The following is a 115,343-nucleotide window of genomic DNA, read 5'->3' as shown; positions in this document are numbered from 1 at the left end:
AGAGCCGCCTCGACACCGGGGACGGCACGCTGTGCGCGACCGCGGACCAGCTCCTGTCCGCGCTGGAACGCGTGGACGCGGTGGTCACCGACCGGCTGCACGGCCTGGTGCTCGCGCTGCGGGTGGGCGTCCCGGCCCTGGCCGTCGACCCGGTGCGCGGCGGCGCCAAGGTGACCGCGCAGGCCAAGGCGTGCGACTGGCCCGCGCTGGTGCCGGCGGAACGCCTCGAACGCCCCCGGCTGGACGCCTGGCTTGAGTGGTGCCTGGACGGGGGCAGGGAGCAGGCGGACCGGCGGCGCGCGGCGCTCGCCGGGGCGGCCGACCCGGCGGACGGACTGCCCGCCGTGCTGGGGATCTAGGACGGCGCGGCCGAGTCGTGCCACTTGTAGGGAAGGGGCAGGGTTTATTCCGGTAGGGGCGGGTAATCGGTGGGCCCCCTGCCCCCACCCGCGATCCGGAGGGACATCAGCATGTCGACCAACGACGCCCGCGGCCGGTCGGCGCCCGAGGGCGTGCCAGGCAAACAGGAGCAGCTCGACCCGCTGCGCGACCGCGCGGAGGACTCCTACCTCACGACGAACTTCGGCACCCGGGTGGACGACACCGACAACTCGCTGAGCGTGGGGGAGCGCGGGCCGACGCTGCTGGAGGACTTCCACTTCCGGGAGAAGGTGACCCACTTCGACCACGAGCGCATCCCGGAGCGGGTCGTCCACGCCCGGGGCGCGGGCGCGTACGGCACCTTCCGGCCCTACGCCTCGCTCGCCGAGTACACCAAGGCCGACTTCCTCCAGGACCCCGGCCGCGAGACCCCGGTGTTCGTGCGCTTCTCGACGGTCGCCGGCTCGCGCGGCTCCGCGGACACCGTCCGCGACGTGCGCGGCTTCGCCACCAAGTTCTACACCCGGGAGGGCAACTACGACCTGGTCGGCAACAACTTCCCGGTGTTCTTCATCCAGGACGCCATCAAGTTCCCCGACTTCGTGCACGCGGTGAAGCCGGAGCCGCCGAACGAGATCCCGCAGGCCGCCTCCGCGCACGACACCTTCTGGGACTTCGTGTCGCTCCAGCCGGAGTCCATGCACGTGGTGCTGTGGCTGATGTCCGACCGGGCGCTGCCGCGCAGCTACCGGATGATGCAGGGCTTCGGGGTGCACACCTTCCGGTTCGTCAACGCCGAGGGCCGCGGCACCTTCGTCAAGTTCCACTGGCGGCCCGCCCTGGGCACCCACTCGCTGGTCTGGGACGAGGCGCAGAAGATCGCGGGCAAGGATCCCGACTTCAACCGCAGGGACCTGTGGGACGCCATCGAGCGGGGCGACTTCCCCGAGTTCGAGCTGAGCGTCCAGCTGGTGCCTGAGGAGGACGAGTTCGCCTACGACTTCGATTTGCTCGACCCCACCAAGATCATTCCCGAGGAGGTGGTGCCGCTGCGCCCGATCGGGAAGATGGTGCTGAACAAGAACCCGGACAACTTCTTCGCCGAGACCGAGCAGGTCGCCTTCCACACGGCGCACGTCGTGCCCGGCATCGACTTCACCAACGACCCGCTGCTCCAGGGCCGGAACTTCTCCTACCTGGACACGCAGCTGATCCGGCTGGGCGGGCCCAACTTCGAGCAGCTGCCGGTCAACCGGCCCGTCGCCCCGGTCCGCAACAACCAGCGCGACGGCTACGGCCAGCACCGCATCCACCCCGGCCAGGCGGCCTACGCGCCCAACTCGCTCGGCGGCGGCTGCCCGGCGCTCGCCTCCCCTGACGCCGGCGCCTACACGCACCATCAGGAGCGGGTGGACGGGGTCAAGATCCGCAAGCGCAGCGAGAGCTTCGCCGACCACTACAGCCAGGCCACCCTCTTCTGGAACAGCATGGCCGGCTGGGAGAAGGAGCACATCGTCGCCGGCTACCGCTTCGAGCTGGGCAAGGTGCTCTCCATGGAGGTCCGCGAGCGCACGGTCGGCCGGCTCAACCACATCGACCACGAGCTGGCCACCCGGGTCGCCGAGGGCATCGGCGTGACCCCGCCCGCGGAGCCCGCCGTCGCCAACCACGGCAGGTCCTCGCCCGCCCTCAGCCAGGCCAACAGCCCCACCGACTCCATCGCCACCCGCCGCGTCGCCCTGCTGGCCGCGGACGGGGTGGCCGAGTCGGACGTGGCGGCGCTGCGCGAGGTGCTCGGGCGGGGCGGGGCCGTCGTCGAGGTGCTCGCCGCGCACGACGGCACGGTGCGCTCCGCCGAGGGCGGGGAGGTGCCGGTGGACCGGGCGATGCAGACGATGTCCTCGGTCCTCTACGACGCGGTCTGCGTGCCGGGCGGCGAGAAGTGCGCCCGGGCGCTGGCCGAGGACGGGCTGGCCAGGTTCTACGTCACCGAGGCGTTCAAGCACGGCAAGGCGGTGGCGGCCCTCGGCAGCGGCGTGTCCCTGCTGGAGGAGCTGCGGCTGCCCGGGGTGCGGCTCGCCGGGGACGGCGGCCGGCTCGTCGACGAGAAGGGCGTGGTCACGGCCACCGACCCGGCCGCCGCGGCCGAGGCCGCCGAGGCCTTCGCCGTGGCCCTCGCCTATCACCGTCACTGGACGCGGGACAGCGACCGCGTGCCGGCCTGAGCCGCCGCCGGGGCCGGGGCCCGTGGGCCGCCCCGCGCGGCACCGCCCCCGGCCCTGGGCCGGCCGCGGCGCCGGTCAGTTCACCGGCGGGAGGCCGAGCCCCAGTTGCTCCGCGGCGGCGTCCACGGTCTGGGCCAGCAGCACCGCGATCGTCATCGGGCCGACGCCGCCGGGCACCGGGGTGATCAGCGAGGCGCGCTCGCGGGCCGAGTCGAAGTCCACGTCGCCGACGTTGCCCGGGTTGTAGCCCGCGTCGATCACCACGGCCCCCGGCTTGATGTCGGCGCCCGCCAGGAAGCGGGGGCGCCCCACCGCGGCGACCAGGATGTCGGCCTGCCGCACGTGCCCGGACAGGTCGGCCGTCCTGGAGTGGCAGTAGGTGACGGTGGCGTCGCGGCCCAGCAGCAGCATCCCCACCGGCTTGCCGAGGATCGGGCTGCGGCCGACGACCACCGCGTGCTTCCCGGCGAGCGGCACGTCGTAGGCGTCGAGCAGGCGCAGGATGCCGCCGGGGGTGCAGGAGACGAAGCCGGGCAGCCCGAAGCCCATCGCGGCGAAGGAGTGCATGGTGACGCCGTCCACGTCCTTCTCCGGCGCGATCGCCTCGAAGGCCGCCCGCTCGTCGATGTGCGCGCCCACCGGGTGCTGGAGCAGGATGCCGTGCACCCCCGGGTCCCGGGACAACTCCGTGAGGGTGCCGACCAGTTCCGCGGTGGTGGTCGCGGCGGGCAGCTCCACGTGGCGGGAGGTGATGCCGGCCTTGGCGCAGCGGTTGCGCTTCATCCTGACGTACGTCACCGAGGCGGGGTCCTCGCCGACCAGCACGGTGGCCAGGCAGGGCGCGGCCCCGGTGCGTTCGGTGATCGTGGCGGCCTTGGCGGCGCTGCGCTCGACGAGGCGCCGGGCGAGGGCGGTGCCGTCCATGAGGCCGGCGGTGCTGGTTGCGGGCATGGGCTGCTCCTGCGCGGTCGGCTGCGGGACGCCCAGGCGCACGGCAGTGGCGGATCGCCGGGCCGCTCCCCGGTGGTGCTCCACCTCGTAGCGCCAGTCACGGCCCGCGGCCAGCCTAGCGGCGCCCGTTCCCGCGCCGCCACCGGGACCCCGGGGCGTACGCGTCCGGCGTGCGCGGCGGGCGGCCGGCGCACCCGGCGCGGGCCGCCCGCCCCGTGCTCAGCCCGGCTCGCCCGCCATCATCGTGGTGAAGGCCGTCGGGTCGGCGTGGAAGCCGCGGATGTCCTTGCGGAAGCTCCAGGCGCCCGCCTCGTTCCTGCGGAACTCGGCCACCGTGGCGGCCGTGCAGCCCGAGACGTCGGCGAAGTCGTCCTCGGCGAGCACCGTGTACTGGCCCTCAAGCACCCGGAACTGGGTGTTGGCCACCTGCCCGAAGGTCCTGGGGCCGTTCTCCTGCTGGATGACCACGCCCACCACGACCCTGGAGTACGCGGCGGCGAGGCGATCGAGCTCGAAGAGCATCACCTCGTCGTAGCCGAACCCCTGGCCGTTGCGGCTGTCCCGGCTGAGGGTGATCGTGCCGTCCGGCGACCTGCTGTCGAAGTGCACCAGGTAGGCGGGCTCGCCGTAGGGGGCCTCGGCGCGGTACGTCGCGGCGATGATGTCCAGGTCGTCGGCGGGCTCGCCCAGCGGGCTCGGGTCCCACTTGAGCATCACTTGGGCTCTGCCGATCCCCTTGGTGGGGCCACTCATCGGGCTTCTCCTCTCCACTGTCGGGACAAGCATCTCCCACAAACCGCTCACACGCCCAAGTCGTGACGCCAACTCTCCGCGGCGGCACGGCCGTTGACCCACGGGCGCGCCGCCGCCCCGCGGCTTGGGCCACCGTCGGCCCGGCGTGCCTGCGGCCACCGGCGGCGCGCCGCCCGCGGCGGTCGCGCCTGGTAGTCGTACCCGGGCGGCGCGCGGGGAATGCCCCGGGGCGCTACCGGCCGGCGAGCGCGGCCTCCACGTTGCCCGCCATGACCGACAGCACCCGCACCGTCTCCCCGTACTGTTCCGGCGTCAGCCCCGCCAGCACCAGGGCCCGGGTTTCCGCGATCCTGGCGGCCGCCTCCTGGTGGGCGGCGCGCCCGGCCCCGGTGAGGAGGAGCGCGCCGGAACCGTCGCCGGCCCGGCGGGTCCAGCCCAGCTCCGCGAGGCGGGCCAGCACCGCGTCGAGCGCGGGGGCGTCCGCCGACCAGAAGGGGGCGAGGGCCGCCCGCAGCTCCGCCGGGGTGCGCGCGCCCCCGTCCAGCGTGTTGAGGATCTGCCAGTGGCGGCGGCCGAGCCCGAGGCCGGCGAGGGTGACCTCCAGTTGCCGCTCCAGCAGCTCGTGCAGGTGCTTCAGCCAGTAGCCGATGGGCCGGGGTGTGTTCACGGGTACCTCCGCCTGGTGCCGTCCCCGGCGGTCGGCCGGGGAGATGCATGTAAACTCACATGTAATTGTCGGCAACTATGCATGGAGGGGACGTGGCGCGCAAGCCGGAAGAGGGGGCGGCGGCCTCCCGTGAGCCCGCCGAACTCGCCCCGCCCGCCGGGTCCTTCGGGGCGGCGGACGGGGCGCGGGGGCGGGCGGGGGCCGTGGCGCCGAGGGCGGCCGGCGGGGCCGAGGCGCGCGATGCGGCCGAGGCGATCGAGGCGATCGAGGCGGCGGTCCTCGCCCTGCGCCGCTCCGGCAGGCGCGGCGCCCTGGCCCGGCTCTCGGCGCGGCGCGGCCGGCGGGCCGGGGCCCACGCCGCCCTTCCGGACGCAGTGTTCGAACTGCTTGACGCGGTCGCGGCGGCGGGGGAGCGGGGCGGGGGCCTGACCGTCACCGAGGCCGCCGCCGCGCTCGGCGTGGACCAGCCGCGCTCCAGCCGCCTGGCCGCCCAGGCCCTGGCCGCGGGGCTGCTGCGCCGGGAGGCGGACCAGCGCGACGGCCGCCGTTCCCCGCTGCGCCTCACCGCGGAGGGGCGCGAGGTGCTCGGGCGCATCCGGGAGTTCCGGCGCGGGATCGTCGCCGAGGCGACGGCGGGCTGGGCGGCGGAGGACCGCGCCACCCTGGCCCGGCTGCTGACCCGCTTCCTGCGCGACTTCGGGGCCGTGACGGGCCGCGGCGGCGAGGTTGACTGAGTGAGTGCTCACTCATTAGCCTTGCCGGCATGTCGGCCACTCCCTCGATGCCCCCCGATCCCACCGGCCCCCCGGCCCCTTCCGCTCCCTCCGGCCCGCCGCCCCCTCCCAGCCCAGGGGAGGAGGCGGCGGCCGCGCCCGACCCGTACGGGGAACTCGCCCCCCGCCGCCGCACGGTGATCACCCTGGCCCTGCTCGGCTGCGCCTTCCTTGCCCTGCTGGACGGCACCGTGGTCGGCACCGCCCTGCCGCGCATCGTCGAGCAGATCGGCGGCGACGACACCTGGTACGTCTGGCTCGTCACCGCCTACCTGCTCACCTCCTCGGTGAGCGTCCCGGTCTACGGCCGCTTCTCCGACCTGTACGGCCGCCGCCGGCTGCTGCTCGGCGGGCTCGCCGTGTTCCTGGCCGGCTCGCTGGCCTGCGGCCTGTCCGGCTCCATGGCGGAGCTGATCCTCTTCCGCGCGGTGCAGGGTCTTGGCGCCGGAGCCCTCCTCACCCTCGGCATGGCCCTCATCCGCGACCTGTTCCCGCTCTCCCGGCCGGGCGGGCTGATCCGGATGCAGACGGCGATGGGCGCCATGATGGTGCTCGGCATGGTCGGCGGCCCGATCCTCGGCGGCGTGCTGGCCGACCACGCCGGCTGGCGCTGGGCGTTCTGGCTCAACCTCCCCCTCGGCCTGGCCGCCGCGGCCGTCCTCGCCCTCGCGCTCCCCGCCCGCCGCCCCGCCCCGCCGCCCGCGGGCCGCCTCGACACGGCCGGAATCCTCCTGCTCGCCGCCGGCCTCTCCGCGGTGCTGACCGCCCTCAGCCTCAAGGGCAACGCGGACGCCGGCCACCCGCGGCCGTGGACCGACCCCGCCGTCTCCTGCTGCCTCCTCGGGGGCCTCGCGCTGCTCGCGCTGCTCGTCCCGGTCGAGCGGCGCGCGGCCCTCCCGGTCCTCCCGCTGCGGCTGTTCGGCAACCGCAGCTACGCCGCCCTGCTGACCGCCGGCTTCTTCTTCCAGGTCGCCGCGCTGCCCGTGGGCGTCTTCCTGCCGCTGTACTTCCAGTACGTCCGCGGCCACTCCGCCACCGCCTCCGGCCTCCTGCTCCTGCCGCTGCTGGCCGGCATGACGCTGGGCAACCGGCTCACCTCCCTGGCCGTCGTGCGCAGTGGACAGGTCAAGCCCGCGCTGCTGACCGGCGCGGCACTGCTCTGCGCCGGCACCGGCGGCTTCTTCGCGCTGGGCGACGCGACCCCGCCCGCGCTGACCTCCCTGTGGCTGCTGGCCGCGGGCCTGGGCACGGGGCCGGCGATGGGCGGCCTCACCATCGCCACCCAGAACTGCGTCCCGCACGCCGACATGGGCGTCGCCACCGCGTGTTCCGCCCTCGCCAAGCAGATCGGCGGCGCGTTCGGGCTGGCCTGCGCCCAGTCGCTGCTGAGCCGCGAGGGCACCGCGGGGCCCACCGCCTCCGGCATCGGCGGCACCATCGCCTGGAGCGGCACCCTCGCCGCGCTCCTCGCCCTCGCCGCCCTGCTGCCGATGCGCAACCTCCCGGTCGGCAGGCCCCAGGGCCCTCCCGCGGACCGCGGCCCCCGCGGCGCCGCCCCGGCGCCACAGGCGGGCCCGCCCGCCGCCTGAGGCCCGGCGCGCGCCAGGCCCGGCGGGCTCCGGGCCGCCGGGCCTGCGCCCCTCAGATCAGGCCGAGGGACAGCATCGCGTCGGCCACCTTCGTGTAGGCGGCGATGTTCGCGCCGGCGATGTAGTTGCCCGGCATCCCGTACTCCTCGGCCGTCTCCCGGCACCGGGCGTGAATGCCGCGCATGATCTCGCGCAGCCGCCGCTCCGAGTACTCGAACGACCAGGAGTCCCGGGAGGCGTTCTGCTGCATTTCGAGCGCCGAGGTGGCCACCCCGCCCGCGTTGGCCGCCTTGCCGGGCGCGAAGGCCACCCCGGCCTCCAGGAACACCCGGGTGCCCTCGGGCGTCGTCGGCATGTTGGCGCCCTCGCCGACCGCCGTGCAGCCGCCGCGGACCATCTCCTCGGCCTCCTTGCCGGTGATCTCGTTCTGCGTCGCGCAGGGCAGCGCCACCTCGCAGGGCACCTCCCACACCCGGCGGCCCGGGACGTAGACCGCGCCGGAGACCGTCTCCGGGTAGCGGCTCAGGCGCTCCCGGCGCACCTCCTTGATCTCCTTCAGGAGCTCCACGTCCAGCCCCTTCTCGTCGAGGACGTAGCCGTCGGAGTCGGAACAGGCCACGACCGTCGCGCCGAGCTGCCGCGCCTTCTCCATCGCGTACAGGGCGACGTTGCCCGAGCCGGAGACCACCACCCGCTTGCCGTCGAAGGACTCGCCGCGCGCGGCCAGCATCTCCTCCACGAAGAACACGCAGCCGTAGCCGGTGGCCTCGGTGCGCACCTGGGCGCCGCCATAGGGCAGGCCCTTGCCGGTGAGCACCCCCGACTCGTACCTGTTGGTGATCCGCTTGTACTGGCCGAACAGGTAGCCGATCTCCCGGCCGCCGACCCCGATGTCGCCCGCGGGCACGTCCGTGTGCTCGCCGATGTGCCGGTACAGCTCGGTCATGAAGCTCTGGCAGAACCGCATCACCTCGCGGTCCGAGCGCCCCTTGGGGTCGAAGTCGGAGCCGCCCTTCCCGCCGCCGATCGGCAGGCCCGTGAGGGCGTTCTTGAAGATCTGCTCGAAACCGAGGAACTTGATCGTGCCAAGACGCACCGAGGGGTGGAAGCGCAGCCCGCCCTTGTAGGGGCCGAGCGTGCTGTTGAACTCCACCCGGAAGCCGCGGTTGATGTGGATGCGGCCCTGGTCGTCCTCCCAGGGCACCCGGAAGATGATCTGCCGCTCCGGCTCGCAGATCCGCGAGACGATCTTGGCGTCGGTGTACTGCGGATGCTTGCCGAGGACCGGGCCGATGCTCTCCAGCACCTCCCGCACGGCCTGGTGGAACTCGTCCTCGCCGGGATTGCGCGCCAGCACCTCGGCGTACGCGGTCTCGGACTTCTCATGCAGGGGCACGTCTTCCTCCGTCTGCTCCGGGGCCAGCACCGCTGGGCGTGGGACCAGCCGACTGTATACAACGGCCCCCGCCCCGGCCCCTCCGCTCGCGGCGTGCTGCGGCCGACGGCACCCGGCTGCCCCCGCGCCCGGCGCGGGTCAGCAGCCCAGGCGCGGGGCCAGGGGGTCCGGCAGCGGGTGCCGGGCGGCCTGCGCGCAGAGGTCCGCGCAGACCTGCAGCAGCCGGTCCACGTCCGCGGCGTTGCTGGCCGCGCCGAGCGAGGCGCGCACGGCGCCCTGCGCGTGCACCCGCAGCAGCCGCAGGTACCCGTCCACGTCCGAGGGTGCCCCGCGGCCGAGGGCCTGGCGCACCACCTCGGGCGTCATGCCGTTGGCCAGCTCGGCGACGCCCGGGTTGCAGAAGCAGCCGGAGCGCACGTCGACCCCGGCCGCCGCGGCGGCGTCCAGGGCGATCCGCTCGTCGAGGACCGAGCCGTCGGGCCGCAGCAGGTTGAAGGACACGACGGGCCCCCGGTCCCGGAGCCCCTCAGGGCCGAGGACCCGCACCGCGGGCCGCCCGTCCGGGTACCGCAGCGCGGCGAGCCCGTCCAGCAGCCGCCCGGTCAGCGCGGCGGTGTGCCGGGCGATCCAGGGCCGCACCCGCGCCTCGTACCAGGAGACGGCCGCGGTCACGTCGGGCAGCAGGAGGAACGGCAGGGTGCCGTCCTCGAAGCCCTCGGGGGCGGGGGCCCGCAGGTGCCAGTCGGTGTGCGAGGAGGCCGCGAGCACCGTTCCGCCGGCGAACCAGGGCCGGTGCAGCCCGCGCAGCGCCTCCCGCCTGGCCACCAGGCAGCCCACCCCGGAGGGATAGCCGGTGATCTTGTACCAGGACAGCGGCACGAAGTCGGCCGGCACGGCGCCCAGGTCCAGGCGCCCGGTCGGCGCGTACGCCGCCGCGTCGAGCAGGACCCGCCAGCCGCGGCGCTGCGCCTGCGCCACCCAGGACAGCGGGTGGCGCACCCCGCTCGCGTTCGACTGGGCCGGGTAGGCGAACAGCCCCGGGCCGCGGGCCGCGGCGTGCGCGTCCAGCGCTTCCGCCACCCGCCCCCAGTCGGCCCTGAAGTCGGCGCCCAGCGGGACCACCCCGCAGGAGCCGCCCGTCCCGGCCGCGTAACGGCGCATGCCGAGCACCGAGTTGTGGTTGTCCGCCAGCATCACCAGCGGGGTGCGCGACCGGGCCGGCAGGGCCTCGGCCACCAGCCGGATCGCGGCCGTGGCATTGGCGGTGAAGATCACCACGTAGTCCCGCGGGGAGGCCCCGCAGAAGGAGAGCACCGCGGCCCGCGCCTCCTCCAGGGCGCGGTTCGAGGCGGCCGAGGCGGGGTTGGCCGAGTGGGGGTTGCCGAACGGGCCGCGGCCGAGCCGCTCGGCGTGCCCCCGGACCAGCGAGAGCGGCGGCAGGGCGGCGCCGGTGTAGTCCAGGTACGCCTGTCCCGTCGCGTCGAGGTAGGGGAACTCGGCGGCGCGCAGCTCGTCGAGACGACATCGGAACTCCTCCGGCTCCCGGCCGCCCTCCCCTCCGTCCCGGCTCCCCCGGGCGCCGTCCCGCCCGCCGTCGCCCGCTCCGCCGTCGCCCTTCCCGGCGGCGCCGTCCCCGCCGTTGCCCTTCCCGGCGGCGCCGTCCTCGTCCGCGTGCCGCCGTATCCGGCCCCCCGTGGGCCCGCCCTCCGCGACCGCCTCCCGCATCGCCACCACACCTTCCCGCCCGCAACCGGCCGGGAGTTCCGGCCTGAGGAGACCCATACCCTGCGGCCTCCCCCTCCTCTCCGCTCCCCTCTGTCCTCCCCGGCGCTTCCGGCTCGCCCCGGCTCTCTCGGGCTCCCTGGCAGGCCCGCACTCCGGCCCCGCGGCGGCGCGCCGCGGGGCCGGGCCGGGGCGGGCTCAGGACTCGGCGAGGCGGGCCGGGTGCCTGATGAGGTCCCGCAGCAGCAGGTAGCCGGACTGGATGAAGGTGCCGCGCAGGGTCGGCGCGGTGTTGGTGAGGGCCACGAAGGCGACGGCGGGTTCGCGGCTGAAGCCCACCAGCGTGGTGAAGCCGCTGGTGCCGCCGGTGTGGAAGTACACGGTGTGGGTCGGCAGGACGCGCCGCGTCCAGGACAGGCAGGCCGCCGCGGCGTCGGGGGCGGCCGGGCGGGGCCTGAGCACCTCGGCGAGCGCCGTGCGCAGCGGGGAGCCCGGCGGGGCCGCGGCCTCGGGCCGGATCAGCGCGCGCAGGTAGCGCAGCAGGTCCCGCGCCGAGCAGCGCAGGGCCGCGGCCCCGGGCAGCGCCGGGATCTCCCAGGGCCGGCGCGGCCTGCCGTGCCAGTGTCCCGTGGCCTGTCCGGGCGCCGGGCCCGTGGCCGCGTCCTGGAGGCCGAGCGGGTCGAGCACCCGGGCGCGCAGCAGGGTGGGGTAGTCCTGCCCCGCCGCCTCGGCCAGCACCCGGCCCAGCAGGCCGAACCCGAAGTTCGAGTACCGGGTGCGGGTGCCCGGCGGGCGGCGGACGCGGGCCCGCGCCAGGGCGGGCAGAAGCCGCTCGGGGCCGAAGGCCGCGTAGGGGTTGGCGAACCAGCGCGGGAGCGCGGACCGCACCAGCCCCGGCGGCAGGCGCGGCAGCCCGGCGGTGTGGGTGGCCAGGTGCTCCAGGGTGATCCCCGCCCCGAACGGGCCCGCCGGGAGGGCCGCCGCGGGCGATCTCGCGCCGTGCGGGCCGCGCGGCAGTGTTGCCGCAGGCAGGTGCGTGCCCAGCCGGTCGCGCAGCCCCACCTCGCCCCGCGCGGCCATCTCGGCGAGCAGCAGCGCGGTGAACGTCTTGGTGACCGAGCCGATCTCGAAGCCGGTGCGCGCGGTGACCGGCGTCCCGCCCGAGCGGCCGGTGAAGCCGCGGCAGACCGTGACGCCCCCCTCGGGTGCCTCCCCTTCCCCCGGGGCCCAGGCGGCCACGGCCAGGCCCGTGCCCCGGGGGGCGGCGTCGGCGAAGGAGGCCAGCCTGGCGGCCAGGCCGCCGGGTTGTGCGCCCACCGCTACACCGCCGCCGCGGCGCCGCGGTGCCGGGAGACCGCGAGGGCCCCGGCGATGGCGGCCACCACCGTGGTGTGGTGGTGGGCGTGGAATGCCTCGTCCGGGTCCTCGGTCACCGGCTCGCCCGAGCGCGGCATCAGCCCGTCGCCGTGCTGCGCCGCGGCCACCCGCCGCCAGATCTCCGGGTCGCTGCGCGGGTGGGGCAGGCAGGCGTCCACGATGAGCAGTTCGATGACGAGGTCCCAGTCCTTGACCTCGCACCAGATGTCCAGCCACACCGGCAGCCAGGTCTCCAGGTACTCCCTGAGGTGGGCCGGCAGGTCTCCCGGCCTGGCGCCCCAGTCGGTGGCGTGGAAGACGGTGTGGGTCAGGCAGTAGGCCGTCATCCAGTCGATCGCCCAGGGCTCGGGGGTGTGGCCCAGCCAGGTGGCGCCGAGCAGCGCCGGCCAGTCGGCCTCGTCGCCGAGCCCGGCCATCCGGGAGGCGCTCGCCACCGCGAGCCGGCGGTTGGGCACGTGCTCGGTGCCCCGCTGGGAGGTCAGCCCGTGCAGGTGCGTCAGCAGCTCGTGGAGCCGCCGGTGCCGGTAGCCGGACCTGGCCAGGGGGCCGTAGACCTCCAGCGGGTCCGTCATCGCCGGGAACTGCACCTGGCGTTCGTAGAGCAGGTCGCCGTTGCCCAGCTGGCTCCAGCAGAAGTCGAGCAGCTCCCTGGCGAGCCGCTGTTCCGCGGGGGAGGCGAGGCCCTCGCGCAGCAGGAGGGAGGCGGCGAGCGCGCTCTCGCCCAGCGACTTGTAGGTGCTGTTGGGGTCGGTCAGGTCGGCCGTGGTCTCGGCCGGGAACCGGCCGCGCTCGCGGTTGTGGTGCAGCCAGCCGAGCGCCCGGGTGGCCATGGTGTGCGCGAGCCGCGCCACCGGCTCGGCGACCGGCTCGGTCATCCCGTCCTTCCCTCCCGCCCGGCCAGGAGGCGGCGGGCGATCTCGATGTCGAGCGCGACGCGGGCGCCGCTGCCGCCGCACAGCTCCAGGTGGCGTAGGGCGGTGGCGACGTCGAGCGGGCGGCGGGCGCCGCGGCCGGCGAGCGCGGCCCAGCGCGCCAGGCGCGCGGCGGTGGTGTGGTCGCGGCGCAGCAGGGAGCGGGCGAGGCCCCGGCAGGCCGTCAGCAGGTGGGCGGCGGGCGGCTCGGTGAACGGGCCCGGCAGGCCGGGCAGCGTGAGCGGCGCCAGCCGCGCCAGCGTTCTGGCTCCCTCGCGCCAGGGCCGCGAGGCGACCCGGACGGGTGGCGGGGCGGCGCCCGGCGGCTCGCCGCCGTGCCTGGCGAGCAGCGTGGCGGCGGCGTGGTCCCGCCAGGCCACCTCCTCGCCGTCCTGGGGGAGGGGAGGGAAGACGCGGAACGCCTCGGTCACGGCGTCGCGGTCGGCGGCGCCGAACGGGGCTCCGGTCAGCAGGAGCGGGGCGAACACGTCAGGCCCCAGCACCCGCACTGCGGCCAGCGCCGCCTTCGTGTCCGCGGCCCCGGCCAGGAAGGCCCCGGGACCCGGCGGTTCCTGGGTGCCCTTGAGGGCACCCAGGACATGCCGGGCCAGAGCCTCGGCCGCGGCGGCGAAGTCCGCCTGCGGCGAGGCGTCCGGATACGACATGCGTTGCTCACCTTCTGTCCGCGATGACGGGGGGACGGACGCGGGAAGCCGCCCGGGGCGTGAGCCCTGCGCCTCCCGCGGGCGTCACTTGTCGCGCGGCTCGGAAGGCTGCTTCGGGGAGGCCAGGATGAGGAGCAGGGCCAGCCCGGCCGCCTGCGGCGCGTACACGGGGGCGCCGCTGATCTCGGTCTCCGGCGCGTCGGCGAGGGCGGTGAGGGCGGCGCGCTCTGCGGCCACCGCTGGGGTGAGACGGGTGAGTGCCTGAACGGACATCGTGCCTCCAAGAAGGACGTCCGCGCCCGGGGCGGGCGGGACCGACCGGCGCCACGCGGCGAATCCGCGTGGCGGATGCTCGGCGCGGGTGGCGCGCCCGCATCGCCGGACACCATGCCCCGGCCCCTTTCCCGGCAGACATTCGCCATCAAATCCCGCTCATTCGGGTGTGATTGGTCAAGATGGCGCCACCTGGCTTCACCCGCAGGGGGCTTGTGCCCCGGTGCGCCGGCCGAAGCGGGGAAGCGGCCGGTGCCCGCCCCCGCGGGCGGGCACCGGCCCGCGGCGCGGGCGCGTCCGGCTCAGTGCCTGGCCCGGGCGGGCGCCGCCGGCCCGGGGCGCCGGCGCGCCGCCGGGCGGCCGGACTCGACCTGCTTGCGCAGCCTCGTGCAGGTCCTGGTCAGCAGCCGCGAGACGTGCATCTGCGAGATCCCGAGCTGCTCGCCGATCTGACGCTGCGTCATGTCACGGAAGTACCTCAGGTACAGGATGCGCTGCTCCCGCTCGGGCAGCTGACGCAGCCTGCGCCGCACCGACTCCCGCTCCACCACCCGGTCGAATCCGGGCTCCGCGTCCCCCAGCGTGTCCAGCAGCGAGTAGCCGCTGTCCGAGTCGGTCAGCTCCGCGTCCAGCGAGAGCACCGCGTAACTGTCCAGCGCCGCAAGGCCGGTGCGCACCTCGGCCGGGGTGAGGCCGGTGCGCTCGGCCAGCTGCGCCACGTCGGGGGACTTCCCGTCGATGGAGTGCGACAGCTCGTGGTGCGCCCGGCGCACCCGGTTGCGCAGCTCCTGCACGTGGCGCGGCACGTGCACCCCCCACAGGTGGTCCCGGAAGTGCCGCTTCACCTCGCCGACGATCGTCGGCACGGCGTAGCTCTCGAACGCCGTCCCCATCCGGGGATCGAACCTGGCGACCGCCTTGACGAGTCCGAGCTGGGCCACCTGCTCCAGGTCCTCCAGGCTCTCGCCGCGGTTGCGGAACTGCCGGGCGAGCCGGGAGGCCATCGGCATCCAGGCGCAGACGATCTCCTTCCGCAGGGCCTCGCGTTCCGGCCCGTCGGGAAGTGACGCGGCCCTGCGGAAGGCGGCATCGGTGTCGGGCCTGTCGTGGTGACGGTGACGGCGGCGCGTCGTCGGCACGGGTCCAGTGGGCATGAACTCCACGCTCCCTCTCAGGTGATCGACCGATTCACCCTCGGGAGCAGGGCTCAGGCCGCACCACTCCCAGGGTGCGTGCCTGCAGTCCGAAGCACGTCGAGTCGCATGCCCGGCCCGATGGCCCTCAAACGCCCTTGCGCAGCACGTTTTTCCGGGCGTCCTCCCGGTCCTGTGCCGCCGCGGGCCCCGGCCCCACGCCCAGCGCCTCCTCCAGGTCGTGAATGCGGCGCCGCAGGTCCTCGGCCCTGCGCTCCCGTTCCGCCTCCGTCGCCGGCGGGCGCGCCGTGATGACGAACCGCGCGAAGCGGTGGGCGAGATGGGAGGGCAGGCTCAGCGGCCAGAGCAGGCCGAAGAGGAAGGCGCCGGTGGCCGTGCTGGCCCGGTCGTTGTCCTCGAAACGCCGCACCGGATCGCCGTCCACGGGCCGGCTCGCCTCGGTCTGAATGATTCTGGAGCGCTGGACTCCGTAGGCCAGCCGTGCCGTGGCGAGCGCGCACAGCAGATAGCCGCCCAGGCCGCAGAACAGACCCCAGACAGGCATGAGAGGACACCCCTTTCGTGTCGTCTCGCCCCGTGAAGCGCCCGGCGTTCCACGGGGATTCACTCGGGTTCGAGTTCGGCCAGGCGCCGCCGCGCCGGGCCGAGGGAGCGGCGGTCGCGTCCCAGGCCGGCCCAGGGGTCGGGGCAGTCGGCCAGGCGCCCGGGCAGCGAACGCAGCGTCCAGTGCCGCGGCCCCACCCGCTCGTCCGCGAGTTCCTCCCAGTGGAGGGGCGTCGCCACCGGGGCGTGCGGCCTGGCACGCACCGCGTAGGGGGCGACTCCCGTCTGCGCGTAGGCGTTGCGCTGGGTGTCCAGGTAGAGGCGGCCACGCCGCCGGTCCTTGCGCGGTTCCGTCGTGAGGCGGTCGGGGTGGCGGCGGGCGAGCGCGCCGGCCGCCGCCCGGGCGAAGGCGCGCACCCCGTCGTGGTCCTCCTCCCGCCGCAGCGGGACGAGCAGGTGCAGTCCGCGGGAGCCCGTGGTCATCACGGCCGGGCGCAGGCCGAGTTCCACGAGGAGGTCCCGCATCGCGAACGCGGCCCAGCGCACCAGGCCGAAGTCGTCCCCCGGCGGGTCCAGGTCGAAGATCAGCCGGTCGGGCCGCTCCGGCCGGTCCAGGCGGCTGAGCCACGGATGCAGGGTGATCGCCGCCTGCGCCGCCAGGTAGGCGAGCGTCGCGGTGTCCTTGCAGACCACCATGGTCAGCGTGCCGTCCTTCTTGGCGACCTCGGCGCGCGCGATCCAGCCGGGGAAGTGACCCGGCACCCGCTTGGTGAAGAACGCCTCGCCCGCCAGCCCGTCGGGCCTGCGCTCCAGGCTCAGCGGCCGGCCGCGCAGGTGCGGCAGCATGCGGGGGGCCACCGCACGGTAGTGGGCCACCAGGTCCGCCTTGGTGATCCCGTCCTGCGGGAACAGCTCCTTGCCCGGCCGGGTCACCCGCACCCGGTGCCCGGAGAGGCGCAGGACCTCGGCGCGTTCCGCGGCCATCACCCGGCCCCCTCTCCGCCCGTGCCGGTCCCTCGTTCGCTCACGGTCACACCTCCCGACGGCCTCCCCGGGTGCCCCCGCCCCCGGGGAGGGAAACCGCCCGGCGGCGCCCGGTGACGGAGCCGGGGGCGACCCGGTTCGACGCGGCGCTCACGGGTACCCGGCGGGGTGACCGCTTGCCATCGACCCACGCCGGGGAGTAGCCGATGATCTCCCACCCCCAGTACCTGACCGAGCCGTGGGCGCTCCGCGAGAGCGGCCTCGACCTGGACGTCCTGCCGCAGAGCGAGTCGCTGTTCGCGCTGTCCAACGGGCACCTGGGCTGGCGCGGCAACCTGGACGAGGGGGAGCCGGGCGCCCTGCCGGGCAGCTACCTGGGCGGCGTGCACGAGCTGCGCGCGCTGCCCTACGCCGAGGCCCGCTACGGCAGCCCGGAGACCGGGCAGACCCTCGTCGACGTCACCAACGGGAAGCTCGTGCGGCTCCTCGTCGACGACGAGCCCTTCGACATCCGCCTCGGCAGGCTGCACCGCCACGAGCGGACCCTCGACCTGCGCGCGGGCCTGCTGCGCCGCACCGCGGACTGGACCTCACCGGCGGGCACCCGGGTCCTGGTGCGCTCCACCCGGCTGGTCTCGCTCGGGCAGCGGGCCATCGGCGCCGTCTCCTTCGAGGTCGAGCCGGTCGACGCCGAGGCCAGGGTGGTCGTGCAGTCGGAGCTGCTGGCCAACGAGCCGCTGCCGCCTCAGGACGGCTCCGACCCCCGTTCCGGCGCCCTCATCCCCGACCCGCTGCTCGCCCTGCGGCACGACGCCGACGGGGGCAGGCTGCGGCTGATCCACCGCACCAGGCGCAGCGCGCTCACGGTCGCCGCCGCCTGCGGGCACGAGGTGACGGGCCCCGCGGGCACGCGCAGCCACGCGGAGGCCGAACCGGACCTGGCCAGGTTCACCACCGTCGCCAGGCTGCGCCGCGGGGAGCGGCTCCGGGTGCGCAAGACCGTCGCCCACGCCTGGTCGGCCACCCGTTCGTGCGCCGGGCTGCGCGCCGAGGTGGACGCCGCCCTCGCCGCGGCGGAGGCGACCGGCTGGGAGGGGCTGCTGGCCGAGCAGCGCGCGTGCCTTGACGCGTTCTGGGAGCGTGCGGACGTGCGGCTGACCGGCGCGGACGAGCTGCAGCACGCGGTGCGCTACGCGCTCTTCCAGGCGGCGGTACGCACCGAGGAGCAGCCCATCTCGGTGAAGGGCCTGACCGGCGTCGGCTACGAGGGCCACTGCATGTGGGACACCGAGACCTTCGTGCTGCCCGTGCTGACCTACACCTGCCCCGAGGCCGCGGCCCAGGAGCTGCGCTGGCGGCACCGCACGCTGCCCCAGGCGATCGAGCGGGCGCGCCAGTTCGGGCTGCGCGGCGCGGCGTTCCCCTGGCGGACCATCGCCGGGCAGGAGAGTTCGGCCTACTGGCCGGCCGGCACCGCCGCCTTCCACGTGAACGCCGCGATCGCCGAGGCCGCCGAGCGCTACACGGCCTGCACCGGCGACACCGAGTTCGAACGGGAGGCCGGGGTCGAGCTGCTGGTCGGGACGGCCAGGCTGTGGGAATCGCTGGGGCACACCGGCCCCGACGGCGCCTTCCACCTCGACGGGGTCACCGGCCCCGACGAGTACAGCGCGGTCGCCGACGACAACGTCTACACCAACCTCATGGCCCGGGCGAACCTCGGCGCGGCCGCCGAGGCCGCCGACCGGCACCCCGACCTGGCGCGCGGCCTGGACGTGCGGCCTGAGGAGATCGCCCGCTGGCGCTCGGCCGCCGACCGGATGGCGCTGCCGTACAACGCCGAGCTCGGGGTGCACGAGCAGTCCGCGGGCTTCACCCGGCACCAGCGGTGGGACTTCGCGCACACCGGCCCGGAGGAGTACCCGCTGATGCTGCACCACCCCTACTTCGACCTCTACCGCAAACAGGTCGTCAAGCAGGCCGACCTGGTGCTGGCCCTGTTCCTGCGCGGGGAGGCGTTCACCGAGCAGGAGAAGGCCCGCGACTTCGCGTACTACGAGCCGCTCACCGTGCGGGACTCCTCGCTCTCCGCCTGCTGCCAGGCGATCGTGGCGGCCGAGACCGGGCACCTCGGACTCGCCGTCGACCACCTGTTCGAGTCGGCGGCCATCGACCTGGAGGACCTGGAGAAGAACACCCGCGACGGCCTGCACCTGGCCTCCCTCGCCGGGGTGTGGCTGGCCCTGGTCGCCGGGTTCGGCGGGCTGCGCCGCCGCGGCCGGGAGCTGCACTTCGCGCCGCGGCTGGCCGAGCCCCTGACCGAACTCGGCTTCCGGCTCTCGGCCTTCGGCCGCCGGATCACCGTGGACCTCACCCCGGACGCCGCCACCTACACCCTCGTCGCAGGCCAGGCGCTCGGCATCAGGCACCACGGAAAGCCCCTCACCCTGGAGCCGGGGACGCCGGTCACCCGGGAGATCCCGCAGCAGCCCCCGCGGCCGGCGCCCGGCGCGCCCCGGGGACGCGAGCCCCGGCGCGCCCTGCGCTGAGCCGCCGCGCCGCGCCGCACCCGCCGGGCCCGCACCCGCCGGGCCTGCGCCGCCCTTTCCCGGCCCGCGCCCCTACGCCGCCGCGCGCCGCCCCTACGCCGCCGCGCGCCGCCGTTCCCGTGCCGCGAGCGCCTGCACGACCCCGCCGGCCCGCACCGCGGCCCTGCGGTGGGCCGGCAGGCGGTGGCGCAGCGGGTACTCCTCGTTCCGGGTCAGGTTGACGGCCACCACCCGGGGCTCCGCGTCCTCCTCCAGCGCGGCGTGCAGCCCGGTCAGCCGCAGCTCGTCGCCCTGGCGGATGCGGTCGTAGTCCGCCGGGTCGGCGAACTCCAGGGCGAGCACGCCGAAGTTCGCCAGGTTCTGCCAGTGGATGCGCGCGTAGGACTTGGCGATCACCGCCCGCAGGCCGAGGTAGCGCGGCGTGATGGCGGCGTGCTCGCGGGAGGAGCCCTGCCCGTAGTTCTCGCCGCCCACCACGAGGTGCCCGCCGTCCCCGGCCGTGTCGGCGGCCCGGCGCGGGTAGGCCCGGTCGATCCTCGTGAAGGTGAACTCCGCCAGGCGTGGGATGTCGGAGCGGTAGGGCAGGGCCCTGGCGCCGGCCGGCGAGATCTCGTCGGTGGAGACGTTGTCGCCCACCTTCAGCAGCACGGGCGCCCGCAGCGTGTCGGGCAGCGGCTCGAAGCCGGGCAGCGAGGAGATGCCGGGACCGCGGTCGAGCCGCACCCGGGCGGCCTCGCCCGGAGGCAGCGGGGCCTGCAGCATCGTCGTGTTCCGCGACTGGCGCCGCACCAGCTCGCCCCCGGGGTGGCGCATGCCGGTCTCCTCGGCCCAGGCGCGCGGGTCGGTGATCCGGCCGGTCAGCGCCGAGGCCGTCGCCGTCTCCGGCGAGCACAGCCACACGGCGTCCTCCTCGGTGCCGGAACGGCCGGGGAAGTTGCGCGGGAAGGTGCGCAGCGAGTTGCGCCCGGCCGCCGGGGCCTGGCCCATCCCGATGCAGCCGAGGCAGCCCGCCTGGTGCACCCGGGCGCCCGCGGCGATCAGCGCGAGGATCGCCCCCGACTTCGTCAGGTCCTGAAGCGTCTCGCGCGAGGTCGGGTTGACGTCCAGGCTCACCCCCTCGGCCGCCTGCCGCCCCTCGGCCATCGCCGCGGCGATCGCGAAGTCGCGCAGCCCCGGGTTGGCCGAGGAGCCGATCACGGCCTGGTGGACCGGCTCGCCCGCCACCTCCCGCACCGGGACCACATTGCCCGGCGAGGTGGGCCTGGCGATCAGCGGTTCGAGCGCCGACAGGTCGATCTCCTCGGTCAGGTCGTAGCGCGCCCCCGGCCCGGCCACGAGCGGGGTGAAGTCCTCCTCCCTGCCCTCGGCGCGCAGGAAGTCCCGCACCGCCTCGTCCGCGGGGAAGACGGTCGTGGTGGCGCCGAGTTCGGCGCCCATGTTCGCGATGACGTGCCGGTCCATCGCGGTGAGGCAGCCGAGACCCGGCCCGTGGTATTCGAGCACGCGGTTCACCGCGCCCTTGACGCCGTGCCTGCGCAGCATTTCGAGCACCACGTCCTTGGCGCTCACCCAGGGCGGCAGCTCGCCGGTCAGCCTGACCCCCCACACCTGCGGCATCGCGATCCGCAGCGGCTCGCCCGCCATCGCCATGGCCACCTCGACCCCGCCGGTGCCCAGCGCGAGCATCCCCAGCGAACCGGCGGCGCAGGTGTGGGAGTCCGAGCCGGCGAGGGTCTTGCCCGGCACCCCGAAACGCTGCATGTGCACGGGGTGCGAGACGCCGTTGCCCGGCTTGGAGTACCACAGGCCGAAGCGCCGCGCCGCGGAGCGCAGGAAGGCGTGGTCCTCGGCGTTGCGCTCGTCGGACTGCAGGATGTTGTGGTCCACGTACTGGACGCTCACCTCGGTGCGCACCCGGTCCAGGCCGAGCGCCTCCAGCTCCTGCATCACCAGCGTGCCCGTCGCGTCCTGGGTCAGCGTCTGGTCGATGCGCAGCGCGATCTCCCCGCCCGGCTCCATCCGCCCCTCGACGAGGTGGCCCGCGATGAGCCGGTGCGTCACCGTCCCCTGCGCCGCCTCCCGCGCCGCCCTGCCGGTCGCCTCCATGCCGTACCTCCGCCCTTGCGTCCCTCGGCCGCCGATCCGCCCCGAGTACCCAGGCGGCGGCCGGATGACGCGGCGGCCGCCCTCGGTGACCCCGCGCCGCGCCCGGCGGACCGGGGGCCGCAAGCCCCCACGAGGGCGGCCGGGCGGGTGCGCGGAAGGTGAAGAGGGCCCCTCCCGCGTGAGGGTTCCGTGCGGTCCTGCCGCGGCTGTCGGGGTGGTGCGCAGGCTGCCCCACCACCGGGTTTCCCGCCGGGCGGCCCGGGCAGCCGACGGATATGCCGCACGACGACAGCCTCTCCGCGTCCGACACCCTCGGGCTGCTGGGGGCGGGCCCGCCCGCCGGGATGCTCGTCACCCTCGCCGAGCGGGCCGCCGCCTGCGCCCCCGCCGCCTGCGGGGCGGTCACCACGCTCAGCTACGAGGAGGGGGGCGAGCCGGGTCCCGCCGAGGCCGAGCCGCCATCCGCGGTCACCCACCCCGACCTGGCCGCGCTCGTCGACGTCCAGTGGGAGGAGGGCGAGGGCCCCATCCCCACCGCGATCCGCACCGGGGAGCCCGCCGTCGCCGAGGACCTGCTGGGGGAGGAGCGCTGGCCCGCCTACCGCACCGCGGCCCTGGCGGCGGGGCTGCGCTCCAGCACGACCCTCCCCTTCCGCCGGGACGGGATGACGGTCACGGTCACCCTGTGCGGCTTCCGGCCCGGCTTCCTCGACGAGCAGACCAGGACGGCCGCCACGCTCGTCGGCGACCTCGCCGCCCAGGCCCTGCTGCGCGACCACCAGTGGAAGCAGGCGCGCACCGAGGCGGAGCAACTGGACAACGCGCTGCGCTCCCGGCCGGTCGTCGACCAGGCGTGCGGCATCCTCATGCACATCCTGGGCTGCGACGCCGACGCGGCCTTCGCCCTGCTGCGCCGCCGCTCGCAGCGCACCAACACGAGGCTGCTCGACCTGGCCCACGAGGTGGTCAGGACCCGCGGGCGCGGCTTCGACGCCGCCTTCCCGGCCGCAGGCACGCGCTGAACGGGCCCCACCCGGCAACCGGCGGCGCGACGGCCGGCGGGCCGCCCGCCGCCGGCCGGGCGGGCGCGGCGCGCGCCCCGGGGCACGCGCAGGTGAGCGGGTGGTTCCCGGCGCGCCGTGGGGTGCGCAGATCCGGTCGAGTCGATCGGAACGCGCCGGGTACCCGCGGGGGCGAACGATGCCCACGGGATGACCGAGCACAGGTGAATCATGAGCGAGAACGTGCAACGACTGGCCGCCGAGGGAGTGGCGATCTGGCTGGACGACCTGAGCAGGGAGCGCCTTGCCGAGGGCGGCCTCGTCCGGCTGATGCGCGAGCGCGGGCTGGTCGGCGTGACGAGCAACCCGACCATCTTCGACAAGGCGGTGCGCGCCGGCGACTACTACCAGGAGCAGCTCTCCGACCTGTCCCGGATGGGCGTGGCGGCCGAGGAGGCGGTGCGCCTGGTGACGGCCGCCGACGTGCGCTCGGCCTGCGACGTGCTGCGCCCGGTGTACGAGGCGACCGACGGCGTGGACGGCCGCGTCTCCATCGAGGCCGACCCGCGGCTCGCCCACGACACCGAGGCGACCCTGGCCAACGTCAGGAGCCTGTGGTGGCTGGTGGACCGGCCGAACCTGTTCGTGAAGATCCCCGCCACCCAGGAGGGGCTGCCGGCGATCAGCGCGGCCCTGGCCGAGGGCATCAGCGTCAACGTGACCCTCACCTTCTCGCTCGGCCGCTACGAGCAGGTGATCGCCGCCTTCCTCGACGGGATGGAGGCCGCCCGCGCGGCCGGCCACCGGCTGCCCCTGATCGGCTCCGTCGCCTCGTTCTTCGTCAGCCGGGTGGACACCGAGGTGGACGCGCGCCTCGACAAGATCGGCTCCCCGGAGGCCCTCGACCTGCGCGGGCAGGCGGCGATCGCCAACGCGAGGCTCGCCTACCAGCGCTTCGAGCGCTCCCTGCGCACCCCGCGCTGGCAGGCCCTGGCGGCCGCCGGGGCCCGGCCCCAGCGCCCGCTGTGGGCCTCGACCGGGGTGAAGAACCCGGCCTACCAGGACACCCGCTACGTGGACGAGCTGATCGCCCCCGGCGTCGTCAGCACCATGCCCGAGTCCACGCTGCACGCCTTCGCCGACCACGGCCGGGTCGCCGGCAACACCATCGAGGGCACCTACGAGGCGGCCCAGCACACCCTCGACCGGCTCGCGGAACTCGGCGTCTCCTACGAGGAAGTGGTCGGCTTCCTGGAGGACGACGGCGTCGCCCGCTTCGAGTCCTCCTGGGACGACCTGCTGCAGACGGTGCGCGCCGCCCTGTGAGCCCGCGCTCACGGCCGGTGCCCGGCGGCCTTCAGACGGCCCTCCCGGCGCCTGAGCGGCGAGAAAACCGGCGCGGCCCCGCGAGGTGCACGAACGTTTCTTCGCCTGGGCGTACTACTGTGCGGCCATGGCAGATACGGATGAGTTCGCGGCCGAGCTCGCCGATTTCCGCAAGCGTGTCGAGGAGCTGCGCGCCATGCGGACGCTGCCCTTCGAGGAGCGGATCGGCGCCCTCGACGCCGCCCTGTTCGAGCTTCACTACGCGGCCGACGTGCTGTGGCCGCGCTTCGAGGAACTGGAGGGCGCGCACGCGCACTCCGAGTCCGCCGCCGGCGGCCGGGAGCAGCGCCTGCTGAGGGCGCTGTTCCAGCGGCTGCCCTTCGCCGCGGTGCTGCTGGACGCGGACAGCGTGGTGCGGCGGCTGAACGCCGCGGCCTGCCGCCTCTTCGGGGTGCGCGGCGGCTACGCCACCGGCAGGCCGCTGATCGCCTCGCTGCGGCACGAGGGCAGGGCCGCCTTCCGCGGCCAGGTCGCGGCCGTGGCCCGCGGGGAGGGGGACCGCAGCATGGTGGTGCAGCTCCTGCGGGCGCCCGAGCCGCACGGCGCCTCGGGGCTGCGGGTCACGCTCAGCGGGGTGCGGCCCTCGGGCGAGCGGCGCCGCGCCGTGCTCGCCGTCTTCCAGACCGCGGCCGAGACCGCGGTGGCCGCGCCCCTGGCCGCCCCGGCGGGCGGACCGCACCAGGGGCGGCCGGACCCGGTGGAGGTGAGCCGGCACGCCGAACTGATGGATCTGGTCGACGACATGGCCACCGTGCTGCTCACCCACCGCGCCGTGGGCGCCGAGCAGGTGCTGCGGCGCGCCTGCGGGGTGCTGCGCGGCAGGTTCGCCGACTGGGTGCTGGCCGACGCCGCGGAGGCGGGCGGCGAACGGCTGCGGCGCGTGGCCGTGTTCGGTCCCGCCGAGGGGCAGGCCCGGGCACGCCGCGACGCGCTGGCCGGGCAGTCCCCGGAGGCGGCCCCGCTGATCGTGGAGGCGGCGCGCTCGGGCGGCAACGCGGTGCGGGTGTGGCCCGAGGACCCGCTCGCCCTGGGGAAGACCGCGGACGGCGCCTCGGTCCTCGCGGCCACCGGCGCCTCCTCGCTGCTGTGCGTGCCGCTGCTGCTGCCCTCGGGCACGGTCCGCGGCGTCCTCACGCTGATCCGCTCCGGCGGCAACCGGGCCTTCGAACTGGCCGAGGCCGGGGCGATGGACCGGATGGCCCGCCACATCGCCCTGGCCCTGCTGCACGCCTCCTGAGGCCGCCGCCGCGGAACCCGCGGGTCTGCGCGCCCCCTGCGCGGCAGGGCCCGCCCGTCTCGCGGGAGACGGGCGGGCCCGGCCGGCCGGCGCCGTCCGGCCCGGCACGGCGCGCCCGCGTGGCGCGCCTGGACCGGGGGCCTCAGCCGCCCGCGCCCAGGGGGCCGGGGCCGGGCGGCGGCGGGTCGGGGGGAGCCGGGGCCGGCGGGGGAGTGGGCACGTCGGGACCCGGCTCTGGCCCGGGCGCGGGCCCCGGCTGCGGGCCGCCCGGCTCCGGGGGCGGCGTCGGCGTGGGCGGAAGCGGATCGGGCTCCATCGGAGGATGTCTGCTCATCGCGGAATCTCGCTCTTCGAACGGCCACACTGCTGACCGGGCGGGGGCGCGTACCCCCGCCCAACCGAAGGCGAGTGCCCCCACGGCAGCCGGGGCAAACCGCGGCACCCCCGCCCCGCGGGCCGGGCCAGGGCCGTCAGCGCGAGGAGGCGGAGTTGATCGCGTCCCGGGTGCGGTCCACCAGGGAGGCGAAGGGGCCCACGGTCCACTGCGCCGCCGGCTTGCCCGCCGCCCCGGGGTGCGGATGGGTCGGCGCCACCTTCTCCGCCGCCCGCAGCATCGTGCCCATCCGCTTCAGCTGCGCCTCGTTGCGCCCGGCGCGCACGGCCGGGAACTCCTCGTTCTCCTCCCGTGCGGCGTGCGCCAGCACGGCCTGCTCGAACTCCAGGAACGTGCGGTCGAAGTCGCGGCTGTCGATGGTCATCTTCTCCAGTTTGAGGAGCACCTCATTGGCCTGCTCCTCCTCGTGGTTGCGCGCGTTGGCCTCCTCGGCGCCCGCGGTGTCCCGCGCGACGGGCCGCAGCACCATCTCCTCCGCGGTCTCGTGCACCGCGAGGAGGGCGCGCAGCTCGTCGAACGCCTGCTGCTTGTGCTCGCCCCGCGCGCTTTTCACGTCGGTGAACAACTCCCGAATCCTGGCGTGCTGTTCCAGCAGGATGCGGATGGCGTCGCCCTCCGGCAGGTCCGCCGTCTGCCCCCGGCCCGCGTTGCCCTCGTTCACCACAGCTGCCCTTCCTCTCGGTGACTCCCGGCGCGCCCCGGATTGCGGCCGCTCCGGCTCCTGGCCGCCCGGGTTCCCGGCGGAGGGCGGACGAAACGGCCGGCCCGGGCCGGGTCAGGGGGCGGCGCGGCCGATGTCCCGCAGCTGCCGGTCCAGGGCCAGCTCCTCGGGGCTGAGGGGCGCGTCGGGGCACCAGCGTTCGGGAGAGGCGGCGGGCGGCAGGCCGCCGGGCGCCTGCGGCGGCGCCGGCTCGCCCGCCCCCTCGGCGGTCGCCGCCTCGCGGACCACGAGGCGGAGGTCGGGGGGCCAGGGCAGCCACACCCAGCCGTAGAGGGTCAGCGTCCGGTGCACCGCCCGCCACGCCCGGCGGCAGGCGGCGGGCAGGCGGCGCGCACCGCCGTCCGGAGAATCCCGAAACCGTTCACTGCCCGTCACTGTTGCCGTCCTTCGTCTGGACTTGCCGCAGAATTGCCGTGACGCAGGATTGGTCTCGGCTCTTGCGCATTGCTTGGGGCACGCTAACGTCCCCGCTGAACGCGCCAATTCGATCGGGCAATATAAGAGTCAATCGAAAAGGCCGACCATTGTTGCCCATTCCGAGCCTGTCTGCTTTTTCCCTTATGTCGCGGCCATTGGCGCTTCCGGCCGGATGGCGATGCCGCCCGTCCCGGCGGGGATTTCCGGGTGGCGATGTGGGGTCGGGCCCCCGGTGACGGCAGGTGCCGGGCGGTGCCCGGGACGCGTGGGGCGCGCCTGGGCAGATGACGCTGTGCCAGGGACCGGCCGGAGCCCTGGCACATCTTTCGTCCCGTTCTAAAGAATCACTTGGCTCCCGCTTGCCTCCTGACCGACCGCGCCCGCGCCGGGACCCTGGGTGAGGGGCACCGCGGTCGCGCAGTGTCGTCCCTGTTCATCACGCGCATCCGGGAGCGCAAGCTGCCGGGGGTGCCGTGGTCGTGGGAGTCGAGGAACGCCACCGGCCCGGCCGGCGAGTCGAAAGTCCGGCGGTCGCGCGGGGTGAGCGGAATGTCGGGATACCCGTCGGCGCGGGCGAGCAGGCCGTCGCCGGCTGCGATGATCTCGATGGTGACGGCGTGCGAGACGTAACGGCCGGCGTAGCGGGACAGGTCGGCCGGCGCGGGCTGGGGCTTGGGACCGGACACCGGCCCTGGCGCGTCAAGCAGTGCGGTGACGGCGTTGACCCCCTGATCGGAGTTGGAGAGCACGACGACGGCGGTCCGGGTGGTGGGGTCGGCGGCGATCAGGCCGGATTGGCCGGGATTGGCGCCGCCGACGCGCACGCTGGACTGGGCGGCGTTGGCCCAGATCATCCAGCCGAGCCCGGCCCCGCGCATGGTGGCCACGCCTCCCGGGGCCGGCGCATGCAACGTCCGCATGACGTCCGTGCCGGGCGTCATCAGGTGCGCCGACGTGAAGCGGCCGAGGTCGGCTGCGGTGGACACCACGGTGCCGCCGGCCGGGTCGAGGCCGCGCGTGCACATCGGGTTGTCGATCCGCCGGGGCAGCGCGGCCAATGCGCCGCCGCGGACCGCATGGCCGCGGGCAGTGCCCGGATCATGCCCGGCATCCACACCGGTGACGAACCTGGTCTCGCACATGCCCACCGCGTCGAGCACCGGCAGGAGCCGCTGCCAGACCGCAGGGAGACGGGGGCCGGAGCGCCACGATCGGCCGGGCGGCCTGCGTGGGCGGTCGACCATGACGGTCAGCCTTCGAGGGCCAGGCCGAGGTGCTCCTCCAGCCGCGCGATACGCCGCGCCAGCGGTTCGAGTTCGGCGCGGAGGACACCGGCAAGCTCCGGCGGCGCGCCGGCGGACGCCGCGGTCGGCTGCCCCTGCCCGGCTTCGGCTCGCAGGTGGACGTAGCCCGCCAGCGCGGCGGTGATGGCGCGACGCACGGGCTTGGGATCGGCCCCCAGCGCGCGCAGTACCTGTCCGGCGACCCCGTCGGGCTCGACGGCCAGACCGAGCAGCAGGTGCTCGCACCCGATGTAGTGGTGACCGAGGGCGGTCGCCTCGGTGACCGCCAACTCCAGAGCGTTGGCCGCGGGCCCGTCGAGCCGGCGAGGATCACTGTCGGGTGGGGCCGTTGCCGGTACGTCGGACTGACGGCCGGACAGCTCGCGTGCGACGTGCTTCGGCTCGACCTCCATGGCGCGAAGCACGTGGAGGGCCAGGTTGGTGCCCTCCTCCAGCATGGCGCCCAGCACATGCTCGGTGCCCATCCTCGGGGCGCCGGCGTCCCGGGCACGCTCCGCTGCCAGTTTGAGCACCGTTCGCGTTCTCGGCGAGAAGTGCGCCAGCGCCCCGACCGGTCCGTCATCGTGATCGGCCAAGACCGCCTCCCGGATGGCGGTCACCCGGCGTACGGCTTGCTCCAGGGCCCGTTGGCACACCGCCGACACCGGTACGCCGGACTGCTTGACGGCCTCGGCCAGATCATCGGGCAGGTAGACGTTGATCTTTGGCATGCCCCCAATATAACCCCACAGGGGTTATAGATCCAGGGGGGCGTGCCACTCCCGCGCCGCGGGGCGCTTCGGGATCGCGGAAATGAGTGGTTCTGAGAGCGCGCGCGGGCTCCCGCGAGCGCGGCCGGGAGAAGTCCCCGGCGGGCCAGGCGTCCGCCTGCGGGCGCGGCCGGCGCGGTGGGCCGACGGCGCGCAGGGAGCTCGGGCGCTCATCAGGGCTTCATGGGCAACCCGTTGCCCCTTCGAGCCGCATCTCGGCGATGCGCCGAGCGGGGGGCCGGGGGGTCGGGTCAGGCGCGAACCAGGGGGAGGACGACGTCGTCGACGATCTGGTCCACGTACTCGTCCGGCACCTCGGGGCCGTCCGTGACGAAGCTGAACACCAGCATGGCGGGGCCGGCCGCCGCGGCCCGGTCGTTCGCGGCGCCGGGGCGGAACTCGCCGGAGTCGATGCCGGTGCGGATGATGTCGAGGATGCGGGCCCGGCTCGGCAGCACCACTCGCTCCTGGATCAGCGCGACGACACCCGCGCTGAGGTTCTTCTTGGCGGCCCGGAAGGCGGCGTCCTGGGACAGGGCGAACGCGTCCCGGATGCCGCACAACAGCGCCCGGATGTCGGCGCGATGGTCGCCGGTGAGCACGTAGTCCCCGGGTGCGGGAAGCGCGCTGGCCAGCGCGTCCACGACCAGCGCCTCCTTGTTCTCCCAGCGGCGGTACAGCGCGGCCTTGCCGGTGCCCGCGGCCGCCGCCACCCCGTCCATGGTCAAGGCCGCATAGCCGCACTCGCGCAGCTGCGCCAGGGCGGCCTCGAGGATCGCGGAGCGCAGGGCGTTCCCACGCCGGCGGGTGCCGGGCCGACCGGACGCGGCTGGCGCCGTCGCGGTCGAGTTCATCGGGGACCTCCGGACGGGAAGCGGGTCTGAGCGGGCGCGGTGGGACCGGCGGGACGGAATCGTTGCGAGGGCGCCGGTCGCCATGCCATAGTGAACGTCGGCGTTCACTAATGACCCGGTCTCCCCACCATGATGCCGCGCGCGGGGAATCGCTGTCCATGTCGCCCCGGCCAGGCCGACCCGCGTCCTGGCGGCGCCTCCTGGCGGCGGACCCACGGCGGCTCCACGCGGTGGCGAGGCCACGTCGCGGGCGCCCGGAAGGCGATCGAGCGCGGGCACGCCCTGCGCGTCCGGGGCCGACTCCGGTGGCCGGAATCACTGCAGTGAAAGGACCAGGAAATGCGATCTGTCCCACTCGGCGGGTCGGGGATCGACGTCTCCGCGCTCGGGCTCGGCTGCATGAGCATGAGCGATCACTACGGGCCGGTGGACGATGCGGAGTCGCTGAAGACGCTGGGACGCGCCGCCGATCTCGGCGTGACGTTCTGGGACACCGCCGACGTCTACGGGGCGGGCGCCAACGAGCGCCTGCTCGGGCAGTTCTTCGCGTCGGGCCGGCGTGACGAGATCGTGCTGGCGACCAAGTTCGGCGGCGTCGTCGACGACGAGGGCAACATGACGCTGGAGGTGCGCGGCGAGGCGGACTACGTCCCGCAGGCGTGCGAGGCCAGCCTCAAGCGGCTCGGCACCGACCACATCGACCTCTACTACATCCACATCCCCGACCCCAAGGTGGAGATCACCGAGACGGTCGGCGCGATGGCGGAACTGGTGGCCGCGGGCAAGGTGCGCGCGCTCGGCCTGTCCAACGTCTTCCCCGAGCAGCTGCGCGCCGCCGCGCAGGTGCACCCCATCGCCGCCGTGCAGATGGAGTGGTCGCTCTTCGACCGCGGCATCGAGGAGGCCATCGTGCCGGTCTGCGCCGAGGTCGGCGCCGCGCTCGTCGCCTACTCCCCGCTCGGCCGCGGCATCCTGACCGGCGCGTACACCACCTCCGAGGGCCTGGACGCCGCCGACGTGCGGCGCGCGGTGCCCCGCTTCGACGAGGCGAACCGGGAGCACAACGCCGAACTGCTGAAGCCGATCGACCGGATCGCCGAGGCCCACGGCGCCACCAAGGCCCAGGTCGCCCTGGCCTGGCTGATGCAGCAGGGCGAGAAGTTCGGCACCTCGGTGGTCCCCATCCCGAGCAGCCGCCGGCTGTCCCGGCTCGAGGAGAACTCCGGCGCCGCCGAACTCCGGCTGTCCGAGGAGGAACTGGCGGTCCTTGAGCCCCTCGCCGGCCAGGTGATCGGCTCCAACCGGCCCCCGCTGCCGCCGGAGATCGCCGAGAAGTTCGGCCTCAAGTAGCGGCCGGCGCCACCCGTCCGGCGGCCCGCCGCCGTGACTCCCAAGCCAACACATCCCGCCGGGGCGGTGCACCTCCCCGGCGGGATGTGTTGTTTTCCGGCGGCGGCGAGGCGGCGTGCGGGCGCGTGCGCGAAAGCGGCATGGGGAGAACTCGTGGAGAATGCGGAAGGGATGGGGAGGAGGGGCGCCTGGGGTGGCTCGGCCGTGAATCCCGGCGCTTCGCCCTGAGCGAATTCGCGCAGGTGAACATAGGGGCGGGCTTTTTGACCTAGGGGTTGGCGTTTATAAGGGGTAGGGGGATGCGGCGGGGCGGATTAGGGGTTGCTTGACACCGTGAAGTGCCGCCTTTGATACTGGTTTTATTCCGTTAGAGGATATGATGCGGCGAGCTTTCCTGAACATGGCGTGGATGATAAATCCCCACCTGATCGGCATTTCCTCGACCGAGGAGCCGGCAGGCGATTCCAACCGACGGCCAGACAGACAATCGATCCAGATTTTCGGCACATTTCCAAAGCAATCCATCGGCGGAGGAAAAAGTTGAGGTACGAGATTCAGGGTCCTTTCCGGGTGGTTGACGAACACGGGAGCGCGGTGATCAGCGCGCGAAAGCTCGAAGTGCTCTTCGCGGTTCTGCTGATCCGCTGCGACCAGGTGGTCACGATAGACCAGCTGATGCTCGAAATATGGGGGGAGAAACTTCCCCGACGCGCCACCGCGGGGCTGCACGTCTACATTTCCCAGCTGCGCAAATTGCTGCGCAGGCCGGGCGACAGCACCAGCCGCATCATCACCCAGCCGCCGGGCTACCTGCTGCGGCTCGGCGACGACGAACTCGACTATCTGCGCTTTCGCGAACTGTCCGACCAGGGCCGCGCCCACGCGGGGGAGGGCCGCCACCGGGAGGCCATCGCCTGCTTCGAGGCCGCCCTCGACCAATGGCGGGGCACGGCCCTCGAAGACCTGTGCAACGGCCCCATCATCGACGGGTTCCTCGCCTGGATCACCGAAGCCCGCCTCGAATGCCTGGAGATGCTGATCGAGTCCCGCCTGCAACTCGGAAAGCACCGCGAGCTCATCGGCCAGCTGCACCTCCTGGCGGCCCAGCACCCGCTGCGCGAGGGCTTCCACCGCCAGCTCATGCTCGCCCTCTACCGCTCGGACCGCCGGGCCGAGGCGCTGCGCGTCTACCGGACCGCGCGCCAGACCCTGAACGAGGAACTCGGCCTCGAACCCTGCCGGGCCCTGCAGGACCTCCAGCAGGCCATCCTCACGGCCGACGACCGCCCCGAGGTCACCAGCGACCTCTTCGGGCCCTACCTCCCGCTCCTCGCCCAAGAACCCCTGCGCAGCGCCTCCCGGCCCTGACCGGCGCGGCCGCCCCGGGCAGTGGAGGCCCCGCTCCCTCCACCCCCGCCCGGCCACGCGCGCGCCCCGCAGCCGTCACCCGCACGGCCGCCCCCAGCCGTCGTCCGGCCGGCCCTCCCCGTCCCTCGCCCGCACGGCCGGCAAGCCCCCGCGCGACGGCAACCGGCACCCGCACGGCCGGCCCCCCTCGCCACCCCGCACCCCCTCGCCACCCCGCGCCCCGCGCCCGCCCCCCGCTCCCCCCTCGCCACCCCGCGCCCCCACTTCCCGCGCCCCTGCCCGCGCCGCCGTATTCGCTGCCGTGACCCGTGTCCACGCCGCCCGCACCACCCGGCCGCGGGGCCCGCTCGCCCGCCCCGCGCCCCCGGTGCACAATGGCCGATATCGCCCTGCGCGGCTCCACAGCGAGGGACCGGTGTGCGCAATGGCCCTACCCGGCAGTACGGCGCCCGTCGCCGAGAAGGCGACGCCCTCGGCGATCGCGGTGACGGACGCCGAAGGCACGATAACCGGCTGGACGGCTGCCGCGGAAAGGCTCCTCGGCTATGCGGCCGGGGATGCCGTCGGCCGGCCGCTGCACCTGATTCTCGGCCCCGGCCGCGCCGCCGGCGACGGGCGGCCGCACCTCCTCGACGAGGGCGAGGGCGAGGGCGCGGACCGGACCGGTTTCGTCGAGGCCAGGCACCGGGACGGCCGCCGCATTCCCCTGCTGCTCCGGCTGACCCCGATCACCGCGGCCGGCGGAAAATACGGCTCGCTGGTTTCCGCCGCCCCGCTGGAAGAGCCGGAGCCGAACCACGCCGCGAGAAACGACATCAGCGCCTCCCTGCTCGGCGCAATGCCGCTCGCCATCCGCATATGGGACCGGAACATTCGCTGCGTCTGGCTGAACGACACCGCGGAAGGCGTGCAGGGAATTCCGCGCCGGGAACAACTCGGCCGCGGCGCGCGCGACATCCTCCGCGGATTCGACGCGGATGCGGTGGAGCAGGCGATACGCCGGGTCCTCGACACGGGCACCCCCCTCGTCGACCACGAGTTCCTGTGGACCTCGCCCAACGGGCGCTCCCGGCGCAGCATCTCGATGACCTTCTTCCGCCTCGAAGGCTCCGACGGCCTCCCCTTCGGCGTGTGCTCCCTCGCGGTGGACATCAGCCGCAGCTGGACCCGCGAGCGGCTGAGCCTGCTCAACCAGGCCAGCACCAGGGTCGGCAGCACCCTGGACGTGATGACGACGGCGCAGGAGCTGGCGGACCTGGCGATCGGGCTGCTCGCCGACTACGTCACCGTGGACCTCGCCGACACCGTGCCGCTCGGCGACGAGCCCCTCCCGCGGCTCGCCGGGCAGGACCCCACCGGCACCCGCATCCCCGTCTTCCGCCGCGCCGGGGTGGCCTCCATCCACGCGGACCTGTCCGAGTCCCTGTGGCGGCGCGGCGAGGCGGTGTACGTGCCGTCCGCCTCCCCCTTCACCCACGTCCTCGACTCCGGGCAGCCGCACTTCGAGCCCCGGCTCGACACCTCGCCCGGCACCTGGCTCGACCGCGACCCCGACCGCGCCCGGGTCATCCACGAGACCGGAATGCACTCCCTGATCGTGGTCCCGCTCCAGGCCCGCGGCGAGATCCTCGGCGTCGCCGTCTTCGTCCGCATCGAGAACCCGCGCCCCTTCGACCGCGACGACCTGCTGCTCGCCGAGGAACTCGGCGTCCGCGCCGCGCTCAGCCTGGACAACGCCCGCAGGTACACCCGGGAACGCACCGCGGCCCTCGCCCTCCAGCAGGCCCTCCTGCCGCGGCACGTGCGCTGCGGCGGCAGCGTCGAGATCGCCTCCCGGTACATCCCCGCCAACATCTACGGCGGGGTCGGCGGCGACTGGTACGACGTGTTCGCGCTGCGCGACTCGCGCGTGGCCCTGGTCGTCGGCGACGTCGTCGGGCACGGCATCAACGCGGCAGCCACCATGGGGCAGTTGCGCACCGCCGTGCGCACCCTCGCGTATGTCGACAAGTCGCCGGACGAGGTCCTCGCGCACCTCGACGAACTGGTGGCCCGGGTGTCCGAGGAGGACGGCGGCCCGGCCGACGGGGACGTGCCCCGCCTCGCGGCCATGGGCGCCACCTGCCTGTACGCCGTCTACGACGGGGTCACCCGCCGCTGCACCATGGCCAGGGCGGGACACCCGCCGCCCGCGATCGCCGACCCGGGCGGCCGGGTCAGCTTCCCCGAACTGCCCACCGGCGTGCCCATCGGCCTGGGTCTTGGCACCTTCGAGTCCGTCGAGTTCGAACTCCCGGAGGGCAGCGTGATCGCCCTCTACACCGACGGCCTCGTCGAGACCCGCGGCGCGGACATCGACGTGGGGCTGGGGCAGTTGCGCACCGCGCTCTCCCGTCCCGGGCTGCCCCTGGAGGAACTGTGCTCGGCCGTGGTGGACACCGCCATCGGCGGCGGGCGCGCCGAGGACGACGTGGCCCTGCTGCTCGCCCGCACCCACCCGGCCGGCCGGCACACCGCCTGAGCGCCGCCCCGCCGCCCCGCCGCCCCGTTCCGGCCCGTTCCGCCCCGTTCCGCCCCGCCGCCGTGACCCGCGGCGCGGCCCCGCGGCGCGGCCCCGCGCAGCGCCGGACGACGCAGCCCGGTCCCGGCCGCCCCTCCCGGCACAGACGCCGCGCGGCTTCCCGCAGATCTGGTATTCGCCTCAATCACGACACGGGAGACTCACGGCAGGCTCACACCGCGTCGTCCACGTCCCTCAGGCATCCCGTCCCCGTCCCGCCTCGTACCGTCTCCACCCGTCTCATCCCGCCCATCGTCCGGTCGCACCCTTGGAGTTCGTGAATGGATCAGCCCACCGCGTCCGATCCGCAGCCGTCCGCCCCCTCCGTCCCGCTGCCCACCGTCGCCGTCGTCGGCCTCGGCACCCTGGGCACCGGCGTCGCCGAGACCCTCGCCCGCTCCGGCCGCAGGGTGATCGGCATCGACATCGACGAGGCCGCGGCCCGCCGGGCCCGCGGGGAACTCGAGGAGGGGCTCGCCAGAGCGGTGGCCGACGAGCGCCTCACCGGCCAGGGGCGGCAGGAGATCCTGGCGCGCTTCCGCACCGACACCGACCTGCGCGCCGCCGCCGAGGCGGACCTGGTGATCGAGGCCGTGCCCGAGGAGTACGCGCTCAAGCTCGGCCTGTTCACCGCGCTCGACGACATCGTCAAGCCCACCGCGATCCTCGCCACCACCACCAACGGCCTGCCGGTCACCCGGCTCGCCGCCGAGACGGCGCACCCCGAGCGCGTCCTGGGCCTGCACTTCTTCCACCCCGCGAAGGCCATGCGCCTCGTGGAGGTCGCCACCTCGGTGCTCACCGCGCCCGAGGCCCGCGACGCCGTGACCGAACTGGCCCGCGAGATGGGCAAGGAGCCGCTGTCCGTCGGCGACCGGCCGGGTCTCATCGCCGACGGCCTGCTGTTCGGCTACCTCAACCAGGCCGCCGCCATGTTCGAGTCCCGCTACGCCACCCGCGAGGACATCGACGCGGCGATGCGCTTCGGCTGCGGCCTGCCCATGGGCCCGCTGGCCCTGCTCGACCTCGTCGGCATCGACACCGCGCACGCCGTTCTCGAGGCGATGTACGAGCGCACCGGCGAGCGGCCCCACGCGCCCGCCCCGGTCCTCGGGCACCTGGTCGAGGCCGGCATGACCGGCCGCAAGGCCGGCCGCGGCTTCTACACCTACGAGAGCGAGGGCAGCGGCACCGTCGTGCCCGACGTCCTCACCCCCACGGGGCCCGCAAGGCTCGCCGAGCCCCGGCAGGTCGAGGCCGTCGGCATCGCCGGCTCGGGCACCATGGCCACCGGCATCGCCGAGGTCTTCGCGGTGTCCGGACTGCCCGTGGTCATCGCCGCGCGCAGCAAGGAGAAGGCGGTCGCGGGGGTGGACCGCATCGCCGCCTCGCTGGCCCGCTCCGTCCGCAAGGGCCGGCTGACCGCGGCCGACCGGGACGCCGTGCTGGCCCGGATCGAGCCGGCCAACTCGCTCGCCGCCCTGTCCACCTCCGACCTGGTGATCGAGGCCGTGGCCGAGGAACTCGACGTGAAGCGCGGCCTGTTCGCCGAGCTCGACGCGCTCTGCCGCCCGGGCGCCGTGCTCGCCACCACCACCTCCTCGCTGCCGGTCATCGCCTGCGCCCGCGCCACGAGCCGGCCCGAGGACGTCATCGGCATGCACTTCTTCAACCCGGCGCCCGCGATGCGCCTGGTCGAGGTCGTGCGCACCATCCTCACCGGAGACGCCGCCCACGCCACCGCGCACGCCGTCTGCGCCAGGGTCCGCAAGCACCCGGTGGACTGCCGCGACCGGGCCGGGTTCATCGTGAACGCCCTGCTGTTCCCCTACCTGAACGACGCGATCAAGATGGTGCAGGAGCACTACGCCTCGCCGCGGGCCGTCGACACCGCGATGAAGCTGGGCGGCGGCTACCCGATGGGCCCCTTCGAACTCCTCGACGTCATCGGCCTTGACGTCTCGCTGGCCATCCAGGACGTGCTGCACCGCGAGTTCCGCGAGCCGACCCTCGCCCCCGCCGACCTGCTGCGCCAGCTGGTGGCCGCCGGCTGCCTCGGCCGCAAGACGGGGCGCGGCTTCCACGACTACGCCGCCCGCTGACCCCGGCCGGCCACCCCGGGCCGCCCGGCCGCCGGCCGCCGGGCGGCGCCACCGCCGGGCGGCCCGGCGGGCTCAGGAGGTCTGCGCACCCCGCTCGGGCCGCCATTCGAACAGGACGATCGTCGCATCGTCGGTGAGCCGGTCGTCGTGGTGCGCGAGCAGCGCGTGGATCAGGCGCCGCAGCGTCTCGTACGCGGGCTCGCCCGCCGCGGTGGCGCGGATGATGAACTCGGTGAAGTTCTTCAGGCCGAACCTCTCCCCACTGGACGACCTGGCGTCCGTGACCCCGTCGGTGTACAGCAGCACCCGGTCCCCCGGCCGCAGCGAGAGGCGGTGCACGGCCCTGCGCTGCCCGGTGAGGGCGCCGAAGCCCAGCGGCAGCTCCGGGGCCCGGTCGAAGGCGCCGGGCACCAGGCGCAGCCCCCGGATCAGCAGCGGCACCGGGTGCCCGCAGTTCACCCACTCCAGCTCGCCGGTGGGCAGGTCGAGCTGGACGAAGACGCCGGTGCAGTACCGGGTGGGGAACTCGGCGGCCAGGATCTCGTCGACGGACTCGGCCAGTTCGCCGAGCCCCAGGCCGGAGCGCCTGGCGTTGCGGCCCCCGGCCAGCGCCACCGCGCTGGTCAGCCCGGCCCGCAGGTCGTGCCCCATGGCGTCGAGCACCGTGGCGTGCATCCTGCTGCCCACCAGCGCGTGGTCGAAGCTGTCGCCGCCCATCTCGTAGGCGGGTTCGAGCGCCGCCGTGCACAGCACGTCCCGCGCGTTCAGGGTGCGCGGCGGCAGGAAGGCCCACAGCAGCTCCGCGGACAGGCGCATGGGCGCGCTGCGCTGGAGGCGGGTGTAGTTGTCGCTGTGGGAGCCCTTGGTGAGCACGATCATGGTCAGCAGCGTGGCGAGCGACCGGCAGAACCGCAGCCGGGGCGCGTCGAGCCGGTCGCCGCGCAGCCCGAGGACGCCGACGCGCTCGACGCCGTCCAGCATCGGAATCCACACCCGCAGCCCGGTCGGCTCCGCCTCCGTGGTCTGCACCGAGGAGGTGCGGTAACACCACCCGGCCAGCGTCCCGTCGATCGGCAGCGCAGGCGGTTCCGGCTGGGCCCCGGGCAGGGGCACGAGCCGGTCCTGCTGCACGTCGGCGAGGTAGATCGTCGCCTCGGCCAGGCCCATTCTGGAGGCCGCCTTGGCGGCGAGGAGCGGAACGTCCTCGGGCGCGCCGGCTTCGGCGTCGAACATCAAGGCGTCGAGAGCCCGGTACCCGGCCTGGGCCATCTCCTCGACCACGACTGCACCCTTCCGTGGCGGGGCGCGGGGGTCACGCCCCGCCTCAGTGTGCCCGGTGATCCGCCGCCGGGGACGGACCACCGGGCCGCGCGGCCGCGGCAGCGGGGCCGACTCAGCCGGGTGGCGGCGTGGCGCCCCGGCGCGCCCCCGCCTTCGGCAGCGGCGCGTCCGTCTCGGCCAGGATCTCCCGGACCCGGGAGGCGGGCAGCGCCGAACGCAGCGAGAGCCACATCACCAGGGCGGTCAGCGCGAACGCCGCCACGGCGCCCAGGTTGAAGTCGAGGACGCCGAGGTTGCCCGCGTGCTCCGACTCGGCCGGGTAGTCGCCGAGGTAGCTGAGCAGCGCCAGGCCGGCGAACCACACCAGCAGCCACCAGCCGTGCCGGAACTCCAGCGGGGGAACGCGGCCCCCCGCGGTGCGGTGGTACACCCCCATCAGGACGTAGCCGAGGATGATCGCCAGGAACAGCTTCCAGTTGGTCTCCCAGCCGGTCCAGTAGATGATCAGGTTCGTCGACCACAGCGCCAGGAAGGCGATCACCCACACCCACCGGTCGCCGAGCCGGAAGGGCCGCGGGTGGCCGGGCAGCTGCCTGCGCATGGCGAGGAGCACGATCGGCCCGCAGCCGAACGAGAGCACCGTGCTGTTGGTGACGAACTCCACCAGCTGGCTCCAGCCGGGGAAGGGCAGGAAGAAGAAGCAGCCGATCACGAAGGCGAGCAGCAGGCTCACCCAGGGCACGCCCGTGGCGTTGACCCGGGCCAGCCCGTCGGGGGCGTTGCGGTTGCGGGCCATCGCGTAGGAGATCCGCGCGGTGACCCCCGTGTAGATCAGGCCGGTGTCCCCGGGGGAGATGACGGCGTCGGCGTACAGCAGCCCGGCCAGCCAGACGGCGCCGATGATCCCCGAGACGGCGGCCAGCGGCCCGAAGGCCGCCAGCACGTCACCGCGCGAGCTGAAGTGCTCGCCGACGGCCTGCCAGCCCTCCGCCTCGATCGCGTCCCGCGGGACGGCACCGATGAAGGCCACCTGGAGCAGGATGTAGATGGCGCCGCACAGCAGGACCGAGCCGATCAGGGTCAGCGGAACGTTGCGCTGGGGATTGTCGGTCTCGCCGGCCAGCTCCACGCCCTGCCGGAAGCCGAAGAAGGAGAAGGCGATGCCCGCGCCGGCGACGGCGGAGAAGACGCCCGTGGAGCCGTAGGGCGCGAAGCCGCCCGCCGAGGACAGGTGGAAGTGCGAGGGGTGGAAGCTCAGCACGAAGAAGGTGACTATCACCAGCCCGATCACGGCCAGCTTCCACCACACCAGCACGTTGTTGATGCGGGCGAACCACCGCACGCCGAAGAAGTTGACCGCGACGAAGACCGCCATCAGCAGGACGGACACGCAGGTGCCCGCCGGGGTGAGGACCGGCTCGCCGTCCTCGAGCCGCTGCAGCCAGGACACCCAGTTCGTCGAGTACTGCACGACGGCGAGCACCTCGATGGGCGGCACGGCCGCCGCCGCGATCCAGGTCACCCAGCCCAGCGAGAAGCTGGTGAAGGAGCCGAAGGAGTAGTGCGGGAAGCGCGCCACGCCGCCCGAGTGCGGGAACATCGTCCCCAGCTCGGCGTAGGTCATCCCGATGAAGACGAACATCACGCAGCCGATCGCCCAGGAGATCACCGCCGCGGGCCCGGCCAGCTGGGAGGCGTCCAGCGCGCCGAAGAGCCAGCCGGAGCCGATGATCGAGCCGACCGCGGTGAACAGCAGGCCGACCGTGCCGAAGTCGCGTCTGAGGCCGGTGCCCTCCTCGACCACGGGTTCGCTGGGGTGATTGGTGTCGACTGCCATCCGGCGACCTCCTCCTCGTGGCTGCGGTTTCCGCCCGCGGGCCGGTGCGACCGGGTGGCCAGGCAGGACGTCAGCAGGGTGCTCAACGAGGGGAGCGCGCACGCGTTGCGCCGCACCACCCGACCGCGCCCCGGGCGCCCGGCGCTCGGACGCCGACGCGGGGCGCCTCCCACACGGGGGCGGGCGCGGGTGGCTGCTGCGGCGGCGTCTTTGCATCCGCGGATGTCGTGGCGGTCCTCCTGCCCACTTCGGCGCGGCGTATGACAATTCCCCGCCACGGCCGGGCGGGCGCGGGGCGCCGCCCTCAGCCGGAGTGGGGCAGCCGCAGCGCCAGGACGGCCACGTCGTCCTCGTTGTCGGCGGGGCGGACCCGGCTGAGCATCAGGTCGCAGAAGGCGTCCAGGGGGCGGTGGGCGAGCGACGCCGCGGTCCGGCTCAGCCTGAGGAGTCCCGCGTCCAGGGAGTGGCCGGGGGACTCGATCAGCCCGTCGGTGTAGAAGACGAGCGTCGACCGGGGCGGCAGCGCCAGGGAGGCGTCGGTCCGCCGGGTGGAGATCCCCGTGCCGAGCAGGATGTCGTGCCCGCCGTCGAGGAACTCGACCCGCCCGTCGTGGTGCACCAGCATCGGCGGGGGATGGCCGGCGTTCGTCCAGGTCAGGCACCAGTCGCCGACCTCGGCGCGGCGCTCGAGCCTGGCGAAGATCAAGGTGGCCATCGAGGCGTCGGTCGCGTGCTGCATCGCCTGGTCCAGCCGGTCGACGATCACGCTGGGCGGCTCCTGGGCGGCCCAGGCGTAGGCGCGCAGCATGTTCCGCACCTGCGCCATGCCCGCCGCCGCGTCCAGGTCGTGGCCCACCACGTCGCCGATCGCCAGCGCGGCGACGCCGTCGGGCAGCACGAAGGCGTCGTACCAGTCGCCGCCGACCTGGGAGGCCTCGGGGGAGGGCAGGTAGCGCACGGTCATCTGCACGCCGGGGACCCCGGGCAGCCGCGGCAGGAGGTGGCGCTGCATGGTCTCGGCGATCCGGCGCTGCCGCTGGAAGAGGCGGGCGTTGTCCAGGGCGAGCCCGGCCCGGCGGGCGATGTCGTTGAGCAGGGACAGGTCCCTCGTGCGGAACTCCTCGGGCCGTGTGGAACGCCCCAGCGTCAGGGCGCCGATCACCTCACGCAGGCCGCGGATCGGCGCGATCGCGGCCGAGTGCATGCCCGTGGCCCGGAACAGCTCGCGCTGCGCGACGGCGATCCCGGAGTCGGGCGACCGCTCGTAGTCCGACGGGCTCGCCACCGTGGAGGCCGCCCCGCGCAGCGCCCGCGGCAGCGGCAGCGGGGACTCCTCGGGCACCGGCGGCATCGGGCCCTCCAGCTCGGTCAGGTGCACCAGGTGCCCCTCCTGGTGCCCCACCACGGAGGCGCGCTGCACCTCGCCGCCCTCGTTGATCAGGTCCACCACGACCCAGTCGGCCAGCCGCGGCACGACGAGCTGTTCCAGCCGCTGCACCGTCTCGTCGATGACCAGGGTCGAGGTCAGCAGCGTGGTGGTCTCCGCCAGCAGGGCCAGCCGGTCCAGCTCGGACCGCGGGGCCGAGGTGCCGCTCTCCTGCCACTGCGCCCCGTCCAGGGGCGTCGACTCGTGGAAGAGGACCATCGCGCCCGTCCTGCCCGCCCCGGCGCGGCACGGGGTGACCAGCCAGGACATCGGCAGCGGCGAGCCGTCGCCGCGCTCGAACCACCCCTGACCGCGTCCGGTCGAGGCCCCGAGGAACGACTGCATCATCGCGCACTGGGCGCGTGGGATCGTCTGGCCGCGCGCGTCGCGGTGCAGCAGCTCGTGCGCGTCCTGGCCGAGGAGCTCGTCCGCCGTCCGCGCGAGCAGCTTCTCGGCCGCGGAATTCACCTGGATGATCCGGCCCCGGTCGTCCACCAGGTACATGCCCGCGTCGACGAGGTCGGGGAGCGGCGGCGGGGACTCGGCACCGGCCCCGGGCTCGCCGGCGGCCCCGGACCCGGCCCCGGCCTCGTGTTCCACCATTCCCGAGCCTCCTCCGCTCAGTCTGCTTCCTGCCCACCGTGCGCTGCACACCTTCCCACGTTGCGGGCCCGGGGGAACGGCGGGACCCCGGCCGAGGCGGGATGGCGGGGCACCATCGGAGGGCGTACCCGCATTCTCCCCTTCTTCTCGCCGGGGCGGGCGCGGGCCGCGCTGCGGGCGGCACGGGAGGGAGCCGCGGAAGGCGGGGCGCATGCGGCCGGCCCTCGCCGGCGCTCCCGGGCGGAAAGCCCGGGCGGAGCACCCGGGGGAGGGGAGCCGGGGAGGGGCCCGCGGGCGGGCCACGGGCGCGGGCCGGGGACGAGAGCGGAGGTGCGGTCCCCGGCGGTGGGCCCGTGCTGGCGCTCCCTGGCGGGGCCGGCGGCCTGCCGCGCTCCTCGGCACGCCTGGCGCCGGCTCGGCCCGGCAGCATCGGCTCGGCAGGGCGCCGGGATCGCGCCGGGGCCGGAAAACGGCCTGACGCCGGCCCCCGGGTTTGCTCCACGACCCGGGAACCGGCGTCTTCTTGCCCGCGGCCCCTGGCTCTCGCCAGGACTCCAACATACCGGAAAACTTCCGGTAATACCTAGGGGCGTGCGGTTCAAGTCAGCGCCGAATACCGGTCGTTGACGGACCCACAGGGCGTGGGCATCCCGAGGGTGAGCAGTGGTGATGGCCAACGGTCACCCCTCGTCGCCGTGTGGAAGCAGGCCGAAAATTCTCGATAACTCTCGCGGGCCCGCGGCCGGTCAGGGCGCCGGGCAGGCCGCGGCCCCACCCTCTGAGCTGCCCGGACGCGCGGCGGCCCGCGCGCGCCCCGAGCCGATGCGCCGCCCGGCGGGCACCGGGTTTCGCGCCGGGGCGATTCGTCCGGAAGTGGGTGGCGGGGGCCGTGGGGCGACGCCTACCTTGCGTGTAACCGCTCGGCCACTTCTCGTTCACCTTGCGGATGGACCCCACACGTCCCGGAAGGATGCGACATGGCCCAACTGGCCCTCCTCGCGGGCGACATCACCGCCATGAGCCTGCTCGTGTTCGGCCTCTACTTCCCGCGCCACCGCCGCCGGGACCTGGTCGTCGCCTACCTCGGCGTCAACGCGGGCGTGGTCGCGGTCGCCACCTCCCTCAGCGGCGCGGGCACCGGAGCCGGACTCGGCCTCGGCATGGCCCTGTTCGGCGTCCTGTCGATCATCAGGCTGCGCTCCACGGAACTCGACCAGCACGAGGTCGCCTACTACTTCTCCGCGCTCGCCCTCGGCATCCTCGGCGCGCTGGACACCGCCCACACCGGGCGCTCCCTCGGGCTGATGGCCCTGATCCTCGCGGTCCTCTTCGTCGGCGACCACCCCTGGCTGCTGCGCAGCCACCGGCGGCAGGTGATGGTCCTGGACAGCGCCATGCCCGACCACGCCGCCCTCGTCGCCTACCTGGAAAGCATTCTCGACGCCCGGGTGCACTCCGTCTCGGTGCAGCGGGTCGACCTCGTCAACGACACCACCCTCGTCGACGTCCGCTACCGCGGCCCGCACGGCAGGCCCAAGGCCGCGCCTCGCCCCGCCGCCTCGGCCACCCCCACGGTGGCGGTGCGGCCATGACCACCGCCCTCACCGGCACCCCCCTCGGCGCACTCGCCCCGATCGGCCTGGACGAACTCCTCGACCGCGCGCTCCTGCTGACCCGCGTCGACCGCAAGTACCTCGTCCCGCTGGGCACCCTGCGCGCCCTGCTCGGCCACCTCCCGCCGGGTACCCGCGTCCTGGAGATCGACGGCGCCCGCGACTTCGCCTACACCTCGCTCTACTTCGACACCCCCGACCTGGTCAGCTACCTCCTGACCGCCCGGCGGCGCCGCCGCAGGTTCAAGATCCGCACCCGGCTCTACGAGGAGTCGGGGGAGTGCTGGCTCGAGGTCAAGACCCGCGGGCCGCGCGGCAGCACCGTCAAGCACCGCCTCCCCCACGACCCCGCACACTTCGGCGCGCTCGCCCCCGGGCGCCACTTCGCCGACGCCGTGCTGGCAGAACAGGGCGTCGCGGAGGCACCGCGGCTCCCGCTCGCCCCGACGCTCTCCACCAGGTACCGCCGCACCACCCTCTACCTCCAGGACACGGGCAGCCGCGCCACCATCGACACCGAGCTCACCTGGGACGACGGCGGTAAGGCTCTGCGCCTGCCCGGCCTGGCGGTGGTGGAGACCAAGACCGGCTCCGCCGCCTCCCCCGTCGACCGGCTCCTGTGGCGCGGCGGGTTCCGGCCCGTACGCATCTCCAAGTACGGCACCGGCCTCGCCGCGCTGCGCCCGCACCTGCCCGCCACGGCCTGGCGCCGCACCCTGCGCCGCGACCTGCTGCCGGGCGCCGTCCACACCGCGCCGGTCCTCCACGACCTCCTGAAGAATCGAGGTGCCCACCCGTGCGCAGGGAAAGCAGCACGTTCCGGAAACCCCCAGGAAGCAGGGCGCGCAACAGAGTCCTGGTCCACCTGCTCGCCGCGCTCGCCGTCCTCCTGACCGGCATCGCGGGCGCCGAGGCCGCCCCGACCGCCCACGCCACCCCCGCCGGCGCCGCCACCCAGGCCGGCCCCGCGGCCACCCGCGCGGCGGGCGCCGGGCCCGCCGGACGCCAGGCCGCCGCCGACGCCCGGGCGGCCGAGGACGCGGCCGAGGACCTGACCGGCGACATCACCTTCTCGGCGCCGAGCGGCACCTTCCAGGGCGAGCTCTCGGTGACCCTCGGCAGCACCGTCGCCGGCGCCGAGATCCGCTACACCACCGACGGGCAACTCCCCACCGCAAGCTCCCTCTTGTACACCGGCGCCCTCCGCCTCACCGCCACGACCCAGCTGCGCGCCCGGCCCTTCTCGGGCGGCGCGCCCGCCGGGGAACCCGGCACCGCGCTCTACGTCGCCCGCTCCTTCGACGCCACCGGCGACCTGCCGCTCATGGTCATGGACGCCTACGGCGCCGGGAAGCCCGGCCGCGAGTACGCCGACGTGGCCACCCTGCTGACCGACCCCCAGGGCGGCACGGCCTCCCTGTCCGCCACGCCCACGGTCGCCACCAGGGCCGGCTTCCACCTCCACGGCCAGTCCTCCGCCACCTTCGCCAAGACCCCCTACCGGCTGGAACTGTGGGACAACGAGGACGACGACGCCGACTACCCCATGGCCGGGATGCCCGCCGACTCCGACTGGGTGCTGCGCGGGCCGTTCTCCGACAAGTCCCTCATCCGCGACGCCCTCGTCTACAGCCTCGGGCGTGACATGGGCATGGCGGCGCCCCGCTTCTCCTTCGTCGAGCTCTACCTCAACCTGGACGGCGGGCCGCTGGCCTCGGCCGACTACCAGGGCGTCTACATGCTCGTCGAGACCATCAAGAATTCCTCCGACCGCCTCGACCTGCACCAGCTGGAGGAGAGCGACGTCTCCCTCCCGGAGATATCCGGCGGCTACATCTTCGAGTTCGAGTGGCTGGCCGCCGAGGAGCCCACCCTCACCTGCACCGGCGCCGCCGCGACCTGCTGGCAGTACCTCGAGGTCTCCGACCCCTCACCGCTCAACACCCAGCAGCGCGCCTGGCTGACCCAGTACGTCCAGCAATTCCACGACGCCCTGCACGGGCAAAACCCCTCCGACCCCCAGACCGGTTACCCCGCCTACATCGACGTCGACTCCTTCGCGGACCAGATCATCCTCAACGAGCTGAGCCGCAACATGGACGCCTACGTCCGCAGCACCTACTTCTACAAGGACCGGGACGAGAAGATCGTCGCCGGGCCCCTGTGGGACTACGACCTCACCTTCGGCACCGGCGGATACTTCCAGAACCAGCAGATCCAGGGCTGGCAGTTCGAACAGACCAGGCAGCCGGTCGGCGACGACTGGTACCTGCGCCTCATGAACGACCCGGCCTTCGTCCAGCGGCTCGACGCCCGCTGGCGGGACCTGCGCCAGGGCCTGCTGTCCGACGCGAGCCTCGGCGAGCGGATCGACGCCCTCACCGCCCCGCTCACCGCCGCGGCCCAGCGCAACTTCCAGAAGTGGCCCAACCTCTCCGACCTCTTCGTCGGGCCCTTCCTCACCCCCACCGCCGCCACCTGGCAGGGCCAGGTCCAGTACCTGCGGGACTGGCTCACCCAGCGCGCCGCCTGGCTCGACTCCTCCGGCTGGCAGCCGAGCGCCGGCTGAGACGCCGCGGGCCGGCGGACCGGGAACCCCGGCCCACCGGCCCGCGAAATCACGCCCCCGCCTCAGGCGGGTCCGCAGGACATGCGGGGCGCGCGGTGCCTCACAGCGTGGTGCAGGCGCCGCCGCCGAGGGTGAAGGCCGTCGGCGCCGTGTTGGCGGAGCCGCGCTCGGCCGTGAAGCCGAGGGTGACCGAGCCGCCCGCCGGGATCGTCGCCGTGTACGAGGCCGGGGTGACGCTCACCGCGCCGCCGCTCTGCGTGGGGGTGCCGCCCCACATCTGGGAGATGCGCTGGCCGTCGGCGAAGGTGAAGCCGAGGGTCCAGTTGCTCAGCGCCGAGGTGCCGGTGTTGTGGATGACGATCTCGCCCTGGAAGCCGCTGCCCCAGTCGCCCACCACCGTGTAGTCCACCCCGCAGGAGGCCGCGGGCGCGCTCGACGTGGTGACCGCGACCGTGCCGGAGCGCGGGGACCTGTTGCCGGCCGCGTCCCTGGCGTAGACGGCGAAGGTGTAGGAGGTCTCGGGCGCGAGGCCGGAGACCGTCACCGAGGTCCCCGAGGTGGTGGCGGCCGAGGTCTCCGTGCCGCCGTCGACCCGCACCACCTCGTAACGGGTGACGCCCACGTTGTCGGTGGCCGCCGTCCACGACAGGGTCACCGAGGTGCCGGTCACCGCGCTCGACCGCGGGGTGCCCGGCGCGGTGGGCGCCTCCTCGTCGCCCGGATTGCCCGAGCCGCCGAAGATGGTGGCCTCCTCGGACGTCTCCAGGATGCCGTTGGCCCCGTAGAAGATCCGCTCACCCCAGGAGGTCATCTGGGCGGGGTCGAAGTTGAGCACCAGGTCGAGGATCGGGTCGCTGTTGCCGCTCCAGGACCAGGCCAGGTACCCCAGGTCGAGCTCCTCTGCGGCGGCCATCATGGTGTCCTCGTCCGGGTCGCCGTACTGGTCGGCCGGCCCGCCGAACTCGCCGATGACCAGGGGAAGGCCGGCGTCGACGAAGGCGTGCAGGTAGTCGGTGATCTCCTGCGCCGTGTCGTAGACGCTGTACATGTGGATCGAGAAGAGCAGGTTGCCGGTGGGGTCGGCCTGGTAGACGGTCTGCGCGTTGGTGCGCATGACGTTCTGCCAGTCCTGGCCCCAGTTGGGGGCGTCCACCATGATCGTGTGCTGGAAGCCGGCGTCGCGCAGCTTCTGGATCGCGGAGACGGTCGGCTGGGTCCAGCCCTCCGGGTTGGTGTTGCCCCAGGGCTCGTTGCCGATGTTGATGATGACGTAGTCCTCCTGGCCTTCGAGGACGTCCTTGAGGCCGATCCAGTAGTCGGCCGCCTCGTCCAGCGTGCCGGCCGCCGAGTCCTCCCCGTAGCCGGTGGTGTCGTGCACCTCCAGCACGCAGATGAGCCGGTTGGCCTTGCACTGGTCGACGATGTTCGCCACGTCCTCGGCGCCGTTCTCGGCCCAGCGGTGGCCGTCGGCGAGGACGACGCGGACGGTGTTCGCGCCCAGCGCCTTGATGTCGGCGAACGACTGGGTCTCGCCCTGGTACCAGGTGTGCGCGTGGTTGATGCCGCGCATCACGAAGTCGTTGCCGTTGCTTTCCAGCAGACGGCCGTCGCTGATGTGCAGGCCGACGGCGGCCGTCTGCACGGGGGAGGCCTGCGCGGCCTGGCCGAGGCCGAGCAGGGCCCCGAGGGTGGCGAGGACGGCGAGCAGGGCGGTGACGGCCCGCCGTTTCGGTAGGGAGCGGACGGAATCGGCGGACACGGGGTCGGCAGACCCCACGAACTCGGTGGTCATGGCGGCTCCAGGGGTGCGGTGATGTTACTTACTCAGCCGAACGAACTTGGGAGCGCTCCCATAAACCCATTGTGTTGCAGACACGTCAAGAGGTGCGGCAGCAGTTGGCGAGCGCCCGCACGGCGCCGCTGCCGCGGGGCGGGGGCGGGGCGCGGGCGCGGGAGCGGGCCGGGGCGACGCGGCGTCAACTCGGCCGAGCGCGCGGGGCGTTGCCGTACGGATGCGCGGCAGGGCGGTCCCCTCTCGCCGGCCCCGGCCGGGCCCAGTGGAACCGCCGAAGGCACCTCGCCGCGGAGCCGTGTCGTCGATGGCGCCTGTCTTCCCCGGGCATCCCCGCGCCGCGCGGGCCGGGCGCCTGCCCCGGGCCCGCGCGGGGAGGTCCCGTCCGCGGGCGATGCGGCCCGGCCTGGACCGGGCGGGAGTGCCGGGTCATGTCATCGCGCGAGCCGCGCTCTCAGCAGCCCTGGCTCCGCTTCAGGCCCCCCAGGAAATCCGCTGTGAAATCCTCGATCAGTCCCCGCTTTTCCTCAGACGTGCCGTCCGGTTCGGCAAAGGACTGCACATTGACCGTCAGGGCCCCGCCCTCGCCTTGGGCCGGACAGGGCATCAGCACCAGTGCTGCGCGGGGCCCGAGCACGGCGGTGTAGCCGTCAATGGTGGTCTCGATGGGTGAGGAGAGCCCGTAGGCGCCAGGGCCGAGTTGGGAGGACGCAACGATATCCGTTGTCACGGAAGAGGCCGTCACATCGACGGCGAGGGTCTCTTCACCATCCACTTCGACGCGGCAGACGAAGACGAGAGGCACAGGCGTATCGACATCCGGCTGCCGCTGGCGCAGGTCATCTCCCTCGGGAAGAAGCGGCTCAACGTGCTGCGCGGAAACCGGAACATCGCACACATCGTGCGGAACCGCGTACGACGCCTTCCCGCCCCGAAACGAGAAATAGCCGACGATGCCTCCTATGGTGGCCATCGCGGCAAGGAGGTAAGCGATCCGCTTCACGAGCGATGTCCCCTCAGTTCCTCGGCGTCATCGTGTCCGGCTCTCGCGCCCAACTGGATCTCCTGAGCCACATCAGTGGGCCACTGTCCGGCATCCGCGTCACCGTAGCGTGGAGGCGCGGGGTTCGACTGGAGCCATTGCCTTGTCATTTCGGCGAGATATTCGTTCTCCGTGCCGTAGTACTCTGCCGTGTAGTCTTCCATCCTTTGGTCAATGACTCTGCTTTCGTGCTCGAGCCAGCTGCTGATCGCCTGGTCGACCGCGGTCTGAAGATGCTCTCCCACGACCGGGATGTCGCCGATGAGATAGCCTCCGTACTTATAGACATTGGCGCCAAACCATGTCGGGCTCTCCCTGTCCGTCTCGAGACGTGCAGTGCCACCGATCACGCGCACCCTGGCCCCGACGAGCTGCCGCGCTACTACGCCGCCGTCTGCGCGGCGGCCGGGCCGGCCGAGGTGCTGGCCTACGTCTTCCCCGAGCGCACCGGGGTGGCGGTGCCGCCCGCGGGGGTGGCCGCCCTGGCGGCGGAGACCGGCATCGCCGGGGTGAAGCTCAGCGGCGAGCCCGCGGGGCGCGTCGCCGCGTACGTGGGGGCCTGCCCGGAGGACTTCGCCGTGTTCTCCGGCGACGATGCCGACCTGGCCGGCGTGCTGTCCGCGGGCGGCGCCGGCGTGGTGTCCGGCTGCTCCGGTGCCTTCCCCGAGGCGTTCGGCGCGCTCGCCGCCGCGCTGGCGCGGGACCCGGCGGGCGAGGGGAGCCGGGCCCTGGCCGCGCGGCGGGAGGCGGCCGCGGTGGTCGCGGCCGTCGGACCCGGCATCGGGCACCTGAAGTACGCTCTGCGGGTTCGTGGCCTGGCCACGGACGCCGCCAGGATGGCGGTGCGGCCGCCAGACGCGGCGGCGCGTACCCGCGCCGACCGGCTGGCCGCCGCCTACGGGCCCCTCGGCCCCGGCCACGCCGGCCGGCCGCCGGGGCCCGCGGCGGCGCCCGCGGCGGGGCCGCGGAGTCAAGCACGAGGACCGGAGCGGAAACCGGGACGGGAAGCGGACAGTGCGCCGGGGACCGTGCCGGGGAACGCGCCGGGGAAAGAAGAGGAACGATGCGCGCGTTGATCGTCGACAGGCCCGGGGTGCTCAGGGCCGGAGAGGTGCCGGACCCGACGCCAGGACACGGAGAGGTGATCGTGGAGGTGGACGCCTGCGGCATCTGCGGCACCGACCTGCACATTCTCGACGGCGAGTTCCCGCCCGCCCCCTACCCGCTGGTCCCCGGGCACGAGTTCGCCGGCCGCGTGGCCGCCCTCGGCCCCGGCGCCGGCACCGGCCTCGAAGTGGGGCAGCGGGTCGCCGTCGACCCCTCCCTGTTCTGCGGCCACTGCGCGGCCTGCCGGGCCGGGCGCGGCAACCTCTGCGAGTTCTGGGGCGCCACCGGGGACACCGTCGACGGCGCGTTCGCCGAGTACGTGGCGGTGCCCGCGGCCAACGCCCACCCGCTGCCCGACCACCTCTCCAGCGCGGCCGGGGCCATGGTCGAGCCGCTGTCCTGCGCGGTGCACGGCGTGCGGCGCCTCGGCCCCGTCCTCGGCGAGACGGTCCTGCTGGTCGGCGCCGGCACGATGGGGCTCCTGCTGCAGCAGCTGCTGCTCGCCGCGGGCGCGCGCCGGCTCGTCGTCGTGGACCGCAACGCAGAACGGCTCGCCGTCGCCGCGCGGCTCGGCGCCACGGCCACCGCCACCTCCGTCGGCGAGCTCGACGGGGAGCGCTTCGACGCCGCCGTCGACGTCACGGGGGTGCCCGCCGCGATCGAGGACGCGCTCTCCGCGGTGCGGCGCGGCGGCCGGCTGCTGATCTTCGGCGTGGCCGCCGCCGAGGCCAGGATCGCGGTGTCGCCCTTCCGGATCTACAACGACGAGATCACCGTGATCGGCTCGATGGCGGTGCTGCACAGCTACGCCGCCGCCCTCGACCTGGCGGCCTCGGGGCAGGTCGAGCTCGACCCGCTGGTCACCGCCTCCTTCGGCCTCGACGACCACGCGGCGGCCTTCCGCGCGGTGCGCACCGGAGCGGGCGTGAAGACCCAGATCACCCCGCGGGCCGCCGCCTGAGCCGGCCCCGGGCGCCCGGCCCCGCCGTCACGGCCGGGGCCGGGCCTCAGCGGGTCAGCAGGGCACGCTCCCGGGCCGCGCGGACGGCGGCGGACAGCCCCGCGATGTCGTAGGCGCCCTGGTGGCGCCTGCCGTTGACGAAGAAGGTCGGGGTGCCCGAGACGCCGCTCAGGTCGGCCGACTCCACGTCCTCGGCCACCCGCCGCGCCCCGGCCCGCCCCTCCAGGTCGCGGCGGAACCGCTCGACGTCCAGGCCAAGCCGGCGGGCGTACCCGAGCAGGTCCGCGGTCCGCAGCGCCCCCTGATGCGCGAACAGCAGGTCGTGCATCTCCCAGAACGCCCCCTGCCGCGCCGCCGCCACCGCCGCCTCGGCCGCCGACTGCGCGTGCGGGTGCACGTCGGTCAGCGGCAGGTGCCGCCACACGTAGCGCAGGTCCCCGACGTCGCCGAGCAGCCGGCGCACCACCGGCTCCGCCTGCCCGCAGTAGGGGCACTCGAAGTCCCCGTACTCCACGAGCGTGACCAGGGCGTCCGCCGGGCCGCGCACGTGGTCGCGCTCCGGATCGACCGGCTCCGCCAGGTCCACGATCCCCTCCGCGGTGCCGAACAGCGCCCGCATCCGCAGGCCCCGCGGCAGCAGCCCAAGGCCCCGGGTGACGGCGAGGGCGGTGACGGCCGAGCCGAGGACGGTCGCGATGATGCCGACCTTCGCCTGCTCCAGCCGCGCGCCGCTCAGCGCCAGGGTGGCGATCAGCAGGGACACGGTGAAGCCGACCCCGGCCATCGACCCCGAGGCCAGCACCGAGCCCCAGCCGACCGGCGGGCGCAGCCGCCCCCGGCTCAGCCGCGTGGTGAGCCAGGACGCCCCCAGGACGCCGAGCGGCTTGCCCACCAGATAGCCGAGCAGGATGCCGTAGGTGACCGGGGAGGAGAACGCCCCGGCCAGCGTGCCGCCGCCCAGCTCCACCCCGGCGTTGGCCAGCGCGAACAGCGGTACCACGACATAGCTCGACCACGGGTGGAACATCCGCTGCAGCCGCACGTTCGGCGAGAGCGCCGAGGCGATCCCGCTGCGCACCGAGCGCTCGAACTCCGCCGTCGGCTGCTCGCGGAACAGCCGGAAGAGCGCCGTGGCCCGCTCCAGGTCACCGCGCGCGGCCGGATAGGCGTAGGTGAGCAGGCCCATCGCCAGGCCCACGACGATCGGGTCCACGCCCGACTTCTCGAACGCCACCCAGGCCGCCGCGGCGAGCACCGCGTACACCGCGCCCCGGCGGATGCCGGCCGCGCGGACCAGCAGCACCGCGGCGAAGATGCCCAGGCCCGTCAGCAGGGCGGGGAGGCTGAGCTCCTCGCTGTAGACGACCGCGATGACCGCCAGGGCCACGAAGTCGTCGACGACCGTCGCGGTCAGCAGGAAGGTCCGCAGGCTCCGGGGGAAGCGGGCGCCGAACAGCGCCAGCATGCCCAGCGCGAACGCGGTGTCGGTGGACATCGCCACGCCCCAGCCGTGCGCCGAGGAGTCCCCCGCGTTCAGGCCGAGGAAGATCCCCACCGGCACCAGCGTCCCCGCGAGCCCCGCCGCCAGCAGCGGCACCACCCGCCGCCGCTCCCGCAGCTCGCCCATGTCCAGCTCGCGCCGCGTCTCCAGGCCGACGACGAAGAAGAACAGCGTCATCAGCCCGCTGTTGACCCAGCCGCGCAGGTCGAGCGACAGGCCGGCGTCCCCCACGTCGATCGACAGCTCGGTGCCCCAGAACTCCGCGTACGTCCCCGGGCCGATGTTGATCCAGATCACCGAGGCCAGGGCCGCCACCAGCAGCACGACGGCGCCGCCGGTCTCCGTCCTGAGGAACAGCCGCAGCGGCGCCGCGCTCTCCTGCTCGTCCGTGGTCTGCCCCGCCGAGGGCCCGGAAGTCGCCGAATCGCTCACCCGCCAATTCTCGCCAACCGCTCCCGCGGCACGGGCGGCGCCACCCGGTGCCGTCGCGCCGCCGGTCGCAGCCCGGCCGGCCGAGGCCAGCGGCGGTGCCTGCCCACCCCGTACCATCAGCAGGCAAACGTACCTGGGGGCCGCGGCCCCGCCGGCCCGGCCGACCGCCGGGCGGGGCGGGCGCCCGCACCCCCGTCACCCGGTGACACAGGTAGGGATCAACGAACCATGCCGACCGAAACGTTCGAGTTCCAGGTGGAAGCGCGCCAGCTTCTGCAGATGATGATCCACTCGATCTACTCGAACAAGGACGTGTTCCTGCGCGAGCTCATCTCCAACGCCTCGGACGCCCTGGACAAGCTCCGCATCGAGGCGCTGCGCGACGACTCGCTCGGGGCCGACGTCTCCGATCTCCACATCGCCATCGAGGCCGACAAGGACGCCAGGACGCTGACCGTACGGGACAACGGGATCGGGATGTCCCGCGAGGAGGTGGTGCAGCTCATCGGCACCATCGCCAAGTCGGGCACCGCGGAGTTCCTCGCCAAGCTGCGCGAGGCCGGCGACGCCGCCACCGCCGGGGACCTCATCGGCCAGTTCGGCGTCGGCTTCTACTCGGCGTTCATGGTCGCCGACGAGGTCACCCTGCTCACCCGGCGCGCCGGCGAGAGCCAGGGCACCCGCTGGTCCTCCGGCGGCGAGGGCACGTACACCCTCGACACGGTCGAGGACGCCCCCCAGGGCACCGCCGTCACCCTGCGGCTGAAGCCGGCGGACGCCGAGGACCAGCTCTTCGACTACACCTCGCCCTGGAAGATCAGGGAGATCGTCAAGCGCTACTCCGACTTCATCACCTGGCCCATCCGCATGGCCACGGCCGAGCCAGGGGCGGCCGGGCAGGAGGCCGCGGAGAAGGGCGAGGACGCGAAGGACGGCGCGGCCGGCGAGGACGGCCCGGCCGCCGCGCCTGAGCCGAAGCAGGAGACCCTCAACTCGCAGAAGGCCCTGTGGGCGCGCCCCAGGTCCGAGGTGAGCGCCGAGGAGTACCACGAGCTGTACAAGCACCTCAGCCACGACTGGGCCGACCCGCTGGAGACGATCCACGTCCACGCCGAGGGCACCTTCGAGTACCAGGCCCTGCTGTACGTCCCCTCGCACGCGCCGCGCGACCTCTTCGGACAGGGCGCGAAGCACGGCGTCCAGCTGTACGTGAAGCGGGTCCTCATCATGGAGGAGTGCGAGGCGCTGGTGCCCGAGTACCTGCGCTTCGTCAAGGGCGTCGTGGACGCGCAGGACCTCTCGCTCAACGTCTCCCGCGAGATCCTGCAGCAGGACCGGCAGATCCGGCTGATGCGCAGGCGCCTGTCGAAGAAGACCCTCTCCACCCTCAAGGACCTGCGCACCGGCCGCCCCGAGGACTACGCCACGTTCTGGCGGGAGTTCGGCCGGGTCCTCAAGGAGGGCCTGCTGAGCGACCCGGACAACCGGGACGCGATCCTCGACGTCGCCACCTTCGCCAGCACCCACGACGCCGAACAGCCCACCACCCTGGCGCAGTACGTGGAGCGCATGAAGGAGGGGCAGCGGGACATCTACTACCTGACCGGCGAGTCCCGCGCCTCCGTCGAGAACTCCCCGCACCTGGAGGCGTTCCGCGACAAGGGCTTCGAGGTGCTGATCCTCACCGACCCCGTCGACGAGCTGTGGGTCGAGGCCGTGCCCGACTACCAGGGCAAGCAGCTGCGCTCCGTCGCCAAGGGCGAGGCCGACCTCGCCACCGAGGAGGAGGGCGAGGAGGCCAAGGCCGAACGCGAGCAGCGCGACAAGGACTACGCCGGCCTGCTCGCGTGGATGGGCGAGAGGCTGAAGGAGGAGGTCAGGGAGGTGCGGCTGTCCTCGCGGCTGACCGTCTCCCCGGCCTGCGTGGTCTCCGACGTCGGCGACGTCACCCCCGCCCTGCGCGAGATGTACCGCGCCATGGGGCAGGAGGTCCCCGCCGGCAAGCGCATCCTGGAGCTCAACCCGGGCCACGCCCTGATCGAGGGCCTGCGCGCGGCACACGAGCAGCGCCCGGACGACCCCGGCCTCGGCGAGCTCGCCGAACTGATCCACGGGCTCGCCCTGCTCGCCGAGGGCGGCAGGCCGGGCGACCCGGCCCGCTTCACCAAGCTGGTGGCGAGCCGCCTGAAAAGCAGCCTGTGATCCCACGCGTCCCGGGGCCTGCCGCAGGCCGCCCCGGGACGCGCCCGCCGAGCCGCCCGGGGCCCGGCCGCCCCGGGCCCCGGCGTGATGCGCCCGGGCGTGCGCCCGGCCCCGCCGGGCCGGCGACCGCACCGGTCAGGAATCGAGAAGCCCCCCGACCGCCCCGCGGCTAACGTGTCCCCGGGGGAGGCACCCGGCACGCCCCGGGGCCCCCGGCTCCCCCCGCCCCCCCCGAACAAGGACACGGAGAGCATGGACACCGACCCGGCCTCGCCTGCGCACCCCGCCGACAGCCACGACCTGATCCGCGTCCACGGCGCGCGCGAGAACAACCTCAAGGACGTCAGCGTCGACATCCCGAAGCGCCGGCTGACGGTGTTCACCGGGGTCTCCGGATCGGGCAAGAGCTCGCTGGTCTTCGGCACCATCGCCGCCGAGTCCCAGCGGATGATCAACGAGACCTACAGCGCCTTCGTGCAGGGCTTCATGCCCACGCCCTCGCGGCCCGAGGTGGACGTCCTCGAAGGGCTCACGACCGCCATCATCGTGGACCAGGAGCGGATGGGCGCCAACCCCCGCTCCACGGTCGGCACCGCCACCGACGCCCACGCGCTGCTGCGCGTCCTGTTCAGCCGGCTCGGGAAGCCGTACATCGGCCCGCCCCACGCGTTCTCCTTCAACGTCGCCTCGGTGCGGGCCGGCGGCGCGATCACCGTCGAGCGCGGCGACCAGAAGACGGTGCGGCAGTCCTTCACCCGCACCGGCGGCATGTGCGCGCGCTGCGAGGGCCGCGGCACCGTCTCCGACATGGACCTCACCCAGCTCTTCGACGCCTCCAAGTCCCTGGCCGAGGGCGCGATCACCGTCCCCAGCTACAAGGGCGACGGCTGGATGGTGCGGCTCTACAGCGGCTCCGGCTTCCTCGACCCGGACAAGCCGATCCGCGACTACACCGACACCGAGCTGCACGACTTCCTCCACCGCGAGCCGACCAAGGTGAAGATCAACGGCGTCAACCTCACCTACGAGGGCCTGATCCCGCGGGTGCGGAAGTCGTTCCTCGCCAAGGACCCCGAGGCCATGCAGCCGCACATCCGGGCCTTCGTGGAGCGGGCGGTCACCTTCACCGCCTGCCCCGACTGCGAGGGCACCCGGCTCAGCGCGGCGGCCCGGTCCTCGCGGATCGCCGGCATCAACATCGCCGAGGCCTGCGCCATGCAGATCAGCGACCTGGCGGAGTGGGTGCGCGGCCTCGGCGAGCCCTCGGTGGCGCCGCTGCTCACCACCCTCCAGCACACCCTCGACTCCTTCGTGGAGATCGGCCTCGGCTACCTCTCCCTCGACCGGCCCTCGGGCACCCTGTCCGGGGGAGAGGCGCAGCGCACGAAGCTCATCCGCCACCTCGGCTCGGCGCTCACCGACGTCACCTACGTCTTCGACGAGCCCACCATCGGCCTGCACCCCCACGACATCCAGCGGATGAACGACCTGCTGCTGCGGCTGCGGGACAAGGGCAACACGGTGCTCGTCGTGGAGCACAAGCCGGAGACCATAGCCATCGCCGACCACGTCGTCGACCTGGGCCCCGGCGCCGGCACGGCGGGCGGCACCGTCTGCTTCGAGGGCACCGTCGCGGGGCTGCGGGCCGCCGGCACGCTCACCGGCCGCCACCTCGACGACCGGGCCACCCTGAAGAAGACGGTGCGCAAGCCCACCGGCACCCTCCCCGTCCGCGGCGCCCGCGCGAACAACCTGCACGACGTCGACGTCGACATCCCGCTCGGCGTGCTCGTCGCCGTCACCGGCGTCGCCGGCTCCGGCAAGAGCTCGCTCGTGCACGGCTCCCTCACCGGCCCGTCCGCGCCCGCCGACGTGGACGTCGTGGCGATCGACCAGGGCGCGATCCGCGGCTCGCGGCGCAGCAACCCGGCGACGTACACCGGGCTGCTCGACCCGATCCGCAAGGCGTTCGCGAAGGCCAACGGCGTCAAGCCGGCCCTGTTCAGCGCCAATTCCGAGGGGGCCTGCCCCCACTGCAACGGCGCGGGCGTCGTCTACACCGACCTGGCGATGATGGCCGGGATCGCCCTCACCTGCGAGGAGTGCGAGGGCAGGCGATACCAGGCCTCGGTGCTCGAACACCGTCTCGGCGGCCGCGACATCAGCGAGGTGCTCGCGATGTCGGTGACCGAGGCGGAGGAGTTCTTCGCCGCCGGCCAGGCGCGCACCCCCGCGGCGCACGCCATCCTCACCCGGCTCGCCGACGTCGGGCTCGGCTACCTCAGCCTCGGCCAGCCGCTCACCACCCTCTCCGGCGGCGAGCGGCAGCGGCTGAAGCTGGCCAACCTGCCCCAGCCCACCTCCACGGCCGCGGGAAAGGGCCGCCGGGCCGTCTACGTGCTCGACGAGCCGACCACGGGACTGCACCTGGCCGACATCGAGCAGTTGCTCGGCCTGCTGGACCGGCTCGTCGACTCGGGCAGGTCGATCATCGTCGTCGAGCACCACCAGGCCGTCATGGCACACGCCGACTGGATCATCGACCTCGGCCCAGGCGCGGGCCACGACGGGGGCCGGATCGTCTTCGAGGGCACCCCCGCCGACCTCGTCGCCGCCCGCTCCACCCTCACCGGCGAGCACCTCGCGGCCTACGTCGGCGCCTGATCCAGCCCGTGCGCCGGCCGCGTGCCGGCCCGGGGGCCGCGCCCCTTCCGCGACGGAGACTTCCGGCCAGGACCTCGCCCCGGGGTCGGCCCACCGGCGCGGGCGCCCGGAGAGATCCGATGTATGGTGCCCTCGTCGCCGAGAGCGGGCACCGCCTGCCGGGCCGCACCCTCGGGGGCCGTGCGCGGAAGGGAGCGGGAGCGGATGTCGGTGACCGACGACGCCATCGAGGCGATCAAGCAGATGATCGTGGACGGCGAGCTGCGGCCGGGCGACCGGCTGCCCCGCGAACCGGACCTGGCCGAGCGCCTCGGCCTCTCCCGCAGCTCGCTGCGCGAGGCGGTGCGGGCGCTGTCGCTCATCCACGTGCTCGACGTGCGGCGCGGCGACGGGACCTATGTGACCAGCCTGGAGCCCTCGTTGCTGATGGACGCGATGAGCTTCGTCGTGGACTTCCACCGCGACGACACCGTGCTCCAGCTGCTGGAGGCGAGGCGCGTCATCGAGCCCGCCGCGACCGAGATGGCGGCCGTGAAGATGCCGATGGCGGACATCGAGGGGCTGGGGGAACTGCTCGACTCGCTCGGCGAGGCCCCCTCGGTGGAGGAACTGGTCGAGAACGACATCGAGTTCCACCGGCGTATCGCCCTGGGCTCGGGCAACGCCGTGCTGGCCTCGCTGGTGGAGACCCTCTCCGGCCGGACCCAGCGCGCCAGGACCTGGCGCGGCCTCACCCAGGAGGGGGTCGTGGAACGCACGCTCGGCGAGCACCGCGCCATCCTCGCCGCCCTCGGCCGGCGGCAGGCCGGGATCGCCGCCGCCCTGGCCACCGTGCACGTGGCCGGGGTCGAGCAGTGGCTCAGGGACACCCTCGTCGACAAGCGCTGAGGGCGGCGCGCGGCCGCCGCCCGCCGCGGCCGGCGCCCTGCGGGGCCCGCGGGCCCGGCGTGAACGGCCGGGCCCCCTGCGGTTTTTCGCGTGCCGTGCGGGAGACGCGAGGGATGTGGGGGATGCGGAGGATGGGAAAAGCGCGAAAGAAATATCGGGAAGCGGAGCCGGGTGACGGGAGTCTTGACGCCGATACGTCGGATGTCTAGGGTGCCGTGATGCAGTCCACCTGAGGAGTGTGCCCGTGGCCCGCTTCGTTGACATGCGCATGTATCGTTCCCCCTCCCCACCTCGCGGACGCCGAACCACCCCCTGAAGGCCCCCGGGCCACGGACTGCCTGCCCGGCCGAGCCGCCCGCCGGAAGGCCGTCGCCCCCTCCCCACCCCACCGCCGCACGCCCGCCGGCGTGCGCCCCCAGGGCCCCCGCGCACCCACGGGAGCCTTCGCGCCCCGCACCCGAGCAACCCGCGCACGCGGCGAGCCACGCCCCAGCGGCCGCCCGGAGATCACACAGCGACCCGAGGAAGTGATCCCGCCATGACGACGGAGCACGCCCGTCCCGCCCCCGCGTGTTCCCGGGAGGCCCCCTCCCGGGCGCGGCCCCTCCTCTCCCGCCCCCCCGCCCGGGCCATCTCCCGCCCACCCACCCCGCCCATCTGCCTCCCTCCCGCCCAGCCCGGCAATCGCCAGGAGCCCGCGCGATGACCGCTGCGGGGGACGCGGCGCGGGCGCTGCTCGACGTCGAGGGCGTGGACAAGAGCTTCCCCGGGGTCCGCGCCCTGCACGGCATGCGCCTCGACCTGCGCCACGGCGAGGTGCTGGCACTCGTCGGGGAGAACGGCGCCGGCAAGTCCACCCTCATGAAGCTGCTGTCCGGCATCCACACCGCCGACTCCGGGACCTTCCGGCTGAACGGCGCGCCCTACCACCCCACAAGCCCCCGGCACGCCCTCGAACTCGGCATCAGCATCATCCACCAGGAGTTCAACCTGGTTCCCGACCTGACCGTCGCCCAGAACATCTACATCGGCCGCGAACCGCGCCGCGCCCGGCTGCTGCTCGACGACCGCCGGCTGCGGGCCGACGCCGCGGAACTGCTCGACCGGCTGCACCTGCCGCTCGACCCCAGGGCGGTGGTCGGCGAACTCACCGTCGCGCACCAGCAGATGGTGGAGATCGCCAAGGCGCTCTCCTACCGGCCGCGCGTCCTGATCATGGACGAGCCCACGGCCGCGCTGAACGACGCGGAGGTCGCCACCCTCCACGAGCTGATCCGGCGATTCGTGCGGCCGGACACCGGCGTCATCTACATCTCCCACCGGATGGCCGAAATCAAGCGGATCGCCGACCGGGTGACCGTCATCCGCGACGGCGAGTACGTGGCCACCAGGGAGGTGGCCGGGGCCGAAACCCCCGAGATCATCGCGCTGATGGTCGGCCGCGCCATCCGCTCCGGGGCGCGGCCCGAAGGCGTCCGCGAAGGCCGCGAGGTGGTGCTCGACGTCCAGGGCCTCAGCACCAAGGCGCTGCTCACCGACGTCTCCTTCGACCTCAGGCGCGGCGAGATCCTGGGCTTCGCCGGGCTGATGGGAGCCGGGCGCACCGAGGTCGCCCGGGCGCTGGTGGGCGCCGACCCGAGCCGCGCCGGCCGCATCACCCTGCGCGGCAAGGAGGTGCGCATCGGCAACCCCGCCGACGCGGCCCGCCTCGGCATCGGCTACCTGAGCGAGGACCGCAAGCGCTTCGGGCTGCTGCTGGAACAGGACGTCAAGGCCAACGTGGCGCTCAGCGCGCTGCGCGACCGCTTCACCAGGGCCGGCTTCGTCCGCGACGGCGCGCTGCGCGCCCAGGCGGAGCGGGTCGCCGGCACGCTGCGCATCAAGACGCCCTCCGTCCACCAGACGGCCAAGCACCTCTCGGGGGGCAACCAGCAGAAGGTCGTCATCGCCAAGTGGCTCGTGAAGGACTGCGACATCCTCATCTTCGACGAACCCACCCGCGGCATCGACGTGGGCGCCAAGGAGGAGATCTACCAGCTGCTCAACCAGCTGGCGGCGCAAGGCAAGTCGATCATCATGATCTCCTCCGAACTGCCGGAGATCCTGCGTCTCTCGCACCGCGTGGTGGTGATGAGCGAGGGACGCGTGACCCGCGTGCTGGAAGCCGGGGAAGCCACCCAGGAGAACATCATGCACTACGCGACGCTTCGCCCCGACGAGAATCCCGCCGACGCGGCCGAACTCGGCCTGCCCGCCGGGGAAGAGAAGGCAGGGCGGCCATGACGGTGCTCAAGAGCGAGGCGGACCGGCGCCGGCCGTGGTGGGAGGGCGTGACCCTGGCCGCCCTGCGCAGCCGGCTCCAGCAACTCCTCGCCTTCGCCAGCCTGATCGTCATCTACACCTTCTTCGCCTTCGCCAGCCCCTACTTCTTCACCTACGACAACTTCATCTCGATCCTCTACTCGACCGTGGTGATCGGCACCCTCGCGGTCGGCACCACCTTCGTCATCATCTCCGCCGGAATCGACCTGTCCATCGGCACGGGCATGGCGCTGTGCGCGGTGATGTCCGGCGTCTTCATCGTCAACGCCGGGCTGCCGCCGGCGCTCGGGGTGCCGCTGACGGTCCTCTTCGGCGGGTTCATGGGACTGGTCAACGGGATCAACGTGGCGGTGCTGCGGGTGCCGCCGTTCATCGCGACGCTCGCGATGATGCTCGTGGCCGAGGGGCTCGCCCTCGTCGTCTCCGACAGCACGCCCATCTACTTCAACGACGTGTCCGGATACACCGGCATCTCCACCGGGCACCTCGTCCCCGGCCTCGACATCCCCAACGCGGTCCTCGTGCTCCTGGCGGTCTCGGCCCTTTCCGGGCTCCTGCTCACCAAGACCGTCCTCGGCCGCTACACGTACTCCATCGGCAGCAACGAGGAGGCCACCGCGCTCTCCGGCGTGAACGTGCGCCGCTGGAAGATCGCGATCTACGCCTTCGCCGGGCTGTTCATCGGCCTGGCCGGCGTGCTGATCTCGGCGCGGCTCGGCTCCGCCCAGCCCGCCACCGGCATGGGGTACGAACTCCAGGCCATCGCGGCCGTCGTCATCGGCGGGACCTCGCTGTCGGGAGGAAAGGGCTCCATCGTCGGCACCCTGATCGGGGCGCTGATCATCTCCGTGCTCAACAACGGCCTCCAGATCATGTCGATCCCGCAGGAATGGCAGAACGTCATTCTCGGCTGCGTGATCCTCGTCGCCGTCTACGCCGACCGCGTCCGCAGGGGCGAGCCGTGACCGGCACGCCCGTCGCCGAAACAAGGGAGATCCGGTGAGGAAGACGAGAAGAGCCCTCGCCGCCGCTGCGGCGGCGGCCATGGTCCTGGTGGCAAGCGCCTGCGGGGAGGAGGGGTCCGGCGGATCGGGCGGGGGCGAGCCCCTGATCTCGATCGTCTCCAAGGGCTTCCAGCACCAGTTCTGGCAGTCGGTCAAGCAGGGCGCGGAGGACGAGGCGGAGGCCAGGGGCGCCAGGATCACCTTCGTCGGGCCCGCCACCGAGTCCGACGTCGAGGAGCAGGTGAACCAGCTCACCAACGAACTGGCCAAGTCCCCCGACGCCATCGGCTTCGCCGCCCTCGACTCGCAGGCGGCCGAGCCGCTGCTGGAGCAGGCCCAGTCCCAGGACATCCCGGTGGTGGCCTTCGACTCCGGCGTGGACAGCGACATCCCGGTGACGACGGTGGCGACGGACAACAGGGCGGCCGCCGCCCTGGCCGCCGAGCACATGGCCGAGGCCCTGGGCGGCGAGGGCAAGGTCGCGCTCGTGGTGCACGACCAGACCAGCCTCTCCGGCAAGGACCGCAGGGACGGCTTCATGGAGTGGATGGCGGAGAACGCGCCCGGCATCACCGTGCTCGAACCGCAGTACGGCGGCGGCGACCAGCTGGAGTCCGCGGACATCACCACGTCGATCATCCAGGCCAACCCGGACCTGGCGGGCATCTACGCCTCCAACGAGGGCTCGGCGATCGGCGTCATCAACGGCGTCAGGGAGAGCGGCAGGGACGACCTCGCCGTCGTCGGCTTCGACTCCGGCCAGGCCCAGATCGACGCCATCGACAGCGGGCTGATGCTCGGCGCCGTCACCCAGGACCCGGTCGACATGGGCAGGCAGCTCGTCGACGCGGCGCTCAACGCGATCGACGGAAAGGAACAACCCGAACGCATCGACACGGCGTTCTACTGGTACGACAGCGAGAACATGGACGACCCGCAGATCCAGGCGGCCCTCTACCAGTAGCCCGCGCCGGCCCCCGGTCCCTCCCCGGCAGGGGAGGGGCCGCGGCGCGCCGCCACGGCCGCCCCGCCCGCGCGCCGCCGCCCCACCCGCCCCACCCGTGACGTCGCGTTAGCTGCCCGTTTCGCAGAGTTCGCCGCCGCGCCCCACCCGGCGTGGGCAGAAGGCGACGCCGGGGAAACGGGCGGGACATCGGCGGGTGAACGCCGGGAGCCACTGTGGGGGACATGACTCACTCTCCCGCGCAGCACGCGGCCACCGGCAGCCTCTTCGACCAGCTCGGCGGGGAAACCGCCGTCGCGGCGGTCGTCGACCTCTTCTACGGCCGGGTCCTCGCCGACGAGGCACTCGCCGGCCACTTCACCGGAGTCGACATCGACCGGCTCAAGCGCCACCAGCGGCGCTTCATCGGCCAGGCCCTCGGCGCCACCCGCCCCTACAGCGGGCGCTCCATGCGCCACGCCCACCGGCACCTGGGCATCACCGACGCGGACTTCGACCGCGTGGTCGCCCACCTCGCCGCCTCCCTCGCCGAGGCGGGCGTCGACGAGGCCACCATCGGCACCATCGCCGGGAAACTCGCCCCGCTCAGGGCCGACATCGTCACCCGGTGAGCTCCGGGGCCCGGCCGAACTCCCGGTCACCCGGGCGCCGTTCCCCCGCGTGCGGCGGGCGCCGCCCGCCCCGGCCCTCGGCCGCGGGGCGGGGCCGCTCAGCGCTCGAAGCGGCTGGGCAGCGGGAAGTAGGACTCCAGGAAGGCGTGGAGGCGGGCGGCGGCGTTCTCCTTCTCCTCCTCGGGGGTCTGCACGTCGTTGAGGCAGAAGAAGTCCCAGCGGCGGGTGGCCGCGAGTTCGGCGAGGGCCCCGGCGGACTCCGGCCTGCCGATGTCGATGTAGCGCAGCGCGTACTTTCCCGGGACCGCGCGGCCGGTGAGGTATGCGTGGTGGTGGTGCAGCGTCGAGGCCATCGCCACGTCGGTGAGGGCACGGAACCGGGAGCGCGCGGTCCGCCCGATCTCCTCGGGGAAAAGCTCCTCGAGTTCCTGCATCACCGCGCGGATCTGGGGGTGCGGGGTGTGCTTGCTCTTGCTGACGATCCGGCGGCCGTGCTCCCGGAGCATCAGCTCCGCCGTGTTCTTCCCGGCGGAGTTGGGGGCCGGCTCGTCCGGGTGCGGCTCGCCCAGGCCGATCTGGAAGGGGCCGAAGGGCAGCTTGGCGATGCCGTTGCCGTGGAAGAAGTGCCCGGCACCGACCGGCCGGCCGACGAACACGTCGTCGTTGAAGTAGAGGTAGCGCTCGGACAGGCCGGGGATGCGGTGCAGCTGGGTGCCGATCGCGTGCGAGTTGAAGACCGGGAGGACCGAGGGGTCGGCGAAGATCTCCTTGTGGTCGACGATCCGCACGCCGGGGGCATCGGTGTTCAGCCAGGAGGGGGTCTGCCCGTCGGTGACGATGTGGACGGTGCGCACGAAGGGGGCGTACATCTCCAGGGACCGCAGGGAGTACTTGAGCTCGTCGTGGCTCTCGTAGCGGGAGGCGCCGGTCTCCCGGGCGTTGATGCGGGAGGGCGCCCCGCCGGTGCGGTAGGACTCGCGTTTCGCCGCCAGCTCCGGGTCCGCGCCGTCGACCCAGGTGTAGACCACGTCGACGGGGAAGTCCACCTCGTCGAAGCGGGGCTGGGCGAAGCCCGCGAAGGTGGGGTGGGCGCGGCCCGCGACGGTGAGCGTCGCGGGGACGCGGGCCTCGGCGGGCAGCGCGTCGGTCACGGCGTTGGGGCGCGGCCCCACCAGGGCGCGCTCCAGGACCCCGGCCGGGGCCATGCTGCGCAGCGTGCCGCGGCGCTCGGCCAGCCTGGCGTCCTCGAGGTAGTCGCGCCCCTCGCGCCAGAACTCGACCTCACAGCCGTGGTCGAAGTCGGCGAGTATCCCTCCCGCGGGGCTCAGCAGGATCTCGCCGAAGCGGATCGTGTCCTGGCGCTTGAGCGCGGCGGGCAGCGAACCGTCCGCGTAGAGCACGGCGTCCGCCGGCAGCGGGTCGGAGCCGGCCTTCACGGCGTACAGGGCGGTGCCGCCGAAGGTGCGGCGCATCGCGGACAGCAGCCGCTTGCGGTCGGCGTGGCGGACGCCGAGGACGTGGCGGGTGCGGGAGCGGCCCGGCACGAGGAAGTACTCGATCCCGGCGCCCTCCAGCGCGTCGCAGACCAGACCCAGGTTGCGGGCCGCCGCGTCCGGGGAGCTGAACCGGGTCACCGTGCGGCCGTAGAAGACCGTCCCGGAGACCTCCACCGTGCGGATCTCGGGGTCGGCTGCCAGCAAGGCGCGGCGCCGCGCCGCCACGAGTTGCGCCCGCTTGCGCTCGGCCGCCGCCGCCCGCTCCGCCTGCCGCTGCTCCGCCCGCGCCTGCCGCACCTTTTCCGGCAGCAAACGCGCCCCGAGTGCCCTGATTCGTGCCTGCACGACGGGACCGGCCCCCCTCTGTTCTTTCGCTGTCTCTCCCAGGCCGATCACCCCCGCGGACCGGCCCTCTCAGTAGAACCCATGAAAAACCGCAGGTGAAGCGGGGGATATCCGCCGGTGAAGAATATGTGTCCCATTCGTGACCTTCCCGTTCACGTGGCGCCCCACCGGCGCAAACCCCCGCGCCCGGGCCCCTGCGCCCGTGTGTGGACGAGGCACGGCGCCCCCGCCTGCACTGGGCAGCCGACCTCCTGCTGACGCTGTGCCTGCTGCTCGACGCCGTCGTCCTCCTCCGTCCCCGGCTCGCTCGCCTCCGGCATGTCGTCCTGGGCCGCGGCCTTCGGCGAAGGCGACACCGACGACGTGTGGCACGGCGCGTGGACGGCCCTGACCTGCTGCGCGGTGGGGGCCGGGGTCATCGCCGCCCTGCTGCTGTACGTCCGCGCCCCGATCGCGGGCTGGGTGCAGGCCGTGGTGACGGGCGTGCTGCTGCTTGTGGTCCTGGCCGGCATCGAGGGAGAGTCGCGCGACGCCGCCCCGCCCGCCGGGCCGGTGACCACGCTCCGGGAAGGCGCCGCGGACTGAGGCCCGGGGCGCGCCCCCGCGCACGCCCGCCCCCGCACACGCCCCCGCCCCGCGTTTCCTGCGCCCCCGCGTCAGCCCCCGCACGCCCCCGCCCCGGCCCGCGCCCCCTGGCCCCCGCGTCAGCCCCCGCGCGCCGCCGCCCCGGCCCGCGGCGCTCCGGAGGGCGGGCCCCGGAAGGCGGGGGCCCCGGAGCCGGGACACCCGCCGGGGGCTCGTTACCTCCGGGCGGCGCAATCCGGGGCGACGGGCGCTGCGGGCCGCCGCGCCCTGTCCTACCGTCCAAGCAGGAGCCAGGACCGGCCGCCCCGCGGCCGGCGGGCGCCCCGGGCGAAAGGGCTGACCTGATGGGTGACGTGGACGCCGTCGTCGTGGGCTCGGGCATCAACGGGCTGGTCGCCGCGGCCGAACTGGCCCTCGCCGGCTGGTCGGTGACCCTGCTGGAACGCAACCGGGACATCGGCGGATTCATCGCCACCGAGCAGCGGACCCTGCCCGGCTACCTGCACGACACCTACTCCTCCTGGCACCCGCTCTTCGTCTCGGGTCCCGCCTACGCCGCCCTCGCCGAGCCGCTGCGCCGGCACGGCCTCGTCTACCGGAACACCGAGGAGTGGCTGACCGCCAGCGTGGCCGACGACGGCCGGGTCAGCCTCGCCCACCGCGATCCCGCCCGCACCGCCGAGGGCTTCGCGCACGAGGCCGACCGCGACGCCTACCTGGCCGCGCTGCGCCGGCTGCAACGGAACCTGGGCCCGATCGGCGGGCTGCTGAGCAGCGAGCCGCGCTCGCCCGCCTTCGTGCGGTACGCGACGGGCCTGCTCAGGAACGGCGGACGTGCCGGCCTGGAGGGCTGGCTGCGCTCGGTGGCCACGAGCGGGCGCGGGTACGCCCGCGCGGAGTTCCGCGGCCCCGAGGTCGACCACCTGTTCGCCCCCTGGCTGCTGCACGCCGGGCTGTCCCCCGACCACGCCTCGGGCGGGTTCATGATGCCGCTGCTCGCCGCCACCCTGCACGGGGCCGGGCTGCCGGTGGTCGCCGGGGGCGCGGGCCGTTTCCTGGACGCCTTCAGGTCCCTGCTCGGCTCCCTCGGCGTGCAGGTGGAGACCGGCACCCACGTCGAGCGCATCCTCCTCGAACGGGGCCGGGCCACCGGGGTGGTGGCCGGCGGCCGGGTCCACCGCGCCCGCCGCGCGGTGCTGGCCGGGGTGACCCCCACCGCGCTGTACGGCGAGCTGCTGCCCCGCGAGGCGGTGGACCAGGAACTGCGCACGGAGGCCGCCCACTTCCGCTACGGCCGCGCCGCGATGCAGCTGCACGTCGCGCTGTCCGGGCCCCTCGGCTGGCGGGACGCGCGACTGCGGGAGATCCCCCTGATCCACCTCTCCGACGGCTCGGGCAGCACCGGCATCGCCTGCGCGGAGGCCGAGGCAGGACTGCTGCCCCGGCGGCCGACGGTGGTCGTCGGCCAGCAGTACCTCCTGGACGCCGGCCGGGTTCCCGAGGGCGCCGCCGCCCTGTGGCTCCAGCTGCAGGAGGTGCCGTTCCTGCCCCTCGGGGATGCCGCGGGCGAGCTGGAGACGGCCGGCGGCTGGGAGGGGGAGCTGGCCCGCGGGTACGCCGACCGGGTCCTGGACCGGATCGCCGCCCACGCCCCCGACCTGCAGGACAAGGTGCTCGCCGTGGACATCGTCACCCCCGCCCAGCTCCTCGCCCACAACCCGAACGCGCAGCGCGGCGACCCCTACGGCGGCTCGGCGGAACTCGACCAGAGCTATCTGTGGCGCCCCCTGCCCCGCTCGGGGCGGCACGCCACCCGGGTGCCCGGGCTCTGGCACCTCGGGGCCTCCACCCACCCGGGCCCCGGCCTCGGCGGCGGCTCGGGGCACATCGTCGCGACCGCGCTCACCCGGCGGCGCCCCGCCTCCCTGCGCGGCCTGCGGTCCCGCGGGCCCACGCCCTGAGGGCCGCGGGACCGCAGGCGACCGCGCCGGCCGGGGAGCGCACGCCCCCGGCGCGCCGGACGACACCGCATCGCTGCGCGGCCGCCCGGCGCGGAAGGCGGCCTCAGGGGCCGGCGGTCTCGATCGCGGCGGGCCGCTGCTGCGCGGCGCGCACCCGGGCCACGTCCAGCTTGGCCGAGCGGTCGAATCGGTAGACGCCGTTCTGTTCCTGGAAGACGTCGGTCAGCTGGGTGTAGCAGTAGCCGAACATCTCCGGGTCGCCCAGCAGCACCCCGGTCAGCCCGGCGAAGCGCCGGTGGAACTCCTCCTCGTCGCGCGGCCGCTGCCCGTAGCCCCAGGACGCCGTGTGGTCCTCGCCCGAGGCCCCGGCCGCCGCGTCGGGGTCCCACCAGATCCCGCCGAACTCGCTGCAGAAATACGGCTGTCCACGGTAGGGCAGCGAGTACGCGCTGCCGTCGGCGTAGGCGTTGACGAACGGCTCGCCCGCGGCCAGGCCCGCCATCGCGGCACGGAACCGCTCGGGGTCCTGCTCGTAGTTGTGCGAGTCGTAGATGTCGCTCTCCGGCACGCGGTGCGCGTACCCGGAGGCGTCGACCACGGGCCGGGTGGTGTCCAGCGCCTTGGTGGCCAGGAACATCGCCCGGGTCACGTCGTCGAGCCGGGTGAGGCGGTCGTGGAGCTTCTGGTACGTCTCGTTCAGCGGGCACCAGCCGACGATGGCCGGGTGGGAGTAGTCGCGCTCCACGGCCTCCAGCCACTGGGCGACGTAGGAGGCGTCGGGGCGCTGGTTGTCGCCGGAGGAGCCGCCGACCTCGCAGCCCCAGTCGCCGAACTCGCCCCACACGAGGTAGCCGAGGCGGTCGGCGTGGTACAGGAAGCGCTCCTCGAACACCTTCTGGTGCAGGCGGGCGCCGTTGAACCCGGCCGCCATGGCCAGTTCGATGTCGCGCACCAGCGCCTCGTCGCTGGGCGCCGTCATCAGCCCGTCGGGGTACCAGCCCTGGTCGAGCACCAGCCGCTGGAAGACCGGCCGCCCGTTGAGCAGGACGGCGCGGCCCCGGATGGCCACCGCGCGCAGCCCCGCGTAGCTGTCGGCGGCGTCGGCCACCGCCCCCTCGGCGTCCAGGAGTTCCAGGCGCAGCCGGTACAGGTGCGGGTCCTGCGGGCTCCACGGGCGGCGGCGGCCCTCGGGAACGGGGAGGTACAGCCGGGGCGACAGGTCCAGGTCGGCGCGGGCCTCGGCCCGGCAGACCTCGCCCGCCTCGTCCGAGAGCACCGCGCGCACCCGGTGGCCGGGCCGGTTGCCCGAGAGCGGCAGCTCCACGTGGAAGGCGGAGGCGGCCAGATCGGGCGTGATCCGGGGGCGGCGCAGGTGCGTCTCGGGCACCGGCTCCAGCCACACGGTCTGCCAGATGCCGGTGGTGCGGGTGTACAGGCAGTCGTGGTTGGCGTACCGGACGGCCTGCTTGCCGCGCGCCTGCGGCCCGGACTTCGGGTCGCGGGCCCGGACGGTGATCGTGACGGTCTCGCCTGGCGCCGCGACGCCGTGCAGGTCGGCGGTGAACGGGGTGAACCCGCCGCGGTGGCGCACCACCTCGGTGCCGTTCACCCACACGGTGGTGTCGTGGTCGACCGCCTGGAAGTGCAGCAGCACGCGCCGCCCGGCCCACTGCTCCGGCAGCCGCACGGTGCGGCGATACCAGACGGCGTGCAGGAAGTCGGTCTCCCCGATGCCGGACAGCTCCGACTCCGGGCAGAAGGGCACGCGGATCTCGTCCGCCAACTCGCGTTCCAGCAGGCCGCGTTCCAGGCCGCTGTCGCCGCGGTCCGTCTCGAACTGCCAGGTGCCGTTGAGGTTCAGCCAGTCGGCCCGCACGAACTGCGGCCGGGGGTACTCGGGTCGGGGAACGGCGCCAAGGGGGGTGGCGGACACGGTCTCTCTCTTTCCGTGGGGAATCCGTGGGCATCCACGGGAGTCCTGAACGCTGCGGGCGCGGGCGGGCGGCCGCGCCAAGGAGAGGTTTACATCGATGTAGAAACCCTTGTAAAGGCCCTTGGCCGGCGAAACGGCCCGCGCAAGGCCCGGGGAGTGCGGTCCCCGGGGCCTGCGGGAGCCGCCCGCCGGTCCGTATCATGCGGTCCAGCTCAGGGAGGTGCCGGTGGCCAGGCCACGGATCAAGGACGTCGCGCGGCTGGCGGGCGTGTCGGAGAAGACCGTCTCCAATGTGCTCAACGACTACGTGCACGTCTCCGAGGCCACCCGCCAGGCGGTGCGGCAGGCCATCGACGAGCTCGGCTACCGCGTCAACCTGGCCGGGCGGCACCTGCGCCGCGGCCGCACCGGCATCCTCGCCCTGGTGGTGCCCGGGCTGGCCATGCCGTACTTCGGCGAGCTGGCCGACCTGGTGGTGCGCGAGGCGGAACAGCGTTCCCACACCGTGCTGGTGCACCAGACACACGGCGAGGGGGACCGGGAGCTGGCCGCGCTCGACGGCTTCGGCTCGGACTTCGCCGACGGCGTCATCCTCAGCCCGCTCGCGCTGACCCGCCAGGACCTTCGGCGCCGGGACCCCGCGCTGCCCGTGGTGCTGCTGGGGGAGGCCGTGGAGCAGGGGGTGGCCGACCACGTGGCCATCGACAACGAGCGGGCGGCCCGGGAGGCGACCGCGCACCTCCTGGCCCTGGGGCGGCGCCGGATCGCGGTGCTCGGCGGCCGGGAGGCGCCCGGCCCCGGCACCGCCGAGGCCCGCACCCGCGGCTACCGGGCGGCGCTGGCCGCGGCCGGCCTGCCGCACGACCCGGCGCTGGTGCGGCCGGTGCCCGGCTTCCTCATGCCGGAGGGCGCCCGGGCCGCGGCCGAGCTGCTGGGCGGGCCCCGCCCACCGGACGCGTTGCTGTGCCTCAACGACGAGCTGGCGCTCGGCGCGCTGCGGGCCGCGCACGAGGCGGGGCTGCGGGTGCCGCGGGACATCGCGGTGGCCGGCTTCGACGACGTGGAGCGTGGGCACTTCAGCGTGCCCACGCTGACCACCGTCTCCCCGGACAAGGCGGCGCTGGCCCGGCTGGCCGTGGAGCTGCTGCTGGACCGCGTCGGCGCGGCGCAGCGGACCGGCGCGGCGCAGCGGACCGGCGCGGCGCGGCGGACCGGCGCGGCCGGGGAGCGGGAGCCGGAGCCGCCGCGGGAGCGGGTGGTTCCGCATCGCCTGGTGGTCCGGGAGAGCACCGGCGGCCCGCCGCCCGGCGCCTGACCCGCAAGGCCGCCGGCGGCGCCCCTCAGACCTGAAGCAGCGGGCCGTCCGGGGTCAGCCTCTCCCACAGGCGCCCGTCCCGCTGGAGGTTCAGGCAGGCCGCCCAGTGCACCGTCCCCATGTTCTTCTTGACCAGGTCCGACAGCTGCGTCGGCCGGTTCACCGTGACCGGGTTGCCGACCAGGTTGCGCCACTCGTCCTTCGGCAGCAGGTGGTAGTTCGGGATGCGCTGGCCGGGCCCGTAGACCTGGAACGGCTGGATGGTGCCCGTCTGGATGCGGCCGTTCGTCGCGCCGACGATCGACCCGCCGTGGTGCGTGTAGACCGCGATGCTCGTGCCCTGCGGCACGGTGAAGTGGGATCGGCGGAAGAGCCTCTCCCACAGATTCCGCGGCTGCTCCAGGTACACCCCGTGCCCGGTGAAGACGATCTCGCCGTCCGGCCTCCCGCCCTGCTGGTGGCTGTGGGGCGGGCGGGTGTACGGCGGCGGGCAGCAGGGGGCAAGGCCGGTGGGGTCGGCGAACCGCTGCGGATCCTCCACGTAGGCGACGGGATTGGCGGAGGCGGCCAGGCCCAGCGGATCGGGCGAGGCGTAGCGGCCGGTGACCGGGTCGTAGTGGCGGTGGTAGTTGTAGTACCAGCCGGTCTCCTGGTCGGCGTACTGGCCGGGGAAGCCGAGGGGAGTGGCCGCCGGGTCCCCGCGGCCGTGCTCGCCGGCCCCCCACAGCGTCCTGCGGGCGGCCCAGGCCACCTCGCCCTCCTCGCCGACCAGCTCGGTCGGGGCCCCGGCCAGGTCGGTGACGATGGCGTAGAAGCGGGCGTCGACCTCCTCCTGCGGCGCCTGCCCCGCCCGGGGCGGGTCCTGGGGCAGGCCCGCGGCAGGGTCCCCGGGGAGGGTGCGCTCGGTCTGGGCGAGCGGGCGCAGTTGGTCGTAGTCCCAGGTGAGCGTGGTGCGTTCGGCGCCGTCCCGGCCGGTGGCCGACTGCTCGACCAGCTCCGAGCCCGACCAGGTGAAGGTGATCTGCGCGAGGACGGTGCCGTCCTCGTCGAGGCGCTGCTTGGCGATCCGCCGGTCGAAGGGGTCGTAGAGGTAGTGCCAGTGCGCGCCGTCGGGGGTCAGCACGTCGGTCAGGTGGTTCTCCGCGTCCCAGGTGTAGCGCCAGGTCTCGGGCTTCTTCGACAGCCGCTTCCGCCGGCGCAGGACGACGCGGCCCTCGGCGTCGTACGTGTAGTGGATGCCTCCGGCCCGGGTGAGGCGCAGCCCCGTGTAGGCGCGCTCGCCGGCCGCCTCCGTGTCGAACGCCTCGCCCGGCCACCGCGCGTGGGTCTGGTTGCCTGCGGCGTCGTACCGGTAGGTCTCCTCCCCGTCCGGGGCGCTGACCCCGGTGACGCGGCCCAGGGCGTCGTGGGTGAAGGCGGTGGTGCCGCGCCGGGAGTCGTCCAGGGCGGACAGGAGGCGCCCGGGCCGGTAGGCGAACGAGCGCCGCCACAGCGGGCCGGCCTGGGCGGCGAAGGACTGGGCGGTGAGCCGGCTGAGGACGTCCCACTCCTGGGCCAGGCACAGCGGCTGCCGCTCCCCGATGGTCCGGCGGATCTCCCGGCCGGCGGCGTCGCGTTCGAACCGGATGGGGCGCCCGGCGCTGGTGAGGGAGGCCGGGGCCCCGGCCGCGTCGTAGCCGATGACCGTGCGGTGCCCCGACGGCGTGACGCGGCTGAGTGGGCGGCCCAGCGGATCGTAGGTGTGGGCGACGGTGGCGCCGTTGACGGTCTCGCGCAGCGGCCGGCCGAGGAGGTCCCGCTCGAAGGAGACCTCCGCGTCGGGGTTGGCCGCCCGCAGGACGCGGCCGTGCGGGTCGTAGGCGAACGTGGTGCGCCTGCCGTCGGCGACCTGCTCGACGATCTCCCCGTTGAGGTCGTGCCGGTAGCCGATGGTCTGGCCGAGGCTGTTGGTGCGGGCGAGGAGCTGACCTGCCGCGTCGTAGGCGTAGGTGTGGGTGCGGCCGTCGAAGTCCGTCTCCGCGATCAGGCGGCCCGCGGCGTCCCGCTCGTAGGTCCAGGTCAGGCCCTGGGGGTTGGTGATGCGGGCGAGGTTCAGCTCGGTGTCGTGCTCCAGGACGTACCGGGCACCGTCCGGCCTGGTCTCCGCGGTGGGCAGGTCGAAGGGGCCGTACTCGTAGTGGGTGGTCGCGCCGTCCGCCGTGGTGTGGGACAGGCAGTTGCCCTCCGGGTCCCAGGTCCAGGTCTCGGTGCCGCCCTCGGGGTCGACGGTGCGCAGCAGCCTGCCCTCGACGCTCCATTCGGCGCGGTGGACGGCGCCGAGCGGGTCGGTGACGGCCACGGGGCGGCCGAAGGCGTCCCGCTCGTAGGAGACGGTGCCGCCGAGCGGGTCGGTGATCCGCCGTTGCAGGCCCGCCGCGTCGGTCTCGATGGCCGTGGTGTGGCCCGAGGGGTCGGTGACCGAGGTGATCCGGCCCCGTTCGTCGTAGGCGTAGCGGGTGGTGGCGCCGAGCGGGTCGATCCGGGCGACGAGGTTGCCCCGCTCGTCGAACTCCTGGCGCCAGACGGTGCCGTCCGCCTCCACCACCGAGGTCTGCTGCCCGAACGCGTTGTGCTCCGCGCGCATCTGCCGCCCGTCCGGGCGGGTCTCCGCCACCAGGTTGCCTTCCTCGTCGTAGGCGAAGCTCCTGGTGCGGCCCAGCGGGTCGGTCGTCGACAGCACGCGGTCGTAGCGGTCCCACTGCGTGCGGCTGGTGTTGCCGAGCGGATCGGTCTCGGCGACGAGCTGGTAGCAGTCGTTGAACTCGTAGACCGTGTCGTGGCCGCGGGAGTCGGTGGCGGTGGTGCGGCGGTTGTCCGGGTCGTAGGCGTAGCGGTACTCCAGGTGGCGGCCGCTGCCGGTGGCGTGGACGCAGCGGCCCGCCTCGTCGTACGCGTAGGCGTACCAGTGGCCGTTGCGGTCCTCCCACCTCGTCAGCCGCCGCTCCTCGTCGTAGCGGAAACGCAGCGGAACGCCGGAGGAGTTGTGGATCTCGGCCAGGTTCCCGGCCTCGTCGTACCCGTAGCGCAGGAGGACGGGCTGCCGCGGGTCGCTGAGCAGGCGCAGCGCGGTGATCCGGCCGTGCGCGGTGGTCACGCCGACCCGGTGGCCGCAGGAGTGGGCCAGCTCGGTGGGGTGCCCTGCCTCGTCCCGGCGGACGTCGATCCGGTTGCCGTGGCGGTCGGTGACGGCCTGGAGGGGGAGTTCGCCGCCGGGGCGCCCGGGGACGGGGCCGAAGTGCAGGAGGTGGCCGGTCGGCTGCCGGACGGTCAGGGGGCCGCCGGGCCGGCCGTCCCAGGCCAGGCCCCAGCGCGGGCCCTCCACCGGCAGGACCGGAAGGCCCGGGTCGGCGAGCGGCACGGGGTAGTCGAGCACCATGCCGTCGGCCGTGTGGAGCCGCACCCCGCCCTGGTCGAGGACCAGCCGCTGGTCGAGGGTGGAGGCCCAGGAACGCCCGAAGCAACGGCCGCCGCGGTAGGAGGAGATGTGGTGGCGCTCGACGACCAGCGGCAGGACGCCGGGCAGTTCGACGTCGACGGCGGACATCAGCACCTCGCCCGTGGCCATGTCCACCGGGTCGCCACAGGCGCTGCGGTTGCCGATCGAGATCCCGTTCCCGCGTCCGGCCTGCCCCAGGCCCCGCGCGCCGATGCCCTGGCCGCGCAGCCCGGTCTTGGCGATGTTCCGGATGCCGGCGGCGAGCCCGCCCAGGGTCGTCAGGCCGCGCATGCCGGGGATGCAGTCCAGGGCGGCGAAGGCGACGTCGAGGAACGACCCCTTCCCCTGGGCGAATTTGATCAGCGAGTCGGCCAGGACGACCGCGGCGGCGGCCACCACCACCAGGGCCAGCGGCCCGCCGATGATCATGACCACGACGCCGAGGACGGCGACGATCACCTTGCAGATCGCGACGATGGTGTCCCAGGCGTCGGAGATCCACCGGACGAGGTTCTCCCACCAGGACCGGTTGTGGATGCCGGCGTCGGAGGCCTCGTCGATGCTCCTCGCGCAGGTCCGCGCGGCCTCCTCCCGCAGCCCGAGGGCCTCCCGGGCGAGCTGGCGGGCGGCCTCGAGCCGCCCCTCGGCGTCGTCCACCTGGGACTGCGCCGCGGCCGCGGCCGCCTGCGCGGCCTGGTGGTCGCGGGTGGCGGCACGGACGGCGTTCTCGTCGGGCGGCTCGGCCCCCTCCCGCTCGCCCTCGGTCCGCAGCCGCTCGGCCTCGGCACCGGCCCGCCCGACCCAGTCCTCCGCGTCGCCCAGCCGGCCCTGGGCCACGGAGAGGTCGGACTGCGCGGCGAGCGCGCGCTCCAGCGCCCGGTCGGCCATCCCCTGGGCGGTCTCCAGCTGCGGCCAGTAGCCCTGCAGGGCGTGCGCGCACAGGTCGTAGGAGGTCTGGAGCTTGGTGAGGTTCCCCGGGACGCCGTCGAACTCCTCCCGGAAGCGGTCGGCCGAGAGCCCGGCCCACTCCAGCAGGGCGCCGTCGGAGGCCATGCCCCGGATCTTCCCCAGGGCTTCGCCCACGTCGTCGGCGAAGGTCTGCAGAGAATCGGCCAGTTCGCGAATGGCATCCGGTTCCCCGGGCGCCGGATCGGAGTCCAGATCGACCGGGCTCCAGTCGGACGGACGCGCCATGGACACACCCTCGATGACGATGTTGTCACGCCTTGCGCCCGACGGTAGCGGCCGGGCCGCCGCCCCACAAGAACGCCTCCGGACAGGCGGCCGGCAACCGCCGGTCCCGGCCCTGGCCTTGCCGCGGTCCCCGGGGGTGACCCGCCGTTGGTGTAGAGGCCCACCCGCTCGTGCCCGAGCGCGGCGTGATGCCGCACCGCCGCATACGCGCCCTGCCGGTGGTCGGAGATCGCGAACTCGCACGGGTCGTACGGGTCTTCGGGCCGGCGTTCCAGCAGGACGAAGGGCAGCCCGGTGGCGCGCAGCCGCTCCAGGGCCCCGGGCGGCGTGTGGTGCCCCTCGGCCGTGGTGATCAGCAGCGCGGCGGCGCCCAGCGCCACCAACTCGTCGATCCGATCGCGGTCCCGCGGCTCCGCGTAGTCGGTGAGCCGATGACGACGCGGGCACCGCGCCGGGCGGCGACGCTGCGCACCCCCGCCACCGGCTGCGGGTGGCAGGAGCTCATCGAGGGAACGAGCAGCCCGAGCACCGGCCCCTCCCCGGCCGGGGCCGCGCGCGCACCTGGGCGGGGAGCGCCCCGGGCCCGGCGTGCGCCGGGGCGGCCGGACCGGGCCGCCGGTGCGGCAGGGGCGCCGCCGTCAGCCGCTCTTCCGCACCGTGGTGGTGCCGGCGTCGGCGGGGCCGCCGTCCGAGCCGGTCGGCCGGAGCGGCGGCAGGGGGTGGCCGTGTGCGTCGACGAGGACGGAGTGGGCCTCGCCTGGGGCGAAGGCGTGCCGTTCGCCCCACTGCCGCAGGGCGAGGATGACGGTGAACAGGTCGCGCCCCGCCTCGGTGAGCGCGTAGAACTGCCGCCTGCCCGAGGGCGCGGTCCGCCGGTCGAGGATGCCGCGTTCGACCAGGCGGCGCAGCCGGTCGGTGAGGATGTTGCGGGCGATGCCGGTGCGCCGCTGGAAGTCGGTGAAGGCCCGTGCCCCGTCCATGGCGTCGCGGACGATGAGCAGGCTCCAGCGGTCGCCCGTCAGGTCGAGCGTGCGCGCGACCGGGCAGCTGGGGTCGGTCCAGCTCACGTCCTCGGTGCGGACGGCACTGCGCGGCATCACGCCTCCCGGAGAGTTGCTGATCGAAACCATTCTGTCGTAGCCTTCGATCAGTTGCAAATTGCTACTGATTGAAAGGGGGTGGCGCAATGACCCGCGGCAGCAGAGCCCTGTGCGCCGCCGTGTGCGCGGTCGCGGTCTCGGCGGTCTACGCAGCCCAGCCCGTGCTCGCCCGGATCGGCGGCAGCCTCGGCCTGCCGGAGGGCCGTCTTGGGTGGGTGGTCGCGGCCGGGCAACTCGGCTACCTGATCGGGCTGGCCGTCCTGGTGCCGCTGGGCGACCGGAAGGACCGGCGCACGCTCATCGCGGGACAGCTGCTGCTGACCTCAGCGGGCAGCCTGCTGGCCGCCACCGCCACCCGGACCTGGATGCTGCTCGCCGGGCTGGCCCTGGCCGGCCTGTTCGCGGTCGTCGTGCAGACGACGGTCGCCTACGCCGCGGCCCTGTCCGCACCGGAGGAACGCGGCCGCACCCTCGGCGTGGTGACCTCGGGCGTCGTCCTTGGCATCCTCGGCTCCCGCGTCGCGGCAGGCGCCCTGTCCGCCCTCTGGGGCTGGCGCAGCGTGTACCTCCTGCTCGCGGCCCTGCCGGCGATCCTGGCCTGCCTCGTCCTCGGGGCGCTCCCCAAGGACACGCGCCCCGATCGCGCCACGCACCCCCGTGCCCCGGCCGCCCCGGCCGCCCCGGCCGCACCGGCCGCGCTGTTCCGCGAAGGGGCGTTCGTCTCCCGCGGGTTGATCGCCTTCTTCCTCTTCGCCTCCTTCGGCACGCTGTGGAGCGGCCTGGCCCTGCCGCTCGCCGCCGCCCCCTGGCACCTGGACACGGCCCGGATCGGCCTGTTCGGCCTGGCCGGGCTGGCCGGCGCGCTGGGCGCCGCCCGCGCCGGACGCTGGGCCGACGCCGGATTCGCCCACGCCGTCACCGGGGGCGCCCTGACGCTGCTGACCGCCTCCTGGCTGGCCATCGGGCAGGCGTCCTGGTCCCTGTGGCTCGCCGCCGGGGGCGTGGTGCTGCTCGACCTCGCCGTGCAGGCCGTGCACGTGAGCAACCAGCACCTGCTCACGACGACGTACCCGCACCGCCCCAGCAGCGTCATCGGGGGCTACATGATCTTCTACTCACTCGGCTCCGCCCTGGGCGCGACCGCCACGACCGCCGCGTTCGCCCACGGCGGCTGGCCGGGGTCGAGCGTGCTCGGCGCCGCCTTCGCCGGCTGCGCGCTCCTCGTCTGGGCCGTCTGCCCCGCCCGTTCGGCCCGTCCCCGCCCGTCCGGGGACGACGGCCCGCCCCGGCCGCGGCAGCCCGCCCCGGCCGCCGGCTCCCCTCACCTCCCGGCCGGGCCAACGTCGGCGGGCCCGGGGAAGGAGTGCCGATAGCTCAGCCCCGCGTCGCCAGAACGCGTCGCCGGCGAGGTTCGCCGAGGACCACTCGGCCCATGCCGGGCGGCCCACCCGGCCGCCTTGCGCCTCGCGACCGTCCCCCGCGGCCCTCACCGCGACCGTCCCCCGCGGCCGACTCCCCGAAAGCCAGGGCGCGTTCGGGGGCCCCGGCGCGAGATCAGTCCTCGCTTCCCAGGCGGCTCAGCGCCTGCATGGCCTCGCGCTCCAGGCGCGAGAGTTCGCCGAGCAGGGTGCCCGCCCGTTCGAGGCAGTCCGCGTCGCCCGAGGTCCCGGCCTGCGCGATCAGCGCCGCGACTTCCGGCCACAGGCCGGCCGCCTCGGCGTACAGCCGGTGGCCGGTGCGCAGGTGGCCGCTGTCGAGCAGGTCGGTGCATGCGGCGAGGAAGTCGCGGTACAGGTTGCGGAACAGGGCGCCGCCCGTGCCGCCCTTCTCCATCAGGAGGGCGGCCTGCGGCAGGTCCCGCCCCGGGTCGTCGGTCCGCTGCAACCAGGTGCGCACCAGCCGGCCGGCCTTGTCGATGCCCCGGTGACCGAGGTTGGCGATCGGCGGGTTGAGGAAGGAGCCGGCGCAGGCGGTGATGGCGGGAACGATCCGGCGCTCCCACGCGGGGAGGCCCCCCGGCGAGGTGAGGACGAAGGAGCGGTGCCTGGCGGTCATCGGGCCGCGTGCGGCCCTGGCCCGGGCGAGACCGGCCAGGCTGGTGGACACCGCTCCGCCCTGCTGCGCGGTGTCCACCAGGTGGGCGTCGCGCTCGTCGTAGCCGTACAGGGCGACGACATGACCGCCGAAGTGCACCTTCGACGTGAAGTAGTCCAGGTGGTAGCTGTCGAGTTGCAGCCCGACGGGCCGGCCGGCCTCGACGAGGGCCACCACGTGCTGCCAGGCCCTGCGCGGCGAGGAGGTCTCCTGGACCTGGAGTTCGAGCCCCAGCGTCGCGGCCAGGTTCCTGGTGAGTGCGAAGGGCTTGACCCGGCCCCCGAGGAAGGGGAAGCCCATGTTCCTGGCGTCCCAGTAGACGAAGGAAAGACCGGAGCCCAGGCCGAAGAGCAGGGGCTCGGACAGGTCGAGCCCCTCGTGCCGCAGCAGCACCCCCAGGGTCGTGGTCTCGCAGTGCTGCATGCCGCGGGGCTCGACGTTCGGCAACGTGGGCATGCCGCACCTTTCTGAACGAGCGGAAGCGACCGGGCCCTGGGGCCCTCGGGGGTGCCGTGCGGACCCGGCCGGAAGGGCCCTTGGGCGCGGTCCCCGAGGGCGCCCCCGCGCTCGGGGGCGGCCGCGGAGAGCGCATGCTACGCCAGGCGAGGGTGGCTGCCCGACCCCGGGCGCCGTTCCGAGGAGCCGGACCGCCCGCTCAGGAGGTGTACAGGGATTCCAGCCGGCTCACCCGGCCCTCCCCGTCGAAGCTGAGGTCGTACCCGAGCCCCGAGCCGATCTCCGGCCCCAGCGCGGTCAGCCGGCTGAGGAACTCGGCCGGCGAGTAGGGCGCGGACGCGGAATCGTCCCCGAGCGGGACCGCCAGCAGCACCTGGGCGTCCTCCGCCAGGGCCACCGTGGTGAACTCCCCCTCCCCGGGGATGATCTGCCAGGCTTCGCTCGCGCTGGTGACGGCCACCTTCTCCGCGGTCCGCACCGAGAGGTAGGTCTGCCCCTCGCTGGTCCAGGCCCTGTCGATCTGCATGAACTGCTTGGTGCCCGCCCAGCGGGCGGCATCGGCGGAGGCCGTCTCCCCGGCCTGCCCCGTACCGGTCTCCGAGGCGCCGGGCGAACTGCCCGCCTCGCCGGGGTCCGTGGCGCCGCTCGCCTCGGCCGGGGCCGAGGGGGAGTCCTCCGCCTGCCCGCCGCCCCCGCCGCCGCACCCGCTCAGCGCGAAGGAGGCGAGGGTGAGGACGGCGAGGGCGGCGAGGCCCGGGGCGGCTGCACGACGGAACGTGCGGCGGGGCGAACGGGGCGAACGGGGTGAACGGGGTGAAAGGCGTGCCACGGATGAGGCCGTGGAGGTGGGCGAGGTGGGCTTGGCGGTCATGGTCAACGGGTCCCCTGCGCATCGAGTGTGAGCGGCGTACGCGGTCTTTACGCGCCGGCCCGCGCGCAGGTTGCATCTCCCGCTCACACAGGTGCGGGGAATCCGGCGGCGCGGGCTCACCCGGCGAGCCAGTAGGCCTCCCGCAGGGACTGAACCCGGCCGTCCCCGTCGTAGTCGATCGCGAAGATCCACCGCTGCCCGTCGCTCAACTCGCCCGCCAGATCGCCCAGTTCCACATCCGTGGGGTGGCCGCCTGCCAGCCGCCGCGCCTCCACCAGGGTGGCCCGCGGCAGCGTCAGCGTGTGCACCACGCCGCTGGGCACCGCGGCCTGTCCGGCCATCCGGAGCTGCTCGACGGTGACCCGCACCGTGGCCCCCTGCGCCACCGCCCCGTACACATAGCCCAGTTCGGTGGCGTACTCCTCCCCTGGCGCGGGGGTGGGCGGCTCGAAGGGCGAGGCGGCCGGCGCCGGATCGTGCGCGGGAGGCTCCGTTCCCCGGCCGGCCATCGCCAGCGACAGACCCCCCGCCGCCACGGCCACCGCAAGCAGCGCGCCGCCGGAGGCCACGGCCGCCCGCCTGCGGCGCCGGCGCTGCTCACCGCGCGCCCGTACCTCCTGCGCGGCGCGGGGGACCGTGTTGCGCCGGCCCGACTCGGCGAGTCCGGCGAGCAGCCGTTCCAGTTCGGTCTTGTCATCCATGCCGCACCTCCGGCAGCGGGTTCGTCCCGGTGTCCAGCTCCGTGCCGGCCAGCAGCCGTGCCAGCGCCGCACGTCCCCGGCTCAGCTGCGCCTTGACGGTGCCGACGGGCCGGCCGGTCTCGGCGGCCACCTGTTCCACCGACAGGTCGCACAGGTGGTGCAGGACCACCGCCCGCCGCTGGGCCTCGGGAATCCGGCGCAGCGCCTCCACCAGCAGCACGTGGTCCGGCTCCGGCGGCGCCACGGCGGCGGGCGGCCCCTGCCGCCGGGCGAAGGTCAGCGCCGTACGCATCCGCCGCCACCTGCTGATCGCGAGCCGCCACGCCACCGTGCGCACCCACGCCTCGGGCGCGTCGTCCAGGTCGAGTTCGCTGCGGCGTTCCCAGGCCCGGGCGAACGCCTCCTGGACGACATCCTGGGCCTCGGCCAAGTCCCCCGTCATCGCGTACAGCTGGCCGGTGAGCCGACCGACGCTCGCGGCGTAGAACGCGTCGAACTCGCGCGCGTCCACACCGCGGCCGCGCGGTGCATCTGGTGGTCCCATGCCGCCTATGGTGGCGCCGCCCGCGCAGCCCTCCCGCACCGGCCTCCCGTACCTGCCGCCCGCACCGGCCCCCGGCGGGCGGCTTACCCCCGGGGCGGCTGGCCGCCCCGGGGGCGGGCGGCTCCCGGTCAGGCCGGCGCGGTGGCGGCGGCCAGGAAGAAGGGGATGGCGAGGAGGAAGCGGTCGGTCTCGGCGCGCCGGCGCTGCCCGGCGAGCCACTCGTCGGCCTGCTCGCGGCCGACGGCCCCGCTCGCGCGGGCCTGGTCGGCGAGCCTGCCGGCCAGCGAGAGCATCCCGGGGTCGGTGAACACGAGGGTCTGCACCTCGACCGTGACCTCCCGGAAGCCGCCGTCCAGGAGCAGGCTGCGGAACTGGCGCGCGGCCCTGGGCGCGTCCAGGAGGTCGGCGCGGGCCTGCACGATGGCCCGGGTGAGGGCCGCGTCGTCCGCGTCGATCACCAGCGCGTCCCAGTCCTGCCCCAGGAGGACGATCCTGCCTCCCGGGCGGAGGACGCGCCGTGCCTCGGCCACCGCGCGGTGCGGCTCCCGCAGCAGGTGGAGGACCTTGTCGGCGCGGTAGCCGTGCACGCTCGCGTCGGGAAACGGCAGGTCCTCCGCGCCCGCCTGGTGGAACGCGGCCGACGGCCACCGCTCTCGGGCGGCGGTCAGCATCCGGGCGTCGGGGTCGACGCCCACCGCGTGGACCCCGCGTTCGGCAAGTTCGGCGACGGCGCGCCCGGCGCCGCAGCCGACGTCCACGACGGTCGTGCCGGGGACGGGGGAGAGCAGTTCGTACGAGCGGGTCCGCAGCCTGGTCATGCTCGGCAGCAGATCCCCCGCGTCGAGAACGGCAAGCAGGGCCCGGGTGTCGCGGTGGGCTGCCACCGCTTCCTGTTTCTTGGACATGGCCGCCAGGCTGCGACTTGAAGTCGGCATGAAGTCAAGCGATGACGACGCTCCCGGCGCGCATCGACGCCGGCGTCGGCTTCGACCGTGCCTGCGAGGGCGTCACCGAGAGCCCGGACCACCGGCGGCCGATCGCCGAGCGGGCCGCCCCCGGCCGCCGGCGCACGGGCCGGGCGGGGGCGCACGGATCTGCCCCGGCCGCCCTACCCGCCCTTCCTCCGCACCCCTCCCGAGGCCCGCGGCCTACGGTCGCGCCGACGTGCGCCTCATGGTCCCGGCCGGCCCTGCCTTCCGGGCCGAGGAGGAACGCGAACGAGCGCGAACGCGCCGAAACGAGGAGGACGATCCTGTGAGACATACGCTTCTGCGCCGTGCGCCCCGCCGACGCGGGCCGCTGCCCTGGGCCTTCGCCGCCCTGGCCGCGGTCCTGGCCTCGCTGGTGGCGCCGGTGGCCGCGCGGGCGCAGGCCGGTGATGTGCAGTTGACGCCGGGTGCGGGTGCGGTGTCGGCGAGTACGAGTGACGGGAATGTGCCGGGGAATGTGGTGGACGACGACTACTCCACCCGCTGGTCGGGGGAGGGGGACGGCGCCTGGCTGCAGTTGGATCTGGGGTCGGTGGTGACGGTCAGCCACATCAAGCTGGCGGTGTACCAGGGCACCTCGCGGCGCAATGTGTTCGAGTTGCAGTACTGGGACGGTGCGCGCTGGGTCACCGTGGTCGACGGGGAGAGCGCCGGGAACACGACGGGGCTTGAGTCCTTCGACTTCACGCCCGTGCAGACCTCCAAGGTCCGCTACGTCGGGCACGGTTACGAGGGGGACGGCGCGGGCGACTGGAACAGCCTGACCGAGGTCGAGGTCTGGGGCACCCGCGACGGCGACGGCGACGGGGACGGCGACGGCGACGGTGACGGGGACGGGGACGGCGATGGTGACGGCGACGGGGACGGGGGAGACCCGGACCCGGGCCAGGGCCGCACGGTCGAGGTCGCGGACTCGGAGGAGCTGGACAGCGCGTTCGACGCCGCGCAGGCCGGGGACCGGATCGTGCTCGCCGACGGCACCTACACGATCGGCAAGATGACCGGCAGGAACGGAACCGCCGACCAGCCCATCACCGTGGTCGCGGCCCACCGCGGCGGGGCGGTGATCGACGACGGGCAGCTGGAGGTCCTCGACTCCTCGTATGTGACCTTCGAGGGCCTCGACTGGACGAACAGCGACACGCTGAAGATCACCGGCTCCCACCATGTGCGCCTGACGCGCAACCATTTCCACCTCACCGAGGAGTCCTCGCTGAAGTGGGTGCTCATCGGCGGGGCCGACAGCCACCACAACCGGATCGACCACAATCTCTTCGAGGACAAGCACGAGCTGGGAAACTTCATCACCATCGACGGATCGGAGACCCGGCAGTCCCAGTACGACCTCATCGACCACAACCATTTCCGCGACATCGGCCCCCGCGCGGAGAACGAAATGGAGGCCATCCGGGTCGGCTGGAGCGAGATCTCCCGGTCGAGCGGGTACACCGTCATCGAATCCAACCTCTTCGAGGAATGCGACGGTGACCCGGAGATCATCTCCGTGAAGAGCAACGACAACACCGTCCGCTACAACACCTTCCGCGCCTCCCAGGGTTCGGTGACGCAGCGGCACGGAAACCGCGGCGCGTTCTACGGCAACTTCTTCTTCGGCGAGGGGAAGCCGGGCACCGGCGGCATCCGGGTCTACGGCCAGGACCACCTCGTCTACAACAACTACTTCGAGGGCCTGACCGGCTCCGGCTACGACGCCGCGCTGCAACTCGACGGCGGCAACGTGGACACCTCGGGCGGGCTCAGCGAACACTTCCGCGTCTACCGGGCGACCGTGGTGCACAACACCTTCGTGAACAACGCCTCGAACATCGAGATCGGCGCCAACTACGACCTCGCCCCGGTCGATTCGGTCATCGCCGACAACCTGGTCACCGGCAGCCAGGGCGCACTGTTCAACGAGATCACGGCGCCGGTGGACATGACCTACGCGGGCAACATCGCCTGGCCCACGGGCTCGGCGAGCATCGGCGTCACCGCACCCTCCTCGGCCATCAGGGAGGCCGATCCGCTGCTCGCCGACGAGGGGGCCCTGTACCGGATCGGCGCGGGCAGCCCGGCGATCGACGCCGGCACCGGCGGCTACCCCTTCGTGACCGAGGACATGGACGGCCAGGCGCGCGAGGGCGGCGCCGACGTCGGGGCGGACGAACGCGCCGCCACGACGGCCACCCGGGGCCCGCTCGGCGCGAGCGAGGTCGGCCCGGGCGCCCCGTAGCAGCCGGGGCCGCCCGGCTCGGGTGAGCCGGGCGCACGCGGCGGGCCCGGCGGTCCAGACGGCCGCCGGGCCCGCTCGTGCCGGGGACCCGGGTCAGGGGCGGCGGGGCATCAGGCGAACTCGAAAGGGCCGATGTCGATGGCGTCGCCCCGGACGCGCGCGGCCCCGTCCACGTCCCTTTCGAAGCCGGGGCTGTGGGGCGTGCTGCCCTCGTCGACGACGTCGAGCTGCCCGGCCAGGTCCCGGAACCGGGTGAAGTCGCCGGGGTTGATCGCGGGGACCTCCGCGTCCGGATTGCCCTCGAAGTCCCGCCAGTCCTCGGCCACCGAGGGATCGAGGAGTTCGAGGTTGTCCGTGTCGTCGGCCAGCGCCTCCCTGCTGCCGCTTGAGTACGTCGAACCTCCGCCGCTGACCAGGATGTTGTTGCGCATCCTGATGTCCGTCGTCTCCAGGTCGTCGACCGTGGAGTGGAACGTCAGCACGTGTCCTTCCGCGCCGCCGAGCAGGATGTTGTTCTCGAGGGTGCCGCCGGGAATGCTGCCCAGTTCGACGGTCTGGTAGCCGAAGGACTCGCAGACGTTGCCGCGATAGGTGTAGTCGCGGACGTCGGGGGCCGGACGGTGCTCGTTCTGCATGATCAGGCACTGCCCCGAGACCCGTACGCAGTAGTTGTTCTCCACCGTGACGTCGTGGGACTCGACCGTCCTGCCGCTGAACTGGAAGTTCTGCAGGCAGTCGGCGTGCGGCTCGCCCTCGCTCTTGGCGGCGTTGAGATCATGGATGTAGTTGTTGCGGATCAGGTGCCCGGTGCCCCAGACCCGCATGCCGTCCACGTCGTCGTCCCCCTCCTCGGTCCACAGGTCGTAGATGTTGTTCCACTCGACGGTGATGCCGGAGCCATGCCAGAGGTAGATGCCGAAGTTGCTGATGCCGGTGACGGTGTTGCGGGAGATCAGCACGTCGTCGGCGCAGTCGTCGTAGTCGCAGGCGATGCCGTAGCGCAGGTTCCTGCCGTTGACGAGATTCCCGACGATCGTGTGCCCGGTGCCGGAGAAGGAGATGCCGGTGGAGGGGTCGTCCAGCGAGTCGCCGACCACCGTGAAGCCGTCGACGGTCGCGTTGCGGCCGCTGACGACGATGTTCCGCACCGTGACGACGCCGTTGGCGCGCACCGTGATCGGCTTGTCGACGCGCAGCGTCGTGCCGGAGTGGTCACCGGGCCGCACGCAGACGACGTCCCCCTCCGCCGCCTCGTCCACGGCCTCCTGCAGATCCGAGCCGGTGCGGACGGTGCAGTCGTCGGTCCTGGGGTTGCCGCTGCCGTCGGTGCCGTACGGCAGGTCCTCGCCGGGGTCCGGGTTCCCGTCGGCGCCGAAGACCGCGGCCTCGGTGATGCTGGTCCACTCGTTGTCGGTGTTGCCGTACCCGACGATCCGCACGTAACGCGCCGGCGCGTCGGCGAGGTCGTACGTCTCCGGCCCCACGCCGCTGCCGCCGCTCACCGCCCTGGGCAGCACCGTCGACCAGCCGGACCCGTTCTGCGAGAGCTGCACGTCGAAGGTCGCGCGCCGGGTGTCGCCCTTGTGCCAGGCCAGCGACACCGAGCCGACGGTCTGCACGGAGCCGAGGTCGAAACGGATCCAGACCCCGTCCCCCTCCGCCGACCACCGCGTGGACAGGTCTCCGTCCACCGCGTTCGCCGGCACGTTGCCGTCGTCGTCGCTCGCCGTCACGCCGGCGATCGGCAGCGCCGTCGCGGCCTCCGCCGGCGGGCCGCCCACCACCGTCGCCGCGCCCACCACCGCCGCGATGCCGCACAGGGCTGTCAGCATTCGTCTCACTCGTCGACCTCTTTCGATCATGGTGCGATCCCGTATCGGGCGCGGCGGGGCGATCGGCGTTTCCCCGCGGTCGCTCCTCCCTTCCGGCGCAGGTGCCGGTGGCGAGGCCCCGCCGGAGCCCGGACGCGTCGTGGGCCGAGACCGTAGACGGCAGGGCTCGTGAGGGGTGCCGAGCGGCAGGGGATAGGACGGCACTGCGGCGCCGGCGACACCCGCGCACCGCCCACGTCCGAGGGGCCCACCCGCCGCGACACCGCGGCCGGGGCCCGGCTCCACCCCGCTCACCGAGACCGAAGGAGCACACCATCGTGAAGTTACTCCCCACAGCCGGCGCCGCCCTGGCGGCGCTGCTGCTCCTGGGCAGCGGCCCGGCCCACGCCGCCGGCTCCCAGCCGCCCCGGGGCGCGTCCGCCGACGAGGGCCGCACCGTGGCCCTCGGCCTGTCCGTGGGGTCCGCCCCGGCCGGCTCCCCGGGGGCGAGGCCGCACTCCGCGGCCGAGGCCGACGAGTACGTCGAGTGCTCCTGGTCGATCGACCCCTACGTGCAGTGGTGGTGGGACGGGACGTACACCCTGACCCAGGTCGCCGTCCAGGCCGAGGGATACGTCGCCTGCGACCCGGACATCTACGGCATCGAGTCCGAGCTGTACGTGCGCCACGACGACACGCGCATCTCCGTGGACGCGGACGCCTGCCTCTCGGACGACGGCGACGAGTGCGCCACCTCGACCACCGCCGCGACGCACACCTGCACGGCCGGAACCTGGTGCGCGGGAGACTGGGCGCCCGGGCTGGAGATCCGCCTGCAACTGGACGGCGACTCGTGGGACGCCGACACCTTCCCCGACTACTGCGACATCCAGGGCGCGGACGACGAGGTGGCACGCTGCTACCTCGAAGTGAGCTCCCCGACCCACGTGCCTCCCACCTTCCCGCCCGACGCCGCGGCGGCGCCGGCCTCCTGACCCACCGTCCGAACGCCACGGCGGCGGACGCCACCGCCCCGGCCACTGCCCGGCGCGCCAAGGCCCCGCGGCAGTGGCACGGCTGTTTCCCCGCCGCTCCCCGGGAGCCCCCGCGGCGGCGCGGCCCGCGCACGGCCGAACGGGTGGGCTCGGGCGGCGGAGCCGCCGCGGGCCGGGCGTTCGGGCCGGGACGCGCGGGGCCGGGGCGAGAAAATCCCGGCATCATGAACCAGTTGGGCATTCCCGTACCATCCGCCGGTGCCGCGACGCCGCCGGAAACGACGCCGCCGGAAACGACGCCGCCGGAAACGACGCCGCCGGAAACGACGCGACAGGGGACGGCGCCGCAGGGAACGGAGCGGCCGGCGTGACGGGCCCCCGGTCCGCGCCGCCCGCCGGGCCCGGGCCCGACCCGCGGTTCGACGCGGCGGTGCTGCGCGCCTTGTTCGGCCAGTCCCCGATGGGCCTGCACATCCTGGACACGGAACTGCGCGTGGTCCGGTTCAACACCGCCGCGCCCGGCATGCGCGGATACGCCCTGGACTCGGCGGTCGGGCACACCTGGGCGGAGCTGGGGCTGGAGGGGGCCGAGACGGTGCAGCGCATGCTGCGGCGCGTCCTGGAGCGCGGCGAGCCCGTGCTGGAGTACCCCTACACGCACCACGCCCCCCACTACGACCGCCCGCACCGGATGTACCTGTCCGCCTACCGGCTCCAGGAGCCGGGCGGCGAGGTGCTTGGCGTGGCGGTCACCGTCGCGGACCGCACCGACCGGGACCGGTATCGCGAGGGGCTGCAACTGGTCAACGACGCGGGTCACCGCATCGGGACCTCGCTCGACGTCTTCCGCACCGCCCAGGAGCTCGCCGACACGGCGGCGTCCGCCCTCGCCGACCTCGTCGCGGTGGAGGTGCTCGACGCCGTCGTGCAGGGCGACGCCCCCGGCCCCGGCCCGCTGCCGCATCCCCTCGCGCTGCGCCGCGCGGGCTTCGCCCACGCCCCGGGCGTCGAGGCGGGAGGCGGCGTGCCGCTGGGCCAGGCGTGGGTGCTGCGCCCCGGCACCCCGCACGCGCAGGCCCTGGCCGACCTGCGGCCGCGCCTGGTGCCGCGCCTCGGGGCCGGCGACCCGTGGCCGACGCACGATCCCGAAGGGGCGCGGCAGGACCGCGGGCCGGGGATGCACTCCCTGATCGCGGCTCCACTGACCGCGCGCGGCGTGCTCCTCGGGCTCGCGGCCTTCCACCGGACCGGGGACAGCCCGGCCTTCGACGAGGAGGATCTGGCGGTCGCCACGGAACTCGCCGGCCGTACCGCGCTGTGCCTGGACAACGCCCGCCTGTACACCCGCGAACACTCCCTTGCCGCGCTGGTCAGGCGCCGGATGCTGCCCACCCGGCTCCCCGCCCACAGCGCCGTGGAGACCGCGCACACCTACCTCCCCGGCCACGCAAGCGGCACCTGGTACGACGTGCTGCCCCTCTCCGGCGCCAGGGTCGGCCTGGTCACCGGAGAGGTCGTGGCGGAGGGGCTCTCGGCGGTGACCGTCATGGGAAGGCTGCGGGCCGCGGTCGGCGCGCTGGCCGCCCTGGACCTCGATCCCGGCGAGCTGCTGCACCGCCTGCACGGCCTGACCACCCGCCTCTCCGTGGAGCTCGCCCCCACCGGCACCGCCCCCGACCCGCTGCGGGCCGGCTGCCTCCTGGCGATCTACGACCCCGTCACCACCCGCTGCACGCTGGCCGCCGCGGACCACCCGCCGCCCCTGCTCCTGCCGCCGGACGGCCCGGCACGGCCGGTGGACCTCGCCGCGGGACCGCCCCTGGGCCAGGGCGCACCCGACTACCCCACCACCCCACTCGACCTGCCGAAAGGCAGCGTCCTCGCCCTGCACAACTCCGCCTGGCCGCCGCACGCCCCACGGATGCTCTCGGCCGCGGTCACCCGCCACCGCGACGCCCCGCTCCAGACCGCCTGCGACACGGCCGGCTCGAAGCTCTTCCCCCGGTCCCCGGCCAAGGACGCGCTCCTCCTCCTGGCCCGCACCCGCCGCCTCGGGGCAGACCGCACCGTCTTCTGGGAACTGGAGAACGGGCCCACGAGCCCCGCCGCCGCCCGCCGCCTCGCGACCCGCCGGCTGACTGCGTGGGGGCTGGAGGAACTGGCCTTCACCACCGAGCTGATCGTCAGCGAACTCGTCACCAACGCCATGCGCTACGCCCAGGGCAGCATCGGGCTGCGCCTCATCAGGGAGACCGCGCTGATCTGCGAAGTCTCCGACGGCAGCAGCACGGCCGCACACCTGCGGCAGGCAGCCGACGAGCAGGAAGGCGGACGCGGCCTCTTCCTGGTCGCCCAACTCGCCACCGCCTGGGGAACGCGGTTCAACGCCCACGGCAAAACGATCTGGGCCGAACAGCCCCTCCCGACCGACACCGGCCCCCCGTGACCCGGCCCGCCGGCCGCGGACGCCGGGTCAGTTGCCGGGCCGGGGCCGTATCCCGTCGAGGATGAGCCCGGCGAGGTGGGCCGAGCGTGTGCGGCTGGTCTCCGCCCCGGCGTGGCGGATCGCGGCGAAGGCACCGGCGACGAGTGCCATCAGCTCGTCCGCGGTGAGGTCGGGACGCACGGCTTCGGCCGCGCGTGCGCGGTCGAGCAGGCAGGACACGTGGCGGGTGAGGTCTGCCGCGAGGCCCGGGGCGACGGTGCGCAGGTCGAACTCGGCCGCGGTCAGCGCGCTCTTCACGGCCGCGTTCTCGGCGCCGGCGGCCATCATCCGGGACAGCAGCGTGAACAGGGCCGCGGGGTCGCCGCCGGCGGCGAGCGCCTCGGCCTCCGCGACGAGCCGCCTCAGCATGTCGGTCGCGACGGCGAGATACAGCGTTTCCTTGGCCGGGAAGTGCCGGTGGACGGTTCCGGGGCCCACGCCCGCGCGGCGGGCGATCTCGTCGAGCGGAACCCCCAGCCCCTCGGCCGCGAACAGCTGTTGCGCGGCCCGCAGGACCCGCTCGCGATTGCGGCGCGCGTCGGCCCGCGGCGCACGCTCGGTTCCGTGAGCCGCCGGCGGGCGCTCCTGTGGTCGGCCGGACATCGCCCCCGAGCATAACCGGGGCGCCGCACCGTATACTTGCGGCCCTCAACCGGGGCGGCGCACCGGTTGACGGCCGCGCCGCCGCGCCGACCCGCCGGCCACGAGGAGAGCACGCCGATGACCACACGCGAGGAGGCCGGCGCCCTGGTGCGGCGGATGCTGGACTGCTTCAACTCCCGGCAGTTCGACCAGGCCGACGGGCTGTTCGCCCCCGCATACCTCACCCATCCCGGCGGCACCGTCGGCTTCGAGGCGGGCAAGGAGGCATGGCGCAGGCTGGTTGCGCGCCATCCCGGCATTCGGGTCGTCCCCCGGGAGATCCTGCTCGACGGCGACCGGGCCACCGTCCGCTCGACCGTCGAGGGCGTCGGAACCCCGCAGGGCGAGGCGCCGCCCGAGCTGATCGAGATCTTCCGCATCGAGGACGGCAGGTTCGCGGAATGGTGGGGGAGCACCTGGCACCCCCGCCTCGACTAGCCGGCGTTCCGGCCGGATCGTGGCCCCGGGGCCCGCGCGCCGGTGGCCGCCGCCCCGGGGGCGCGGATCAGGCCGGGGCGCCCGGCCCGGCGTCGATGACGGCGATCAGCGCCTCGATCCTGCGCCGGATCTCGTCCCGGATCGGGCGCACGGCCGCCAGCCCCCGGCCGGCGGGGTCGTCGAGCTGCCAGTCGAGGTACGTCCTGCCGGGGAAGACGGGGCAGGCGTCGCCGCAGCCCATGGTGACGACGTAGTCGGACGCCTGCACGGCCTCGCCGGTGAGCACCTTCGGCCGTGCGGCCGAGATGTCGATGCCCACTTCTCTCATCGCCTCGACGGCGGCGGGGTTGACCTGCGCGGCCGGCAGCGAGCCGGCGGAGCGGACCTCGATCCGGTCCCCGGCCAGGTGGGCGAGGAAACCGGCGGCCATCTGGGAGCGGCCGGCGTTGTGCACGCAGACGAACAGCACCGAGGCGATCGGCGCCGCGGGGGACGGTGCAGGGGGCATGGCTTGGCTCCTTCGGCCGGGGACCGGCGCCGGTTTCGTGGTCGCCCGTCGTCGTCACCGCTTCCGCGTGGCCCCCCCGGCGTCAGGCGACGGCGGGGCTGCGGCGTTCGATGAGGAGGACGTCGCGCCAGACGCCGTGGTGGCGGCCGACGCGTTCGCGGGTGCCGATCACGCGGAACCCGGCCCGCCGGTGGAGGGCGAGGCTCGCGGCGTTCTCGGGAAAGATCCCGGACTGGATGGTCCAGACGCCCGCCGCCTCGGTCGAGGCGATCAGGGCCCGGAGCAGGGCGCCGGCGATCCCCTGGCCGCGCGTGGCGGGGTGCACGTAGACGGAGTGCTCGACGACGCCCGCGTAGACGGCGCGGGCGGAGACCCGGCTCACCGCCACCCAGCCGCGCACCAGGCCGCGTTCGTCGAGCGCGACGAACCTGTGCTCGGGCAGCCTGGCGCCGTCGAATGCGGCCCAGTCGGGGGCGGCGGTCTCGAAGGTGGCGTTGCCCTCCTCGATGCCGGCCTGGTAGATGCCCAGGACCTCTTCGGCATGGGCCCGGGTCATCGGGACGACGACGGCCGTGGGGCCGGTGGGGCGGGACACGCTCGGGCCTCCTCGCAGCGGGGCGGAACTCCGGCCGGGTGCCGGGCGCCGGTGCCATGATGCACCCGCGGCACGACGGCGCCCCGGCGGGCCCCGGCCGGGCGGAACCGGCGCGGGGGCGGGGCGGCGTCAGGGACGGGAACGCAGGTCGAGCATCGCGGACATCGCGGCCACGACGGACGGGGCGACCCGGTAGTAGACCCAGGTGCCGCGGCGCTCGGCGGTCAGCAGCCCCGCCTCCCGCAGCCTCTTCAGATGATGGCTGACCGTGGGCTGGGAAACCCCGACGTCGGCGATGTCGCACACGCACGCCTCGCCCCCCGGATGCGAGGCGACCCTGGAGAACAGCCGCAGCCGGACCGGGTCGGACAGCGCCTTGAACATCGCCGCCATCCGGTCGGCGTCCTCGGGGGACAGCTCCCCGGCCGTCAGCGGCGGGCAGCACGGGACCGCGGCGCCGTCCGGTTCGAGCAGCGGGAGTTCCCGCACCGAAGGATTCGACATGTGTCTATATTGACGCACGTCGATCCAGCGGGCAAGCTCTGCTGTATCGACATGCGTCGATACAGAGCGCGTGAGGAGTGCTGAGCATGCCGGATTCCACCGATCTGCCCGTGGTCGTCATCGGCGCCGGCCCCGTAGGACTGGCCGCCGCCGCCCACCTGACCGAGCGCGGCATCAGGACGCTGGTCCTCGAACGCGGCGCCCGCGCCGGCGCGGCGGTGCGGGAATGGGGACACGTGCGGCTGTTCTCCACCTGGCGGGAGCTCATCGACCCGGCAGCGGAGAGGCTGCTGGCACCCACCGGCTGGGTCCGCCCCGAGGCCGGCCGGTACCCGACCGGCGCGGAGTGGGCCGCCGAGTACCTCCAGCCGCTGGCCGACGCCCTGGGCGAGCGGGTCCGCTACGGCGCCACGGTCACCGGCGTGGCCCGGGCCGGCCGCGACCGCGTGGTGGACTCCGGCCGCGCGCACCAGCCCTTCACGGTGCACCTGACCCTCGCCGAAGGCGACGAGGCGGAGATCCCTTCCGGCACTGCCTTGGGGGCACCTCCCAGCGTGAGCTTGGGGGCACCTCCCAGCGTTAGCTGGGGGAGGATCTCCGCGCGGGCCGTGATCGACGCCTCCGGCACCTACGGCACCCCCAACCCCCTGGGCGCGGACGGCTATCCGGCCGAAGGCGAGCAGGCCCTGGCCGCCCGGGGCCTGATCACCTACCGCGTCCCCGACTTCGGCGACCCGGCCGTACGCGCGCGCTTCGCCGGCCGCCGCACCGCCGTGGTGGGCACGGGCGCCTCCGCGTTCACCGCCCTGGCCGGCCTGGCTGCCCTGGCCAGGACCGAGGAAGGCGCCGGCACCCACGCGGTGTGGGTACTGCGCCGCGGCATCTCCGGCTCCACCTTCGGCGGCGGCAGCGCCGACCAGCTCCCCGCCCGCGGTGCCCTCGGGCTGGCCGCCAAGGCCGCCCTCGACGAAGGGCACGCCCACGCCCTCACCGGCTTCCGCACCGCGGCCGTCGCCCGCGAGGGCGACCGGCTGGTCCTCGCCGCCGACGACGGCCGCCGCACCGAACCCGTCGACCAGGTCATCGTGCTCACCGGACTGCGCCCTGACCTGTCCTTCCTGGCCGAGGTGCGCCTCGGCCTCGACGAGCGGCTGTCCGCCCCGGCCGCCCTGGCGCCGCTGATCGACCCGAACCGGCACTCCTGCGGCACCGTCCGCCCCCACGGCGCCGCCGAACTCTCCCACCCGGAAGAGGGCCTGTTCCTGGCCGGGATGAAGTCCTACGGCCGTGCCCCCACCTTCCTGGCCATGACCGGCTACGAGCAGGTCCGTTCCCTCGCCGCCGCCCTCGCGGGCGACACGGAAGCCGCCCGGCGCGTCGAACTCACCCTGCCGGAAACGGGGGTGTGCGGCGGCGCCGGGCTCTTCGACGAGGCCGCCGGGGACGCCGGGACGGCCGGCGGATGCTGCGCTCCCGGGCCACGGCTCATCCCGCTCGGCGTGGGTGCCCCCGACGTGGCCGCGGCCAGGCCCTCGGGCGGCTGCTGCGGCTGACAACGCCCGGCGCGCGCCGGGAACCGCGACCGGCCGCCCCTCCCGGCCGCGGCCCCGCCGCGCCCACGCCCCGCGCGCCGGGCGCTCACCGGCCCGGCGCGCGGGGGCCGCCCCGGGCGCCGCAAAAGCCGGGTGACTGCGGCGCGCCGCGTGCGTATGGTCGGGGCGGTGCCCGAGCTGAAGCAACTGCACCCCGACCACGCCCCGGCGGTCCTGGCCTTCGAGCGGGAGAACCGCGCCTATTTCGCCGCCTCGATCTCCGACCGCGGCGACGCCTTCTTCGACCAGTTCACCGACAGGTACCGCGCCCTGCTGGCCGAGCAGGAGGCCGGCACCTGCGCCTTCTACGTGCTCGTCGCCGGGGAAGGACCGGTTCTCGGCCGGTTCAACCTGTACGACATCGCGGACGGCACCGCCGTGCTCGGCTACCGGGTCGCGCGGCACGCCGCCGGGCGCGGCCTGGCGACGGCGGCCGTCCGCGAGCTGTGCCGACTCGCGGCGACGCGGCACGGGCTGCACACCCTGCGCGCGGCCACCGCCCTCGGCAATGCCGCCTCCCAAAGGGTGCTGGCCAAGGCCGGTTTCGCCCCGGTGGGCCCCGCCGACCCGGCCGACGTCGGCGGGGAGCCCGGCATCTGGCACCAGCGCGACCTCGTGCCCCCGCGAGAGGCCGCGATCCCGCCGGCGGCGGCCACCCCGCCGCCCGCGGCCGGAGAAGACCGGCCCCGCGGAACGACCCCCGGCCCCGCTCGCCGCCGGGGCAACCCGCTCACCCGAGAGGACCCGGCCTGAGACGCGCCAGATCCGCGTCCGGCAGCCAGTCGCGGCCCGGCCGGTAGTCGAGCCAGCGCCGGGCGCCCCCGGTCCTGGCGAAGCCGTCCAGCACGGCGTCGAGCAGCGGATGGCGTGGGGAGCTGCGCCAGATCACCGACCACGCGTACAGCGGAGTCGGGTCGACGAGCGGGATCGAGCGCAGGCTCGCGTGGCCGGGCAGCGGCGCGTCGGCGGGAAACAGCGTGAAGCACGCCGGGTCGGCCTGCACGTGGCGCACGAGGTGCTCCAGGCCCAGATTGGGGCCGTCCTGCCACCGCGCGACGCCGAACGCGTCGGCGAACTGCCGGAGAAAGTCCAGGCGATCCAGCTCGGCCGGGCAGCACAGCGTGCTGTCGCGCAGCTCGGCCGGCCGGAGCGCGGCCGAGCCGGCCAGCGGGTGGTACGGGCCGACCAGCGCATCCACCGGTTCCAGCCGCACCACCCGCTCCGCGAGCCCGGCGGTGCTTTTGGTCGGCAGCGGGTGGGCCCGGCCGAATCCCAGGTCGGTGTCCCCGCGCGAGAGCGCCTGCGCCACGGACGGCCAGTCGCGCCCGGGCCCCGGCTCCACCTGCACGTCCAGCGCCTGCGCCACCTCCGCGACGGTGCGCAGGGGAGCGTACAGGTGGCCCCAGACGTCGATCCGGACGGCCGGCGTGTCCCCCCGCGCCGCGGCGACCGCCCGCTCACCGGCGGAGAGCGCCTCGCGGGCGGCCGGGAGGAAGCGCTCGCCCGCCGGAGTCAGCCGCGTCCCGGCCGTACGCTCGAACAGCCGGACGTCAAGCAGCGATTCCAGCCGCGCGATCCGCTTGGACAGCGCCTGCTGGCTGGTGCCCATCCGGCTCGCGGCCCGGCCGAAGTGCAGCGTTTCTGCGGTCACGACGAAACCGCGGACCAGATTCAAGTCCAAGTCCATGCCGCCGACCCTAGGAGACGAGGCCGCGCAGCGCGTCGGTCGGCCTCGTCGCCGGCCCCCCGGAGCCCACCCCTCAACTCCGGGCGGAGGGCTCCTCCTCGGCCAGGGCGGCGGCCCACTCGTCCGACCACCGCACGAGCGGGCGGAGCGCCTGGTACACGCCGCGCCCCCACTCGGTGAGGTGGTAGGCCGTATCGGGCCGCTGCGCGACGATGCGGGCCTCGAGCAGTTCACTGAGCCGCTGCCGCAGGACGCTGGACGACATGCCGTCACAGCGCTGCCGAAGCGCCCGGAAACCGAGCGCACCCTCTCTCAGCTCCCAGACGATCCGCAGATTCCACCGGCGTCCGAACAGGTCGAGCGCGGCCGTCAAGGGGCGACCGGTGTGGGAACCGCGCACCGGGCTCCCCGGCCTCGGGGCCGTCATGCGCCACCTCCCACTCGGTCGCCGCGCTTCGGTTTCCGGTACAGTGCCGCCCCGTCGGCGGTGCGAAGGAAGCGTGAGCGGTGACACTCCTGCTCTCCAGGTCGGACCTGGAGTCCGTGCTCGACCCCGCCGCCTGCCTGGCCGCCCTTCGGCACGGCTTCACGGCGGATGCGGCCGGGGCCGCCGCCCGCCGTATCGTGATGCCGCTGCCCGACGGCGGCGCGCCGGAAGAGAGCGGCTCCGCAACGGTGTTGCTGCCCGGCCTCGTCCCGGGCATCCCCGCCTACACGGTGAAGGTGAACGCCAAGTTCCCGCGCTCGCGCCCCGCGCTGCGCGGCGTCGTCTGCCTGCACGCCCTCGGGTCCGGGGAACTGCTCGCGCTGCTCGACTCGGCAACCGTGACCGCGTGGCGCACCGGCCTCGCCGCCGCCCTCGGCACGCACCTCCTCGCCCGCCCCGGCGCGGGCACCGTGGCGGTGATCGGGCGGGGGCGCAGGCGGAACTCGTCCTGCGCGGCCTGTCCGAACTGCGGCCGCTGACCGGCCTGACGGTCCACGACACGGCCCCGGGCCGCGCCGCCGACTTCGCGCGCCGGCACGGCGACAGGCTCGGCGTCGACGCCGCCCTCGCCCCACACGCCGGGGCGGCCGCCGCCGGGGCGGACATCGTCATCACCGCGACCTGGGCGCGGCAGCCCCTGCTGGACGCGGCCGACGTGCCCCCGGGCAGCCAGGTGACCTCGCTCGGCGCCGACGAGCCAGGGAAGGCCGAACTGGGCGCCGAACTGTTGCGGCGCGCCCGCCTCGTCGTCGACGACGTGCCGCTCGCCACCGAGATGGGCGTCCTGGCCCAGGCCGGCCGTGAGGTGCGGGACGCGGCCGCCACGCTCCGCGAGGTGCTGCGTGGCGAGGCCCCGGGCCGGGGCGGCGACGCCGAGGTCACCGTCTACGCGCCGGTCGGCCTGCCCTGGCAGGACCTCGCCGTCGGCTGGGCCGCCTACCGCGCCGCCCGCCACGCCGGGCGGGGCCGCGAGGCCGACCTGCTGCGCTGACCCGGCCACGCTCTCCCGCGCCGCCCCACCCACGCGCGCCCGCGTGATGGTGCGACACCAAAACGAAAGCGAACGATCCACACACGATCGTCTGCGAACTCACCGGCGGCCCGGGGAGTTCGCATGCATAAGTGAAACTGAAGCTTCCGGCGACAAAAAGTAAATGGACCTTCTCTCCGGGTCGGGAGACGCTGACGGCATGGCTTCGCGCGCCGTCTCCCCGCAGGTTCTCTCCCTGGGGGGCACCGTCCTGTTGTGGGCCTCGGCCTTCCCCGCCATCCGGAGCGGCATCGACGGCCTGGGGGGTGGCGGCGCTGTCCTTCCTGCGGATGTCCACCGCGGCCGTCGCGCTGATGCTGGTGGCGCCCTTTGCCGCGGTGCGTCCGCCCCGGCGCCGTGACCTGCCGATGATCACCCTGTGCGGGGCCACCGGCATCACCGCCTACCAGGTGCTGCTCAACTGGGGCGAGCTGCGGGTGGCGGCCGGGACCGCAAGCCTGCTGATCGCGGTCGCCCCCGTCTTCAGCGTGCTGCTGGGAAGCCTGTTCCTCGGCGAGCGGCTCACCGGCACCATCCTCCTCGGCAGCGCCATCGCGCTGGCCGGCGCGGCCGTCGTCGGCCTGACCGGGGGCACCGGCGGCTTCACCGCCTCCGCCCTCGTCGTCCTGGCCGCCGCCGTCGTCCAGGGAACGTACCACTGCGCGACCAAGCCCCTGCTCCGCCGCTACACCGGCCTTGAGGTCGCGACCTACGCGATGGTCGCGGGGGCCGTCCTCGCCCTGCCCCTGCTCCCCTCCGCATGGCCGGCCGCCCTCCGCGCACCGGCAGGCGCGTGGGCATCCGCGCTCTACCTGGGCCTGTTGCCGTCCGCGCTCGGCTTCGTCATCTGGGCCTACGCCGTCGCCCGCCTGCCGCTCGCGGCCTCCACGGCGGCCCTGTACCTGGTGCCGCCGGTGGCGCTGGCCGTCTCCTTCGTCTGGCTGGGCGAGGCGCCCCACCCCCTCGAACTGCTCGGCGGGGCGGTCAGCGTGGCGGGGGTGATCCTCCTCAACAGGCGCGCGCACCGGCCCGCTCCCTCCGCCGCGAACGGCAACGCGCCCGAGGAGGCCACCGGCCTGGCAAACGGTCACCCGGCGCCGATGTGGCAAGGACCCCGCCGGTGAGGGCCCCGCCGGTGAGGGCGTACGCCGCACCGCGGGAGATTCCCGCCCCGATTCGACACCCCCGAGTGAGGAGCAGTCCGTGCTCGACGTACGCCGCCTGCGGATACTCCAGCACCTGGCCGCCTACGGCACCATCGCGGCCACCGCGGAGGCCCTGCATCTGACTCCGCCGGCCGTCTCCCAGCACCTCACGGCCCTGCGGAAGGAGGCGGGCACGCCCGTGGTGGAGAGGCGGGGCCGCACCCTGCGGCTGACCCCGGCCGGGGAACTGCTCGTGGCCCATGCCGAGATCATCCTGGCGGAACTCACGGCCGCCGAGTCCGCCCTGGCCGCCCTGCACGCCGGGCGGCGCGGCATCGTGCGCATCGCCGCCTTTCCCTCCGCCGCACGCGCCCTGGTCGCGCCCCTGTGGCAACGCCTGCTCGATCCGGAGGCGGGCCCGGCCCCCTCGCTGCGGCTCTCCGTCCGGGAGCCCGACGAAGCCCTCGACGAGCTGCGCAAGCGCGCCGCCGACCTCGCCCTGGTGCACAGCTACACCGTGCTGCCACGCGACTTCCCCGCCGCCTGCGAACACACCCTCCTCATGGAAGAGCCGGTGCTGCTCGCCCTGCACCCCCGCCAGGCAGCCGCCTTGGACCTGGCCGCCGGGCGGCCCGCCGACCTCTCCCGCCTGTCGGACCTGCCCTGGCTGACGCCGGGGCCGGAGACCTCCTGCTACGAGATGATCCAGCGGGCCTGCGGGGCCGCCGGCTTCGTGCCGGACGTCCGGGCCCACAGCAGCGACTTCTCCGTGCTGACCACTCTGGTCGCGGCGGGAGCGGGCGCCGCCCTGGTTCCCCGGATGGCCCTGCCGGAGAACACCGCGGACCTCAGCCTCCACCCCCTGGCCCGCCCGATCTCCCGGACCGTCTTCACCGTCAGCCGTGCCGGAACCGGCAAGCGGCCCGATCTGCGGCACGTACTGGACCTGCTCCACGCCCCGGGCGGCCTCCCCGGCACCGGCACGCCCCCCATCCGCTGATCGCCCGGGCCGCCGCCGACCGCCCGGCTCGGCCCGGCCGTGGCGACCGGCGGGCGGCCGAGGCGTCCCGGGGGACGGAGCTCAGGCCCGCCCCCCCGGCGGCCGCGGGCCCGGGGCACGCCCGCGGCATCCCCTCAGCGCCGGGCCGCCGGGGAGCCGAAGTACCAGTTGCCCGGGGCGTTCGGGTCGGGGCTGGTGAAGTACTCGACGACGGCGTCCCGCAACTCGGCGCGGGTGAGGCGGCCGTCGCCGTCGCGGTCGAGGTGGCCGAAGGCCTCGTGCACCTCCTCGGGCGAAAGGCCAGGCGCCTGGCCGCGAATGAACGCCGTGTACTCCGCGAGGTCCACCTCCCCGTCGCCGTCGCGGTCGGCGAGGTCCGCGATCCGCTCGGCGAGCCCGCCGAGCACGGCGTCCGCCCGTTCCGCGTCGCCGGCCAGCGACGACGTGGAGGCGATGAACTCCTCGCGGCTGATCCTGCCGTCCCCGTCGGCGTCCATCGGCAGGTGCAGGTCGCGCCAAATCCCCAGGTAGGCGTCGATGACCGCCTGCTCCTCGGGGGAGCCGGGTCCGTAGCCGAGTCCCTGGGCAACGCCCCGGCCCATCAGCACGTGATCGGCCTCGGTCAGCACTCCGTTCCCGTCCCGGTCGAGATAGTCGAAACCGACGCCGATTTTCGCGCTGATGAACTCCTGGTCGGTCATTCGTGTCCCTTTCTCTCGGCAAAGGGGAAGCGAACGACGCCCTCGTGGCCGCGTCCCCACCCGGCTCCCAGGCTAGGAGGGAGCGCGCCGACGGCGGCGGAAAGGAAAAAACTGATCACATCGCTTTGCATGCCCCGCATATGTGTCCACTCGCGATCGACATACGCCCTTACCCGACCGTGCCGCCACCCGCCACCGGCCACCGGCCACCGGGCGCCCGCCACCCGGGCGCCGAGCACCTGCCGCCTGACGTCGCCGACAACCGCGACGGTTGGCCGCTCGCCACACGCAGCCCGTGCAAACCCAACAAAACACCGCCCGCACACTCCGTCGACCACGGCACCTGACGAGGCGCAAACAGCCTGGCAGAGTGGCAGATGCCGTGATCAGCCGCTCGCCTGACGTACACGCGGCAGGTGTGCCTACTCCACAAAGAGGGCCGTTCGATGAGTACGGACATGACGAAGGTCGTGGTGACGGGTCTTGGCGCCACGACGCCTCTCGGCGGGGACGTTGCCACGACCTGGGCCGGATCGCTGGCCGGAGAATCGGGGATCAGCACGATCGAGGAGGAGTGGGCAGCCCGCCTGCCGGTGCGGATCGCGGGCCGGCTGCGGGTCGAGCCGAGCGCGGTGATCGACCGCGTGCAGGCCCGCCGCCTGGACCGGTGTGAGCAGATCGCGCTCATCGCGGCCCGCGAGGCGTGGGCCGATGCGGGGCAACCTGACATCGCGCCGGAACGCCTGGCCGTGGTCGTCGGCACCGGCACCGGCGGCGCGCTGAGCATGCTCGGGCAGGACGACATCCTCGAATCCTCCGGCGCGCGCCGGGTCTCGCCCCACACCGTGCCCATGCTGATGCCGAACGGACCCGCGGCCTGGGTCAGCATCGAGCTCGGCGCTCGCGCGGGGGCCCACACCCCCGTCAGCGCCTGCGCCTCCGGTGCCGAGGCGATTGCCATGGGCCTGGACCTGATCCGCCTCGGACGCGCGGACATGGTCGTCGCGGGCGGCGCCGAGGCATGCATCCATCCTCTGCCACTGGCCGGGTTCGCCCAGGCGAAGGCACACTCCACGCGCAACGACGCACCGCAGGAGGCATCCAGGCCGTTCGACACCGACCGGGACGGATTCGTCATCGGCGAAGGGGCGGCCCTGGTGGTGCTGGAACGCGCCGACCTCGCCGCCGCCCGGGCAGCCCGCGTGCATGCGGTACTGGCGGGGGCGGGCGTCACCTCCGACGCGCACCACATCACCGCCGCTCACCAGGAGGGACAGATTCGCGCGATGCGTTGTGCCCTGGCCTCGGCCGGGCTCGCCCCCCGCGACGTCCAGCACGTGCACGCCCACGCGACCTCCACCCGCAAGGGCGACCTCACCGAGGCCGAGTCGATCGTCGCGGCCATCGGCGTGCACCCGGCCGTCACCGCGACCAAGTCGATGACGGGACACCTCTTCGGCGCGGCCGGCGCCCTCGGCGCCCTCGCCGCGATCCTCGCCCTGCGCGAGGGGGTCGTCCCCGCCACCAGGAACCTCGAGCACCTCGACCCGCAGGTGAAGCTCGACGTCGTCGCCGGCCGGCCGCGACGAGGCGCATTCACCACGGCGCTGACCAACTCCTTCGGCTTCGGCGGGCACAACGCCTCGCTCGTCTTCACCACCGAACCCGCCTGAGGGCCCAAGGCGAACGAAGGTCAGCGGCCGGGTGGTTCCTGCGGGCCGGCGATCCCCTTCAGCAGCTCGGCGAACCGTGCGCGCGTCGCGTCCGCGTAGCCGACGAAGAAGCGGTTGGCGAGCGGCACGGCCCAACGCCCCCGGGCCGCGACGTTGTAGACCCGATGCGTCACCCGCGTGCCCTCGCCGTCCGGTTCCACCTCGTACTCGCCGCGGTACCACCAGCCGCCCTGGAGCACCAGGTTGCCGTCGTCCGCCGACTCGGTGTAAAGGCCGGACACCAGAGCCACCAGCCTGCGCCGCGCCTCGGCCGGGGGCAGGGGCACCCAGCCGGCCGTTTCGACCAGCAGCCTCTTCACGGCCGCCTTCCCCGGGGCGAGGCGACGGGGGTGGGCCGGCCGAACACGGTGACGTCCCCGGCGCCTTCGGCGAACAGGGCCGCGCGGGCGGCGGCGTCTCCGGCGTTCCACGCGGTGAGGAGCGCGTCGAGCGGCTCGTCCACCGAGGAGGTTTCCGTCACGTCCTTCTCCAGTTCAGTCGTCTTCCCGCGCCAGGCCGGACCAGCCCAGCTCGCCCGCGCGCAGGTCGGCGAGCACCCCGTGCAGCCACGCCAGTTCGGCGGCATGCAGGGCCCGCGCGTACTCGGTTTCCAGCAGCAGCACGCGCGGCAGATCCAGCCCGGCCAGACTCGCCTCGGCGGCCGCAACCTTTCCCTCCAGCTCCGCGGCACGAGTCAGAAGACAGCGCTCGGCCTCGCCTTCCTCAAGCGCCCCGATCAGCGACAGCGCGGCATACATCACCGTGGTGTCGCGGTCGGGCCGCTCCAGCATGCGCCGCAGTCGGTGCGTCAGCTCCTGGCGCCCCTCGGCGGTGATGCCGTACACCGTGCGCTCGGGCGCCCGGCCCTCCCGATTGGTCTCCACCGGCGCGATCAGCCCCTCCCGCGCCAGCCGGCCGACCGCGTGGTACAGGCTGCGCGGCAGTCCGGACACGAAATCCTTGTGCGTGTCGATGAGGAATCTGTGCAGTTCGTAGGGATGCCGCGCCCGCTGCGCCAGCAGAGCCAGCACCGTCGTCCCCGTCACATCCCACCGGGCCATCCGTGCACCCCCTCCCTTATGGCGTTATGCACTATAGCAAGTTGCCATAGCGATGACCAAGCAGGGCGCCGTCGGCCGGACGCCGGTCCCCGGGGCGGCCCTGCTGGATGCCGCGTGCAACGCCGGGATGCCGGCGGCGCGTTGAGCCAGGGCACCGTTCGCCGCCCCGGGCCGAACCAGTCGGCATCCGGCAGGGCCGCCCCGGGGGATCGGCCCCGTGGCAGGTCACCGAAGCCTCGGCGGGGGGCGCGGCGCCGCACGGGGCGGAAGCGGTGGTGGAGTCTGCGATTCCCGCGGGGAAAACGCGCGTGCAGCGGCACGGGGCCGCCGAGTCCGGCCGGGGTGATGAAGTCGCTCGGGACGCCACCGGACGGGTCGAGCTTCAGAGAAAGCCCGCCTGGCGAGGCACCCGCGGTCGCCTGTCCCGACGCTCGACACGCTGCTCCGGAGGCGGGCGGAGGCCGGGGAGTAGCCAACCAAGATCCACTCCCCGTTCCACTCCCCAGAGCCCTCAGAACGCGGAAGAGGCCCCTCTCCGCGAAGGAGAGGGGCCTCTGGCCTGTTGCTATACCGTCGGGACGGCGGGATTTGAACCCACGACCCCTTGACCCCCAGTCAAGTGCGCTACCAAACTGCGCCACGTCCCGGTGCCCGGTGTGTGATCTGGGGTTTCCCCCGCACCGCGCGGTAGAACCATACCGCATTCGCGAGGGTGCTCGCTCAGGCCGGGGGAGTGGGCCCGAGGGAGCGGGGCGGGAGGTAGTCGGCGACCGGGTCGCGGTGCCACCAGGCGCCGGTGGTGTGACGCTCGTGCCGGGTGGTGAAGCGGTAGCGGTACACGCGGGCGCGAATCCAGGCGGGCGGGGCGTCCGGGAAGGGATTCGCGCGCAGCAGGCGCAGGACGCGCCGGTCGCCGGTCAGCAGGCGGTCCACCAGGGGCGGCACCCAGCTGCGGGGACTGCGCGGCATCAGGGCGGCGAACCACATCAGCCAGTCGAGCCTGAGGTGGAAGGGCGCGAACTGGCGGGGCAGCCGCCGCACGTCCCCCGGCTTGCCGTGGAACTCGTACTCGCGCCACTCGGCCCCGCCGTTCGGCTCCGGGGCGCTGGTGCCCTCCAGGACGATCTCGTGCCGCTCGCGCGTGACGCTGCCGAAGGCGCCGTAGCTGTTGACCAGGTGCAGGGGGTTGTAGATGCGGTTCATCTGCTGCCGGGAGGAGAGCAGGTTGCGCACCGGCCGGTGGCTGAGGACCGCCACCAGCGCGGTGGCGGCGAGGACCAGGGCGGTGAACCAGGCCGGGGCGTTCGGCCGGCCGTCCGGCGGGGAGGGGAGCGGCGGCACGAGGCGGGCGAGGAGCGCGCCGTCGACCGCGGCGAAGGCCAGGAGCATCGTCAGCCAGTTCAGCCAGGCGAAGTTCCCCGAGGCCACCAGCCACAGCTGGGTGACGATGACGACCGCCGCCGCCCAGGTGGCGAGCGGCCGGGGGAGGAAGAGGCCGAAGGGGACGATCAGCTGGGCGACGTGGTTGGCCGCGGCCTCCACGCGGTGCAGCGGCCGGGGGAGCCGGTGGAAGAACCAGCTCAGCGGGCCGGGCATCGGCTGGGTCTCGTGGTGGTAGTTGAGGCAGGTCAGCTTCCGCCAGCACGGGTCGCCGCGCCACTTGATCAGTCCGGCGCCCAGCTCCACGCGGAAGACCAGCCACACGAACAGGTAGAGGGTGAAGGTCGGCGGCGCGATGTCGTCGTTGCCGAGGAAGATCGCGAGGAAGCCGGCCTCCAGCAGCAGGGATTCCCAGCCGAAGGCGTACCAGACCTGCCCGATGTTCACGATCGAGAGGTAGAGCAGCCAGGGCACCGCCCACAGCGGCAGCGTGGCCCACAGGGGGACGAGGTCGCCGAGACCGGCCGCCAGGGCGGCGGAGAGCACCGCGCCCAGCCAGGCCACGGCGTCGAACAGGCGGTCGGAGTAGTGGAGCCGGAAGAGGCTGGGCGCCCGCCGCGACGGCACCCGGCGCAGGAAGGCGGGCGCGGGCGTCAGGCCGTGCTCCCCCGCGAGCACCCGGAACTCCCGGACCGCGGAGAGGAAGGCGAGCAGGTACACGAGGGCCAGGCCGCGCTGCAGCACCAGGCGGCTCAGCCAGGCGTCGGGCGTGCCGATCCAGTCCATGGACCATGCGTACCACCACCCCGGCCGTTCGATCCCCATCGGCGAGGCGTTGACCAGGGACGCCGCAAGGACGTAGCTTCTCCGCGATCACTACGAAGAGAGGCAGATCGCATGGCCCTGACCGATATGCCGCTGGACGAGCTGCGGGAATACCGGCCCGTGGTTCCCGAGCCGGAGGACCTGGACGGCTTCTGGTCCGAGACCTTGGCCGCGGCGCGAGCCGCCTCGACGGGGCCGGCGCAGTACACGCGCGTCGAGGACTCCCCGCTGCGATCCGTCGAGGTCTACGACGCCAGGTTCCCCGGCTGGGGCGGGCAGCCGATCGCCGCCTGGCTGCTGCTGCCCAAGGGGGCCACCGAGCCGCTGCCCGTCGTGGTGACGTACATCGGTTACTCGGGCGGGCGCGGCCTGCCGCACGAGCACCTGCTGTGGAACGCGGCGGGGTACGCGCAGTTCGTCGTCGACACCCGCGGGCAGGGCCACGACACCCCCGACCCGGACCCGGTCCCCTCCTCGCAGTGGGTGGGCGGCTTCATGACCCGGGGCATCGACGACCCGGCGCACTACTACTACCGGCGGCTGATGACCGACTGCGTGCGGGCGGTCGACGTCATACGCGAGCACCCGGCGATAGCCGCGGACCGGGTCGTCATCGCCGGCGGCAGCCAGGGCGGCGGCCTCACGCTCTCCACCGCGGGCCTGGCTGGCGACGCGGTGGCCGCCGCGCTGATCGACGTGCCCTTCCTGTGCCACTACCGGCGCGCCGCCGACGTGGCCACGGCCGGCCCGTACGAGGAGATCGTCCGCTACCTCGGCATGCACACCAGGGACGACCCCGAGCGGGCCTTCAGGACGCTGAACTACTTCGACGGCCAGCACTTCGCCCGGCGCGCCGCCGCGCCCGCCCTCTTCAGCGTCGGGCTGATGGACCCCGTCTGCCCGCCCTCCACGGTCTACGCCGCCTACAACAAGTACGCGGGCGAGAAGGACATCGCCGTGTGGAGCTTCGGCGACCACAGCGGCGGCCGCGCCTCCCAGCAGCAGGAGCAGCTGCGGTGGCTGGCCGCCCGCGGCCTGGGCGGCGCCCGCCTGCACTGAGGCCCGTCGCACGGCACCGCGCCCCGGCGCCCTCCGGCCGGGGCAACGCGGGCCGGAGCCGGAGGGGTGCCCGCGTGGTGCGAAGCCGCCGGTTCCGGCGGAACGGCCCGGGGCGGCCGCCCGTCTGGCTGCCTCTCTCGCGGGGCGGCCCACGCGTGCGGCCGGGCCCGGCGCGCGGCCCGGCCCCCGCCCCGGCCGTCCGGGCGGCGCGGGCGCGGAGGGGAATCCCCGGGCGCCGTGGCTGTTGGAACGGGTGTGGACACGAGGGCACGCCTGAGATCGGTGCGCTGGTCGGTTCTGGACCGGGCGCTCACGCGCGCCGGCCTGGAGCCGGCCGAGACGCTGCGCGAGACGGTGCGCTTCGCCGGGCAGGTGGAGGCGCTTGGCTATCACAGGTTCTGGGTCGCCGAGCACCACGGCGTGCCCGGGGTGGCGGGCTCGGCGCCGACCGTGCTGGCCGCCGCCGTCGCCGCGGCGACCTCCCGCATCCGGGTCGGCACGGGCGGGGTGATGCTGCCCAACCACCGGCCGCTGGTCGTCGCCGAGCAATTCGGCGTCCTCGCATCGCTCTTCCCCGGCCGCATCGACATGGGGCTGGGGCGCTCGGTGGGCTTCACCGGCGCGGTGCGGCGCGCGCTCGGCGCGGAGAAGGAGGCAGCGGAACGCTTCGGGGAGCAGCTGACGGAACTCCTCGGCTACTTCGAGGGCGCGCACGGGGTGCGGGCGCTGCCCGCCGAGGGGCTGCGCGTTCCGGCCTTCGTGCTCGCGGTGGGCGCGGGCGCCGACCTCGCCGCCGCGCACGGCCTGCCGCTGGTCATGGCGCACCTGAGCGACGAGGACCGCATGCTGAACGCGATCGAGAGTTATCGTGCCGCCTTCCGCCCGGGACCGCAGCAGCGGCGACCGTATCTGATCGTTGCGGTCAATGCGGCGGTGGCGGCGACCCACGAGGAGGCCCGGCTGCTCCAGGTCTCCGAGGCCTGGGCGACCGCCTTCTCCCGCACCCGCGGCATCTTCCCGCCCCTGGAGGCGCCGGCCGAGGTGCTGGCGCGGGAGATGACCGACCGCGAGCGCGCCTACTTCGAGCAGGCCGCGTCGGGCCAACTGCACGGCGACGAAACGGAGATGGCCCAGGCGCTCGCCCGGCTGGCCGAACGGACCGGCGCCGACGAGTTCCTGCTGACGCTCAACTCCCACGACCCCGCAGGACGCCTGGACTCCTACCGGCGCCTGGCCCGCCTGGCCGGGCTCGCCGCCGGCTGAGGCGCCCGGCCGGCCCGGAAGCGGGCCGGCCGCGGACCCGGCGGTGCGGTGGCGCGTGCACCGCCGGCGGCGGCCGGCCCCTTCGGCGTCACCCGGCTACTCGTCCCAGTCGGGGGTCGCCTCGTCCCAGTCCGGAGTCCTCACGCGCGCTCACCTCCTCCCCACTCGCTTCCCACCTGCGCCCCCGCATCCCGCGGGGGCCGTCTCCTCCGCCCCTGACCGCCGGGCGCTCACCCGGCTTCCGGGGCCGTCTTGTGGGCCACCACGATCGACTTCCGGTGCAGCTCCTGGTCCGCCTCGGGCAGCAGCTCGCCCTTGTAGAGCCCGTAGGCCGCGTCGAGGGCGAAGCCCGCCGCGGACAGCAGCGCCTCGACCCGCCCGGGCCCGACGTGGTGGTGCGTCACCGTCTCCTGCTGCCGCCGCCAGCGGCCGTCCGCCTCGGCCAGGAAGGTGTCGATGGTCAGGTCGGTGGTGTGGGGGCCGGTGCCGGCGGGGGCGCCCCGCCACAGGATGACGGCGTCCTCGGCCTCGTCGATGACGCTCCAGGTGGCCAGCCGGTCGTTGAAGCCGGCCGTGGGCAGGTCGAAGACGAACAGACCCCCAGGCACCAGCGCGCGGGCGGCCCCGCGGAAGGCCGCCGCCAGCTCCTCCTCGCCGGCGAGATGGGTGAACGGCTCGCCCATGGTCGTCACCACGTCGAAGGGCCCCAGATCGGGCAGGGCACGGACGTCGCCGCGGACGAACCGCACCTCGCCCGCCCCCTCCTTCGCCCGGGCGGCGGCCAGCATCTCGGGCGACAGGTCCACCCCCGTCACCCCGAAACCCCGCCGCGACAGCCCCAGCGCCGACTTGCCGGTGCCGCACCCCAGGTCAAGGAGCCTGGTCCCGGGCGCCCCGTGCCGGGCGATCAGGTCGGCGTACAAACCGACCCACACCTCGTACCGCTGCGCCCTGGTGATGGTGTCGTACGCGCTGCCGAGGCCGCGGTAGAACGGCTCGGCCGGCTGGTTCCTGCGGTTCTCCTGCATCGAGCGGGCCTCCTGTTTCGTGAACGGGTGTGCCTGCCGCGGCGGCAGCGGCCGGGCCCGGGGCGCCGCCCCGCGCGGGGCCGCCGGCCCGCAGCGACCGGATCGAGGGGCTGAGCAGGGCGGTGACCGCGGACAGCGCGACCAGCAGGCCCGCGGCCACCTGGGTCCGCCGCGCCCCGGCGGCCGCCGCGACCGGTCCGGCGAGGGCCAGGCCCACCGGGCCGAGGGCGAAGGAGCCGATCAACTCGTAGGAGGTGACACGGGAGATGACGCCGAGCGGCACGTGCGTCTGCACGGACGTCTCCCACAGCACCTCGTACACCTGCTGGGCGCAGCCGGCGAGCAGCATCGCGGCGCAGACGGACCACAGCGGCGCCTCGCCGCCCAGGCACAGGAACGGCGGGACGAAGCACAGGGTGAGGGCCGTGGCGGTGCGCATCGGCCGGCGCGGGCGCACCCCCAGCGCGGCCAGGCCGCCGAGGCCCGTGCCCACGGCGAGCGAGGTCACCGCGAGCGACCAGGTCAGCGCCGCGTCCGCGCCCCACCGCCGCTGGAAGGAGGCGGGGCCGAGGACGTTCACCGCCGGGTTGAAACACAGGTTGATCAGCGCGTACTGCGCCACCGCCACCCACAGCCACTGCCGGGCCCCGAACTCCCGCCGGGCCAGGCGCAGCTCGCCGATCAGCCGGCCGCCGCGCCCGCCGGCCACGCCCGCACCGGGCCCGGCACCCGCACCGGACTCGGCGCCCGCCCGCGGCGGGGCGGCCGGGCGCGGCGGGGCGGCGGCGCGCGGCCCGGGCCCCCGCCCCACGCCGCACAGGGCCAGCGCGGACGCCGCGAACGTCAGCGCGTCGAAGGCCAGGACCGGCCCGGGCCCCAAGAGACCGACGCCCGCCCCGCCCGCGGAGGCGCCGAGCACGGCGCAGGCGTTCTGCGCGATCCGCAGGGCGGAGTTCGCGCCGTGCAGCCGCTCGGGAGGCAGCAGCTCGGCGACCAGGCCGCGGGCGGCGGGCAGGAACAGGCCCCCGGCGGCGCCCCCCGCGAAGGCCGCCGCGGCCAGGCACGCCGTCGGGGCGCCGCCGACGACCAGCGCCGCGGTGACCGCCTGGGCGGAGAAGGCGCACAGGTCGGAGAGGACCATCGTGCCGCGCCGCGACCAGCGGTCCGCCAGCACGCCGCCGGCCAGTACGAATCCGACCCGGCCCACGGCGTACGAGGCCATGACGCACCCCAGGTCACCCGGCCCGCTCCCGGGCCGGCCGAGCACCGCGAAGGCCAGCGCGACGGGGGCCGCGGAACTCCCCAGCAGCGAGGCGGTGCGCGCCACGAACAGCAGCCGGAAGGGCCGCTCCGCCCACAGGGACACGGCGCTCACCAGGCGCGCGCGGGGAGCGCCCCCGGCGCGCCGCCGCCCGGGAACTCCGCGGGCCGCGCGTGCGGCACCGCAGACCGCCGCCTGCCGCCTTGACCCAGAAGTGTTCCCACGCCGAGCCTCCCAGGGAGCCGGGGACGTCACCGCCCTTCGCCCAGGACACGAGGCCGCCCGCGCGCGGGTTCAGCGGCCCGGCCGAATCCGGCCGCGGTGGCCCGAACGCGCCCGGTGCCGGCGGAAAACGGCCGGCGCGCGCCCCGGCGGGGGAGTGCTCCGGCCTTCTAGCGCGGGCCCACGATGCCGCGGGCTATGCCCAGCTCCACCAAGTCCTGCGGCCGCACCCGCAGTTGCTCGACCGTGGCCGGCACCTCCTCGGGGCCCCGCTTGAGCAGCGCGGCGGCCCGCTCGGGCACCAGCACGGCGTAGTAGCTGTCCGGGGTGACCCAGGTGTGCCCGGCCGAGGTGAGGGCGACCGCCCCGCCGGAACCGCCCTCCCCGATGAGCAGCGTCGTCACCGGTATCCGCGAGGCGGACACCGCGGTGATCGCCTCCGCGATGGCGGCACCCACGCCGTCCCGCTCGGCCGCCTCGTCGTTGGCGGCGCCCGGGGTGTCCACCAGGGTGAGCACCGGAATCGACAGCCGGTCGGCCAGCCGGAGCAGCCGCGTCGCCGCCCGGAACCCGGCGGGGCGCGTGGCCGTTCCGCACTGCGCGACGTAGCCGACCGTGCGGCCCTGGTGCCGCCCGAAGCCGCACAGCAGGCCGGGATCGACGCTGGCCAGCGGCCGGCGCCGGGTGAAGAACGCCCGCAGGTACCTGTCGGCGCGGGGCCGGTCCGCCGCCCTGGCCCGCTCGACCGCCTGCCAGCCCGTCTCCGGCAGCGGCATCGCCCGCAGCGCCCGCGGCGGGGCGACAGGGCCCCTGGCCGGCGTGGTCAGCAACGCCAGCCAGTCCGCCACCGTCTCGCCCAGCTCCTCGGGCGGCACCAGCGCGTCGACCTGCCCGATCGCCAGCTGCCCCTCTGCCGTGTAGGCCGACGGGTCCGCGCCCTGCGGCCTGACCCGGGAGCCGGCGAAGCCGACCTGCACGCCGGGGAAGGCCAGCCTGACGTCGGCCCCCGCGCCGAGCGTGGCCCAGCCGCCGCCGGTCACCGGGCCCGCGAGGACGGCCACGTGCGCCAGCCCCGCCTCGCGCAGCCGCACCATCTGGCGGGCGACGCGCTGGAGCTGGGCCAGCGCCGACATGCCCTCCTGCATCCGGCTGCCGCCGCTCGCCAGGAGCGAGACCACGGGCAGCGACAGGTCCCGGGCCGTGATGAGCGCGTTCTCCACCCGCTGCCCGGCGCCCTCGCCTATCGAGCCGCCGAGGAAGCCGAACTCGAAGGCGATCACCACCGCTTCCGTGTCGCCGGCCCGGCCCACCCCGCAGACGACCGACTCGGACTCGCCGGTGCGCTTCCTGGCGCGGGCGCGCGCCTCGTCGTACCCGTCCCAGTCGATGGGCCCACGCGCGCCGTGGACGGACTCCCGCTGCGGAAGCTCGGTGAACCGGCCGGAGACCACGGTGGCGATGAGCTCCCTGGCCGTCATGGCCGGGTCCTTCACCTCAGCTCCCGTTTGAGGATCTTGCCCATGTCGTTGCGCGGCAGGGCGGCGAGGAAACGGACCTCGCGCGGCCGCTTGTGCGGGGTGAGCTGACGGGCCACGTGCTCGGTCAGCTCCTCGGCCGTCGGCGGCCGCCCGGCGTCCCTGGGCACGATCCAGGCGATGATGCGCTCGCCCAGGTCGGCGTCGGGCGCGGCCGTGACCGCCGCCTCGGCGACCGAGGGGTGATCGAGGAGGGCGTTCTCGATCTCGCCGGCGCCGATCTTGTAACCGCCGCTCTTGATCAGGTCGGTGGACCTGCGGCCCACGATCCTGTAGTGGCCGGCCGCGTCCCTGGTGGCCATGTCGCCGGTGCGGAACCAGTCGCCGTCGAAGGCGCCGGCGGTGGCGTCCGGGCGGTTGAGGTACTCGGTGAACATGTGCGGCCCGCGCACCTGGATCTCGCCGACGGTCTCGCCGTCGCTCGCCTCGATGACGCCGCCGTCCTCCTCGACCAGGCGTACCTCGACGCCGGGCAGGGGCACCCCGACCGTGCCGACCGCGGGCGGCCCGTCGGCCCGCACCGCCGTGTTCATCAGCGTCTCGGTCATGCCGTACCGCTCGACGACGCGGCGGCCCGTGGCCGCCTCGATGCGCTGGTGGTCGGGCAGCGGCAACGGCGCGGAGCCGGACACGAGCAGCCTGGCCCCGGCCAGCGCGGCGGCCAGCCCCCGGTCCTCGCCGACGGCCTCGGCGAGCCGGTGGTACATGGTCGGCACGCCGAACAGCAGGGTGCCGTCCTCCGCCAGCGCCCCGGCCACCGCCTCCGGCGAGAAGCGGCCGAGGTGCCGGACCGTGCCCCCGCGGCGCAGCGGCCCGAGCACGCCGAGGACCAGCCCGTGCACATGGAACAGGGGCAGGGCGTGCACCACGACGTCGTCCCCGGTCCACTGCCACGCCTCGGCCAGCGCGTCCAGCGTCCCGGCGATCGCGCGGCGCGGGAGCACCACGCCCTTGGGCGGGCCGGTGGTGCCCGAGGTGTAGACGATCAGCGCCGGGTTGCCCCACGGGACGTCCTCGGCCGGCGCCTCCTGTCCGGGCGCGGCGCTCTCCTCTAGGCCCGTTCCGACATCGAGCCGGGGCAGTCCGGCCAGGCCGCCCGGCAACGCGGCGCCGGGGGCGGCCAGCACGAGGGCGGGCTTGCTGTCGCCGAGAACGTGCGCCAGCTCCCGCTCGCCGATCTTCGGGTTGAGCGGCACCGCAGGAACCCCGGCCGCCAGGGCCGCCACGGTGGCGACCGCGGTGTGGAGGGTGGGCGTGGCCCACACGGCGACGCGCTCGTGCCCCACCAGCCGCGGCGCGAGGGCCCCGGCCGCGGCACGCAGCCGCGCGTAGCTGACTATCTGGTCGCCGAAGCGCAGCGCGGGCTTGGAGGAAGCGCTGGCCAGGGCCGGAAACAGTGCACTCATCTGCTTCATGCTAGAGCCTGCCGCCAAAGCCACGCTTGGCTCATCCGGTGGGATCGGCCGGGGGGAAGTACGAGGTGAACACCTCGTCGGCGCCGGACAGGCCCCGGGCGTAGGGGGCGTCGAAGTGCCAGACGAGGAACAGCAGGAAGGCGATCAGAGCGCTGAAGAGCCCGGCGAGGATCAGCTCCCGTGCGGAGCGCTGGATCTGCAGGAAGAAGACCATGCCGACCACGACGGCGGCCCCCGTGATCAGCCCCAGCCACACCAGTCCCGGCAGCGTGCTGCCGGCGCTGTCCCCGCGGCCGGCGCGCGCCTCGTCGACGAGCGCCGCCTGGTCGATCAGGCCCTGGTACGACTCCACTTCGCGCACGGTCTGCGGCTCCCTGGCGGTCACGGCCGCGCGCAGGTCGGCCAGCAACTCGTCGCCGCGGTCGGTCAGTTCGCCCTCGTCGACCATCCGGGGCCACTCCTCGTCGACCACGTAGCCGACGTAGTCGCGGATGCGCCCGCGTATGTCGTCGCGGACCTCGGCGGGGAACACCGCGGCGCGCTGGTCCATTTCGTGCAGGGCCTGTGCCTCCCGGTGCACGAAGCCGTCGGCCTCGCCCCGCGCCTCCCAGACGCCGGCGATGGCCAGGCCGAGGACGATGGCGTACACCACCCCCAGCATCATCGTCATGTACTCGATGACGTCCGGGGTTTCTGAGGGGTCGTCGGCCCCGCCCCGGCGCCGTTGCCGCAGCAGGGCTATGAGGAGCACGAACCCGCAGGTGGCTGCGGTGAGGAGGGACAGGCCCAGCCATTCGGACACCACGGAGCTCCTAGGAAGCGCGGGAACGGGAACGTGCGCCGGCGCGCGAGCGGGGGCGCAGCGCGGCCGCGGCGAGCACGGCGGGGGCGGTGATGAGCAGGGTCCTGGTGACGAGGGAGGCACCCGCGGGCGGCGGCTGGTGGGGGGAGGGCGCGCGCAGTCCCGCGGCCAGGTCGAGTCCGGGCGTCTCCGGCGGCCGGGGCGGCGGGGCCTCGGGGGCGGGCGCCTCCGGCGGCGGGGGCGGCTCGGAGGCGGCGGGAGCCGGCGCCGGGGCGCCGGCCGAGGAGGAGGGCGGCGCCTGCGGGACGGAGGGGGCCGGCGCGGGGGAGGGGGTGGGCCGCGGCGAGGGCGGCGCCGGGGTGGGACTCGGGGGGGGAGTGGGCGTGGGGCTCGTGGGACTCGGGGTGGGGGTGGGAGTCGGCGTGGGGGAGGGGCTCGGCTCCTCGCAGGGCGGCAGGGTGGGGAAGGGCAGGTGACCGGCCGGCGGGCACAGCGGCGGGCACGGGGGGAGGGTCAGCGTGACGCCCACGTGCCCCGCTTCCACCCCGAGACGCAGCAGCGGCAGGTCGCACCCGCCCGTCCCGGGCGACGCGCCGGGGCGGGCGTCGGCGGCCGCCGCGCCGGGGGCGGCGACCGCCAGCAACGCGACGCCGGCGGCCCAGGCGCCCGCCCGGCGCGCGCGTTGCCCCGTCTGCCTCCTGTTCACGTGGCGATCCTGCGCGCCGGGCGCGCAGGACATGAGGCGGTGAACGCCAATTCGCCTGATCTGATGAACATCGCGTCAGGGAGGATTGAGATCCGGATTCCGGGTAATCAGGCCGCTTTCACCAGGCCGAGGTAGCGGTCCCAGTCCCACAGCGGCCCCGGGTCGGTGTGCGTGGCGCCCGGCACCTCGCTGTGGCCGATGATGTGGGTGCGGTTCTTCGGGATGCCGTACGCGTCGCACACGTAGGCCGTCAGCCGGGCCGACTTCTCGTACATGGCGTCGGTGAACCACTCGGGCTCGTCCACCCAGCCCTCGTGCTCGATGCCGATGCTGCGGGTGTTGTAGCTCCAGTTGCCCGCGTGCCAGGCGACGTTCCGCTCCTCCACGCACTGCGCGACGCGCCCGTCCGCCGAGCCGACGACGTAGTGCGAGGAGACCGCGGCCGAGGGGTCCTGGAAGATCGCCAGGGTGTCCGCGAAGGTCTCCTGCGTGACGTGGATGACCACGTACTCGATCGGGTACTGCGAGGGCCGGTTGGCCACGGTGAAGTTGGAGAAGCTCGCCGGCGTCCACTCCGCGAGCGGGTAGTCCAGGGGGCGCACGCCGCCTGCGCGGCGCCCCGGGGTGGTGGGTTCCGCCGCGGCCCTGGCGGCGGAGGCGCTGGCGGTGGCCGCGACGGCGGCGAACGCGGCGCTGCCGCGCAGCAGGGCGCGGCGGGTCGGCAGCTGACGGGCGTGGGGGTCTGCCATGGGTTCTCCGTAAGTTGTTGGGCGGCCCGGGAGGGCCGGATGTGGCTTATGGGTCCTTGCCTTCAGTGGCTGACTAGGAGTGGCCGTCCGGCTCTCCGGGGCGCCCTGGCTGCTGATTGAGATGTGCGCGCT

The 115,343-nt window shown here is 74.4% G+C and carries 91 protein-coding genes, 1 tRNA gene, 2 pseudogenes and 1 riboswitch (1 of these 95 running past the window's edge); of the genes and pseudogenes, 40 read left to right on the top strand and 54 right to left on the bottom strand.

Features of this window, described 5'->3' with window-relative positions; all coding sequences use genetic code 11:
• Together D7294_RS19465 and D7294_RS19460 are read left to right on the top strand one after the other, a co-directional pair.
• Positions 1 to 359, top strand: the final stretch of a protein-coding gene (locus D7294_RS19465; protein ID WP_120681485.1) for a polysaccharide pyruvyl transferase family protein. It extends 538 nt beyond the left edge of the window; only the last 359 of its 897 coding nucleotides appear in the window; the start codon falls outside the window, past its left edge; the stop codon is at positions 357 to 359.
• A 111-nt stretch (positions 360 to 470) separates the two neighbouring features.
• Positions 471 to 2,606, top strand: coding sequence for a catalase (locus D7294_RS19460; RefSeq protein ID WP_120681483.1), 2,136 nt, complete (start codon positions 471 to 473; stop codon positions 2,604 to 2,606).
• Positions 2,607 to 2,681: 75 nt separating this feature from the next.
• Here the strand turns inward: D7294_RS19460 and D7294_RS19455 are convergent, their stop codons facing one another.
• The 3 genes from D7294_RS19455 to D7294_RS19445 form a co-directional block, all read right to left on the bottom strand.
• A complete protein-coding gene (locus D7294_RS19455; RefSeq protein ID WP_120681632.1) occupies positions 2,682 to 3,557 on the bottom strand; it encodes a bifunctional 5,10-methylenetetrahydrofolate dehydrogenase/5,10-methenyltetrahydrofolate cyclohydrolase in 876 nt (291 codons plus the stop codon).
• 23 nt (positions 3,558 to 3,580) lie between these two features.
• Positions 3,581 to 3,668: riboswitch (ZMP/ZTP riboswitch) on the bottom strand.
• 108 nt (positions 3,669 to 3,776) lie between these two features.
• Positions 3,777 to 4,310: a TerD family protein gene (locus tag D7294_RS19450; protein ID WP_120681481.1), complete on the bottom strand. Its 534-nt coding sequence runs from the start codon at positions 4,308 to 4,310 to the stop codon at positions 3,777 to 3,779.
• A 232-nt stretch (positions 4,311 to 4,542) separates the two neighbouring features.
• Positions 4,543 to 4,977 carry a MarR family winged helix-turn-helix transcriptional regulator gene (locus D7294_RS19445; RefSeq protein WP_120681479.1) on the bottom strand — a complete coding sequence of 145 codons (435 nt, stop codon included), beginning with the start codon at positions 4,975 to 4,977 and terminating at the stop codon, positions 4,543 to 4,545.
• A 92-nt stretch (positions 4,978 to 5,069) separates the two neighbouring features.
• Here D7294_RS19445 and D7294_RS19440 point away from each other — a divergent pair, with 92 nt between their 5' ends.
• Together D7294_RS19440 and D7294_RS19435 are read left to right on the top strand one after the other, a co-directional pair.
• Positions 5,070 to 5,711 (top strand): MarR family winged helix-turn-helix transcriptional regulator, encoded by a 642-nt coding sequence (locus tag D7294_RS19440; protein ID WP_241562487.1) that lies wholly within the window; start codon positions 5,070 to 5,072, stop codon positions 5,709 to 5,711.
• Positions 5,712 to 5,740: 29 nt separating this feature from the next.
• Positions 5,741 to 7,339, top strand: a complete 1,599-nt coding sequence (locus tag D7294_RS19435) for an MFS transporter (RefSeq protein WP_241562486.1) — start codon at positions 5,741 to 5,743, stop codon at positions 7,337 to 7,339.
• A 52-nt stretch (positions 7,340 to 7,391) separates the two neighbouring features.
• On the opposite strand, the gene gdhA is transcribed toward D7294_RS19435, so the two are convergent.
• The 9 genes from gdhA to ligD form a co-directional block, all read right to left on the bottom strand.
• Entirely contained in the window at positions 7,392 to 8,735 is a 1,344-nt protein-coding gene (gdhA, locus tag D7294_RS19430) for an NADP-specific glutamate dehydrogenase (RefSeq protein WP_120681475.1), read from the bottom strand.
• A gap of 138 nt (positions 8,736 to 8,873) precedes the next feature.
• On the bottom strand, positions 8,874 to 10,460 hold the full coding sequence (locus D7294_RS19425; protein WP_194117757.1) for an aminotransferase class V-fold PLP-dependent enzyme: 1,587 nt from the start codon (positions 10,458 to 10,460) through the stop codon (positions 8,874 to 8,876).
• 195 nt (positions 10,461 to 10,655) lie between these two features.
• Complete coding sequence (locus D7294_RS19420; RefSeq protein ID WP_241562485.1) at positions 10,656 to 11,774, bottom strand: serine hydrolase domain-containing protein; 1,119 nt, start codon at positions 11,772 to 11,774, stop codon at positions 10,656 to 10,658.
• 2 nt (positions 11,775 to 11,776) lie between these two features.
• Complete coding sequence (locus D7294_RS19415) at positions 11,777 to 12,709, bottom strand: DUF6895 family protein (protein ID WP_120681473.1); 933 nt, start codon at positions 12,707 to 12,709, stop codon at positions 11,777 to 11,779.
• Positions 12,706 to 13,410 carry a hypothetical protein gene (locus D7294_RS19410; RefSeq protein WP_241562484.1) on the bottom strand — a complete coding sequence of 235 codons (705 nt, stop codon included), beginning with the start codon at positions 13,408 to 13,410 and terminating at the stop codon, positions 12,706 to 12,708. The genes D7294_RS19415 and D7294_RS19410 overlap by 4 nt, the downstream gene beginning before the upstream one ends.
• An 84-nt stretch (positions 13,411 to 13,494) precedes the next feature.
• Entirely contained in the window at positions 13,495 to 13,683 is a 189-nt protein-coding gene (locus D7294_RS19405) for a hypothetical protein (RefSeq protein ID WP_120681470.1), read from the bottom strand.
• 302 nt (positions 13,684 to 13,985) lie between these two features.
• Positions 13,986 to 14,837, bottom strand: a complete 852-nt coding sequence (locus D7294_RS19400; protein ID WP_120681622.1) for a SigB/SigF/SigG family RNA polymerase sigma factor — start codon at positions 14,835 to 14,837, stop codon at positions 13,986 to 13,988.
• Between the two features lie 127 nt (positions 14,838 to 14,964).
• Entirely contained in the window at positions 14,965 to 15,381 is a 417-nt protein-coding gene (locus tag D7294_RS19395) for a hypothetical protein (protein ID WP_120681468.1), read from the bottom strand.
• Between the two features lie 59 nt (positions 15,382 to 15,440).
• A complete protein-coding gene (gene ligD, locus D7294_RS19390; protein ID WP_120681466.1) occupies positions 15,441 to 16,364 on the bottom strand; it encodes a non-homologous end-joining DNA ligase in 924 nt (307 codons plus the stop codon).
• A gap of 206 nt (positions 16,365 to 16,570) precedes the next feature.
• Between ligD and D7294_RS19385 the strand changes: the two genes are divergently transcribed.
• Positions 16,571 to 18,913, top strand: a complete 2,343-nt coding sequence (locus tag D7294_RS19385; RefSeq protein ID WP_120681464.1) for a glycoside hydrolase family 65 protein — start codon at positions 16,571 to 16,573, stop codon at positions 18,911 to 18,913.
• Between the two features lie 93 nt (positions 18,914 to 19,006).
• Here D7294_RS19385 and D7294_RS19380 read toward each other — a convergent pair whose 3' ends face one another.
• Complete coding sequence (locus D7294_RS19380; protein ID WP_120681462.1) at positions 19,007 to 21,019, bottom strand: aconitate hydratase; 2,013 nt, start codon at positions 21,017 to 21,019, stop codon at positions 19,007 to 19,009.
• Positions 21,020 to 21,294: 275 nt separating this feature from the next.
• Here D7294_RS19380 and D7294_RS19375 point away from each other — a divergent pair, with 275 nt between their 5' ends.
• The 3 genes from D7294_RS19375 to D7294_RS19365 all read left to right on the top strand — a co-directional run bounded on the left by D7294_RS19375 (position 21,295) and on the right by D7294_RS19365 (position 24,643).
• Entirely contained in the window at positions 21,295 to 22,041 is a 747-nt protein-coding gene (locus D7294_RS19375) for an ANTAR domain-containing response regulator (protein ID WP_241562483.1), read from the top strand.
• Positions 22,042 to 22,251: 210 nt separating this feature from the next.
• The gene (gene tal / locus D7294_RS19370) at positions 22,252 to 23,346 is read left to right on the top strand and encodes a transaldolase (protein WP_120681460.1); all 1,095 of its coding nucleotides are present in this window, start codon (positions 22,252 to 22,254) and stop codon (positions 23,344 to 23,346) included.
• Between the two features lie 127 nt (positions 23,347 to 23,473).
• On the top strand, positions 23,474 to 24,643 hold the full coding sequence (locus tag D7294_RS19365) for a PAS domain-containing protein (RefSeq protein WP_120681618.1): 1,170 nt from the start codon (positions 23,474 to 23,476) through the stop codon (positions 24,641 to 24,643).
• A 470-nt stretch (positions 24,644 to 25,113) separates the two neighbouring features.
• Here the strand turns inward: D7294_RS19365 and D7294_RS19360 are convergent, their stop codons facing one another.
• The 5 genes from D7294_RS19360 to D7294_RS19340 form a co-directional block, all read right to left on the bottom strand.
• Positions 25,114 to 25,698: a hemerythrin domain-containing protein gene (locus tag D7294_RS19360; RefSeq protein WP_120681616.1), complete on the bottom strand. Its 585-nt coding sequence runs from the start codon at positions 25,696 to 25,698 to the stop codon at positions 25,114 to 25,116.
• A gap of 114 nt (positions 25,699 to 25,812) precedes the next feature.
• Positions 25,813 to 26,133 (bottom strand): DUF6059 family protein, encoded by a 321-nt coding sequence (locus D7294_RS19355; protein WP_147450869.1) that lies wholly within the window; start codon positions 26,131 to 26,133, stop codon positions 25,813 to 25,815.
• 386 nt (positions 26,134 to 26,519) lie between these two features.
• Positions 26,520 to 27,335 (bottom strand): serine hydrolase, encoded by an 816-nt coding sequence (locus D7294_RS19350; RefSeq protein WP_147450868.1) that lies wholly within the window; start codon positions 27,333 to 27,335, stop codon positions 26,520 to 26,522.
• A gap of 89 nt (positions 27,336 to 27,424) precedes the next feature.
• Positions 27,425 to 28,189: a Clp protease N-terminal domain-containing protein gene (locus D7294_RS19345; RefSeq protein WP_120681454.1), complete on the bottom strand. Its 765-nt coding sequence runs from the start codon at positions 28,187 to 28,189 to the stop codon at positions 27,425 to 27,427.
• A gap of 290 nt (positions 28,190 to 28,479) precedes the next feature.
• Positions 28,480 to 29,082 carry a TetR/AcrR family transcriptional regulator gene (locus D7294_RS19340; protein ID WP_158674657.1) on the bottom strand — a complete coding sequence of 201 codons (603 nt, stop codon included), beginning with the start codon at positions 29,080 to 29,082 and terminating at the stop codon, positions 28,480 to 28,482.
• A gap of 339 nt (positions 29,083 to 29,421) precedes the next feature.
• On the opposite strand from D7294_RS19340, the gene D7294_RS19335 reads away from it, so the two are divergent.
• The 4 genes from D7294_RS19335 (at position 29,422) to D7294_RS19320 (ending at position 36,462) form a co-directional block, all read left to right on the top strand.
• Complete coding sequence (locus D7294_RS19335) at positions 29,422 to 30,432, top strand: aldo/keto reductase (protein ID WP_120681450.1); 1,011 nt, start codon at positions 29,422 to 29,424, stop codon at positions 30,430 to 30,432.
• A gap of 594 nt (positions 30,433 to 31,026) precedes the next feature.
• Positions 31,027 to 31,800 carry an AfsR/SARP family transcriptional regulator gene (locus D7294_RS19330; protein ID WP_479681731.1) on the top strand — a complete coding sequence of 258 codons (774 nt, stop codon included), beginning with the start codon at positions 31,027 to 31,029 and terminating at the stop codon, positions 31,798 to 31,800.
• Between the two features lie 424 nt (positions 31,801 to 32,224).
• A complete protein-coding gene (locus tag D7294_RS19325) occupies positions 32,225 to 34,321 on the top strand; it encodes a SpoIIE family protein phosphatase (RefSeq protein WP_120681446.1) in 2,097 nt (698 codons plus the stop codon).
• A gap of 320 nt (positions 34,322 to 34,641) precedes the next feature.
• Entirely contained in the window at positions 34,642 to 36,462 is a 1,821-nt protein-coding gene (locus tag D7294_RS19320) for a 3-hydroxyacyl-CoA dehydrogenase family protein (protein WP_120681444.1), read from the top strand.
• 72 nt (positions 36,463 to 36,534) lie between these two features.
• Here D7294_RS19320 and D7294_RS19315 read toward each other — a convergent pair whose 3' ends face one another.
• From D7294_RS19315 to D7294_RS19305, 3 genes are all read right to left on the bottom strand, one after another.
• Positions 36,535 to 37,743: a PP2C family protein-serine/threonine phosphatase gene (locus D7294_RS19315; protein ID WP_241562482.1), complete on the bottom strand. Its 1,209-nt coding sequence runs from the start codon at positions 37,741 to 37,743 to the stop codon at positions 36,535 to 36,537.
• A 112-nt stretch (positions 37,744 to 37,855) separates the two neighbouring features.
• Entirely contained in the window at positions 37,856 to 39,580 is a 1,725-nt protein-coding gene (locus D7294_RS19310) for an APC family permease (protein WP_120681442.1), read from the bottom strand.
• Positions 39,581 to 39,884: 304 nt separating this feature from the next.
• Complete coding sequence (locus D7294_RS19305; protein WP_120681440.1) at positions 39,885 to 41,609, bottom strand: SpoIIE family protein phosphatase; 1,725 nt, start codon at positions 41,607 to 41,609, stop codon at positions 39,885 to 39,887.
• Positions 41,610 to 42,586: 977 nt separating this feature from the next.
• Between D7294_RS19305 and D7294_RS19300 the strand changes: the two genes are divergently transcribed.
• Genes D7294_RS19300 through D7294_RS19290 form a run of 3 tightly spaced genes read left to right on the top strand, consistent with a single transcriptional unit; the run spans position 42,587 to position 45,791 of the window.
• Positions 42,587 to 43,201 carry a DUF4956 domain-containing protein gene (locus D7294_RS19300; RefSeq protein ID WP_120681438.1) on the top strand — a complete coding sequence of 205 codons (615 nt, stop codon included), beginning with the start codon at positions 42,587 to 42,589 and terminating at the stop codon, positions 43,199 to 43,201.
• A complete protein-coding gene (locus tag D7294_RS19295; protein ID WP_120681436.1) occupies positions 43,198 to 44,115 on the top strand; it encodes a polyphosphate polymerase domain-containing protein in 918 nt (305 codons plus the stop codon). The genes D7294_RS19300 and D7294_RS19295 overlap by 4 nt, the downstream gene beginning before the upstream one ends.
• Entirely contained in the window at positions 44,019 to 45,791 is a 1,773-nt protein-coding gene (locus tag D7294_RS19290) for a CotH kinase family protein (RefSeq protein WP_206619528.1), read from the top strand. Before D7294_RS19295 ends, D7294_RS19290 begins: the two co-directional genes overlap by 97 nt.
• Before the next feature lie 100 nt (positions 45,792 to 45,891).
• On the opposite strand, the gene D7294_RS19285 is transcribed toward D7294_RS19290, so the two are convergent.
• The 3 genes from D7294_RS19285 to D7294_RS33300 form a co-directional block, all read right to left on the bottom strand.
• Positions 45,892 to 47,583 (bottom strand): cellulase family glycosylhydrolase, encoded by a 1,692-nt coding sequence (locus D7294_RS19285; protein ID WP_120681434.1) that lies wholly within the window; start codon positions 47,581 to 47,583, stop codon positions 45,892 to 45,894.
• 454 nt (positions 47,584 to 48,037) lie between these two features.
• Positions 48,038 to 48,586 carry a hypothetical protein gene (locus D7294_RS19280; RefSeq protein WP_120681432.1) on the bottom strand — a complete coding sequence of 183 codons (549 nt, stop codon included), beginning with the start codon at positions 48,584 to 48,586 and terminating at the stop codon, positions 48,038 to 48,040.
• A complete protein-coding gene (locus tag D7294_RS33300) occupies positions 48,583 to 48,975 on the bottom strand; it encodes a hypothetical protein (RefSeq protein ID WP_241562505.1) in 393 nt (130 codons plus the stop codon). The genes D7294_RS19280 and D7294_RS33300 overlap by 4 nt, the downstream gene beginning before the upstream one ends.
• On the opposite strand from D7294_RS33300, the gene D7294_RS19275 reads away from it, so the two are divergent.
• The gene (locus D7294_RS19275; RefSeq protein WP_241562501.1) at positions 48,859 to 49,701 is read left to right on the top strand and encodes a dihydrodipicolinate synthase family protein; all 843 of its coding nucleotides are present in this window, start codon (positions 48,859 to 48,861) and stop codon (positions 49,699 to 49,701) included. The two genes, D7294_RS33300 and D7294_RS19275, sit on opposite strands and share 117 nt — an antisense overlap.
• Positions 49,689 to 50,693, top strand: coding sequence for a zinc-dependent alcohol dehydrogenase family protein (locus D7294_RS19270; RefSeq protein WP_120681428.1), 1,005 nt, complete (start codon positions 49,689 to 49,691; stop codon positions 50,691 to 50,693). Before D7294_RS19275 ends, D7294_RS19270 begins: the two co-directional genes overlap by 13 nt.
• 46 nt (positions 50,694 to 50,739) lie before the next feature.
• Here D7294_RS19270 and nhaA read toward each other — a convergent pair whose 3' ends face one another.
• Positions 50,740 to 52,626, bottom strand: a complete 1,887-nt coding sequence (gene nhaA / locus D7294_RS19265; RefSeq protein WP_241562481.1) for a Na+/H+ antiporter NhaA — start codon at positions 52,624 to 52,626, stop codon at positions 50,740 to 50,742.
• 228 nt (positions 52,627 to 52,854) lie between these two features.
• Here nhaA and htpG point away from each other — a divergent pair, with 228 nt between their 5' ends.
• The 7 genes from htpG (at position 52,855) to D7294_RS19230 (ending at position 63,281) form a co-directional block, all read left to right on the top strand.
• The gene (gene htpG / locus D7294_RS19260) at positions 52,855 to 54,828 is read left to right on the top strand and encodes a molecular chaperone HtpG (RefSeq protein WP_120681424.1); all 1,974 of its coding nucleotides are present in this window, start codon (positions 52,855 to 52,857) and stop codon (positions 54,826 to 54,828) included.
• A 252-nt stretch (positions 54,829 to 55,080) separates the two neighbouring features.
• On the top strand, positions 55,081 to 57,492 hold the full coding sequence (locus tag D7294_RS19255) for an excinuclease ABC subunit UvrA (protein WP_120681422.1): 2,412 nt from the start codon (positions 55,081 to 55,083) through the stop codon (positions 57,490 to 57,492).
• Between the two features lie 204 nt (positions 57,493 to 57,696).
• A complete protein-coding gene (locus tag D7294_RS19250) occupies positions 57,697 to 58,380 on the top strand; it encodes a FadR/GntR family transcriptional regulator (protein WP_120681420.1) in 684 nt (227 codons plus the stop codon).
• Between the two features lie 702 nt (positions 58,381 to 59,082).
• Positions 59,083 to 60,663 (top strand): sugar ABC transporter ATP-binding protein, encoded by a 1,581-nt coding sequence (locus tag D7294_RS19245; protein WP_120681418.1) that lies wholly within the window; start codon positions 59,083 to 59,085, stop codon positions 60,661 to 60,663.
• On the top strand, positions 60,660 to 61,667 hold the full coding sequence (locus tag D7294_RS19240; RefSeq protein ID WP_120681416.1) for an ABC transporter permease: 1,008 nt from the start codon (positions 60,660 to 60,662) through the stop codon (positions 61,665 to 61,667). Before D7294_RS19245 ends, D7294_RS19240 begins: the two co-directional genes overlap by 4 nt.
• Before the next feature lie 34 nt (positions 61,668 to 61,701).
• The gene (locus tag D7294_RS19235; RefSeq protein WP_241562480.1) at positions 61,702 to 62,670 is read left to right on the top strand and encodes an ABC transporter substrate-binding protein; all 969 of its coding nucleotides are present in this window, start codon (positions 61,702 to 61,704) and stop codon (positions 62,668 to 62,670) included.
• A gap of 224 nt (positions 62,671 to 62,894) precedes the next feature.
• Entirely contained in the window at positions 62,895 to 63,281 is a 387-nt protein-coding gene (locus tag D7294_RS19230) for a group I truncated hemoglobin (RefSeq protein ID WP_120681610.1), read from the top strand.
• Between the two features lie 98 nt (positions 63,282 to 63,379).
• Here the strand turns inward: D7294_RS19230 and D7294_RS19225 are convergent, their stop codons facing one another.
• Positions 63,380 to 65,122: a stealth family protein gene (locus D7294_RS19225; RefSeq protein ID WP_120681412.1), complete on the bottom strand. Its 1,743-nt coding sequence runs from the start codon at positions 65,120 to 65,122 to the stop codon at positions 63,380 to 63,382.
• Between the two features lie 318 nt (positions 65,123 to 65,440).
• On the opposite strand from D7294_RS19225, the gene D7294_RS32285 reads away from it, so the two are divergent.
• Together D7294_RS32285 and D7294_RS19220 are read left to right on the top strand one after the other, a co-directional pair.
• The gene (locus D7294_RS32285) at positions 65,441 to 65,707 is read left to right on the top strand and encodes a DUF6234 family protein (protein ID WP_174248391.1); all 267 of its coding nucleotides are present in this window, start codon (positions 65,441 to 65,443) and stop codon (positions 65,705 to 65,707) included.
• A gap of 344 nt (positions 65,708 to 66,051) precedes the next feature.
• On the top strand, positions 66,052 to 67,668 hold the full coding sequence (locus D7294_RS19220) for a phytoene desaturase family protein (RefSeq protein WP_174248390.1): 1,617 nt from the start codon (positions 66,052 to 66,054) through the stop codon (positions 67,666 to 67,668).
• Between the two features lie 103 nt (positions 67,669 to 67,771).
• On the opposite strand, the gene D7294_RS19215 is transcribed toward D7294_RS19220, so the two are convergent.
• Entirely contained in the window at positions 67,772 to 69,601 is a 1,830-nt protein-coding gene (locus tag D7294_RS19215) for a glycoside hydrolase family 2 protein (RefSeq protein ID WP_120681410.1), read from the bottom strand.
• A gap of 226 nt (positions 69,602 to 69,827) precedes the next feature.
• Here D7294_RS19215 and D7294_RS19210 point away from each other — a divergent pair, with 226 nt between their 5' ends.
• Positions 69,828 to 70,916, top strand: coding sequence for a LacI family DNA-binding transcriptional regulator (locus D7294_RS19210; RefSeq protein WP_120681408.1), 1,089 nt, complete (start codon positions 69,828 to 69,830; stop codon positions 70,914 to 70,916).
• Between the two features lie 25 nt (positions 70,917 to 70,941).
• Here the strand turns inward: D7294_RS19210 and D7294_RS33750 are convergent, their stop codons facing one another.
• Both D7294_RS33750 and D7294_RS19200 read right to left on the bottom strand, forming a co-directional pair.
• Positions 70,942 to 75,585: a DUF6531 domain-containing protein gene (locus D7294_RS33750; protein WP_120681406.1), complete on the bottom strand. Its 4,644-nt coding sequence runs from the start codon at positions 75,583 to 75,585 to the stop codon at positions 70,942 to 70,944.
• Positions 75,586 to 76,223: 638 nt separating this feature from the next.
• The gene (locus D7294_RS19200; protein ID WP_120681404.1) at positions 76,224 to 76,682 is read right to left on the bottom strand and encodes a winged helix-turn-helix transcriptional regulator; all 459 of its coding nucleotides are present in this window, start codon (positions 76,680 to 76,682) and stop codon (positions 76,224 to 76,226) included.
• Between the two features lie 89 nt (positions 76,683 to 76,771).
• On the opposite strand from D7294_RS19200, the gene D7294_RS19195 reads away from it, so the two are divergent.
• The gene (locus D7294_RS19195) at positions 76,772 to 78,058 is read left to right on the top strand and encodes an MFS transporter (protein WP_120681402.1); all 1,287 of its coding nucleotides are present in this window, start codon (positions 76,772 to 76,774) and stop codon (positions 78,056 to 78,058) included.
• Between the two features lie 181 nt (positions 78,059 to 78,239).
• Here the strand turns inward: D7294_RS19195 and D7294_RS19190 are convergent, their stop codons facing one another.
• From D7294_RS19190 to D7294_RS19170, 5 genes are all read right to left on the bottom strand, one after another.
• Complete coding sequence (locus D7294_RS19190) at positions 78,240 to 79,235, bottom strand: BtrH N-terminal domain-containing protein (RefSeq protein ID WP_120681400.1); 996 nt, start codon at positions 79,233 to 79,235, stop codon at positions 78,240 to 78,242.
• A 199-nt stretch (positions 79,236 to 79,434) separates the two neighbouring features.
• Positions 79,435 to 80,106 carry a hypothetical protein gene (locus D7294_RS19185; protein WP_241562479.1) on the bottom strand — a complete coding sequence of 224 codons (672 nt, stop codon included), beginning with the start codon at positions 80,104 to 80,106 and terminating at the stop codon, positions 79,435 to 79,437.
• Between the two features lie 116 nt (positions 80,107 to 80,222).
• Positions 80,223 to 80,807 (bottom strand): hypothetical protein, encoded by a 585-nt coding sequence (locus D7294_RS19180; RefSeq protein WP_120681398.1) that lies wholly within the window; start codon positions 80,805 to 80,807, stop codon positions 80,223 to 80,225.
• Positions 80,800 to 81,351 (bottom strand): SigE family RNA polymerase sigma factor, encoded by a 552-nt coding sequence (locus D7294_RS19175; protein ID WP_120681604.1) that lies wholly within the window; start codon positions 81,349 to 81,351, stop codon positions 80,800 to 80,802. The genes D7294_RS19180 and D7294_RS19175 overlap by 8 nt, the downstream gene beginning before the upstream one ends.
• A gap of 128 nt (positions 81,352 to 81,479) precedes the next feature.
• Positions 81,480 to 82,256, bottom strand: a complete 777-nt coding sequence (locus tag D7294_RS19170; RefSeq protein WP_120681396.1) for a methyltransferase domain-containing protein — start codon at positions 82,254 to 82,256, stop codon at positions 81,480 to 81,482.
• A 349-nt stretch (positions 82,257 to 82,605) separates the two neighbouring features.
• Between D7294_RS19170 and D7294_RS19165 the strand changes: the two genes are divergently transcribed.
• Positions 82,606 to 84,573: a chondroitinase-B domain-containing protein gene (locus D7294_RS19165; protein ID WP_241562478.1), complete on the top strand. Its 1,968-nt coding sequence runs from the start codon at positions 82,606 to 82,608 to the stop codon at positions 84,571 to 84,573.
• A gap of 110 nt (positions 84,574 to 84,683) precedes the next feature.
• Here D7294_RS19165 and D7294_RS19160 read toward each other — a convergent pair whose 3' ends face one another.
• Positions 84,684 to 86,405: a discoidin domain-containing protein gene (locus D7294_RS19160; protein WP_241562477.1), complete on the bottom strand. Its 1,722-nt coding sequence runs from the start codon at positions 86,403 to 86,405 to the stop codon at positions 84,684 to 84,686.
• A gap of 317 nt (positions 86,406 to 86,722) precedes the next feature.
• Here D7294_RS19160 and D7294_RS19155 point away from each other — a divergent pair, with 317 nt between their 5' ends.
• Together D7294_RS19155 and D7294_RS19150 are read left to right on the top strand one after the other, a co-directional pair.
• On the top strand, positions 86,723 to 87,379 hold the full coding sequence (locus D7294_RS19155) for a hypothetical protein (RefSeq protein ID WP_120681390.1): 657 nt from the start codon (positions 86,723 to 86,725) through the stop codon (positions 87,377 to 87,379).
• A gap of 367 nt (positions 87,380 to 87,746) precedes the next feature.
• Positions 87,747 to 89,825 (top strand): SpoIIE family protein phosphatase, encoded by a 2,079-nt coding sequence (locus D7294_RS19150; protein WP_120681388.1) that lies wholly within the window; start codon positions 87,747 to 87,749, stop codon positions 89,823 to 89,825.
• Between the two features lie 27 nt (positions 89,826 to 89,852).
• Here D7294_RS19150 and D7294_RS19145 read toward each other — a convergent pair whose 3' ends face one another.
• The gene (locus D7294_RS19145; protein ID WP_120681386.1) at positions 89,853 to 90,467 is read right to left on the bottom strand and encodes a TetR/AcrR family transcriptional regulator; all 615 of its coding nucleotides are present in this window, start codon (positions 90,465 to 90,467) and stop codon (positions 89,853 to 89,855) included.
• 117 nt (positions 90,468 to 90,584) lie between these two features.
• Here D7294_RS19145 and D7294_RS19140 point away from each other — a divergent pair, with 117 nt between their 5' ends.
• The gene (locus D7294_RS19140; RefSeq protein ID WP_120681384.1) at positions 90,585 to 90,944 is read left to right on the top strand and encodes an ester cyclase; all 360 of its coding nucleotides are present in this window, start codon (positions 90,585 to 90,587) and stop codon (positions 90,942 to 90,944) included.
• 67 nt (positions 90,945 to 91,011) lie between these two features.
• Here D7294_RS19140 and D7294_RS19135 read toward each other — a convergent pair whose 3' ends face one another.
• The 3 genes from D7294_RS19135 to D7294_RS19125 all read right to left on the bottom strand — a co-directional run bounded on the left by D7294_RS19135 (position 91,012) and on the right by D7294_RS19125 (position 92,551).
• Positions 91,012 to 91,452 (bottom strand): arsenate reductase ArsC, encoded by a 441-nt coding sequence (locus D7294_RS19135; RefSeq protein WP_120681382.1) that lies wholly within the window; start codon positions 91,450 to 91,452, stop codon positions 91,012 to 91,014.
• Positions 91,453 to 91,534: 82 nt separating this feature from the next.
• Positions 91,535 to 92,008, bottom strand: a complete 474-nt coding sequence (locus D7294_RS19130; protein ID WP_120681602.1) for a GNAT family N-acetyltransferase — start codon at positions 92,006 to 92,008, stop codon at positions 91,535 to 91,537.
• Positions 92,009 to 92,176: 168 nt separating this feature from the next.
• Entirely contained in the window at positions 92,177 to 92,551 is a 375-nt protein-coding gene (locus D7294_RS19125; RefSeq protein ID WP_120681380.1) for an ArsR/SmtB family transcription factor, read from the bottom strand.
• Positions 92,552 to 92,631: 80 nt separating this feature from the next.
• On the opposite strand from D7294_RS19125, the gene D7294_RS19120 reads away from it, so the two are divergent.
• Complete coding sequence (locus D7294_RS19120; protein WP_120681600.1) at positions 92,632 to 94,104, top strand: FAD-dependent oxidoreductase; 1,473 nt, start codon at positions 92,632 to 92,634, stop codon at positions 94,102 to 94,104.
• 168 nt (positions 94,105 to 94,272) lie between these two features.
• A pseudogene (locus D7294_RS19115) lies at positions 94,273 to 94,764 on the top strand (GNAT family N-acetyltransferase); the annotation flags it as partial.
• 109 nt (positions 94,765 to 94,873) lie between these two features.
• Here D7294_RS19115 and D7294_RS19110 read toward each other — a convergent pair.
• Positions 94,874 to 95,830: a LysR family transcriptional regulator gene (locus tag D7294_RS19110; protein ID WP_120681378.1), complete on the bottom strand. Its 957-nt coding sequence runs from the start codon at positions 95,828 to 95,830 to the stop codon at positions 94,874 to 94,876.
• A 73-nt stretch (positions 95,831 to 95,903) separates the two neighbouring features.
• On the bottom strand, positions 95,904 to 96,257 hold the full coding sequence (locus D7294_RS19105; protein WP_120681376.1) for a winged helix-turn-helix transcriptional regulator: 354 nt from the start codon (positions 96,255 to 96,257) through the stop codon (positions 95,904 to 95,906).
• A gap of 80 nt (positions 96,258 to 96,337) precedes the next feature.
• Between D7294_RS19105 and D7294_RS33990 the strand changes: the two are divergent.
• From D7294_RS33990 to D7294_RS19090, 3 genes and pseudogenes are all read left to right on the top strand, one after another.
• Positions 96,338 to 97,308 (top strand): annotated as a pseudogene (locus tag D7294_RS33990) (ornithine cyclodeaminase family protein).
• 305 nt (positions 97,309 to 97,613) lie between these two features.
• Positions 97,614 to 98,471, top strand: a complete 858-nt coding sequence (locus D7294_RS19095) for a DMT family transporter (RefSeq protein WP_241562476.1) — start codon at positions 97,614 to 97,616, stop codon at positions 98,469 to 98,471.
• A 79-nt stretch (positions 98,472 to 98,550) separates the two neighbouring features.
• Positions 98,551 to 99,492, top strand: a complete 942-nt coding sequence (locus D7294_RS19090) for a LysR family transcriptional regulator (protein WP_120681374.1) — start codon at positions 98,551 to 98,553, stop codon at positions 99,490 to 99,492.
• Positions 99,493 to 99,626: 134 nt separating this feature from the next.
• Here the strand turns inward: D7294_RS19090 and D7294_RS19085 are convergent, their stop codons facing one another.
• Positions 99,627 to 100,193: an EF-hand domain-containing protein gene (locus tag D7294_RS19085; RefSeq protein WP_120681373.1), complete on the bottom strand. Its 567-nt coding sequence runs from the start codon at positions 100,191 to 100,193 to the stop codon at positions 99,627 to 99,629.
• A 446-nt stretch (positions 100,194 to 100,639) separates the two neighbouring features.
• On the opposite strand from D7294_RS19085, the gene D7294_RS19080 reads away from it, so the two are divergent.
• On the top strand, positions 100,640 to 101,866 hold the full coding sequence (locus D7294_RS19080; protein ID WP_120681372.1) for a beta-ketoacyl-[acyl-carrier-protein] synthase family protein: 1,227 nt from the start codon (positions 100,640 to 100,642) through the stop codon (positions 101,864 to 101,866).
• A gap of 20 nt (positions 101,867 to 101,886) precedes the next feature.
• Here the strand turns inward: D7294_RS19080 and D7294_RS19075 are convergent, their stop codons facing one another.
• The 5 genes from D7294_RS19075 to D7294_RS19060 all read right to left on the bottom strand — a co-directional run bounded on the left by D7294_RS19075 (position 101,887) and on the right by D7294_RS19060 (position 105,132).
• Entirely contained in the window at positions 101,887 to 102,225 is a 339-nt protein-coding gene (locus D7294_RS19075) for a hypothetical protein (protein ID WP_194117756.1), read from the bottom strand.
• Positions 102,222 to 102,386, bottom strand: a complete 165-nt coding sequence (locus D7294_RS32000; RefSeq protein ID WP_158674654.1) for a hypothetical protein — start codon at positions 102,384 to 102,386, stop codon at positions 102,222 to 102,224. The genes D7294_RS19075 and D7294_RS32000 overlap by 4 nt, the downstream gene beginning before the upstream one ends.
• A gap of 13 nt (positions 102,387 to 102,399) precedes the next feature.
• Complete coding sequence (locus tag D7294_RS19070; protein WP_206619527.1) at positions 102,400 to 102,936, bottom strand: PadR family transcriptional regulator; 537 nt, start codon at positions 102,934 to 102,936, stop codon at positions 102,400 to 102,402.
• A gap of 603 nt (positions 102,937 to 103,539) precedes the next feature.
• Positions 103,540 to 103,613: transfer RNA gene (locus tag D7294_RS19065), tRNA-Pro, on the bottom strand.
• A 73-nt stretch (positions 103,614 to 103,686) separates the two neighbouring features.
• Complete coding sequence (locus tag D7294_RS19060; RefSeq protein ID WP_120681364.1) at positions 103,687 to 105,132, bottom strand: lipase maturation factor family protein; 1,446 nt, start codon at positions 105,130 to 105,132, stop codon at positions 103,687 to 103,689.
• Positions 105,133 to 105,243: 111 nt separating this feature from the next.
• Here D7294_RS19060 and D7294_RS19055 point away from each other — a divergent pair, with 111 nt between their 5' ends.
• Positions 105,244 to 106,230, top strand: a complete 987-nt coding sequence (locus D7294_RS19055) for an acetylxylan esterase (RefSeq protein ID WP_120681363.1) — start codon at positions 105,244 to 105,246, stop codon at positions 106,228 to 106,230.
• 255 nt (positions 106,231 to 106,485) lie between these two features.
• Complete coding sequence (locus D7294_RS19050; protein ID WP_241562475.1) at positions 106,486 to 107,493, top strand: MsnO8 family LLM class oxidoreductase; 1,008 nt, start codon at positions 106,486 to 106,488, stop codon at positions 107,491 to 107,493.
• A 230-nt stretch (positions 107,494 to 107,723) separates the two neighbouring features.
• Here the strand turns inward: D7294_RS19050 and D7294_RS33285 are convergent, their stop codons facing one another.
• The 7 genes from D7294_RS33285 to D7294_RS19010 form a co-directional block, all read right to left on the bottom strand.
• Positions 107,724 to 108,428: a class I SAM-dependent methyltransferase gene (locus D7294_RS33285; RefSeq protein WP_241562499.1), complete on the bottom strand. Its 705-nt coding sequence runs from the start codon at positions 108,426 to 108,428 to the stop codon at positions 107,724 to 107,726.
• Positions 108,364 to 109,896 (bottom strand): MFS transporter, encoded by a 1,533-nt coding sequence (locus D7294_RS32500; protein ID WP_158674653.1) that lies wholly within the window; start codon positions 109,894 to 109,896, stop codon positions 108,364 to 108,366. The genes D7294_RS33285 and D7294_RS32500 overlap by 65 nt, the downstream gene beginning before the upstream one ends.
• Before the next feature lie 278 nt (positions 109,897 to 110,174).
• Entirely contained in the window at positions 110,175 to 111,482 is a 1,308-nt protein-coding gene (locus tag D7294_RS19030) for a carboxyl transferase domain-containing protein (protein WP_120681596.1), read from the bottom strand.
• 11 nt (positions 111,483 to 111,493) lie between these two features.
• Positions 111,494 to 112,945, bottom strand: a complete 1,452-nt coding sequence (locus D7294_RS19025) for an acyl-CoA synthetase (RefSeq protein ID WP_120681356.1) — start codon at positions 112,943 to 112,945, stop codon at positions 111,494 to 111,496.
• A 40-nt stretch (positions 112,946 to 112,985) separates the two neighbouring features.
• Positions 112,986 to 113,756: a bestrophin-like domain gene (locus D7294_RS19020; protein WP_120681354.1), complete on the bottom strand. Its 771-nt coding sequence runs from the start codon at positions 113,754 to 113,756 to the stop codon at positions 112,986 to 112,988.
• Positions 113,757 to 113,766: 10 nt separating this feature from the next.
• Positions 113,767 to 114,462, bottom strand: coding sequence for a hypothetical protein (locus tag D7294_RS19015; RefSeq protein ID WP_120681352.1), 696 nt, complete (start codon positions 114,460 to 114,462; stop codon positions 113,767 to 113,769).
• Between the two features lie 107 nt (positions 114,463 to 114,569).
• On the bottom strand, positions 114,570 to 115,211 hold the full coding sequence (locus D7294_RS19010) for an N-acetylmuramoyl-L-alanine amidase (protein ID WP_120681350.1): 642 nt from the start codon (positions 115,209 to 115,211) through the stop codon (positions 114,570 to 114,572).
• Positions 115,212 to 115,343 lie beyond the last annotated feature (132 nt).

The organism is Streptomyces hoynatensis (assembly GCF_003626535.1).
Taxonomy (GTDB): domain Bacteria; phylum Actinomycetota; class Actinomycetes; order Streptomycetales; family Streptomycetaceae; genus Streptomyces; species Streptomyces hoynatensis.
This window is presented reverse-complemented; position numbering and strand designations above follow the sequence as displayed.

Coding starts and splice junctions, on each gene's coding strand:
- D7294_RS19450 (WP_120681481.1), bottom strand. CDS start 4,310: ATGAGTGGCCCCACCAAGGGGATCGGCAGAGCCCAAGTGATGCTCAAG.
- D7294_RS19110 (WP_120681378.1), bottom strand. CDS start 95,830: ATGGACTTGGACTTGAATCTGGTCCGCGGTTTCGTCGTGACCGCAGAA.
- D7294_RS19275 (WP_241562501.1), top strand. CDS start 48,859: ATGCTCTCCCACGACCGGGATGTCGCCGATGAGATAGCCTCCGTACTT.
- D7294_RS19185 (WP_241562479.1), bottom strand. CDS start 80,106: ATGACCGCCAAGCCCACCTCGCCCACCTCCACGGCCTCATCCGTGGCA.
- D7294_RS33750 (WP_120681406.1), bottom strand. CDS start 75,585: ATGGCGCGTCCGTCCGACTGGAGCCCGGTCGATCTGGACTCCGATCCG.
- D7294_RS19295 (WP_120681436.1), top strand. CDS start 43,198: ATGACCACCGCCCTCACCGGCACCCCCCTCGGCGCACTCGCCCCGATC.
- D7294_RS19175 (WP_120681604.1), bottom strand. CDS start 81,351: ATGGGACCACCAGATGCACCGCGCGGCCGCGGTGTGGACGCGCGCGAG.
- D7294_RS19380 (WP_120681462.1), bottom strand. CDS start 21,019: ATGGAGGCGACCGGCAGGGCGGCGCGGGAGGCGGCGCAGGGGACGGTG.
- D7294_RS19135 (WP_120681382.1), bottom strand. CDS start 91,452: ATGCCCCCTGCACCGTCCCCCGCGGCGCCGATCGCCTCGGTGCTGTTC.
- D7294_RS19340 (WP_158674657.1), bottom strand. CDS start 29,082: ATGAACTCGACCGCGACGGCGCCAGCCGCGTCCGGTCGGCCCGGCACC.
- D7294_RS19455 (WP_120681632.1), bottom strand. CDS start 3,557: ATGCCCGCAACCAGCACCGCCGGCCTCATGGACGGCACCGCCCTCGCC.
- D7294_RS19085 (WP_120681373.1), bottom strand. CDS start 100,193: ATGACCGACCAGGAGTTCATCAGCGCGAAAATCGGCGTCGGTTTCGAC.
- D7294_RS19405 (WP_120681470.1), bottom strand. CDS start 13,683: ATGTCCGTTCAGGCACTCACCCGTCTCACCCCAGCGGTGGCCGCAGAG.
- D7294_RS19145 (WP_120681386.1), bottom strand. CDS start 90,467: ATGTCCGGCCGACCACAGGAGCGCCCGCCGGCGGCTCACGGAACCGAG.
- ligD (WP_120681466.1), bottom strand. CDS start 16,364: ATGGCCGCGGAACGCGCCGAGGTCCTGCGCCTCTCCGGGCACCGGGTG.
- D7294_RS19365 (WP_120681618.1), top strand. CDS start 23,474: ATGGCAGATACGGATGAGTTCGCGGCCGAGCTCGCCGATTTCCGCAAG.
- D7294_RS19460 (WP_120681483.1), top strand. CDS start 471: ATGTCGACCAACGACGCCCGCGGCCGGTCGGCGCCCGAGGGCGTGCCA.
- D7294_RS19130 (WP_120681602.1), bottom strand. CDS start 92,008: ATGACCCGGGCCCATGCCGAAGAGGTCCTGGGCATCTACCAGGCCGGC.
- D7294_RS19305 (WP_120681440.1), bottom strand. CDS start 41,609: ATGGTGGAACACGAGGCCGGGGCCGGGTCCGGGGCCGCCGGCGAGCCC.
- D7294_RS19220 (WP_174248390.1), top strand. CDS start 66,052: ATGGGTGACGTGGACGCCGTCGTCGTGGGCTCGGGCATCAACGGGCTG.
- D7294_RS19025 (WP_120681356.1), bottom strand. CDS start 112,945: ATGAGTGCACTGTTTCCGGCCCTGGCCAGCGCTTCCTCCAAGCCCGCG.
- D7294_RS19245 (WP_120681418.1), top strand. CDS start 59,083: ATGACCGCTGCGGGGGACGCGGCGCGGGCGCTGCTCGACGTCGAGGGC.
- D7294_RS19180 (WP_120681398.1), bottom strand. CDS start 80,807: ATGGATGACAAGACCGAACTGGAACGGCTGCTCGCCGGACTCGCCGAG.
- D7294_RS19105 (WP_120681376.1), bottom strand. CDS start 96,257: ATGACGGCCCCGAGGCCGGGGAGCCCGGTGCGCGGTTCCCACACCGGT.
- D7294_RS32285 (WP_174248391.1), top strand. CDS start 65,441: ATGTCGTCCTGGGCCGCGGCCTTCGGCGAAGGCGACACCGACGACGTG.
- D7294_RS19310 (WP_120681442.1), bottom strand. CDS start 39,580: ATGGCAGTCGACACCAATCACCCCAGCGAACCCGTGGTCGAGGAGGGC.
- D7294_RS19335 (WP_120681450.1), top strand. CDS start 29,422: ATGCGATCTGTCCCACTCGGCGGGTCGGGGATCGACGTCTCCGCGCTC.
- D7294_RS19325 (WP_120681446.1), top strand. CDS start 32,225: ATGGCCCTACCCGGCAGTACGGCGCCCGTCGCCGAGAAGGCGACGCCC.
- D7294_RS19395 (WP_120681468.1), bottom strand. CDS start 15,381: ATGCCTGTCTGGGGTCTGTTCTGCGGCCTGGGCGGCTATCTGCTGTGC.
- D7294_RS19125 (WP_120681380.1), bottom strand. CDS start 92,551: ATGTCGAATCCTTCGGTGCGGGAACTCCCGCTGCTCGAACCGGACGGC.
- D7294_RS19435 (WP_241562486.1), top strand. CDS start 5,741: ATGTCGGCCACTCCCTCGATGCCCCCCGATCCCACCGGCCCCCCGGCC.
- D7294_RS19200 (WP_120681404.1), bottom strand. CDS start 76,682: ATGCCGCGCAGTGCCGTCCGCACCGAGGACGTGAGCTGGACCGACCCC.
- D7294_RS19385 (WP_120681464.1), top strand. CDS start 16,571: ATGATCTCCCACCCCCAGTACCTGACCGAGCCGTGGGCGCTCCGCGAG.
- D7294_RS19300 (WP_120681438.1), top strand. CDS start 42,587: ATGGCCCAACTGGCCCTCCTCGCGGGCGACATCACCGCCATGAGCCTG.
- D7294_RS19055 (WP_120681363.1), top strand. CDS start 105,244: ATGGCCCTGACCGATATGCCGCTGGACGAGCTGCGGGAATACCGGCCC.
- D7294_RS19415 (WP_120681473.1), bottom strand. CDS start 12,709: ATGACCGAGCCGGTCGCCGAGCCGGTGGCGCGGCTCGCGCACACCATG.
- D7294_RS19250 (WP_120681420.1), top strand. CDS start 57,697: ATGTCGGTGACCGACGACGCCATCGAGGCGATCAAGCAGATGATCGTG.
- D7294_RS19375 (WP_241562483.1), top strand. CDS start 21,295: ATGCCGCACGACGACAGCCTCTCCGCGTCCGACACCCTCGGGCTGCTG.
- D7294_RS19160 (WP_241562477.1), bottom strand. CDS start 86,405: ATGCTGACAGCCCTGTGCGGCATCGCGGCGGTGGTGGGCGCGGCGACG.
- D7294_RS19030 (WP_120681596.1), bottom strand. CDS start 111,482: ATGACGGCCAGGGAGCTCATCGCCACCGTGGTCTCCGGCCGGTTCACC.
- D7294_RS19170 (WP_120681396.1), bottom strand. CDS start 82,256: ATGTCCAAGAAACAGGAAGCGGTGGCAGCCCACCGCGACACCCGGGCC.
- D7294_RS19240 (WP_120681416.1), top strand. CDS start 60,660: ATGACGGTGCTCAAGAGCGAGGCGGACCGGCGCCGGCCGTGGTGGGAG.
- D7294_RS19320 (WP_120681444.1), top strand. CDS start 34,642: ATGGATCAGCCCACCGCGTCCGATCCGCAGCCGTCCGCCCCCTCCGTC.
- D7294_RS19285 (WP_120681434.1), bottom strand. CDS start 47,583: ATGACCACCGAGTTCGTGGGGTCTGCCGACCCCGTGTCCGCCGATTCC.
- D7294_RS19140 (WP_120681384.1), top strand. CDS start 90,585: ATGACCACACGCGAGGAGGCCGGCGCCCTGGTGCGGCGGATGCTGGAC.
- D7294_RS19195 (WP_120681402.1), top strand. CDS start 76,772: ATGACCCGCGGCAGCAGAGCCCTGTGCGCCGCCGTGTGCGCGGTCGCG.
- D7294_RS19230 (WP_120681610.1), top strand. CDS start 62,895: ATGACTCACTCTCCCGCGCAGCACGCGGCCACCGGCAGCCTCTTCGAC.
- D7294_RS19060 (WP_120681364.1), bottom strand. CDS start 105,132: ATGGACTGGATCGGCACGCCCGACGCCTGGCTGAGCCGCCTGGTGCTG.
- D7294_RS19270 (WP_120681428.1), top strand. CDS start 49,689: ATGCGCGCGTTGATCGTCGACAGGCCCGGGGTGCTCAGGGCCGGAGAG.
- D7294_RS19400 (WP_120681622.1), bottom strand. CDS start 14,837: ATGCCCACTGGACCCGTGCCGACGACGCGCCGCCGTCACCGTCACCAC.
- D7294_RS19190 (WP_120681400.1), bottom strand. CDS start 79,235: ATGCCCACGTTGCCGAACGTCGAGCCCCGCGGCATGCAGCACTGCGAG.
- D7294_RS19425 (WP_194117757.1), bottom strand. CDS start 10,460: ATGCGGGAGGCGGTCGCGGAGGGCGGGCCCACGGGGGGCCGGATACGG.
- tal (WP_120681460.1), top strand. CDS start 22,252: ATGAGCGAGAACGTGCAACGACTGGCCGCCGAGGGAGTGGCGATCTGG.
- htpG (WP_120681424.1), top strand. CDS start 52,855: ATGCCGACCGAAACGTTCGAGTTCCAGGTGGAAGCGCGCCAGCTTCTG.
- D7294_RS19410 (WP_241562484.1), bottom strand. CDS start 13,410: ATGTCGTATCCGGACGCCTCGCCGCAGGCGGACTTCGCCGCCGCGGCC.
- D7294_RS19010 (WP_120681350.1), bottom strand. CDS start 115,211: ATGGCAGACCCCCACGCCCGTCAGCTGCCGACCCGCCGCGCCCTGCTG.
- D7294_RS19080 (WP_120681372.1), top strand. CDS start 100,640: ATGAGTACGGACATGACGAAGGTCGTGGTGACGGGTCTTGGCGCCACG.
- D7294_RS19255 (WP_120681422.1), top strand. CDS start 55,081: ATGGACACCGACCCGGCCTCGCCTGCGCACCCCGCCGACAGCCACGAC.
- D7294_RS19345 (WP_120681454.1), bottom strand. CDS start 28,189: ATGCCAAAGATCAACGTCTACCTGCCCGATGATCTGGCCGAGGCCGTC.